This is a genomic window from Paenibacillus amylolyticus, assembly GCF_047302515.1.
In the GTDB taxonomy this organism is placed as follows: Bacteria; Bacillota; Bacilli; order Paenibacillales; family Paenibacillaceae; genus Paenibacillus; species Paenibacillus amylolyticus_G.
Genome location: NZ_CP168019.1, coordinates 3,921,469 through 4,036,811 on the forward strand (window position 1 = coordinate 3,921,469; position 115,343 = coordinate 4,036,811).

General features: G+C 46.1%; 106 protein-coding genes, 1 tRNA gene and 1 riboswitch (2 of these 108 only partly in view). Of the genes, 21 read left to right on the top strand and 86 right to left on the bottom strand.

The genetic code is table 11. The features are described from left to right. A protein-coding gene (locus ACDJ59_RS16815) for a serine hydrolase domain-containing protein (protein ID WP_036669832.1) crosses the window boundary here: on the top strand, positions 1–687 show its 3' portion. It extends 231 nt beyond the left edge of the window; 687 of the gene's 918 nt are visible here — the last part of the coding sequence; the start codon falls outside the window, past its left edge; its stop codon occupies positions 685–687. A gap of 100 nt (positions 688–787) precedes the next feature. Here ACDJ59_RS16815 and ACDJ59_RS16820 read toward each other — a convergent pair whose 3' ends face one another. The 16 genes from ACDJ59_RS16820 to ACDJ59_RS16895 all read right to left on the bottom strand — a co-directional run bounded on the left by ACDJ59_RS16820 (position 788) and on the right by ACDJ59_RS16895 (position 19,188). After that, entirely contained in the window at positions 788–1,042 is a 255-nt protein-coding gene (locus tag ACDJ59_RS16820; RefSeq protein WP_036610032.1) for an AbrB/MazE/SpoVT family DNA-binding domain-containing protein, read from the bottom strand. A gap of 167 nt (positions 1,043–1,209) precedes the next feature. Further along, complete coding sequence (trmL, locus tag ACDJ59_RS16825) at positions 1,210–1,677, bottom strand: tRNA (uridine(34)/cytosine(34)/5-carboxymethylaminomethyluridine(34)-2'-O)-methyltransferase TrmL (protein WP_017689589.1); 468 nt, start codon at positions 1,675–1,677, stop codon at positions 1,210–1,212. Positions 1,678–1,816: 139 nt separating this feature from the next. Next, entirely contained in the window at positions 1,817–2,905 is a 1,089-nt protein-coding gene (serC, locus tag ACDJ59_RS16830; protein WP_253432862.1) for a 3-phosphoserine/phosphohydroxythreonine transaminase, read from the bottom strand. A 397-nt stretch (positions 2,906–3,302) separates the two neighbouring features. Next, positions 3,303–4,727, bottom strand: coding sequence for a type I glutamate--ammonia ligase (gene glnA, locus ACDJ59_RS16835; protein ID WP_036669830.1), 1,425 nt, complete (start codon positions 4,725–4,727; stop codon positions 3,303–3,305). Between the two features lie 413 nt (positions 4,728–5,140). Beyond that, positions 5,141–6,205, bottom strand: a complete 1,065-nt coding sequence (gene aroF / locus ACDJ59_RS16840) for a 3-deoxy-7-phosphoheptulonate synthase (RefSeq protein ID WP_413409843.1) — start codon at positions 6,203–6,205, stop codon at positions 5,141–5,143. 284 nt (positions 6,206–6,489) lie between these two features. Further along, positions 6,490–7,443: a 4-hydroxy-3-methylbut-2-enyl diphosphate reductase gene (locus tag ACDJ59_RS16845; RefSeq protein WP_036669829.1), complete on the bottom strand. Its 954-nt coding sequence runs from the start codon at positions 7,441–7,443 to the stop codon at positions 6,490–6,492. A 67-nt stretch (positions 7,444–7,510) separates the two neighbouring features. Next, positions 7,511–8,971 carry a sensor histidine kinase gene (locus ACDJ59_RS16850; RefSeq protein WP_074094317.1) on the bottom strand — a complete coding sequence of 487 codons (1,461 nt, stop codon included), beginning with the start codon at positions 8,969–8,971 and terminating at the stop codon, positions 7,511–7,513. 1 nt (position 8,972) lies between these two features. Next, positions 8,973–9,662, bottom strand: a complete 690-nt coding sequence (locus ACDJ59_RS16855; protein ID WP_036610048.1) for a response regulator transcription factor — start codon at positions 9,660–9,662, stop codon at positions 8,973–8,975. Positions 9,663–9,838: 176 nt separating this feature from the next. Beyond that, positions 9,839–11,503, bottom strand: a complete 1,665-nt coding sequence (locus ACDJ59_RS16860) for a S1C family serine protease (protein ID WP_315371545.1) — start codon at positions 11,501–11,503, stop codon at positions 9,839–9,841. A 148-nt stretch (positions 11,504–11,651) separates the two neighbouring features. After that, on the bottom strand, positions 11,652–12,314 hold the full coding sequence (locus tag ACDJ59_RS16865) for a response regulator (RefSeq protein WP_091014686.1): 663 nt from the start codon (positions 12,312–12,314) through the stop codon (positions 11,652–11,654). A gap of 18 nt (positions 12,315–12,332) precedes the next feature. Continuing rightward, positions 12,333–13,358, bottom strand: coding sequence for a HAMP domain-containing sensor histidine kinase (locus tag ACDJ59_RS16870; RefSeq protein WP_036669825.1), 1,026 nt, complete (start codon positions 13,356–13,358; stop codon positions 12,333–12,335). A 3-nt stretch (positions 13,359–13,361) separates the two neighbouring features. Further along, positions 13,362–14,390: a cell wall-active antibiotics response protein LiaF gene (gene liaF, locus ACDJ59_RS16875; protein WP_413404311.1), complete on the bottom strand. Its 1,029-nt coding sequence runs from the start codon at positions 14,388–14,390 to the stop codon at positions 13,362–13,364. Between the two features lie 198 nt (positions 14,391–14,588). Further along, positions 14,589–14,804: a hypothetical protein gene (locus tag ACDJ59_RS16880; protein ID WP_036610057.1), complete on the bottom strand. Its 216-nt coding sequence runs from the start codon at positions 14,802–14,804 to the stop codon at positions 14,589–14,591. A 109-nt stretch (positions 14,805–14,913) separates the two neighbouring features. Beyond that, on the bottom strand, positions 14,914–15,453 hold the full coding sequence (locus ACDJ59_RS16885; RefSeq protein ID WP_081595013.1) for a 3D domain-containing protein: 540 nt from the start codon (positions 15,451–15,453) through the stop codon (positions 14,914–14,916). A 428-nt stretch (positions 15,454–15,881) separates the two neighbouring features. After that, on the bottom strand, positions 15,882–17,819 hold the full coding sequence (thrS, locus tag ACDJ59_RS16890) for a threonine--tRNA ligase (protein WP_413404314.1): 1,938 nt from the start codon (positions 17,817–17,819) through the stop codon (positions 15,882–15,884). A 415-nt stretch (positions 17,820–18,234) separates the two neighbouring features. Continuing rightward, positions 18,235–19,188, bottom strand: a complete 954-nt coding sequence (locus ACDJ59_RS16895) for a putative sporulation protein YtxC (RefSeq protein ID WP_413404316.1) — start codon at positions 19,186–19,188, stop codon at positions 18,235–18,237. Between the two features lie 171 nt (positions 19,189–19,359). Between ACDJ59_RS16895 and ACDJ59_RS16900 the strand changes: the two genes are divergently transcribed. The 4 genes from ACDJ59_RS16900 (at position 19,360) to ACDJ59_RS16915 (ending at position 22,815) form a co-directional block, all read left to right on the top strand. Then, positions 19,360–19,764: a hypothetical protein gene (locus tag ACDJ59_RS16900; protein WP_413404318.1), complete on the top strand. Its 405-nt coding sequence runs from the start codon at positions 19,360–19,362 to the stop codon at positions 19,762–19,764. A 294-nt stretch (positions 19,765–20,058) separates the two neighbouring features. Continuing rightward, a complete protein-coding gene (locus ACDJ59_RS16905; protein ID WP_036610059.1) occupies positions 20,059–20,553 on the top strand; it encodes a cation:proton antiporter regulatory subunit in 495 nt (164 codons plus the stop codon). A gap of 4 nt (positions 20,554–20,557) precedes the next feature. Next, positions 20,558–21,796, top strand: a complete 1,239-nt coding sequence (locus ACDJ59_RS16910) for a cation:proton antiporter (protein ID WP_036610060.1) — start codon at positions 20,558–20,560, stop codon at positions 21,794–21,796. 113 nt (positions 21,797–21,909) lie between these two features. Next, positions 21,910–22,815, top strand: a complete 906-nt coding sequence (locus ACDJ59_RS16915; RefSeq protein ID WP_051447155.1) for a YitT family protein — start codon at positions 21,910–21,912, stop codon at positions 22,813–22,815. An 86-nt stretch (positions 22,816–22,901) separates the two neighbouring features. Here the strand turns inward: ACDJ59_RS16915 and ACDJ59_RS16920 are convergent, their stop codons facing one another. The 6 genes from ACDJ59_RS16920 to metA form a co-directional block, all read right to left on the bottom strand. Further along, positions 22,902–23,915 (bottom strand): zinc-binding alcohol dehydrogenase family protein, encoded by a 1,014-nt coding sequence (locus tag ACDJ59_RS16920; protein WP_413404322.1) that lies wholly within the window; start codon positions 23,913–23,915, stop codon positions 22,902–22,904. Continuing rightward, entirely contained in the window at positions 23,912–24,889 is a 978-nt protein-coding gene (locus ACDJ59_RS16925) for an aldo/keto reductase (RefSeq protein ID WP_413404324.1), read from the bottom strand. Before ACDJ59_RS16925 ends, ACDJ59_RS16920 begins: the two co-directional genes overlap by 4 nt. Positions 24,890–25,121: 232 nt before the next feature. Next, a complete protein-coding gene (gene mqnC / locus ACDJ59_RS16930) occupies positions 25,122–26,258 on the bottom strand; it encodes a cyclic dehypoxanthinyl futalosine synthase (RefSeq protein WP_264929998.1) in 1,137 nt (378 codons plus the stop codon). Between the two features lie 241 nt (positions 26,259–26,499). Beyond that, a complete protein-coding gene (locus ACDJ59_RS16935) occupies positions 26,500–27,672 on the bottom strand; it encodes a trans-sulfuration enzyme family protein (RefSeq protein ID WP_091014708.1) in 1,173 nt (390 codons plus the stop codon). Beyond that, positions 27,669–28,856, bottom strand: a complete 1,188-nt coding sequence (locus ACDJ59_RS16940) for a PLP-dependent transferase (RefSeq protein WP_076327044.1) — start codon at positions 28,854–28,856, stop codon at positions 27,669–27,671. The genes ACDJ59_RS16935 and ACDJ59_RS16940 overlap by 4 nt, the downstream gene beginning before the upstream one ends. Before the next feature lie 24 nt (positions 28,857–28,880). Beyond that, complete coding sequence (gene metA, locus ACDJ59_RS16945; RefSeq protein ID WP_036610071.1) at positions 28,881–29,798, bottom strand: homoserine O-acetyltransferase MetA; 918 nt, start codon at positions 29,796–29,798, stop codon at positions 28,881–28,883. A gap of 236 nt (positions 29,799–30,034) precedes the next feature. Continuing rightward, positions 30,035–30,158, bottom strand: a riboswitch (SAM riboswitch). Between the two features lie 451 nt (positions 30,159–30,609). Here metA and corA point away from each other — a divergent pair. Further along, a complete protein-coding gene (corA, locus tag ACDJ59_RS16950; RefSeq protein ID WP_047842270.1) occupies positions 30,610–31,545 on the top strand; it encodes a magnesium/cobalt transporter CorA in 936 nt (311 codons plus the stop codon). A gap of 70 nt (positions 31,546–31,615) precedes the next feature. Here corA and ACDJ59_RS16955 read toward each other — a convergent pair whose 3' ends face one another. The 8 genes from ACDJ59_RS16955 to ACDJ59_RS16990 all read right to left on the bottom strand — a co-directional run bounded on the left by ACDJ59_RS16955 (position 31,616) and on the right by ACDJ59_RS16990 (position 38,979). Continuing rightward, entirely contained in the window at positions 31,616–32,617 is a 1,002-nt protein-coding gene (locus ACDJ59_RS16955; protein ID WP_413404328.1) for an HRDC domain-containing protein, read from the bottom strand. A gap of 176 nt (positions 32,618–32,793) precedes the next feature. Next, positions 32,794–33,672: an ROK family protein gene (locus tag ACDJ59_RS16960; RefSeq protein WP_047842269.1), complete on the bottom strand. Its 879-nt coding sequence runs from the start codon at positions 33,670–33,672 to the stop codon at positions 32,794–32,796. Positions 33,673–33,744: 72 nt separating this feature from the next. Further along, positions 33,745–34,431 carry an MOSC domain-containing protein gene (locus ACDJ59_RS16965; RefSeq protein ID WP_413404330.1) on the bottom strand — a complete coding sequence of 229 codons (687 nt, stop codon included), beginning with the start codon at positions 34,429–34,431 and terminating at the stop codon, positions 33,745–33,747. A gap of 30 nt (positions 34,432–34,461) precedes the next feature. Continuing rightward, positions 34,462–35,568 carry a phosphodiester glycosidase family protein gene (locus ACDJ59_RS16970; protein WP_301291341.1) on the bottom strand — a complete coding sequence of 369 codons (1,107 nt, stop codon included), beginning with the start codon at positions 35,566–35,568 and terminating at the stop codon, positions 34,462–34,464. Between the two features lie 5 nt (positions 35,569–35,573). Further along, positions 35,574–36,467 (bottom strand): 5'-3' exonuclease, encoded by an 894-nt coding sequence (locus tag ACDJ59_RS16975; RefSeq protein WP_017689620.1) that lies wholly within the window; start codon positions 36,465–36,467, stop codon positions 35,574–35,576. A gap of 193 nt (positions 36,468–36,660) precedes the next feature. Continuing rightward, positions 36,661–37,026, bottom strand: coding sequence for an arsenate reductase family protein (locus ACDJ59_RS16980; protein WP_017689621.1), 366 nt, complete (start codon positions 37,024–37,026; stop codon positions 36,661–36,663). A 397-nt stretch (positions 37,027–37,423) separates the two neighbouring features. Beyond that, positions 37,424–38,407 (bottom strand): RluA family pseudouridine synthase, encoded by a 984-nt coding sequence (locus tag ACDJ59_RS16985; RefSeq protein ID WP_413404333.1) that lies wholly within the window; start codon positions 38,405–38,407, stop codon positions 37,424–37,426. Next, complete coding sequence (locus tag ACDJ59_RS16990; RefSeq protein ID WP_036610088.1) at positions 38,404–38,979, bottom strand: cob(I)yrinic acid a,c-diamide adenosyltransferase; 576 nt, start codon at positions 38,977–38,979, stop codon at positions 38,404–38,406. Before ACDJ59_RS16990 ends, ACDJ59_RS16985 begins: the two co-directional genes overlap by 4 nt. A gap of 148 nt (positions 38,980–39,127) precedes the next feature. Between ACDJ59_RS16990 and ACDJ59_RS16995 the strand changes: the two genes are divergently transcribed. Then, positions 39,128–39,739 (top strand): DedA family protein, encoded by a 612-nt coding sequence (locus tag ACDJ59_RS16995; protein ID WP_091014720.1) that lies wholly within the window; start codon positions 39,128–39,130, stop codon positions 39,737–39,739. A gap of 85 nt (positions 39,740–39,824) precedes the next feature. Here ACDJ59_RS16995 and ACDJ59_RS17000 read toward each other — a convergent pair whose 3' ends face one another. From ACDJ59_RS17000 to ACDJ59_RS17030, 7 genes are all read right to left on the bottom strand, one after another. Continuing rightward, a complete protein-coding gene (locus ACDJ59_RS17000) occupies positions 39,825–40,367 on the bottom strand; it encodes a bifunctional adenosylcobinamide kinase/adenosylcobinamide-phosphate guanylyltransferase (RefSeq protein ID WP_413404335.1) in 543 nt (180 codons plus the stop codon). 37 nt (positions 40,368–40,404) lie between these two features. Further along, the gene (locus ACDJ59_RS17005; protein WP_017689626.1) at positions 40,405–40,956 is read right to left on the bottom strand and encodes a hypothetical protein; all 552 of its coding nucleotides are present in this window, start codon (positions 40,954–40,956) and stop codon (positions 40,405–40,407) included. 169 nt (positions 40,957–41,125) lie between these two features. Further along, entirely contained in the window at positions 41,126–41,347 is a 222-nt protein-coding gene (locus tag ACDJ59_RS17010) for an aspartyl-phosphate phosphatase Spo0E family protein (protein WP_179198508.1), read from the bottom strand. 188 nt (positions 41,348–41,535) lie between these two features. Beyond that, entirely contained in the window at positions 41,536–42,744 is a 1,209-nt protein-coding gene (locus ACDJ59_RS17015; RefSeq protein ID WP_413404338.1) for an aminotransferase class I/II-fold pyridoxal phosphate-dependent enzyme, read from the bottom strand. Between the two features lie 13 nt (positions 42,745–42,757). Further along, positions 42,758–43,258, bottom strand: coding sequence for an Lrp/AsnC family transcriptional regulator (locus tag ACDJ59_RS17020; protein WP_024628343.1), 501 nt, complete (start codon positions 43,256–43,258; stop codon positions 42,758–42,760). Between the two features lie 160 nt (positions 43,259–43,418). Beyond that, positions 43,419–43,814, bottom strand: a complete 396-nt coding sequence (locus tag ACDJ59_RS17025) for a spore coat protein (RefSeq protein WP_091014731.1) — start codon at positions 43,812–43,814, stop codon at positions 43,419–43,421. A 31-nt stretch (positions 43,815–43,845) separates the two neighbouring features. Next, on the bottom strand, positions 43,846–44,082 hold the full coding sequence (locus ACDJ59_RS17030; RefSeq protein ID WP_413404341.1) for a hypothetical protein: 237 nt from the start codon (positions 44,080–44,082) through the stop codon (positions 43,846–43,848). Between the two features lie 97 nt (positions 44,083–44,179). On the opposite strand from ACDJ59_RS17030, the gene ACDJ59_RS17035 reads away from it, so the two are divergent. Then, positions 44,180–45,400, top strand: a complete 1,221-nt coding sequence (locus ACDJ59_RS17035; RefSeq protein ID WP_413404343.1) for an NAD(P)/FAD-dependent oxidoreductase — start codon at positions 44,180–44,182, stop codon at positions 45,398–45,400. Between the two features lie 95 nt (positions 45,401–45,495). Here ACDJ59_RS17035 and ACDJ59_RS17040 read toward each other — a convergent pair whose 3' ends face one another. The 4 genes from ACDJ59_RS17040 to ACDJ59_RS17055 all read right to left on the bottom strand — a co-directional run bounded on the left by ACDJ59_RS17040 (position 45,496) and on the right by ACDJ59_RS17055 (position 50,383). Continuing rightward, positions 45,496–46,710 (bottom strand): MFS transporter, encoded by a 1,215-nt coding sequence (locus ACDJ59_RS17040; RefSeq protein WP_413404345.1) that lies wholly within the window; start codon positions 46,708–46,710, stop codon positions 45,496–45,498. Between the two features lie 129 nt (positions 46,711–46,839). Continuing rightward, a complete protein-coding gene (locus ACDJ59_RS17045) occupies positions 46,840–47,406 on the bottom strand; it encodes a hypothetical protein (RefSeq protein WP_036669791.1) in 567 nt (188 codons plus the stop codon). Positions 47,407–47,525: 119 nt separating this feature from the next. Next, positions 47,526–47,903, bottom strand: a complete 378-nt coding sequence (locus ACDJ59_RS17050; RefSeq protein WP_283945688.1) for a DUF350 domain-containing protein — start codon at positions 47,901–47,903, stop codon at positions 47,526–47,528. Positions 47,904–48,016: 113 nt separating this feature from the next. Continuing rightward, on the bottom strand, positions 48,017–50,383 hold the full coding sequence (locus tag ACDJ59_RS17055) for an endonuclease MutS2 (RefSeq protein WP_413404347.1): 2,367 nt from the start codon (positions 50,381–50,383) through the stop codon (positions 48,017–48,019). Between the two features lie 187 nt (positions 50,384–50,570). Between ACDJ59_RS17055 and ACDJ59_RS17060 the strand changes: the two genes are divergently transcribed. Both ACDJ59_RS17060 and ACDJ59_RS17065 read left to right on the top strand, forming a co-directional pair. Beyond that, entirely contained in the window at positions 50,571–50,930 is a 360-nt protein-coding gene (locus tag ACDJ59_RS17060) for a phage holin family protein (RefSeq protein WP_036610114.1), read from the top strand. Between the two features lie 217 nt (positions 50,931–51,147). Next, positions 51,148–51,543 carry a cytochrome C oxidase subunit II gene (locus tag ACDJ59_RS17065; protein ID WP_413404350.1) on the top strand — a complete coding sequence of 132 codons (396 nt, stop codon included), beginning with the start codon at positions 51,148–51,150 and terminating at the stop codon, positions 51,541–51,543. A gap of 104 nt (positions 51,544–51,647) precedes the next feature. Here ACDJ59_RS17065 and ACDJ59_RS17070 read toward each other — a convergent pair whose 3' ends face one another. The 14 genes from ACDJ59_RS17070 to leuB all read right to left on the bottom strand — a co-directional run bounded on the left by ACDJ59_RS17070 (position 51,648) and on the right by leuB (position 72,321). After that, on the bottom strand, positions 51,648–54,356 hold the full coding sequence (locus tag ACDJ59_RS17070) for a hypothetical protein (RefSeq protein WP_413404352.1): 2,709 nt from the start codon (positions 54,354–54,356) through the stop codon (positions 51,648–51,650). Between the two features lie 138 nt (positions 54,357–54,494). Next, the gene (gene pheT, locus ACDJ59_RS17075) at positions 54,495–56,948 is read right to left on the bottom strand and encodes a phenylalanine--tRNA ligase subunit beta (protein WP_413404354.1); all 2,454 of its coding nucleotides are present in this window, start codon (positions 56,946–56,948) and stop codon (positions 54,495–54,497) included. 82 nt (positions 56,949–57,030) lie between these two features. Beyond that, on the bottom strand, positions 57,031–58,065 hold the full coding sequence (pheS, locus tag ACDJ59_RS17080) for a phenylalanine--tRNA ligase subunit alpha (RefSeq protein WP_047842255.1): 1,035 nt from the start codon (positions 58,063–58,065) through the stop codon (positions 57,031–57,033). A 410-nt stretch (positions 58,066–58,475) separates the two neighbouring features. Next, entirely contained in the window at positions 58,476–60,368 is a 1,893-nt protein-coding gene (abc-f, locus tag ACDJ59_RS17085) for a ribosomal protection-like ABC-F family protein (RefSeq protein ID WP_413404356.1), read from the bottom strand. 519 nt (positions 60,369–60,887) lie between these two features. Continuing rightward, a tRNA-Gly gene (locus ACDJ59_RS17090) sits at positions 60,888–60,958 on the bottom strand. A 159-nt stretch (positions 60,959–61,117) separates the two neighbouring features. Beyond that, a complete protein-coding gene (locus tag ACDJ59_RS17095; RefSeq protein WP_413404358.1) occupies positions 61,118–63,244 on the bottom strand; it encodes an EAL domain-containing protein in 2,127 nt (708 codons plus the stop codon). A 290-nt stretch (positions 63,245–63,534) separates the two neighbouring features. Then, the gene (locus ACDJ59_RS17100; protein ID WP_047842252.1) at positions 63,535–64,491 is read right to left on the bottom strand and encodes an aldolase catalytic domain-containing protein; all 957 of its coding nucleotides are present in this window, start codon (positions 64,489–64,491) and stop codon (positions 63,535–63,537) included. Between the two features lie 83 nt (positions 64,492–64,574). Then, entirely contained in the window at positions 64,575–65,888 is a 1,314-nt protein-coding gene (locus ACDJ59_RS17105) for a DUF4129 domain-containing protein (RefSeq protein ID WP_413404360.1), read from the bottom strand. Next, on the bottom strand, positions 65,885–67,000 hold the full coding sequence (locus tag ACDJ59_RS17110) for a DUF58 domain-containing protein (RefSeq protein ID WP_036669763.1): 1,116 nt from the start codon (positions 66,998–67,000) through the stop codon (positions 65,885–65,887). The genes ACDJ59_RS17105 and ACDJ59_RS17110 overlap by 4 nt, the downstream gene beginning before the upstream one ends. Before the next feature lie 4 nt (positions 67,001–67,004). Further along, entirely contained in the window at positions 67,005–67,970 is a 966-nt protein-coding gene (locus ACDJ59_RS17115; RefSeq protein WP_017689647.1) for an AAA family ATPase, read from the bottom strand. Between the two features lie 121 nt (positions 67,971–68,091). Continuing rightward, on the bottom strand, positions 68,092–69,198 hold the full coding sequence (locus ACDJ59_RS17120; protein ID WP_036610143.1) for a PAS domain-containing sensor histidine kinase: 1,107 nt from the start codon (positions 69,196–69,198) through the stop codon (positions 68,092–68,094). Positions 69,199–69,645: 447 nt separating this feature from the next. Further along, positions 69,646–70,062 (bottom strand): hypothetical protein, encoded by a 417-nt coding sequence (locus ACDJ59_RS17125; RefSeq protein ID WP_017689649.1) that lies wholly within the window; start codon positions 70,060–70,062, stop codon positions 69,646–69,648. 356 nt (positions 70,063–70,418) lie between these two features. Then, positions 70,419–70,958 (bottom strand): peroxiredoxin, encoded by a 540-nt coding sequence (locus ACDJ59_RS17130; protein WP_036610146.1) that lies wholly within the window; start codon positions 70,956–70,958, stop codon positions 70,419–70,421. Between the two features lie 277 nt (positions 70,959–71,235). After that, entirely contained in the window at positions 71,236–72,321 is a 1,086-nt protein-coding gene (gene leuB / locus ACDJ59_RS17135) for a 3-isopropylmalate dehydrogenase (protein ID WP_017689651.1), read from the bottom strand. 233 nt (positions 72,322–72,554) lie between these two features. Here leuB and ACDJ59_RS17140 point away from each other — a divergent pair, with 233 nt between their 5' ends. Further along, the gene (locus tag ACDJ59_RS17140; RefSeq protein ID WP_036610151.1) at positions 72,555–73,535 is read left to right on the top strand and encodes an aldo/keto reductase; all 981 of its coding nucleotides are present in this window, start codon (positions 72,555–72,557) and stop codon (positions 73,533–73,535) included. A 262-nt stretch (positions 73,536–73,797) separates the two neighbouring features. On the opposite strand, the gene ACDJ59_RS17145 is transcribed toward ACDJ59_RS17140, so the two are convergent. From ACDJ59_RS17145 to ilvB, 4 genes are all read right to left on the bottom strand, one after another. Continuing rightward, complete coding sequence (locus tag ACDJ59_RS17145; protein WP_339300261.1) at positions 73,798–75,339, bottom strand: 2-isopropylmalate synthase; 1,542 nt, start codon at positions 75,337–75,339, stop codon at positions 73,798–73,800. A gap of 139 nt (positions 75,340–75,478) precedes the next feature. Beyond that, the gene (gene ilvC / locus ACDJ59_RS17150) at positions 75,479–76,471 is read right to left on the bottom strand and encodes a ketol-acid reductoisomerase (RefSeq protein WP_036669754.1); all 993 of its coding nucleotides are present in this window, start codon (positions 76,469–76,471) and stop codon (positions 75,479–75,481) included. Between the two features lie 261 nt (positions 76,472–76,732). Then, positions 76,733–77,215, bottom strand: a complete 483-nt coding sequence (gene ilvN / locus ACDJ59_RS17155; RefSeq protein WP_024628317.1) for an acetolactate synthase small subunit — start codon at positions 77,213–77,215, stop codon at positions 76,733–76,735. Beyond that, on the bottom strand, positions 77,212–78,963 hold the full coding sequence (gene ilvB, locus ACDJ59_RS17160) for a biosynthetic-type acetolactate synthase large subunit (RefSeq protein WP_036610160.1): 1,752 nt from the start codon (positions 78,961–78,963) through the stop codon (positions 77,212–77,214). Before ilvB ends, ilvN begins: the two co-directional genes overlap by 4 nt. A gap of 604 nt (positions 78,964–79,567) precedes the next feature. On the opposite strand from ilvB, the gene ACDJ59_RS17165 reads away from it, so the two are divergent. Continuing rightward, the gene (locus ACDJ59_RS17165) at positions 79,568–80,011 is read left to right on the top strand and encodes a GNAT family N-acetyltransferase (protein WP_237176231.1); all 444 of its coding nucleotides are present in this window, start codon (positions 79,568–79,570) and stop codon (positions 80,009–80,011) included. A gap of 6 nt (positions 80,012–80,017) precedes the next feature. Here ACDJ59_RS17165 and ACDJ59_RS17170 read toward each other — a convergent pair whose 3' ends face one another. The 9 genes from ACDJ59_RS17170 to ACDJ59_RS17210 all read right to left on the bottom strand — a co-directional run bounded on the left by ACDJ59_RS17170 (position 80,018) and on the right by ACDJ59_RS17210 (position 88,905). After that, complete coding sequence (locus tag ACDJ59_RS17170) at positions 80,018–80,407, bottom strand: hypothetical protein (RefSeq protein ID WP_413404365.1); 390 nt, start codon at positions 80,405–80,407, stop codon at positions 80,018–80,020. 261 nt (positions 80,408–80,668) lie between these two features. Further along, positions 80,669–81,631, bottom strand: coding sequence for an ABC transporter permease (locus tag ACDJ59_RS17175; protein ID WP_124113684.1), 963 nt, complete (start codon positions 81,629–81,631; stop codon positions 80,669–80,671). After that, entirely contained in the window at positions 81,632–82,711 is a 1,080-nt protein-coding gene (locus ACDJ59_RS17180; protein ID WP_036610168.1) for an ABC transporter permease, read from the bottom strand. It lies immediately after the preceding gene. Continuing rightward, complete coding sequence (locus tag ACDJ59_RS17185; protein ID WP_036610171.1) at positions 82,704–84,242, bottom strand: ABC transporter ATP-binding protein; 1,539 nt, start codon at positions 84,240–84,242, stop codon at positions 82,704–82,706. The genes ACDJ59_RS17180 and ACDJ59_RS17185 overlap by 8 nt, the downstream gene beginning before the upstream one ends. A 298-nt stretch (positions 84,243–84,540) precedes the next feature. Then, positions 84,541–85,581: a BMP family lipoprotein gene (locus tag ACDJ59_RS17190; RefSeq protein WP_413404368.1), complete on the bottom strand. Its 1,041-nt coding sequence runs from the start codon at positions 85,579–85,581 to the stop codon at positions 84,541–84,543. A 579-nt stretch (positions 85,582–86,160) separates the two neighbouring features. Further along, positions 86,161–86,520, bottom strand: a complete 360-nt coding sequence (gene rplT, locus ACDJ59_RS17195) for a 50S ribosomal protein L20 (protein WP_413404370.1) — start codon at positions 86,518–86,520, stop codon at positions 86,161–86,163. An 88-nt stretch (positions 86,521–86,608) separates the two neighbouring features. Then, positions 86,609–86,812: a 50S ribosomal protein L35 gene (gene rpmI, locus ACDJ59_RS17200; RefSeq protein WP_017689665.1), complete on the bottom strand. Its 204-nt coding sequence runs from the start codon at positions 86,810–86,812 to the stop codon at positions 86,609–86,611. Positions 86,813–86,836: 24 nt separating this feature from the next. Beyond that, positions 86,837–87,331 (bottom strand): translation initiation factor IF-3, encoded by a 495-nt coding sequence (infC, locus tag ACDJ59_RS17205; RefSeq protein WP_017689666.1) that lies wholly within the window; start codon positions 87,329–87,331, stop codon positions 86,837–86,839. Positions 87,332–87,666: 335 nt separating this feature from the next. After that, a complete protein-coding gene (locus tag ACDJ59_RS17210) occupies positions 87,667–88,905 on the bottom strand; it encodes a glycosyltransferase family 2 protein (RefSeq protein WP_036610177.1) in 1,239 nt (412 codons plus the stop codon). Between the two features lie 710 nt (positions 88,906–89,615). On the opposite strand from ACDJ59_RS17210, the gene ACDJ59_RS17215 reads away from it, so the two are divergent. Both ACDJ59_RS17215 and ACDJ59_RS17220 read left to right on the top strand, forming a co-directional pair. Beyond that, positions 89,616–90,143, top strand: coding sequence for a phosphatase PAP2 family protein (locus tag ACDJ59_RS17215; RefSeq protein ID WP_017689668.1), 528 nt, complete (start codon positions 89,616–89,618; stop codon positions 90,141–90,143). 50 nt (positions 90,144–90,193) lie between these two features. Beyond that, a complete protein-coding gene (locus ACDJ59_RS17220) occupies positions 90,194–91,345 on the top strand; it encodes an MGDG synthase family glycosyltransferase (protein ID WP_413404373.1) in 1,152 nt (383 codons plus the stop codon). Between the two features lie 140 nt (positions 91,346–91,485). Here the strand turns inward: ACDJ59_RS17220 and ACDJ59_RS17225 are convergent, their stop codons facing one another. The 3 genes from ACDJ59_RS17225 to ACDJ59_RS17235 form a co-directional block, all read right to left on the bottom strand. After that, the gene (locus tag ACDJ59_RS17225) at positions 91,486–93,039 is read right to left on the bottom strand and encodes an ABC transporter substrate-binding protein (RefSeq protein WP_413404375.1); all 1,554 of its coding nucleotides are present in this window, start codon (positions 93,037–93,039) and stop codon (positions 91,486–91,488) included. Between the two features lie 100 nt (positions 93,040–93,139). Further along, positions 93,140–94,003, bottom strand: a complete 864-nt coding sequence (locus ACDJ59_RS17230; RefSeq protein ID WP_370511436.1) for a carbohydrate ABC transporter permease — start codon at positions 94,001–94,003, stop codon at positions 93,140–93,142. Positions 94,004–94,099: 96 nt separating this feature from the next. Then, entirely contained in the window at positions 94,100–95,005 is a 906-nt protein-coding gene (locus ACDJ59_RS17235) for an ABC transporter permease (RefSeq protein WP_017689672.1), read from the bottom strand. 407 nt (positions 95,006–95,412) lie between these two features. On the opposite strand from ACDJ59_RS17235, the gene ACDJ59_RS17240 reads away from it, so the two are divergent. Further along, complete coding sequence (locus ACDJ59_RS17240; protein ID WP_413404377.1) at positions 95,413–97,665, top strand: AraC family transcriptional regulator; 2,253 nt, start codon at positions 95,413–95,415, stop codon at positions 97,663–97,665. 129 nt (positions 97,666–97,794) lie between these two features. Here ACDJ59_RS17240 and trmB read toward each other — a convergent pair whose 3' ends face one another. After that, complete coding sequence (trmB, locus tag ACDJ59_RS17245) at positions 97,795–98,550, bottom strand: tRNA (guanosine(46)-N7)-methyltransferase TrmB (RefSeq protein WP_076252463.1); 756 nt, start codon at positions 98,548–98,550, stop codon at positions 97,795–97,797. A 152-nt stretch (positions 98,551–98,702) separates the two neighbouring features. After that, positions 98,703–98,903: a hypothetical protein gene (locus ACDJ59_RS17250; RefSeq protein ID WP_036610190.1), complete on the bottom strand. Its 201-nt coding sequence runs from the start codon at positions 98,901–98,903 to the stop codon at positions 98,703–98,705. A 318-nt stretch (positions 98,904–99,221) separates the two neighbouring features. Here ACDJ59_RS17250 and ACDJ59_RS17255 point away from each other — a divergent pair, with 318 nt between their 5' ends. From ACDJ59_RS17255 to ACDJ59_RS17270, 4 genes are all read left to right on the top strand, one after another. After that, entirely contained in the window at positions 99,222–100,175 is a 954-nt protein-coding gene (locus tag ACDJ59_RS17255; protein WP_036669734.1) for a TIGR01212 family radical SAM protein, read from the top strand. Further along, complete coding sequence (locus ACDJ59_RS17260; protein ID WP_413404380.1) at positions 100,176–100,760, top strand: class I SAM-dependent methyltransferase; 585 nt, start codon at positions 100,176–100,178, stop codon at positions 100,758–100,760. A 189-nt stretch (positions 100,761–100,949) separates the two neighbouring features. After that, a complete protein-coding gene (locus tag ACDJ59_RS17265) occupies positions 100,950–101,927 on the top strand; it encodes a type I phosphomannose isomerase catalytic subunit (protein ID WP_413404382.1) in 978 nt (325 codons plus the stop codon). Positions 101,928–101,968: 41 nt separating this feature from the next. After that, entirely contained in the window at positions 101,969–102,949 is a 981-nt protein-coding gene (locus ACDJ59_RS17270; RefSeq protein ID WP_413404384.1) for an alpha/beta fold hydrolase, read from the top strand. A 134-nt stretch (positions 102,950–103,083) separates the two neighbouring features. Here ACDJ59_RS17270 and odhB read toward each other — a convergent pair whose 3' ends face one another. The 8 genes from odhB to ACDJ59_RS17310 form a co-directional block, all read right to left on the bottom strand. Then, positions 103,084–104,355 (bottom strand): 2-oxoglutarate dehydrogenase complex dihydrolipoyllysine-residue succinyltransferase, encoded by a 1,272-nt coding sequence (gene odhB, locus ACDJ59_RS17275; protein WP_413404386.1) that lies wholly within the window; start codon positions 104,353–104,355, stop codon positions 103,084–103,086. A 5-nt stretch (positions 104,356–104,360) separates the two neighbouring features. Then, positions 104,361–107,234, bottom strand: coding sequence for a 2-oxoglutarate dehydrogenase E1 component (locus ACDJ59_RS17280; protein ID WP_413404388.1), 2,874 nt, complete (start codon positions 107,232–107,234; stop codon positions 104,361–104,363). A gap of 634 nt (positions 107,235–107,868) precedes the next feature. After that, positions 107,869–108,303, bottom strand: a complete 435-nt coding sequence (locus ACDJ59_RS17285) for an NUDIX domain-containing protein (protein ID WP_413404390.1) — start codon at positions 108,301–108,303, stop codon at positions 107,869–107,871. Continuing rightward, positions 108,304–108,801 (bottom strand): GNAT family N-acetyltransferase, encoded by a 498-nt coding sequence (locus ACDJ59_RS17290; protein ID WP_036610208.1) that lies wholly within the window; start codon positions 108,799–108,801, stop codon positions 108,304–108,306. It lies immediately after the preceding gene. A gap of 118 nt (positions 108,802–108,919) precedes the next feature. Next, positions 108,920–109,342: a GNAT family N-acetyltransferase gene (locus tag ACDJ59_RS17295; RefSeq protein ID WP_315372967.1), complete on the bottom strand. Its 423-nt coding sequence runs from the start codon at positions 109,340–109,342 to the stop codon at positions 108,920–108,922. 102 nt (positions 109,343–109,444) lie between these two features. Beyond that, complete coding sequence (locus tag ACDJ59_RS17300; protein ID WP_413404393.1) at positions 109,445–109,810, bottom strand: YybH family protein; 366 nt, start codon at positions 109,808–109,810, stop codon at positions 109,445–109,447. Positions 109,811–109,837: 27 nt separating this feature from the next. After that, the gene (locus ACDJ59_RS17305) at positions 109,838–110,347 is read right to left on the bottom strand and encodes an 8-oxo-dGTP diphosphatase (protein WP_413404395.1); all 510 of its coding nucleotides are present in this window, start codon (positions 110,345–110,347) and stop codon (positions 109,838–109,840) included. Positions 110,348–110,585: 238 nt separating this feature from the next. Beyond that, positions 110,586–111,374 carry a DUF3891 family protein gene (locus tag ACDJ59_RS17310; protein WP_413404397.1) on the bottom strand — a complete coding sequence of 263 codons (789 nt, stop codon included), beginning with the start codon at positions 111,372–111,374 and terminating at the stop codon, positions 110,586–110,588. Between the two features lie 195 nt (positions 111,375–111,569). Here ACDJ59_RS17310 and coaA point away from each other — a divergent pair, with 195 nt between their 5' ends. Then, a complete protein-coding gene (gene coaA / locus ACDJ59_RS17315; RefSeq protein WP_413404399.1) occupies positions 111,570–112,499 on the top strand; it encodes a type I pantothenate kinase in 930 nt (309 codons plus the stop codon). Positions 112,500–112,563: 64 nt separating this feature from the next. Continuing rightward, positions 112,564–112,926, top strand: coding sequence for a DUF423 domain-containing protein (locus ACDJ59_RS17320; RefSeq protein ID WP_405172151.1), 363 nt, complete (start codon positions 112,564–112,566; stop codon positions 112,924–112,926). A gap of 69 nt (positions 112,927–112,995) precedes the next feature. Here the strand turns inward: ACDJ59_RS17320 and ACDJ59_RS17325 are convergent, their stop codons facing one another. The 5 genes from ACDJ59_RS17325 to ACDJ59_RS17345 form a co-directional block, all read right to left on the bottom strand. Further along, on the bottom strand, positions 112,996–113,547 hold the full coding sequence (locus tag ACDJ59_RS17325) for a histidine phosphatase family protein (RefSeq protein ID WP_413404401.1): 552 nt from the start codon (positions 113,545–113,547) through the stop codon (positions 112,996–112,998). Positions 113,548–113,571: 24 nt separating this feature from the next. Next, a complete protein-coding gene (gene murI / locus ACDJ59_RS17330; RefSeq protein WP_413404403.1) occupies positions 113,572–114,354 on the bottom strand; it encodes a glutamate racemase in 783 nt (260 codons plus the stop codon). Between the two features lie 247 nt (positions 114,355–114,601). Next, on the bottom strand, positions 114,602–114,988 hold the full coding sequence (locus tag ACDJ59_RS17335) for a hypothetical protein (RefSeq protein ID WP_413404405.1): 387 nt from the start codon (positions 114,986–114,988) through the stop codon (positions 114,602–114,604). 67 nt (positions 114,989–115,055) lie between these two features. Further along, positions 115,056–115,274 carry a hypothetical protein gene (locus ACDJ59_RS17340; RefSeq protein WP_413404407.1) on the bottom strand — a complete coding sequence of 73 codons (219 nt, stop codon included), beginning with the start codon at positions 115,272–115,274 and terminating at the stop codon, positions 115,056–115,058. After that, positions 115,274–115,343, bottom strand: the end of a protein-coding gene (locus ACDJ59_RS17345) for a GNAT family N-acetyltransferase (protein WP_413404409.1). The gene runs 620 nt beyond the window's last position; the window shows 70 of its 690 coding nt (coding positions 621–690); its start codon lies beyond the right edge, outside the window; it ends in the stop codon at positions 115,274–115,276. Before ACDJ59_RS17345 ends, ACDJ59_RS17340 begins: the two co-directional genes overlap by 1 nt.

Genomic DNA, 115,343 nt, shown 5'->3' on the forward strand with positions numbered 1-115,343 from the left:
GATCATGTACCCACTGCACAGCGCAATCTTCCATCGCCGCAGGAATTGAAACTAAGTGATCTTCTCCGAATGTCTTCGGGCCATGACTCTCCCCCTCTTTGGGCTGATGAGCGAGCTTCATTGACCGAAAAGGACTGGGCGAAATATTATATGTCTCTGCCTCTGGACCGGGTACCTGGAGAACAATTTACATATAGCAGTGGGGATACATTTATGATCTCAGCCATGCTACAGGCTGCTACCGGCCAAACCGTGAAAGATTACCTGACTCCACGGTTATTTGATCCGCTTGGCATCCATGATGTAGAGTGGGAAACCTCTCCACTCGGCGTAACGCTTGGCTGTGCAGGTCTTTGGATAAGCAATGAGGAACTGAGTCGATTTGGACAGTTACTGTTGCAGGAGGGCTTTTGGGAAGGCAGACAGCTTGTACCTGCGGATTGGATTCGACAGGCTACGTCCCAGCAGATCGAAACGACTGGAGACGGTGATTGGGGAAAAGGTTACGGGTATCAGTTCTGGATGTGTTCCCATGATGCTTACCGCGCCGATGGCGCCTATGGTCAATTGTGTATCATAATTCCCTCAAAGGAAGCTGTCATATGTATTAATAGTGAGGAAGAAAATATGCAAGGCATCCTGAATGCCGTCTGGAATGAGGTTTTACCCCTTTACACCCAGCGTTAGCCTACTTATTTTATCTTTTTTTCAATTTGTAATTATGCCATCCAATTGATAATAAAACAAAAAAACGCCACGGGGTCAATGGACCCCATGACGTTATTTCTTATCCGTGTTGTGGAAGCTGAGTCATTTCATCTAAACATTGTGCGCATATGTAACGCTCTTTGAACTCGTTGACTTCCTCGATGGATCCGCAGAAAATACATTTTGGACGATATCTTTCCAAGATAATATGGTCCCCTTGTACTAAGATTTCTACAGGATCTCCCTCATTCATTTGATACCTTTTACGCAAAGATTTAGGCAATACGATCCTACCTAATTGGTCAACTTTGCGAACTACTCCAGCTGGCTTCATAGCTACGGCACACCTCTCCTATCTTACTCTAAATTTCTAGGTACATTTGTACTATGTTTATAGATTCGCCAAGATTTTGTCGAATCCTGCTGGAAATAAACATTTTTTGTCCTTTTTTTTGAAAAATGTTTTTTTTCCGAATTCTAGCCGTCATTTATAACCAAAATTTATCCTTCTAACCCCGGGAAATTGAGCTGACGCAACGCTTCATATACAATAATTGCTGCCGAATTGGACAGATTTAATGATCTAACGTCACCAGTCATTGGCATTTTCATACATGTATCGGGATTCGCGGCAATTAATTCAGGCGGCAGGCCTTTAGTCTCTTTACCAAAAACGAGGAAATCTCCATCCTGAAAATTAAAATCACTGTATCGGTTCTTGGCCTTCGTAGTTGCGTAGAAGAAACGACCTTCCGGATATTTTTCCTGAACCTCAGCAAATGAGTCGTGGTATTCAATATGAACAGCATGCCAGTAGTCCAGCCCTGCACGTTTCAATGTAGCATCATCTGTTCGAAATCCAAGTGGACGTACGAGATGCAGATGGGTACCGGTTGCCGCACAAGTACGCGAAATATTGCCTGTGTTCGCCGGAATTTCTGGTTCAACCAGAACGATGTGTAAAGCCATATGTGTTCAATCTCCTTTTCATTTTCATGTTGACGACAACCCTCTAATCTTAAAGAAAAGCCCTCCACACGTCAATGTGGAAGGCTCTGGTAAGGCACAGGATAAGACACGAAGGTCCATTACACCGTACCTATACTAATTATCCATTTGTCTTCTGGAAGTGGCTCATGAAGTCTGTCAGTGCCTTAACACTCTCATAAGGAGCAGCATTATAAATGGAGGCACGGAGACCACCCACACTGCGATGTCCTTTCAGACCTACAAATCCTTCTTCCTCCGATGCCTTGATGAACTTTTTCTCCAGTTCCTCAGAAGCAAGACGGAAGGTTACATTCATAAGGGAACGATCTTCTGGTTCCACACAACCACGGTAGAAATCGCCGGAAGCGTCAATTGTGTTATAGAGCAATTCCGCTTTTTTCGTATTTTTTTGCTCAATACCAGCCAGTCCGCCCTGTTCTTCAATCCATTTCAATACTTCATTCACCATATATACCGAGAAGGATGGCGGCGTATTGTACAGGGAGTTGTTATCTACATGTGTGCTGTAACGAAGCATGGTTGGAATCGTTTTAGGCGATTCGCTCACCAGTTCCTCACGAGCAATTACAACCGTAATTCCGGATGGACCCAGGTTCTTCTGTGCACCCGCGTAGATCATGCCGAACTGATTAAGATCAAATGGTTTACAGAAAATATCACTCGACATGTCCGCAATCAGAGGTACTGAACCGGTATCCGGGAACGACTTGAATTGCGTACCTTCAATCGTTTCGTTGGAAGTCAGATGTACATAAGCCGTACGTTCCGGCAAACTCAGATTCGAAACATCCGGCAATTTCATGAACTTCTCTGCTTCTGAAGATGCAGCAACATGTGTCTCGCCGATCAACTTCGCCTCAGACAGAGCCTTCTTCGCCCAGCTGCCAGTCATCACGTAACTTGCAGTCTGCCCTGCACCGAGCAGGTTCATTGGCAACATCGCGAACTGAGTGCTTGCACCGCCCTGCAGAAAGAGAACCTTGTATCCTTTTGGATTTCCTAGAAGCGACAACAACCGCTCCTGAGCTTCATTATGTACAGACTCATACACCGCTCCACGGTGAGACATCTCCATAATCGACATGCCTGTATTACGAAAATCTACAAATTCCGCCTGTGCACGCTCCAGTACCTCAAGTGGTAACGCCGCAGGTCCTGCATTAAAGTTATACGCTCTTTTTGTCACAAAATCCCCCGCCCTTTCCATCCGTAACTCTGACATACAAACAGCATTTTGCACAATTCGATTAGAATCGCTCACGGGTATAAGAGTTGGACAGGAAGAAGCATCCTGATCCAACCAACGTATAGACGAATTGAATCATTTCGATCTATATCTTACCTATTGGAAGTCGCTCTATGGATTTGTGCAAAATGCACTCAAAGTAAATATTATCGCTATGATATCAGTATTCTCTATCTGCTTCAAGGGCAATATGCACTGAAGTGTTGAATTCAGGTTATCAAATTCCTTTATCACCCTGCAAAGTTAAAGCACTACATTGTTTAATTCAAGGAAAAGCCTCCGAGAGCGTGTCCCGGAGGCTTTAAGTTGGAACAAGAACTGTTCCGACCTCGACCGATTAGCAGTCGAAGTAAAGGCTGTACTCGTGCGGATGAATGCGGATCGCTACTGCTTTCGCTTCATCACGTTTGAGGTTGATGTAGTTATCAAGGAAGTCTTTCGTGAATACGCCGCCTTCAGTCAAGAACTCGTTGTCAGCTGCCAGAGCATCAAGTGCTTCTTCCAGGGAAGCTGGCACACTGCGGATGTTTTCTTTGTCTGCATCAGACAGGTCATAGATGTTTTTGTCGAGCGGACCATATCCAAGCTCAGTTGGATTGATTTTACGTTTGATTCCGTCCAGACCCGCCATCAGCATTGCGGAGAATGCCAGGTAAGGGTTAGCTGTGGAGTCTGGTGTACGGAACTCGATACGACAACCCTTCGGTGTCACAGCTGCAACCGGAATCCGAACTGCTGCGGAACGGTTACCTTTGGAGTAAACCAGGTTTACTGGTGCTTCGTAACCAGGTACGAGACGTTTGAACGAGTTCGTACTAGGGTTAGTCAAAGCGATCAGTGCCGGAGCATGGTACAGGATACCTCCGATGTAGTGCAGAGCCATTTCACTCAGGTTAGCATATCCCGCTTTGTCATAGAACAATGGGGAATCGCCATCAAAGATGGATTGGTGAACGTGCATTCCGCTACCATTATCACCGAACAATGGTTTTGGCATGAATGTTGCTACTTTGCCATATTGACGTGCAGTGTTGTGCACGATGTATTTGTATGCAAGCAGGTTATCTGCTGTTTTCTTCAGTGTATCAAAACGGAAGTTGATTTCGGCTTGACCCGCTGTCGCCACTTCATGGTGATGACGCTCGATTGACAGGCCAGCTTCTTCCAAAAGGCGACACATTTCGCTACGAATATCTTGTTGTGTATCCACTGGTGCTACTGGAACATATCCGCCTTTAGTACGAACTTTGAAGCCCAGGTTTCCGCCTTCTTCCTGACGGTTGGTATTCCAAGAAGCTTCTTCTGAATCTACGAAGTAGGAAGAGCTGTTCGTGCCGCTCTCATAACGAACATCGTCGAAGATGAAGAACTCGGATTCAGGTGCGAAGAATGCTGTTGTACCTACGCCGCTTTCTTGCAGGAAAGCTTCTGCTTTAACAGCGATACTACGTGGGTCACGCTCATAACGCTCGCCATCCGGAGTGAAGATATCACACATAACATTCAATGTAGGGTGTGCAGTGAACGGATCGACATAAGTCGCTTCAGGGTCTGGCATCATAACCATATCGGACTCTTCAATTCCGCGGAAACCTTGGATAGAAGAACCGTCAAAAGCTACTCCATTTACGAACGTGTCTGCATCAACAGCCGAAGCTGGCAACGAGATGTGATGTGCACGACCAGCTAAATCTACAAAACGAAAATCTACCCACTCGATGTTGTTCTCTTGAATTGATTTCAATACGTTTTCAACCGACATGTATTCGTCCTCCCAAATATTCCGAACATTAAACAACCCCACTAAGAAAATGTCTAAATTCGAATTTTTTTCTGTCGTCATTATAAATTTTAAAACATGACATCGTCAATACTTATGTAAGGTATTTTTTGAAGGGATGTTAGATATACTCACACTTTATAAATAACAAAAATTCATATAACAACTATTTTTATATACATTTAACTGGTTTAATGCGGTAAAGCGACCCCTATTTTAACCTAAATCATGGGAAAAACTTCACATCATAAATGTTTCTTATCACTATTGATTAATAAATACGTTCAAAACTGCAAAATATGCAAAAAACCGAGCATCTATCTGATTCCGTTGCAATGAACGAGATCAGAGGAGATGCCCGGATGATGATCCAGACCTTGACTATGAAATTCTTATTACACGCCTACACGTGCCGGGAAAAATTCTGCTGGTTGTTTGGCTGTGCTGAATGATTTACCCACGATTGGTGCCAATTTCTCCAGATCCTGCAACAGGTTAGCGAATTGGTCAGGGAACAAGGATTGCACACCGTCTCCTGTCATGGAGTTATCCGGATCGGTATGCATTTCAATGATCAGGCCATTGGCACCCGCAGCAACGGAAGCTTTTGTCATCGGTTCCACCAGTTCACGTCGTCCAGTACCATGGCTCGGGTCAGAAATAACCGGCAAATGGCTCAGAGACTGGAGAACAGGGATCGCTGACAGATCCAGCGTATTCCGTGTGTAGGATTCAAATGTACGAATACCACGTTCACACAGCATAACATTTGGGTTACCACCCGCAAGAATGTATTCAGCCGCATTCAACAATTCATCGTATGTCGCACTGAAACCACGTTTCAACAATACCGGTTTGCCACACTCGCCCAATTTGCGGAGCAGGTCAAAGTTCTGCATGTTACGTGTACCTACTTGCAGAATATCTGCGTACTCGGCGCAAATATCCACATACTCAGGTGTCATGACTTCTGTGATGGTCAGCAGATCATGTTTCTTGCCTGCTTCCGCCATCATGATCAATCCCTCTACGCCCGTTCCCTGGAAGCTGTAAGGACCCGTACGAGGCTTAAATGCTCCCCCACGCAACACTTGCCCACCAGCAGCTTTCACAAGCCCGGCAATCTCATCAATCTGTGCAGCGGATTCAACCGCACATGGTCCGCCCATGACAACAAGTTCTTTTCCGCCGATATCTACACCTTTGATGGAGATCACCGTATCTTCCGGATGGAAGTCGCGGCTTGCCAATTTGTAAGACTTCGAGATTTTAACGACATTCTCGACACCTTTCATTTGGCGAAGATGCTCTTGCATTTTAGGTTCAACTTTACCAATCAAACCAATGATAGTTCGATCCTTTCCGCGAGAGATATGCACCTGAAGCCCTTCTTTTTCAATAACTGCAACGATATCCTGAATCTGTTCCTCCGGTGTAGCCTTGCCTGCAATAACGATCATATTAATTCCCATCCTTCCTTGTATGAGAGCACAATCATTTCTTAACGTGCGTCTGATTAAATATAAAAACTCTGTCATGCTTAAACGCTTGTTCGCTTTTAAGCTTTTATCCGTTAAAGTGAATATACCATAGTTATCTGATTGCGTCAAGGTACACATTCCTTATCCATATACTAAAAGAATCCTGCTCCACAGGCTCCGACATTCGGATCTGCATAACAGGATTCTTCTAATTCACATCTCGTTTTTAATTCACATACACTTACTTTTACATTTCCTTTGCCCTAAGGTGTACGTGTTTTTTCTCTAACTGGAGGCAGCAGTTTGCTCATGTTCACGGTACGTTTGATCTCCCACGTCTCCGGCTTGTCATGTTCATACTGCTCCAGGTAAAGGATGACTTCCTTCGTAATCGGTGTTGGTGTTGATGCACCCGAAGTAACCGCCACCTTATTTACACCTTTCAGCCATTCTTGCTGAATCTCGGAAACATCAGATACACGGTAGGCCGTAACACCCGCAATCTCCTCCGACACTTGTGCCAGACGGTTAGAGTTATTGCTGCGAGGATCACCCACCACGATAACCAGGTCCGATTGACCTGCCTGTTCCGCAACAGCTTCCTGACGAACCTGAGTTGCGAGGCAAATCTCATTATGAATCTCTGCGCCCGGAAACTTCTCCAGCAGACGGCTCATAATGTGTTTGATATCCCACTGGCTCATCGTTGTCTGATTTGTAATAAGGATTTTGCCTGGAGATACGTTCAGCTCTTCGATCTCTTCTTCCTTCTCGATCAGATGAACGAGATCTGGTGCAACACCTACGGCACCTTCTGGTTCAGGGTGATTCTTTTTGCCGATATAGATGATCTGATAACCTTCTGCCGTCTTCTCCCGAATGAGATCATGGGTCTTGGTGACATCAGGGCATGTTGCATCCACTGTTGTCAACCCTTTATCCCGTGCCAGCTTACGCACTTCAGGAGATACACCATGAGCTGTGAAAATAATCGTGCCACTCTCCACTTGGCTCAAAATATCCATCCGGTTCGGACCATCCAATGTAATAATACCTTCATCTTCAAAGGAATCCGTCACATGTTGGTTATGCACAATCATACCCAATATATAAATAGGTCGTGGTAAATCCAGATTGCGTGCCGCTTGACGCGCGAGCACCATCGCATCCACAACGCCGTAACAATATCCCCGCGGCGAAATTCGTAGTACTTCCACTTGGTTGCCACCCGCTTTCTTTCTCGGCAACGTTGCCGATGTAATTGCAGTCCTGTCTATTATACCTTTATTCGATAGGCGGAGCAAAGACAACCGGCAACCAGATAATAAAGGTGGTTCCTTCTCCACGTCTGGTCACAACCTCAACCGATCCATGGTGTTCCTCAATAATCCACTTCGCAATTGAAAGTCCCAGACCGATGCCCGGTGTAGCCCCACGGGATTCATCTGCCCGATAGAAACGATCAAAGATGAACGGCACTTCGTCCCGATCCATCCCAATACCGGTGTCGCTAATGCGTAGTCCCACCTGGCCCTTGTATAATACGGCATCCAGCGTCACAGAGCCTTCAGGTGTGTATTTAAACGCATTTTCGATGAAAATAAACAGCATCTGTTGCAGATAGTCCTTGCTACCGTTCACATAAATGCCGTTAAGGATGGAAAAGTCTCCTGGAAGCCAGTCTGCCTGACGATCCAGAAATTGTGCTCTGCGTGCCACTTCCTGTACGAGTATCTGCAACGGGATCGGATTCAGTTCAATTTTCTGACCCGTATCCGCTCTCGCCAGCGATAACATGTCGCTGATCAGCCTGCTCATACGTTTTCCCTCGTCCGCCATGTCTTCAATGGCTTCCAGCGACATTTGTTTGACAGTCTCCTCATCCAGATTCGGTCGGTCGGTTCCCTCCTGATCCCACAGCTTCTTCAGGAAGTCTACGTTCCCGCGAATGGTGGTCAGCGGCGTACGCAGTTCATGCGATGCATCGGATACAAAGCGGCGCTGGGCAGCATTCGTCTCCTCCAAACCACGGAATGACAATTCTGTACGTTCAAGCATATTATTCACCGTTTCAATCAGACGACCAATCTCATCCTTCGGCCCGGCATATTGAATACGTACACTTAAGTCATCTCCAGATTGAATCTGATTGGCGGCATCAATGACAGTCACGAGCGGACGCATCGACTTGCGAGCCAAGACGAGACCTGAGGTAATAGCGAGGGCCATCGCTACAAGCCAGCCAAAAACCAAAATATTAAGCAACGCCTCCAGCAATCGCTCCTGTGAACTTACATTGGCTCCTACCTGAAGAATCCCACGTACTTCATTGGTTCCCTGAAGAGAAAGAGGGAGCTGATTCACCAGAAACGGCGTTCCATCCACATAGATCTTGGATATGCCTCGCTCTTTAAGTATCTCATTGGCTTTTAATACCGGAAACTGAATCTGCAGTTTCTCCATATTACCCGAAATTCTGCCTGAGCGACTCTGATAATCCCAGAGTTGAATATAGATTTGTGCCTCCTGAAGCTGACTCTCTGTAAAGGGGTCCAGATCCAACGACTGTGAAAGAGGATTAACACCAATCTGCTCCGTAATCCGGGTACTCTTCACTTTCAGTTGCTGTTCGACTTCCTGATAAGAGTTAAAATACACAAAGGCATAGATTACAACGCCCCAAAAGATAAGAACAGCCGCCAAAATGCCAGAATACCATGCGGTTAGTCTTAACCGGATGGACATATCAGGAGTCACCTCTCAGGATATAGCCGGCTCCCCGGATGGTCTGGATTAGACGTTTGCCACCGTATTCTTCGGTCTTCTGTCTGAGCATGGCAATGTACACTTCAAGCACGTTAGACTCACCGCTGTAATCATAACCCCAGATTTTATCCATAATCAGATCACGGGAAAGTACCCGTCTTGGATTTTGCATGAACAGATTCAACAGTTCAAATTCTTTGGCAGTCAGCTCCAGACGCTGCCCATCTCGCAATACTTCACGTGAGTCATTGTCCAAAATGATATCTTCATACATTAAGCGGTTGTCCGGCGTGCCCGCACTATCTGACTTGCGGCGCAGCAATGCCCGGACACGTGCCAATAATTCTTCCAGCGCAAAAGGTTTTACAAGGTAGTCATCGGCTCCTGTGTCCAGGCCGGTCACCCGGCTCTGTACTTCATCCTTGGCCGTCAGCATCAGCACAGGCACTTTGCTGCCTGCTTCTCTCAATCTGCGACATACCTCAAATCCGTCAATCTGCGGCATCATCACATCCAGCACAACGATGTCCGGCTCCTTGTCCATCAGTTTGCTGAGGCCTTCGGCTCCATTGGAAGCCGTCTGTACCTCATATCCTTCAAAAGCCAGCCCCCGGCGGAGCATGGATACAATTTTTTCGTCATCATCCACAATCAAAATAGTTGAGCGCATGGTGGTCTTTCTCCTTTATCCTAACGTTTTATCCCATTGTAACAGGCAGAAGCACAATCTGCATCTTCAAGTAGGCGTCTCCAACCCGTCCTGGTCCATTGTAACTCTGCTTCATCAGGGCAAAAAAAACGGAAGGGCCTTCAAACCCTTCCGTTCTGTCAATCCTTACCTGATATTTATGGTTGCTGCTGTTGTGTATCTGTTGTTTGTGAAGTATCAAAATCATTTTTGTTACCGATTTTGATTTTCAGATCCATTTTCTTACCATCACGTACCACGTTTAATGTCACTTCACTGCCGATTTCCTGTTTCTTGATGAAATCAATCAGATCTTGACTTGTCGCGTACGGCGTACCATTGGCACCTGTGATGATGTCATATGCACGGAGATCTGCTTGGTAAGCTGGTGATTGAAAGATCGTGCTGGCTACAACTGAACCTTCGGTAACGTCTGTTCCCATTTGTTTAGCAACTTCAGGCGTAAGAGCCATCAGAGATGCACCGATAAAGGGTACTGGCTCTTTGGGAACTTCTTTGTTCTCTTTAAGATATTTAACGGCTTCAGAAATGACGCTCGACGGGATTGCAAAACCAATCCCCTGTGCATCTGCGCTTACTGCAACGTTCATTCCGATAACTTCCCCATTCAGGTTAAGCAACGGACCACCGGAGTTACCCGGATTAATCGAAGCATCTGTTTGCAGCAAATGGCTGTACTCACGTGTTTTTCCTGTTTCTTCATCTGGAATGCTGATCGTACGTTCTTTGGCACTCAGTACACCTGCTGTAACCGTGTGTTCGAATCCTTCCGGGTTACCAATAGCTACAAGCCATTCACCGACTTGAGTACTGTTGGAATCACCCAGTGGAGCTACAGGGAACGCATCGTCACCACTGTTTTTCTCAATTTTCAATACAGCCAAATCCAGATCAAAGCTGCTTCCCAGCAATTTAGCCTCATAAGGCTTGCTGTTGTTCTCCAGGGTTACCTGGATTACATCTGCACCCTGAACAACGTGTTGGTTCGTCAGGATATATCCTTCTTTGTCAAAAATGAATCCGGAACCAATGCCCATAGGCACAAGCTGATTACCGCTTTGTGGTTGCTGGCTTTGGCCTTGATTGCCTTCCGTTCCGCCCCCATTACCAAAGAAGTATTGGTACAGCGGATCACTTGTATTTGATCCACCCTGACCTAATCCTGTGCGTGAGGACTGCTTCGCGAGTGTTTCGATTTTGACGACAGCCGGACTTGTACTTGTTACTACGGAAGACACATCTTCTTTGCCTGTTGGCAGTAATGACGCTGTGACATTGTTGCCTCCGCCTGTGTTTGTGGACGCTTCCTGTCCTGAACTTTGATTGTCCGTGTTCGTAAGTGCCGTCTCCGGTGTGAACATGTTTGTTCTGTCAGCTGTGTACATGAGAACGGTGATGACCAGCATACCGGCAATAAAGGAAAATAGAAGTGATCTTACGGAAGAACGCGGTTTGCGGTTATTATAGTTCCAGTTGCCTTTGCCGCCATTCCCTTGATCTCCACCGTTACCTGAGCCGTTTCCACCGCCTGCTGATGATCTTTTCGCTTGTTCAGATGATTCACTATTATAGTAAGTAGGTACGGGTCTCACCGGATCAGGTTTTGTAATCTCTACATTTCCTTCTTCACGCTGATTAGTGCTTCCCATGTGATTTGCTGTATCTTCCTGATTCACGGACTGAAAAGGTCCATAAGAATAATAATAGGAGGATTCGTCCGTTCCGGAAGAATTGCGATTCTCCGTTTGTTTGGTTTCGTTTTCCTCGTCTTGACGGTTCGATCTATAGTTGCGTTCGTCCATGCCTCTCTACCTCCCAATCTCTTATTCCCAAGAGATATTCTTTAACTGTCCTTATTTTGTACTTTAAACCTTAACCGTACCTTAAAAACAATTAAAAAGGAGATAAAAGCACGTAAGAATAGACTCTTTTCCCCGTCACGACAGCATTTTACCCTTTCGTTTTCACCCAACCCTGACGATGCGCATAGATGGCCAATTGTGTACGATCATCCATCTCACATTTCATCAGCAGGTTACTCACATGTGTTTTGACGGTTTTGATACTGATATGTAATTCTTCTCCAATGTCTTTGTTGGTCTTCCCCTCTGCAATAAGCAGCAGCACTTCCTTCTCCCGTTCAGTCAGACCCGATTCACTCTCTCTCGCTGTACGTTGTCTGATTCCCCGGGTTAACGCCTGCGACACATCACCTGTCATAACAGGCATGCCTCTATAGGCCCCTTGCAGAGCATAGATCAGTTCTTCAGCAGAGACTGTCTTCAGTACATAACTTACCGCACCCGCTTCAATCGCTTGCACAACCAGATCATCCTCCAGGAAACTGGTGAGCATCACAATTTTCATCCCTGGAAATTCAGTCATGATGGCTTTTGTTGCTTCAGCGCCATTCATTATCGGCATCATGAGATCCATTAAAATCAGGTCCGGCATTTCACTATCATTTAACTTACGCAACTGATCAAGCGCATCCTGCCCATGGCCCGCTTCTCCCATCACATGAAAAGTAGGTTCCAGCATCAGATATGTTTTCAACCCCATGCGCACCATATCATGGTCATCCACAATCATCACGTTTACTTTACCACTCATTCCGTCTCCCCCTCTGGTTCACTCAGGAACGTTCGGGAATTTCGGGATCAATACCCGCACCGTCGTTCCCGCTCCCGGTTTCGATATAATCTGAACTTGCCCCCCAAGCTTCTCCGCCCGTTCACGCATGGTAGATAACCCGTATGAACCCGGACGCTCCGCTTGCTGTAAAAATCCCTGACCATCATCGCTGATGCTCATGCTGATCTGATGTTCACTCTCCCGTATGGACAGACTAACCACTCCCGCCTCTGCATGCTTCACAACATTGGCAACTGCCTCCTGAATAACAAGAAACAGCTGGTGCTCAATGGCATCCGAGATTCCGCCATCCAGTTCCAGCTCTTTCACACCTTTAAGACCATTCTGCCTGCAATAATCAGGAAACCAGCTATCCAGTGCTGCGGTGAGGTCACGCCCTTCCAGCTCCACCGGTCGAAGTTGGGCAATCAGTCCTCGCATCTGACGCTGTGCAATATGTGACATCTGGATCAACTGGTCCAGTACTTTACCACCATGTTCAGGATTCATCTCCAGCAGACGAGGTAAGGACGAAGCCGACATATGCATGGCAAACAGCTGCTGGCTAACCGTGTCATGGAGGTCCCTTGCCATTCGTTTACGCTCTTCAAGCACAGCCCGCTCCGAGGCTTGCTCCTTCTCAATGACTTCCTGCTCACCGAGGCGCTGAAGCAGTCTCATCTTTTTCTCAATCGAATCCATCATGACATTGAACTCCTGATAGACACGACCAAACGAAGCGTCATCCGCTTCAGGCATGCGCACCGCCAGATTACCCTTGGATACTTTCAACATGTTGAGATCAAGCAGGTCGATCTTGCGTTGGAGTCGTAATGCAGCGATATATCCGGTGATAACGGTGGCCAGCACAACAACGGCAACATAGGTCCATGCCCGCTGACGACCAGCCCCCATCAACACCTCTCCATACAATAGATAGAATCCGCCCAGCGTAATCAGACCAGTTAGCGCAAAATACATCATCAGTTCCCATTTATTGGCCTTGAGAATTGTTCGAATCATGCGTTAACCCACCTTATTCACTTTGACGTCTCCGATAAACACACTTACAATAATCCGTACCTTTTTGCTTGCTTCATGGTAATGGGCAGTTTCAGCCTGGGCACTACTCAGGAATCCGCCGCGTTTCTGGTTCAACAGTGACATATCTCCAATGAAGGAATTTGTCGTTACCGTCACACCCAGATCCATATCTTCTGGAACAAATACTTTCACATCCCCAATAAATGAAGAAATGACAATCTTAGTCTCACCGTATGGAATCTGTGCTTTGGTCAAATCAATTACGGTATCTCCGATAAAAGCCGAGATGTTCATTGGTTTCAACGAGAACACTTCCTGCCCCATGTACAGATCACCGATGAACGCCGATTTGTTAATGGTATTGCCACTGCCATAATCCCCATAACCATTTCCGTAGCCATCATCATAATTTTCTCCATATTCGGTGTCGTTAGAGTTGTACGATTGATGTTTCTTCTTATACTGTTGCCCTTGTGATGATGAATCCGTTGATCCTGTGAAATGAGGGCCATGTGCATCGTTCTTCTGTTCCTGTTTTGGTTTGCCAAATGTTTTCTCGAACTGTTCGTCAAACGACGACGGCATCTCCAGATCCTCAGGAGATAACGGTTTATAAGGTTGCTCAGGTGCTGGAGGTGGCTGCATCTTGTCATGATGTTTCCGATCACGACGTCGTGGCCCAATAAGTACAAACAATCCTCCGCCAATCAGCATAACCGGGATCAGATAACGAATGAACTCCCCCATGGAGTAATCAATCCATCCCAGGTTACGGGCAAGAAAGTAACCACCGATCGCCAGTACAATTACTGGTCCAATAAAGGTGTAACCCCCGTTGCGACGAATCTCGGATATTCCTTTGACCCCCCACCAGATTAGAAATAACGGCCAATATGTTCTGAAAATATATCCTACATCAATGTCATATCCCAATTGTCTGAACAAGATCATCGCACCAATAGCAATAAGAGGTATGCCAACCCACCAGCGGTCACGCGTCGATCGTTTCATCGCTCATGTCTCCTTTGTCTGTATTATGTATCCAGTGTAACTCAGACAAGACAATGAGAACAGCGGCGGCAGATGGAATTCATCTCGGTCTCGAGACTGAGATGAGAGGATATTAATGTAAAAAAACTCCCATATGTAAAACACCCCGGAGCTGCTGCTCCAGGGTGCTGAATCATCATTTGATTAATGAATCTTCAATTATTTTTTGTATTTTGATGCTTTGCCTTGACCTTGGCCAGTTTGGCCTGTGTTTTCTACACCGAACTCGGCATTGTATTTTTCATCAGGTGTTTGGAAATTATCTTGTACTTTGTTTTGAGCGGATTGCTTCACTTTTGCTGCTGCATTCTCTTCTCCAAACTCTGCATTGTACTTCTCGTTTGGCGTTTGGTACCCTTGTGATTTTTTAGCCACAACGAATCACCTCTCTCTTCATATTTACGATGCATTGCTGCACCGCGGGGTTCGTCCCCAGTCAGTATTATGTGAAGAGAGCACTTCAGTTATTCATGTGACCATGAAATTATATGGCCTTGTCCAACCAAGAATCCGGTACAGATTTGTACACATCAATCGCATCGGCCAACTCGCTGAGCATCTTTTCTGTGCATTTCCCAGCGCCTTGCCTGATCACCTGTACCTCCACATCCTTTTTGCCCCACTCTTTGTACACTTGCTTGGTTGTCGGGAAATACAGATCAATTTTATTACCTTTGATCGCTGAACCCGTATCTGCAACAATTCCGTAACCATAGCCTGGAATATACAGAATGGAACCCATTGGGAACAACTTCGGATCAGCTGCAATCGTGGAAACTGTTTCTTTATCACGACGTACTTTGACACCGGAATACGTAATTCCGTATTGAGGATGTTTGGGTCCTTTTCCTGTAGACTCCACACCTGCCGTATATCCCGTTGCTGTAACCTTTTGTGTACCCAGGATTTGTTCTGAACGCGGAGCAAGCACCGGCATAGACGGATCTGCCACTTGTTTCTCAGGAAGCTCAGGTCTTGGAATGACCATTGGTTGTGGTGACCACAATAAAGCCATATACACCATCGTTGTCAGCTGAGCCTCATCGCTGTATTGATGGCTGACCTGTTCTGGAAATTCTTGATCAGACTTGCTCGAAGTTTCAATAATTGGACCTTCAATGCCGCTGCTCTGACTCTCGACATGCAGTACTGTACTTTCCTCTTCAAATGTATAGGCATCCGCCTGATTCAGGTTAATCATCATCCCGGCGAATATCACACAGCCAACCAATAAACCCCGTATATGTTTCTTTTGAATTGAGAATTGCTTTTTCATTGTATAACCTCCCCCTCACTGCAAAGGTTTTCCAAAAAGCAATTAATCTATACTTTTTACTGCAAACACTACGAAAAAACGCCTGAATAACATAGGTCAATCCCATGTTATCCAGGCGTTATGCAGAGTGATCAGCGCAACTTATGCACTGGTTATCTGATAAATCATTTGTTCATTTATACCAAACGTGTTGCAATTTCTTCTTTCAATTGAGCGATAATTTCATCGACCGGTTTCATGCCCAGATCGCCTTCTCCACGCTTACGCACGGATACGGCTTCTGCATTACGCTCATTCTCACCAACAACAAACATATAAGGCATTTTCTCAAGCTGCGCCTCACGGATTTTATATCCAAGCTTCTCGTTCCGCAGATCGGCTTCAGCAGAGATTCCCGCACGTTTCAGCTTCGCTTCCACTTCACGCGCATAATCGTCGAAGTTTCCGGATACCGGAATCACTTTCGCCTGAACCGGAGACAACCACAGCGGGAAGGCTCCTGCAAAGTTCTCCAGCAAGAATGCAGTGAAACGTTCCATTGTACTAATTACCCCGCGGTGAATAACGACCGGACGATGTTTCTGTCCGTCATCTCCCACATATTCAAGTTCAAAGCGCTCAGGCAACAGGAAGTCCAGTTGAACTGTAGACAATGTCTCTTCTTTGCCCAGGGCTGTTTTGATCTGTACATCCAGCTTCGGACCGTAGAACGCCGCTTCACCTTCAGCTTCATAGAAAGGAAGGTCAAGCTCTTCCACAACTTCACGCAGCATGCGTTGGGACATCTCCCACATCTCGTCGTTCTGGAAGTATTTCTCGGTATCCTTCGGATCACGATAGGACAGACGGAAACGGTATTCGTTGATACCGAAATCCTTATAGACTGTTTGAATCAACTCGATAACACGAGCGAACTCTTCTTTGATCTGATCCGGGCGTGCAAAAATGTGTGAGTCGTTCAGAGTCATTGCACGTACACGATGCAGACCTGTTAACGCCCCCGACATTTCATAACGGTGCATCATTCCAAGCTCCGCAATACGGATCGGCAGATCACGGTAGCTGTGCATGCTGGACTTGTACACCATCATATGGTGAGGACAGTTCATTGGACGGAGAACAAGTTCCTCGTTATCCATTACCATTTTCGGGAACATATCATCCTGGTAGTGCTCCCAGTGTCCAGATGTTTTGTACAATTCCACGTTACCCAGAACAGGTGTGTATACATGCTGGTATCCCAGGCTTTCTTCCAGATCCACAATATAACGCTCCAGAGTACGGCGCAGCTTCGCACCGTTAGGCAACCAGATTGGCAGGCCTTGGCCGACCAGTTGGGAGAATGTGAACATTTCGAGCTCTTTACCGAGCTTACGGTGATCCCGTTTGCGAGCTTCTTCGAGGAAGTGCAAATGCTCGTCCAGCTGTGCTTTTTTCACAAAAGCCGTACCATAGATACGTTGAAGCATTTTGTTTTTGCTATCTCCACGCCAGTAAGCACCCGCGACATTCATCAGTTTGAACACTTTGATTTTGCTAGTTGATGGTACGTGAGGGCCACGACACAAGTCGAAGAATTCACCTTGCTCATAAATCGTAATCACGCTGTCCGCTGGCAAATCACGAATCAACTCAAGTTTGTAAGGATCGCCCACTTCTTCGAACGTTTTGATCGCGTCCTCGCGGCTAACTTCCTTACGTACAATTGGCAAGTTCTCGTTCACAATACGTTCCATTTCCTTCTCGATCTTTTGCAGATCTTCAGGATTGAGCGCATGTTCGAGGTCCATATCATAGTAGAAACCATCTTCAATGACAGGGCCGATACCGAGGCGTACCTCTTGGTTACCATATAAACGTTTCACTGCTTGAGCCATCAAGTGAGCTGTACTATGACGCATCACTTCAAGTCCTTCTGGTGAATCCAGAGTTACGATCTCCACCAATGCTCCCTCATGAAGTGTTGTGGACAAGTCCACCACGATACCATCCAGCTTGCCGGCTACGGCATTTTTGCGCAATCCGCTGCTAATTGAAGCGGCTACGTCCTCAATGCTGCTGCCATCCGCGTACTCACGTACCGAACCATCCGGTAATTTAATGTTCACTGCCATTTGTCTCATTCCTCCTGTTAATGTAACCTTTGTGTCTAGATATTTATGGACTGATTATCTATTGCTATTCCAGTCATTTTGCAAAGGAACGCAAAAAACACCCGTCCCGGCAAAGGGACGAGTGATATATACTCGTGGTTCCACCCTAATTCAGCTGATTCATCCATATTCAGAAATACAGCCCTCATTGGCATGACGATAACGGGCATGACCCGGCAGATCCTTACTCGCGGATAATCCCCAATAAAGGCGATATTCTAACTCCACTTTCAAAATTGCAGCTATAAAGGGGTAAACCATACGTGATATCAGGAGGAAATTTCAGCCTAGGTTCCTCTCTCTGCACCGATCTTGCGTGTGGTTGTTGTCTTTGTCAACGCTTTTGGTTCAATGGTTCACATGAAAAATTCATGGATCAACAGTTATTATAATTGCCGAGATCACTTGCGTCAAGACCTGTCAACAATCCTGAGCGCAGCACTTCGCATTCCGGGCAATGATGACATATTTGCACTTTGTCTTCAAAGATCTGGCATATGGTCGAGATGATTGGCAGATCCGGGGTGCGTGTATGGAGCATGACCTTCTCAGGAGAGATCGAGATGAGTGTACTTACAATCATATCTTCAATATCCATCTCCAGTTCCAGACCCGGCATTTCCACAACGACCTGTTCATCCTTTTGCACGGGTAACAGATTAAGTCCAGCATCCAGGACCTGGAACTCATGCATTCCCTTGTGTACAAGATGAACCAGAGGTACTTTGGCTTCTTGAAAAAACACAAAATATTTCAACAGCCCCATAAACTCTTCATACTGCCGATCCATCCAGAACTCATCGAGCGCATACTCCACTAATTCCTGAAGCTCCTGCTTATATGGCCGTATGCGGAAGTTGATAATGCCTTCAAGGTGAAAAAAGTGAACATCCTCCAGGTCCTGCCGTAATCCACTGGCTAACGTAGTACGGCGACGCTCCCGAAGTCCGGGCTGATCCAAATCACCATTTAATAGAAGTGGCATGCAGATTCGATTGACCTTCTCCACCTCATGCTCATCCATGACAGAACACGCCTTGGCGATCATATCCTCCACCATGCTCCGTTCTTGTGTCTCCATAATGAAGTCGGCGAGTCCAAGGGAGAGCAGATCACTGATCCGGGGAAGCCATTGCTGGAAGTCTTCGTGATTCTCATTCCCTCTGCACACCCAGGTTGCTCTTCCATCATTATGTTTGAAGGTGAGCCGAAATCCTCTTTTACTTATATGTAAACCTTTGGTTTTTTCCTTGACACAACGATAAAATTGAGCCGCTTCCTCTTGCCCGGATACATCGGTCCATACAGCAAACAGTTCCACAAGAATCACTCCTTTCCTTCCTGTTCAAAGTATATGGCAAGGCCGATGGGGATATACGAAGCGGATTGATGGAAAGCGTGTCATGATTTCTCAGTATATTATGAAGAGGTTTGGAGTTAAGACAAAAATGTGTTATTATTTTAATAACAGTATGTTTCACGGGAAAGGAGGGAAGCCAAAATGAGACAACAACCTAGATTACTCCACTACACTATCATTATCATTTTGTGCGTTTTTCAAGCCTTGTGCTTCCCTATTCCGATGCAGTCCGAATCTGCCGTTGGGGTGTCTGTAGAAGCAACTTCCAACAAGGAAGTGCTGTTGCAAATACCCGAATCCCAGCAGAAACCCGTCATTCGCAAATATCCACAAGTTATGTCCAAGCTGATTGCGGTTACGCATAATAAGCCTGTCTTTCTTGTCCTCGCATTGTTATTGATGCTGCGAATCCCTACAACGGGTCTGTCCTTTAAACCGTGGTATTGTCTGTTTAAACGCAGATTATTTCTGCTACCTATTAAGTTTACCAGCATGTATGTATCCCTCACCCCTATAGCACCAAAATACGTGAACGCTCTTCACTAGCCGTTACGACGTATTTACAGGTTGCTTTTGCATGAAGACACCTCTGTAATTAAAGACGGTGCGCTTGTGCATAACTTATAACCCTTTTAGCACACGTTAGATAAACCCATGTTTATGACAGTACCTGTTTTTGTTGTACCCACACCGACAAATTCAAATCATATGGCTGTGTCAGGAATTTCTGGCTCTGTTTACCCGCATCTTTTGATGTTCCCTTGAGCAGCAGATTAATCATTTTCGGGAAATAAGCCTGTCTTCTATGGCCAGCCCCTAATTATAAGGAGGCAACAATCCATGGATGTACGCGAAACAGACTTGCCGGGAATCGGCAAAAAATTTCAGATTGAAACAAGCAGCGGTGATAAAATTGTCATTATTATTCACGATGACGGTCGCCGGGAAATGTACCACTTCGAGTATGATGATCCCGATCAAAGCATCTCGATGATCACACTTGACGATTACGAAGCACGACAGATTGCTGCTATTGTTGGCGGATTAACTTACAAACCAAAACAGCTTGAAAATATTGAAGTAACGTTTGACGACCTGATTATCGAGTGGTACAAAATCGAACCATCCTTCGGAAGTATCGGTAAATCCATCGGTGAATTGGACGTACGTCAAAACTCTGGGGCAACGGTTATCGCCGTTGTAGAGAAAAATCACAAAAAACATATCAGCCCAGGTCCGGAGGTAGTTATCAGTGCAGAATCCACGGTGGTAGCCGTTGGCGAACGCAATCAGCAGAAACTGTTTAAATCCCTCCTCCTGACTGGAAGGGGGTAAATAGATGGATCATTTGATATTCGAAGTAGGTCTGGCCCTTGTGCTCATTGCAGCAGCCGGCCTTTTATCGGCAAAACTAAGATTTTCGGTCGTTCCATTTTATATTCTGATCGGGATGGCCGTTGGGCCACATGCCATGAAAATCTGGCATCTGGACTTCCGTTTTATTGAGAGTCAGCCTTTTATTGAATTTATGGGTCGGATCGGTATCCTGTTCCTTCTCTTCTACCTTGGACTTGAATTCTCGGTAGGTCGTTTAATTAAATCGGGTCGCTCTATTGCAGTTGGCGGCTCGATCTACATCGGCATTAACTTTACCCTGGGATTAATATTCGGTTTTGTGTCCGGTTTCCCAGTTGCTGAAGCACTTATTATCGCAGGTATAACTACCATCTCTTCCAGTGCCATTGTGGCCAAGGTACTCGTTGATTTGAAACGAACGGCCAACCCGGAAACAGAGATGATATTGGGTATTATTATGTTCGAAGATGTATTCCTCGCTGTATATATCTCGATCTTGTCCGGACTTGTGCTTAGTGATTCATCCTCCATCGGAGGCGTCATCATGTCTGCACTTATTGCCCTCGGATTCATGCTTATCGTGATTATCCTTGGACGCAAAGCAACACCGCTACTAAACAAATTGCTTAAAATTCGATCGAATGAGCTATTCTCTCTCGTTGTATTTGGAGCCTTGTTCCTGGTAGCTGGTTTCTCTGAAACTATTCATGTTGCCGAAGCGATTGGTGCATTACTGGTTGGTCTGGTGCTTGCTGAAACAGAACACGCGAAACGGATTGAGCACTTGATTCTACCGTTCCGTGACTTCTTCGGAGCAATCTTCTTCTTCAGCTTTGGATTGTCCATTGATCCGTTGTCCTTGGGTGGCGATGCCGTATGGTTAGCTCTGATTGCAGTTGTTATTACATTGTTCGGTAACTTCCTGGCGGGTATGCTGGCCGGGCGCAGTGCAGGACTATCACCCAAAGCATCGGCGAATATTGGATTAACCATTGTGTCACGGGGTGAGTTTTCCATCATCTTGGCCAACATGGGTAAAGCCGGGGGACTGTTGCCAATGATTCAACCGTTTGCCGCGCTGTATGTCCTAATTCTGGCCATTCTGGGTCCTTTATTAACCAAAGAGTCCAAACATGTATTCCGTTTATTGGATAAAATATTCAAGTTCAAAGATCCTCGGAAAAAGAAAGAAGAACCAAAGGTTCTGCAGAAAGAAGGATAATCCCTATGTCTGGTCAGAACAGACATACTAATGTACTTCGCGGCTCTTACGCCGATCTTTCTGTGACTAACCCAGGGAGAATGGCTCGAAAGCCGCACTAAGGAGGATGACCTATGAAAGCACCTCTGATATCGGCTAATCCGGTGCCAAACACCGCCAAGACCAGGATATCGTCTACCCGCCGCTGGTTAAACCTGTTTCTCGTTATTGCGGGCGGAATTCTGGCCTCCGTGGGACTTGAATTGTTCTTACACCCCAATAAAATTATTATTGGAGGCATTACAGGCATTTCCTCACTCTTCGCCCACTGGACCGAAATGAGGATTGGTTTGTTCCTATTTTTATTCAATGTTCCGTTTATATTTCTGTCTTACAAGATTGTGCAGAAGAAATTTGTACTGGTTACTGTTCTAGGTCTGGTTGTCTTTTCGATCGGTGCCATTGTGCTTCATCCCATGCCGCCACTTGTAGAGCATCCGCTGGCTGCCGCCATGTTTGGCGGATTATGCCTCGGACTCGGAATTGGACTCGTCGTGCGGTATGGCGGGACACTGGATACGCTGGAAATCGGTGATCCGTCTTCCCGCCCACCTGAACGTGTGTTTAGTGGAAAACGGATGCTTATCGAAAAAATAATCATGCTGCTTAACTTGTTGATACTCACAGCCGCTGGTGTTGTCTTTGGCTGGGACCAAGCGATGTATTCCGTAATCGCCTACCTTATTGCTTATGAAATGGTGTACATTGCGTTCAGGGGCTTCTCTTCCAAACGCAAAGTATGCATTTTGACTACACAAAGCTCTCAAGTTGAAAAAGCTGTACGCAAACGGCTGCGCCGTGAACCTGGAATTCTGGAAGCCACTTCTGACTCAACACAACTCGCGATGGCGGAAGGATGGATCAGGCAAATCCCGGGTGCACTTTATTATGAGGTACATGTACTGGAGATGATCTGGTTGAAGTCCATTGTGCGTCACATTGATCCACATGCGGGTATTGTGACAAATCCGGAAAAATAAAAAAACGCTCTCTTACCCTATGGATGGACAGTATTGTCCACCAAGGTCAGAGAGCGTTTTTTTTCTGTTATCAGACTTACTTATTATTATAGCTCAACGATAGCTTTGACTACATGTGAATCTGGCAATAACCATTGATCTATTGCCGTAGGTAGCTCATCAAATTCCACGCGGTGTGTGATATACCCATCCATGCTTAATTTCTTTTGACGCAAGATAGACAGGACCTGTTCAAAATCTTCACGGGTTGCGTTTCGACTGCCCAGGATACTCATCTCCCGCTTGTGAAACTCAGGGTCATGAAAGGTAATATCCGCTTTCACCAGTCCTACAAAAATGAGTTGACCACTATGCGCCACATATTGAATGGCCTCATTCATGGAATTCACGTTACCTGTTGCATCGAAGACAGCTGTAGCATAGTCGCCTCCCGTAATTTCAGCCACTTGTTGTACAGTATGTTCATTGGCCTGTACCAGGTCATCTGCTCCAGCCCAAGTCCGGCTAAGCTCCAGCCTGTCCAGATTACGATCAACGGCAATAACACGCGCCCCCGCCTGTTTGGCAAATGCCATCACACCCAACCCAATGGGTCCAGCTCCAATCACAACCACATGCTCACCAGGTTTAATTCCTGCTCTTCTGACGGCATGGGCTCCAATGCTTAATGGTTCTACCATTGCCGTCTCATCCAGTGTCAAACCCTCTGCTGAGAGCAGATGTGAGACAGGCACGCTGATTTTTTCTCTCATGCCTCCGTCGACGTGCACACCCATGACTTGCATGGACGCACAACAATTGGTTTTTCCATTGCGACATGCAATACAGTGACCGCAGTGCAGATACGGAATAATACTTACCTGATCCCCAGGCTGTAACCCAGCCTCGTTCGGACCGATTTCTTCAATAACAGCCGCCAGTTCATGACCCAGAACACGAGGATAGGTAAAGAATGGTTGGTTGCCTTTGTATGCATGCAGATCCGTTCCACAGATCCCAATCCGCCGAATGGCAACCAACGCCTCTCCTTCTGCTCGTTCCGGTTGAGGCAGGTCCTGGAGCTTCAATTGATCTATTTCTTCACATACAATGGCTCTCATCGTTGTTCCCCCTTGGATGCTTCTGCTGTCGTGTTGCTTGGCTTCGTATTATATTCAGGTCGTCCGCTTGACCACGTCTCGTTATGCAATGGAGCCAGAATGTGCAGCACTTCATCCAGCAGGCTCTGATCGATCGGTTCCTCTATCCAGGCTGCATTATTGAGGATATTGCGCTGGCTGGCACTGCTCACCAGTGTTGTCGGAATTCGTTCATTCGACGTGGAGAATTGCACGGCCAGCTTGGCAATGTCACTGCCTTGTTCTGCACAGAAGCGAGCAGCCTTCAGGCAGAGTTCTTTCACACGATCATCTGCCGGATGCCAGGCAGGAGCACCTCGGGTACTCAACAAGCCCATAGAAAGAGGCGAAGCATTGACGAGGCCAATTTCTTTTTTTTCCAACAAGGGCAATAACGATAATAACGAGGTATCATTCAATGAATAATGACAATACGAGATGATCGCATCCGCATCGATCTGTGGCAGAACCTTCTCGAACAAAGGCAAGGGTAAGCCACAAATGCCCGCATGTCGTATAACTCCCTGCTCTTTCAGACGCAGCAGCGTTGGAAAAGCTTCTTCGATAATAATCTCTGCTGGCACAAATTCAATATCATGCAGGAACAGAATGTCGATATAGTCTGTATGCAATCGATCCAGGCTCTCTTGCACGCTATCCAGAATCCGCTGACGTGAAAAATCAAACTCATTTTCCCCATACCGTCCGGCTTTGGTTGATAACATATATGAACTACGCGGCAAGCTGCGGATGGCTTCACCCAACACGGTCTCCGCTTTTGTCAGCCCGTAGTAAGGCGAAACGTCTATGTAATTCATCCCCGCATCTACGGCTGCATGTACAGTGCGAATCCCTTCGTCCCGGTCAATGTCACGAAATACAGAACCGAGTGAGGATGCTCCAAAACTCAATACAGGTACGTCCAGTTCCGTCTTGCCAAGTATTCTTCTCTTCATCGGTTTACCCCTTCCAGCGTGTCTGACTACACAAGTTCCCTTTCATTGTAACAGTTCAATTTCAATATAAAATATCGCCAATTGCGTAACATGTACTGTTTGATGACCTCGAACCGCAGAAAGAAATCAAAAAGCCCGCCGTCTCTCCAAACGGAGTAGTCAGCGGGCTTGGCTTCATAAATACTTATCTAACGATCAAAGTTTATGGAGAGTAGTATTGAATTAATTAGAATTAGTTCTGCATTACGAAATCTTCATGCACGGAATTCTCCTCGTCGAACATACGAACGATGTCATATCGTGTGTTACGTTGTGCCGGGATATAACCGGACTCCCGAATCAAACGGAGAATGGATTCAATGTTAACTTTATAAGTTGCACCAGCAGCAGATACAACGTTCTCTTCAATCATCGTGCTACCGAAGTCATTACAGCCAAATTCAAGCGACTTCTTACCGATCTCAGGACCCATGGTTACCCAAGAGGATTGAATGTTCTTGATATTATCCAGCACCAGTCGGCTGATGGCTACAGTCTTCAAGTACTCTTCCGGAGTCTGACGCTCCAGCTTAAGGTTGGTATTGTCTGGCTGGAAGGTCCAAGGAATGAATGCCAGGAAACCTTCGGAGTCATACTTGTTCGCAATACATTCGTCCTGAGCTTCACGTACACGGAGCAAGTGTAATGCACGCTCTTCCATCGATTCACCAAGTCCGATAACCATCGTTGCCGTAGTGTTCATACCGATGCGGTGTGCAGTTTGCATAACGTCCATCCAATCCCGCCATGAACCTTTCAAGCGGCTGATCTTCCGACGTGTGCGGTCATCCAGAATTTCAGCGCCGCCGCCAGGCAAGGAATCCAGTCCAGCTTCGTGAATGGCACGAACAACCTCTTCCAATGTAAGGCCATCGGATACTTCAACCATTTTCATAATCTCCGCTGGGGAGAAAGAGTGCATCGTAATGTTGGGGAAACGCTCTTTGATGGCTTTCAACAGGTCTGTATAATAGCTGAAAGGCAAGTTTGGATTCGTTCCACCTTGCATCAAAATCTCGGTACCATTCACATCTTCCGTTTCCTGAATCTTCTGGAAAATCACTTCGTCTGGAAGCACATAACCTTCATCCGAACCAGGTCTGCGGTAGAAAGCACAAAAACGGCAGTACACATCACACACGTTTGTGTAGTTGACGTTACGCCCAATTACAAATGTTCTGTATGGTTCAGGGTGCATGCGTTTCACAATGACATTAGCAGCTGCCCCGATTTTGTCCACTTCATTGGATTCAAATAGCTGAATCGTGTCTTCCAAGTCCAAACGTTCGCCCCGAAGGGCTTTATCTAAGATACGGTCTACCGTACTCATCGTAAAAAAGCCTCCCTCATGAAGAGAAATTATATAACGATCCGTCCCAACTTGTTCAAGAGAAGCAAGTTCTGGTGGCAACATCGTATTTCTGTACTCCACATATCGTAACACAGGTTACATGTGAAAAAAAGCACCTTATGTACAGGTGCTTTAAAAATAAGTAAAAATTTTTACATATGGAAAAGAATTAGTTCGAACTTAAGTGATACGCATCGGCGTATTCGGGCATCCACTTTTGTTAGGATTCCTGAAGTGCTTGTTCCAAATCTACAATGAGATCTTCGATATCTTCCAGACCTACGGAGAAACGCAGCAACCCATCTGTAATGCCACGGTCACGGCGAACGTCAGCCGGCATTGCCGCATGAGACATCATCGCTGGGTAGGACAGAATACTCTCCACAGCTCCCAAGCTTACAGCAACAATGGGTAGCTTCACCCGGTTAAGAACTGCTTTTGCACGATCACCTGAGCCGACGTCAAAAGAAACGACAGCTCCATATCCTGTGGACTGGCGCTCATGTGCCTCACGGCCCGGATGATCCTCCAGTCCAGGATAAAAGACAGCGGTAATATCACTGCGCTCATTAAGCCATGCCGCCAGTTTGGCTGTGCTCCGTTCACTATGAGCCATGCGAGCCCCCAAGGTTTTCATCCCGCGCATCAGAAGCCAGGATTCTTGTGCCCCGAGTACAGTTCCAAGTCCATTTTGCAACTGTTTTAGTTGTACGCCAAGTGATTCCGTGCGAGCAACGGCTAACCCTGCCAGTACATCACTGTGACCTCCGAGAAACTTCGTAGCACTATGTACGACGATGTCCACACCAAGCTCGATTGGACGCTGATAGTACGGTGTCATAAAGGTGTTATCCAGAATCGTGATCAGGTCATGTTCCTTCGACCAGTCAGTTACAGCAGCGATATCCGTAATTCGCAGTGTAGGGTTGGACGGTGTTTCCATATAAACTGCCTTGGTGTTTGGCTTGAGTGCCGCTTTTACTTCATCTATATTGGTCATGTCTACAAAGGTTGTCTCGATCTGCATACGACTTAGTATGGAAGTAAGCAAACGATACGTACCTCCATACACGTCTTCCGTTACAATCATGTGATCCCCTGCAGAGAACATCATGAACACGCTTGAGATCGCAGCCATCCCCGAAGAATAGGCAAAGCCTCGTGCGCCGCCCTCCAGCAATGTGATGTAATCTTCCAGAGCCTGACGTGTCGGATTACCCGAACGACTGTAATCATGTTGAGGCGGATTGAAGATATCAAAATGATGGAATGTTGATGCTTGGTAGATCGGTACACTGGATGCTCCAGTCGTTTTGTCAATCTCATCGCCAAAATGGAGCAACTTGGTATCAAATTTCAACTCGGAATTGGGCTTGTTGTTGGACTCACTCATGAGTGCACGCCTCCTTCCACTTCTTGTTGTGCAGCTGTCAGAGCATTGCCGAGATCTGCAATCAGATCATCTGCATGTTCGATGCCTACGGAGAACCGGAGCAGACGGTCATCCACACCTACGGCTTCACGGATTTCAAGCGGAATATCCGCATGAGTCTGTACTGCGGGATAAGTCATAAGTGATTCGACTCCGCCGAGACTTTCGGCAAAAGCAATGAGTTTGATATGACGCAGCAACGGTTCAACATAACGTGCATCCTTCACTTTGAAAGAGAAGATACCTGTGTTACCGGTGGATTGTTTATTCTGTATCTCATACCCCGGATGATCGGATAGACCTGGATGATACACTTCAACCACCGCTGGGTGCTCAAGCAAGTATTTGGCAATAGTAAGTGCATTGTGCTCATGACGCTCCATGCGAAGAGCCAGCGTTTTCATACCTTTCATCAACTGGTAGGAGTCACTTGGAGATAATACCGCTCCAATGGAATTATGCAGGAACGCCATCTCTGCAGATAACGCCTCACCTTTGGTAATAATTAGTCCGGCGAGCACATCATTGTGTCCGCCCAGATATTTGGTAGCGCTATGAATGATGATATCGGCACCCAGTTCAATCGGACGTTGGAAAAATGGAGTCAACAACGTGTTGTCAACAATGGTCAACAGGTTGTAACTTTTCGCCCAAGAAGCAACGGCTTCCACATCGGTGATCATCATCAATGGATTGGTTGGTGTCTCAATAAATACAGCTTTGGTATTCGGCTGACGAACCTTCTCCAGTGCTGCAAGGTCATTCGTGTCCACATAACTTGCAGTTACGCCGAAACGGGACAAGATGCGTTCAAGCAGACGATAGGTTCCACCATACAGATCCAGCGATACAATCAGATGATCCCCTTGACCAAACATGGCAAAGATCGTTTGCAGCGCGGCCATTCCCGAGCTACAGGCAAACCCTGCATCACCGGACTCCAGTGCTGCGGCGGCTTCTTCCAATACTTTACGGGTTGGATTCGTCGTACGAATATAATCAAACCCCGTGCTTTGTCCAAGCTTCGGGTGGCGAAACGCAGTGGATTGATAGATCGGAAAGTTAATGGCGCCTGTTACCGGTTCATTGATGGACCCAATTTGTGCTAAGCGGCTTTCGATTTTCAACTTGTTGTTGTCTTCCATTGCTGCATCCTCCTGTAATCTCGATTAGATTTGCGGGCCAATATCGTAAGGTGTTTCTTGATACACATAGTAATTGAGCCAGTTAGAGAATAATAAGTTGGCATGAGCGCGCCAAGTAGCCGGTGGCACACGGGAAGGATCGTCATTCGGATAATAATGTCTAGGCAATGCGATATCCAACCCTTTGGCTGCATCCCGGTCATACTCCCACTTTAATGAGAACGGGTCATACTCGGCATGTCCTGTGGCAAAAATCTGTTTGCCGTCTTTGGTAGCAACCAGGAAGATCCCCGCTTCCTCGGATTCTGCCAAAATCTCTAAATTCTCATTCTTTTCAATATCTTCGCGTCTCACTTCCGTATGACGGGAATGTGGAACGTTGAATACTTCATCGAATCCACGCAACAACGGAACATGTGGTTTATTGATGGTATGTGGGAAAACGCCAAAACACTTTTCATCAAGTGCAACCTTGGGTACGTCAAAATGATGGTATAAACCTGCCTGGGAAGCCCAACATATGTGGAGGGTTGAAGTCACATTGGTTTTGGTCCATTCGAAGATCTCCTGGATTTCATTCCAATAGTTCACGTCTTCGAAATCCATCTGTTCCACCGGGGCACCCGTAATAATCATTCCATCGAAACGGCGGTGCTCAATCTCATCAAAGGTTTTATAGAACAGATCCAAATACTCTTGAGACGTATTCTTCGACGTATGGGATTTGGGATGTACGAGAACGACATCCACCTGAATAGGCGTGTTTCCCACCAGACGAAGCAATTGTGTTTCGGTCGTTTCCTTTGTGGGCATCAGGTTTAATATAGCGATACGGAGTGGACGAATATCCTGCTGATATGCAGAAGTTTCATCCATGACGAAGATATTCTCTCCTTCAAGTACTTCTTTTGCTGGTAGAGTATCGGGTATTTTGATTGGCATAGTAAGTCTAACTCCTCCTTGTGCATAGATAGATGCAGCCACCCCTGGCTTGATGTCTTCACATCAATACAGTTATAGACTGCCTTGAGCTTATAAAAACATTGAATTGCGCTTTCATCCAACGTTACAAACAACCTCAAGTTCCTTAGCGAAAATCACTGCTGAGAAGTCGGGGCATATGACAAAGACCTTCCTCGGATTTCGAGAAAGGTCATATGTAAAATAGATATGCGCCTCTCTCATCTCTCAGTTACAACAGTGCCACTTGACACTTAGTCGCTGCAAGAATTAGCACCGTGCGGTATACCGCCGGTTGCCGGGTTTCATCGGGCCAGTCCCTCCACCTACTCTTGATAAGATTTCGCTGTATTAGATTGTAATTTAATATGGTTCACCGTCTACTTTATTACATTAATGCCCTCACGTCAAGATGCAGTTCGATGTCTGCTTCCCAGATCGGAACCGTTCATCATCCGTTGTCATACACTGCCTCAGGGCGCGAAATAGACACATTTTTGCGCTTGAAAGCACCTTGTACCAGCGGTATACTAAACAAGGTGTTATAAACCCTTATGTGAGAGGTGACATATTAAATGGATGGCGACCCGAGGCCTGACTGGCAGCCGAATTCCGACAAACTGCATAGAGAATTGACATCAGCATGCCGGCAGCGGGACGTGACTTCCGTTTGATTATATAGTGAACGCAGCCCTGATCTCCAGGCTCCGCTGCCGACCGGCTGATTTGTTCTTTTTGCGCCCATAATGATAATATCCGCCAAGTTGGCGGGTGCAGAAGGAGTAGATTAACGATGAAAATCCGGTTGGTAAACAACGGTGTATTTATTCCGGTGGACGACATTCAGCAGGCGCTGACTCCACCAGCGGAAGGATTTTACTGGATTGATGCAGACGTAGACGATTTGGCGGTACTTCAGCCGCTGTTCTTGATGCATGATCTGGCTGTGGAAGACTGTCTCAGTGACGAAGAACAACGTCCGAAGATTGAAATTTATGAGAACCATTATTTTATTGTGATTAATAGCATCCGTTTCGATGATGAAGAGATATTTCTACGTGCGGTCAACTTATTCCTCGGCAGACATTTCATTATTAGTGTTACCAAGCACAAGGTCAGCGAATTGCGCACACTTAAACCAATCCTGTGGGAACAGGAAATCAGTACACCGGATCGTCTGCTTTATTTGCTGGTTGACTTGATTGTTGATAATTATTTCACCGTAGGTGACCGAATTGAAGCACGGATCGAGAAGCTTGAGGAAGACATTCTGATGCACACCAAAAAGTCACATCTGAATGAAATCATCGGGCTACGCAGTGAGATTCTGTGGCTGAAAAAAGTCCTTGGACCTCAGAAAGAGGTCATTAACACCTTGAACAAAAAAGATCTGCGTCTCATCGATGATCAACTGCAAAAGTATTTCAGTGACATCTACGAGAATGCTGTAAAAATATCTGAAACCTTTGAGACTTATCGCGACCTGATGGGCAACTTGCGAGAAGCCTACCAATCCAGTATTGCGAACCGGGCGAATGAGATCATGCGTGTATTTACCGCCATTACCACGGTCTTCATGCCGCTGACGGTCATTACCGGTATATACGGCATGAACTTTACGAATATGCCAGAGCTTAACTGGAAATACAGCTATTTTGTTGTGATTGGCCTGATGGTTACACTGGGCCTGAGCATGTTCTTCATTTTCCGCAAGAAAGACTGGGTATGAACTCGTATGAAATAACAAAGACGAAGCGCTCCTCCGGGGGAAACGCCTCGTCTTTTTTCATTTCTGATTATTAACCAACATTCTTCTCTGTCTCTGCGTGCCGACGGAAGCGGATTCGAATCATGCGCAGTCTTTCATAGACCTGCTCCAGACTTCCTCCATCGGGTTTCTCTCCTCCATACACCTTATGTAATACCGGCTTCAGGAACGTATCTCCCAGTTCCTCATACGCACTCCATACGGCCTCTTGTTCGTTCTCTGGCATCACTGCCAGCTCCACATCAAGAAGACAATCGGTGTCATAACCTTCGTGATCCAGTGCCTCTAACAGCTCAACCAACTCGCGTCGGGATAATCCGGATCGATTAACAATCTCCTCTAACGTATACCCTTCCTTCATGCCTTCAAGCACCTGCTTGCGCGTGGTGAACTTATCAAGTTCCTGCTTATACTTCTGCTCTCTCTGCTTGTATAACCAACTCTCATACTCTTCTTCCTTCAGCGCCGTGTATACCCAGTCCAACGGGAATGTCGTTGAACGCTCCAACCCGTTTGTAATCTCCATCCATTCCGTACCATACTCAGTTGCTTTGCTCTCTCCTACGCCCGGCAGTTGCATCAGTTCATCCAGCGATTGCGGAACAAAGGCACTGATCAAACGCAACAGACGATTCGTTGCAATAAAATACGGTGCCTTCCGGTCAGACACAGCTCTCTTCCTGCGCCATGTGCACAGATCCGTATATAATTGCTCATTGCCGTATAACTCACTGTAACAATGGAGCCGTTGTCCACCATAACTGCGTGACTTCAGATCATCGTTCTCATGAAATAACCCCTGCAACTGCGGTCGGTACCCCTCACTCATCTGTATGGCGAGCTGATGACGGTAAATATGAAGCAGCTCCTCCCAAGAAGTTCCTTCATACCAGATGCTGTCCTCACGCTCTCCTTCCTCGTAGCGACTCCATCCCAGCTGCCAACTATCTTCCTCTTCCCCAATCCATAACTGTGCATACTCTGCATTCTGATCTGACATTCTGGAAAATCTGTTCATGAAAATGACTTCCATTCTCCGTTCCCTCCCTTTAACATTTCAGCCTATACGGGTTAGTTACGCTACCTGAAGGCAGCACAAAAAACACCTCTCCTGCAAAATCCATGCAAGAGAGGTGCTTCCTCATTAACCGTACTATGCTGTTGCCCATATCATACCACAATGGTAAAATTCGTCAATCCCTTAATGATCTACTTATTCAATGCCAACTTGGCAAGCGCCAGCGAACCACACAGCCCTGCATTGTCGCCAAGTCCTGGTGAAACAACATACTGGTCAATGTCGGATTGAAGCGCCGGATGCTGAACGTACCCTGCCAGCAACTCCTGCAGTTTGCTACGAACCATCGGGAACAAGTGCTCCTGCTTCATTACTCCGCCACCCATGACGATTTTCTGCGGAGAGAGAATCAGAACATAATTCATCAGTGCGTGTGCCAGGTAATGTGCTTCGATCTCCCAAGCTTTATGATCTGCAGGCAGTTCATAAGCCGGTTGCTCCCAACGTTTGTTAATGGCCGGGCCTGCTGCAAGGCCTTCGAGGCAGTCACCATGATACGGACAGAAACCCTCGTATGTATCCTCCGGATGTCTGCGTACAATGATATGTCCCATCTCTGGATGTGACAATCCATGGACCATTTTACCGCCAACCACAGCACCAGCACCAATACCCGTACCCACAGTGATATACAGACAGCTCTCAAGACCTTGTGCAGCGCCCCAGGTTGCCTCTCCAAGTGCCGCACCATTCACATCCGTATCAAATGTCATCGGTACATCAAAATGCTCCTTGAGCTTGCCAATCACGTTATACTGTCCCCAATGTGGTTTTGGTGTTGTTGTGATATAACCATATGTTGGGCTTCCTTCAATCGGATCAATCGGACCAAATGAACCTACACCCAGAGCTTCAATGCCTTTGCCTTCAAAAAACGAAATCACTTGAGCCATTGTCTCTTCCGGTGTTGTTGTTGGAAAACTTACGCGTTCCAGAACTTCTCCGTTTTCCGTGCCAATACCACATACAAATTTGGTTCCGCCTGCTTCAATTGCGCCTAAGATCGTCATGTTAGTCACACTCCCAAGTTAGTTTAAAAAGGAATTCGAATTGCTTTACTTGATGACACTATTATTACCCTGCTACTTGTTCTCCAGCTTGGACAATCGTTTCACTAACGTTTGCCTCCAGCTGTCTGACAGCGCAGGAATGGCCAGCAACGCCTGGATACCATCGACATTTTCTTTCCCCTGATGCATAACTCGATTGGCTTCAAAAACCGTCATTGAGGCTGGATCGGTGCTGATCCGTCGAAATATCGATGAAGGCCCTACCTCACCTTCTTGCAGTACACGAAAGTAAAAGCCGGTATATCCACTCTCCTGAAAATAAACAGGTAGCTCCTTATAGTCATACCTCGCACCCAGCTTGAAGCAAGGTTGTCTGGGCTGACTGACCTGCACTGTGGCTTCGCCCAACTCGTACACATCACCAATGCGGACATCTTCTTCGGCACAGCCTTCAACTGTCAGATTTTCTCCACAAGCTCCCCAGTTCAGCTTGCGATCCATCAGTTGTTCCAGCGCCGGATAACGACTGTAATCGTATACACAAACGGCTTTGTCAGGGCCGCCATGATGCACCAGATCCGCCTGCGCGTCCCCTGTCATTCCAGTGAATGACAGAAAAACCGCGTCGGATACAGGATGTTTCACAATGCCGCTCAGCACTTCACGCTTCTGCCCAGGGAGCGGCTGCGGCAGTCCTACATTAATGGCCAGAACAGCTGTATTGCCCTCCCCTGGCTTTCGATCCGATGTGAGTGTCATTTGCGTCATACCTCCCATAATCACTTTCTTTTAACGCACAGAGCCGCCAAATACGAGTGTATTACTCAATAGCCGACCTGGAGAAGTCAGCATTTTGCCCCCTGCATACATACCCGAGGAAGCACCGCCATCCAGATTCATGGCCTGTTTGGCACCAAGCTTCTGCATCACCGCTGCCCACTCCTTGATTGTTGCTCCGGAAACGGTAGCCAGCATAACAGAGCCGTCCGCCATGATCGCAATACCACTTCTGGCTCCGGAAGCATTAAGAATCTTGGCATCCTTGAAACCTTCGCTCGTCGGATTGACAGCTACCTTACCGTCTTTTACCAGACGGGGCCCTGCCCCAACAGCAGTCACTACATCTTGCCATGGGATCTCTTTGCCTGCTGCGTTCGTATACTTATAATTCATTTCTACGGTCGAACCAACGGTGAAACGGTCCGAAGAAGACTTCTGATTACCTGTGAAAACCAGTACCGAGCCATTCTTAGGAATCGCTACATTTGTATTGGGCACTTTTTTGGTCACGATACCTTTCTCCATAACAACCGCAGTGCCACCTTTGAACCCGACTGTGGCACCTCGTTCAGGCGTATACAGCATCGTAATGCTTGCGTTCGCTGAAGGTGTTCGATTAATAAAGGTTGCATACCAACTCCGTGATTTACCTTTTGTATCCGTTACTTTACCTGTCAAACTCACCTGAAGTGAATCCATGATCGCCGAGCCGTCTTCCTTAAATCCGATGGATGTTCCGTATCTTCCAATATGTATGACCTTACCATTTGCTATTAACATACCGTATGGATCTGGTGCTCCGTTATATGCTTCAAAAAATGCTCCGTTAATGGCTGCTTGCGCACCATAGGCTTTCACAATCGATGGCAATGTTGCCGTCTGGCCAACTTGCTTCTTCGCGAGTCCCACGGTAACCGGTGTTCCCTTCGGAATCGAAACGGTCTGTACGGTAAAATTACGTCCTGCTGCTTTTACTTTCTGTACTTTAGTGCTAATTGCTGCCTTGGCATCCACTGTCTGTGGTGCACTTACTGCTCCCGAAAGAATTACGGGCAAGGCCAGGACGAGGGCCATAGCCCCTGTCCACCACTTTTTGCCTGTTCGTACGTTCTTCATGTTGCTCACCCTATTGCCACTCCCATCCAAGAGCCAAGGCTCTTCATCTCAAGTTGTTCAAACTTGTCCATCACCATATCCGGATCAAGACGCAATTCACAGATATCCAGCGCACAGGCAACTGGAACAGCACAATGAATCTCTGCCAGTTTGCGGGACAGATGAAGCATGTCCAGATCATTTTCAATCTTGTTACGCACCGAAGGGGTCAGTTTATCCATGTTGCTCAAAATCCCTTCAATGGAGCCGTATTCCTGTACCAGCTTCAACGCTGTTTTCTCACCAATTCCACGTACTCCGGGATAATTGTCGCTGGCATCTCCCATCAGACCCTTCATGTCAATCACTTGACGAGGTGTCAGTTGTTTCTCAGCCATGAGCGTTTCCGGGTTGTACACCATGTAGTTGCCATGGCCTTTTTTCATAATAATGATACTTGTGCGGTCATTGATCAGTTGCAACATGTCGTGGTCACCCGTCAGTACCATAACATTCATATCTGTCTCTTCGGTATAATACTTCGCAAGCGTCCCGATACAATCGTCGGCTTCGAATCCTTGTGCACCTATATTCGGAATACCCAGGCTATCCATGACTTCACGAATCAGAGCAAACTGGGGAATCAGGTCATCCGGAGCTTCAGCCCGGTTGCCTTTGTAGGCTGCATATTCTTCACCGCGGAACGTCTTACCGCCCATATCCCAACAACATACGACATGACTTGGCCCAAAAGTCTGAACCGCATCCCAGAAATAACGGATAAATCCGTAGACTGCGTTGGTAGGCAATCCTGCCTTTGTACGTCTGATATATCCGCTTGCAGATGTCGCATAAAAAGCACGGAACAACACCGCCATACCGTCTACCAGCAACAAAGTAGGTTCATTACGTTGATTCACTTGAATTTGTTCTCTCCTATCTAAATCTAGCATATAAAATATCGAAACTAATTCTATCATTATAGCATAGTTCCGCCAACCATCGATCAGCCAAAAAAGCCCTGAATTTTGAACATTCAGAGCCCATTAAGTGTTAATTCATTCGACAATCATAACAATCATCGAATGACCGATCCCACCAAAAATCCATATTTTACGCGTTATTCCATTCCTGCTCGTACGTTTCTTCCTTGAATCCAACCGTCACCTTTTCTCCATCCGTAACGATCGGACGTTTGATCAGACGACCATTGGAAGCCAGTAAACGAATCTGTTCATCAGCGGACATGCCCGGAAGCTTGTCCTTCAGTTGTTGTTCTTTATACACTTCCCCGCTCGTATTAAAGAACTTTTTCACTTCCAGTCCACTCTTTTGGATGAGTTCTGTTAGTTCAGATTCTGATGGCGGTGAGTCAAAAATAGGGATTAACTCCAGCTCATGTCCTTGAGCTTCAAGCCATTTTACAGCTTTGCGGCATGTTCCGCATTTGGCATATTGATATACTTTTAAGTTACTCATGTATGTGTTCCTCCAAATGCTCCGGTATCGACTTCTCGCTTCCCTTGGTTTGCTTCGCAAATCCAAAAGTCGCTCCAAATCGATACCATCGCCATGTAATTTTACTGACTTTTGCGAATGAGATCAAAACACATTCGCTATATTTTTTGGATCAAGACCTTACTACTTTAATATTTTTCAAAGCTTAAAAAATTTATAAGCTTAAAAGATTTAACATGAAAATGCTAAACACCAATACATTAACCTTAGAACCATAATGATTAGCCTACGGCATGCTGTTCGGGTGCATTAAGCATTCCTCACAAGGGTAAGACAAACAGCGTTGAACTCCAAACAGGACAGGCCGTGCAGGAAACTGCGATACGAGGTGAAAATCTAAAGGACTCGTCGCAGCTTCCTACAATTCTTCTCTGGGAGCTGCCTCATCATTCAAACGCTTCTCCAGCGCGGCCATATCTGCTGGAAAAGGAGCCTGGAACGTTATGCGTTCCTGTAGAATTGGGTGTTCAAACGTCAGCTCACAAGCGTGTAATGCTTGGCGTTCGATCCAGCTGTCCCGTTCCTCTCGAACAGCCATGGTCTGCTCATCGATCTCGTGCACAGGTAGTGTCTTGTACATTCGATCACCGATCAATGGGCAACCGATGGACGTCATATGTACCCTGATCTGATGGGTTCTGCCACTTTCCAGCTTGAGACTTATCGCACTGGCGCTGCCCCCTGACCAACGTGTTACGGTCGTGTACAACGTTCTTGCAGCGTAACCATCAGGTGTTACGATTCGGCGGTGTGGCTCTTCAGGATCGCGGTCAATCGGTCCATCCACCGACCCTTGTTCCGGGACTGGGCTGCCGTGCACAAGTGCAATATATTTCTTGTCCACTGTTCCTGCAATCATCTGTTCAGACACATGCTGATGCACATAAGGGTTCTTGGCTATTGCGAGCACTCCTGACGTCTCCTGATCAAGTCTATGAATCGGTCTGAACCGGAAGCGCTCGCCTTTGGATTTCCAGTAATGAACGACTCCATTTGCCAAAGTACCCGTGTAATGTCCATGCGTCGGATGAACGATGATGCCCGCATCCTTGTTGACAATAAGCAAGTGCTCATCTTCATACAGAACGGTAAAGGGAATAGGCTCAGGCAAAATATCATCCGATTCCTCTTGCTCCATCCGAACTTCAACGACATCACCCGCAGCTACCTTGACGCTAATGTACACGCGCTCTCCATTAAGCATGACACCTTGCTCCGTCAGCTTAATTTTGGACAAAAGCTTACGCGACACCAGCAGCCGGCGCTGAAGCACGGTCTTCAGCAGCCAGCCATCTTCTTGTTCGGTCACCGTGTAGACAATCGGCGAATAATACTGGCTCATTCTTTGCGGCGGAAGACTTTTTTGCTCCGCACATATTCAATATCCGCCACCTGTTGTCTCGCGTTGGCCGTCCGTGCAACCACGAAGAAATAATCAGACAGTCGGTTTAAGTACCGTCGTACAGACGGGTTAATGTCCGTATGTTGTCCCAATGTTACCGTGCGACGCTCTGCGCGACGACATACAGTACGGCACACATGAAGAGCAGAGGACAGCTGACTGCCACCTGGAATAATGAACCGTTCCACTTTTGGATTCTCTGCATCATACTGGTCGATCCATTGTTCCAGACGTGTGACCATCTCATCTCTCACCTTATATTTGGTCTCACTAATCTTCACGAAGGCCAGATCCGACCCGCAATCAAACAGTTCCTGCTGAACTTCCAGCAGATGTTCACGCAGATCTTCAAATTCCCCTTGAGCAGAGTCAATAAGGCTGATCGCCTGGCCTACAAAACAGTTCAACTCATCAATCGTGCCATAAGCCTCAACTCGGTCATCATCCTTGATGACGCGTCCACCGATGACCGAAGTCTGTCCTTCGTCACCTGTTCGTGTATATATGCCCATCGTTATCCCTCCAATTGGTAATATAATAATGAATACGGGAATGCCACTTTTTCAGAAACCCGTCTATCGCTTTACACGTATATAAGAATTGGTGTGCTCTGCCGAGTATACGACAAATCTAAGGAAACCAAAAGTAAAGGAGACGATTATGCAAAACTGGATAACCGATTTCATGGAACAATACGGCTACATAGGCATTGCACTCATTATTGCTCTTGAGAACGTATTTCCCCCGATTCCATCCGAAATCATCTTGCCGTTTGGCGGATTCATGACCACCTATACCAGTCTCACTCTTCCAGGAGTTATTATCGCCGCAACCATTGGCTCCGTCCTTGGTGCTGTTCTCCTGTATGGTATTGGACTACTCATTGACGTCGAACGCCTTGAGAAAATTGTGGAACGCTGGGGACATGTTCTGCGCATCAAAAAAGAGGATATTCACCGTGTCGATGCATGGTTTGACAAATATGGCATGTGGACCGTATTATTCTGCCGAATGGTTCCCCTCGTTCGTAGTCTTATCTCCATTCCCGCAGGCATGTCCAATATGAAATTTGGTTTATTCCTTCTCTTTACAACCATTGGTACATTGATCTGGAATGTCATTCTTGTCTGCGTTGGTGCTGCGCTTGGCGCATCATGGGAGAGCATTTTGCACTTTATGGACGTCTATTCCATTGTAGTGTATGTCATTCTGGCCATCATTGTCATCGGATGTATCATCTGGTGGATCAGACGTAGCAAAAAGCAGAAATAAAAAGGATAGCTTAATAAATAAAGCCTCCTCGCCACCAATTCGTGGTTAAGGAGGCTTCTTTATGTCACCCGTTTATGTCATCTCGCTATCGTTCATCTTCATTTCGCATGCCCTGACTTTTAAGATCGATAGCCAGACCAGATACCAGCAAGTACATCTTTTCAGCATGCATCTGCAGCATCCGATTAACCGAAGCCATTCTCGCTGTAAATATTCGTTCTTCCTCGGTAGGATGCAATGTGCCATGCATTTCATTGGTAATCACAAGCAACTTCCCCTGATAAGACAATAACGCATCAAGCAAAAGCTGTGTCTCTGAACGCTGATGATCCAGATCCTCTGTTGCCCTGAAACCGGCAGCCATCCAGGAGGTCAGACTGTCTACAATTACAATTCGCTGATCCGCCAAAAACAGATTGGATTCCCGATTAATCTGGGTGATCACCTCTGTCAGATGCTGACCGTTCCCGGCATGAATGGCACGATAATGAGCGGATGGCAATTCGGGAATAACGGGATCATGATCACCGGTGGATAAATATACACCCTCCCGGCTAATCCCGGCTGCGTACTTGAGGGCAAACCGGGTTTTACCACTACCTATGCCGCCTGTGACCGTAATCAGCAATCCGCTTCCCTCCTTCCATAGCCATTCTGAATTTTCTTTACTCTGTCAGCGCCTTCAGCACTTTTTTGGATTCTTCGACATTGGAAGATGACACTGGAATGGTGGCGAACAAATTGCTCGCAGCATATTCTACATCTTTAAACATTTTCATATCTTCGAGTGGAATGCCGTAAAGATGTGATTCTTGCTTGAGATCTGAACCTCCATCTCCTTCACCCTTCTCTACCAATACTCCACCCTCAAATACACCCCGTTCAAACTTCTTGGGATCAAAAGTATCATCCAGCGGAACATTGGAGCCATTACTTCCGTATTGTTTCATGTCGGACTCAGGCAATATGAAGATATCATGTCCTCCAGCCGCATACTCTACCATAATTTTCTGAACATCATACATCGCACTGGTGATCACTTCTACCTTGGGTTCCTCACCCAGTTTCTGTTGCAGATTGGCCTGTAACTGCTCTGAGATTACAGATGGATTTCCTTGGTTATCAATGATGAATATGGAAAAACCATCTTTACCTCCACAACCAGCAAGCAGAAAAACGATAGAAATGATTGCAGTAAGCCCCCAAAATCTCTTCATTCCAGTTCCCCCTTTAGTCTCCTATGTCCAATATATCACAATTGTTCCACGCAAAAAAATAACCTGGCTTATCGGGGGATCACCATGCCTTTACACACAAAAAAAAGAAGACCTTCTCAGGTCTCCCTTTCTAATTCGATTAATGAAACGTTTCAATCCAGCATAAACGTTATTTTGCTTTAATCGGGTTAGCCTTCATATATTCATTAATCTTTAAATCCAGCAAACTGCTGATTTCAATTACAATATCGGATGTGAATGATTTTTCTTCGAGGAAGATCTGTTCCATCTTGCGACGAAGCATATGAATTTCATCTTCCAAGGAAATGTCATGCAAAGATGCGTTATCGGGTTTCACCGACCATCGGTCGCCATGATCGCCTTCTGCCAGATAGTGCCCACGATTCGTCGGTAAATCATATTCAACACAAAACAAAGCTAACCCCTCCTTGGAAAAATGGTTTCCAAATATATGAAAACTTATTTCAAATTTGAATTATATCACATTATTTTGTAAAAGAAAGTTATTTTTTTCCAATGATAACAATGTCACATTTGTAAAAAGATTCTACTTTAGTATTAACCCTCTTTTTGCAGTTTGTAAACAAAGTTTCCGATTCGTTCCAAAGCTTCATTTAATTGGGTCACAGAAGTAGCATAAGAACAACGCAAGAAGCCTTCACCCTGAGGGCCAAAAACATTGCCCGGAACAGCAGCCACTTTATTCTCCGTTAACAATCGTTCAGCAAACAGGTCGGAACTCATACCCGTCTTTTGAATGCTCGGGAATGCATAGAATGCTCCCTGAGGTTCATGACAATCAAGTCCAATATCTCTGAAGCCCTGCACAATTAAACGTCTACGCTGATTATACGATTCTACCATCCGATCTTTCTCACCCAAACCATTCGTCAACGCCTCAAGTGCAGCAACCTGACCCATGGCCGGCGCACACATTACCGTATACTGATGGATTTTGAGCATGGCTGCTATAAGCTCAGGATGACCACACATGTAACCGATCCGCCAACCTGTCATTGCAAAAGCCTTTGAAAATCCGCTTACGAGAATGGTCCGTTCCTTCATGTCAGGGATAGCTGCAAAGCTAACATGTTTTTGCGTATACGTCAATTCAGCGTAAATTTCATCCGCGATCACAATCAGATCATGCTTTTTAATCACTTCAGCAATAGGCAGCCACTCTTCATACGTCATGATGGCTCCAGTCGGATTACTCGGATAACACAGAATAACCACTTTCGACTTCGGTGTGATACCAGCTTCAAGTGCTTCGGCCGTTAACTTGAACTGATCTTTCGCGTAGGTTTCAACACCAACTGGTATACCGCCACCGATTGAAGCGATTGGTGAATACGCCACGTACGAAGGTTCAGGAATGAGAATCTCGTCGCCAGGTACGATTAATGCGCGCAAAGCCAAGTCAATCGCTTCACTGCCACCCACGGTAACAATAATCTCATCCTTGGGATCGTATTTGGTATCAAACTGATTATCCAGATATTCACTGATGGCTTCTCTCAACTTCGGCATACCTGCGTTGGATGTGTAGCTGGTCATACCTCTTTCCAGCGAGTATACACAAGCTTCACGCATATGCCAAGGGGTAACAAAATCAGGTTCACCCACACCCAATGTGATAATATCCTTGTTGTCTCCAACCAGATCAAAGAATTTACGAATTCCGGATGGAGGTATCTGCTGCACGAGGGGTGCCAGATAAGATGTCATTTTCTTGTTGTTCCCGGTTGTCTGTTCATTCACTATCATGACACATCTTCCTTTACGGCGAGATCATGAGACGGTTGTCTTCCTGATGGTCTTCAAAGATAATCCCGTCCTGCTTATATTTTTTAAGAATAAAATTCGTTTTGGTTGAAAGTACAGAGTCTATCGGAGACAGTTTCTCCGACACAAAATTAGCGACTTCACGCAGGTTGCCACCTTCCACTTCAACGAGCAGATCGTATGCACCGGACATGAGATATACGGACTTCACTTGCGGATAGAGATAAATGCGTTCGGCAATCCCTTCAAAACCACGACCACGCTCCGGCGTGATCTGCACCTCAATCAGGGCCGTTACTTTCTCATCATCTATTTTGCTCCAGTTCACAACGGTTGCGTATTTTACGATGACGTGGTCTTGTTCTAGCTGTGCCACGGCGTTCTTGATCTTGTCTTCCGACTCCCCCAGCAGCGTCGACAGCAGTGCGGGAGTCCTTCTCGCGTCTTCCTTCAGCAGATCCAGAACTTTTAATTGCAGATCGTTCAAATCTTTCATGGTTTTCCCTCCAGCGTCATCCAGGTTCCTGAAAATGAATTAATACTTATATTACATGAATTTGACGTTGATGCATAGACAAAAGACCGCCTGCCCTAAATTCAGGCAAGCGGTGGTATGGTCCTGTAACGTTAGGTGCTTCAAACCTCTTTTGCAAAGGTTACATGTAATAAGGGTTACCGTAATTCGGTTGATGTTGAGGCACATTAGGAGCTTGGCTATATGAACTGTTCTGCGTATTCTTTTCCTGAATGAATTGCTGACACTTTTGCTGGGTCTGGTGGGCGGACTGAATTTGCTTGTCCACATCCTGACGAAGTGCTTTGGACGAGACAGAATACATGTTGTTTTGCTGCATCAGATTGAACAGTTCCCCTTGTAATCTTAGGGTATCGTTCGTCAGATCTGTGAACATTCGACGTGTCATGGGGCAGGAAGCTTCCGTTGTCGCAGTCGTATATTCGCGCGAGGTTCGTCTTAAATCTGCAAGAATCGACTTCAGCAGATCCTGCTCCTGCATAAAAGCGCCATTAGATGATGGAGATTGAGAATACATGCGTTTTCCTCCTATACAGTTAGAGTTGTCTTCAATTACTGACTTGCGCCGGTGCAAGAGACTGATGTTGCTGCAGTGCATTGACAAGCGTGTTCAGATGTTGTTCATGTGAGCGCGCATAGTGATTCAGAGCTTGTTGAATTTGTGGATTATGTGTGATGGAAGCTGTAGCTGCACACTGCTTAATCAGCAGTTCTTCATTGGTGATAGAGTCCGCAATGTAGTTCAATTCCTTGGGACTCAGCGCTTGCATAGTATGATTCTGCATGTTTCGATGGCCTCCTCGGCATAAAGTTTATGCGCAATTATTGTTAACCCGGTCACACAAAAGTATACAAATTTAAATTATAAAGGAGATGTTTCTAATGGATCTGGTCTATAGCACACCTTTTTGGCCCTCCACTTTCAATTCAACAATTAATTATTCTGCTTTACAAGAAGACATCTCTTGTGACTGCCTCATCATTGGAGGGGGCATGGGGGGCGCATTGACATCTAAACTACTTACGGAACAGGGTGTTAACACCGTTGTGATTGATAAGCGAGACATTGCCCACGGCAGCAGTTCTGCCAATACAGGTCTTTTACAATACACCAATGACAAAACACTAACGTCGTGTATCAATACTTTTGGTGAAGCGACAGGCGTACGTTTTTATGAGCTATGTTGTGAAGCCATGAAACAGCTTGCTCAAATTGCAGACAGTCTGGATACAGACCCTTGGTTTATCCCACGGACAAGTCTTTGTTTTGCAAGCAGTGAAGATGATGTGGCCCAATTGGAGGAAGAATATCAGACCTTGAAGCGTTATGGTTTTGAAGCTGAACTGTGGGATGCCGACAAAATAAGCCAGCATTTTCCCTTCAGCAAACCCGCTGCACTGTACACAATGGGAGATGCGGAAGTGAACCCCTATCGTTTTGTTCATGCCTTGTTTGAATCCGCAAATAAACGTGGCGCTAGAATTTATGGTCAGACGGAGATGATACACTGTGAATACGATGAAGATGGTGTAATATGCCACACTTCCAACGGTAAAATTCGTGCGAAGAAGGTCATATTTGCTGCCGGTTACGAAACACAGGACATCAAAAAGGATCGCGGAGCCTATCTGAAAACGACCTACGCGATTGCTACCAAACCGTTGTCTGATCTTAGTGAATGGTTTGAACACAGCATGATTTGGGAGACAGCTCGCCCATATTTGTATATGCGAACAACACCGGACGGAAGAATCATCGCAGGCGGTTTGGATGAAGAAACACCTCGAGAGGATCAACGTGAAATACGGGCATATCACCGGGGAGATACACTCCTGGAAGAGGTCCGTTCCTATTTCCCTTTAGATGATCTTGAAGTCGATTATGCCTGGGGTGCTGTGTTTGGTAATACGAATGATGGCCTCCCCCTGATCGGCACACATCCGGATTATCCGCATTCTTATTTTGTAGAAGGGTATGGAGGTAACGGGACCGTATACAGCATGATTGCTGCTTCCTTAATTGTGGATGCTATTACTGGCAAACAAAACCCTGATATGGATCTATTCTCACTTACACGTACAAGTAAACCATCTCCTGTATAACCAACAACCGCACCAATACAACTACAAACAGGGTACAGCACACGGAAAGTTCTCTTTTCCCGCCGCTGTACCCTGTTTATATATTTGGAAGTCTGCTAAGCCAAGGGCTCTTGCCCTTCCGTTCGGTTCAATAACTTGCGCATAAAGACCCATCCAATTAGCGGAGAAGCACCGAGGACAATAATAAGCCAGGTTAACATACGTAGAGACGGAGCATTTAAGACCGTCACAATAAATATGGACAACCCACTTAGTCTGCCAAGCATCAGGCATAACTCTCTCAAAACGACAAGTTCAACCCTTTTCTCCACATTTTCGCCACTTGTGCCCATCATGTCGAATCCCGCTGATATCATCGGTAGTACATATAACGGCATCGCAACAGCACTCCCAATCCCCATGATTAACAGCGTACCATAGGTCACTTTCCAGAGAAGAGGAAGAAGCACAATGAGCAGAATGAGGGCTCCAATGAACATGCCTTTTGATCTATACTGTGGTTTGTACCATTTCCCGGCTGCCCAATAACTTACTAGTGCCACAGCAGAAGTGATGAGTGAGAACTGCCCCAATTTGTACTCCTGTGCGGTAGCCAAATATACAAGCAGTGCAATCAGGAAGGCAAAGACACCTTCACGTGCACCCTGAGCGAATAAACCCAACCCTAAGGTCCTCCAGGGACTATCCCGCTTGGATAGCTGTATCCAAGGTTCTGACCAGCGGTATGTACCGCTCACCTTTCTTTTTTTCAGAAAAAAACTAAAAACTACCGCTATAACATAAATAACGAGTGATACCGTGAAGATGAGCCGATATCCTGTGTTGTCTGTCATGCGAGTAATAATCAGACCGGAGAACCATGGACCTATAATTCCTGTCATCGAACCAAGTAACCCGACCCAGCCATTGAATAGATCCCTGTTTTCCCGATCCGTTATTTCAAAATACACAACATTAAATGCAATCCAGAATAGCCCCAAGGAACAACCTAGTAGCATACCCAGAGGCCATATCCAGTCTACAGCTTTGGAACCAGCCCAGAGGACTATCATATAAAATATGCCGGACAGCGCAGTACCTAGTCGTAGTGCACTCATTTTATTGTGTTCCTTGACCCATTTGCCAGCAAGCCAGAATGTCAGTCCAATGGCCAGTTGCTGGCTGAGAGTGAACCACCCCAACATGGCATAATCCGGACGGCTTTTCCACAGAAACACATTCAAAAAGGTTCCCGACAGCGCTCCGGCTAACGCAAACAATCCATTCACGCCCAAAAGCAGAATGGATTGTCGGCCTAAAGTAATCTTCATCTGCTCCTCCTTCATCCACCTGAAGTGAACTATGTACAGGTAGGTCTTAGGGTTAACGTGCCCCAAGCAAGAGGAAAACATGAGGAATCTTCAGGATTGCTATGAAATTGGTTAGAATCTCCGAAATGTTTATTCCTGCGTACTCAGATTCTTGATCAGACGCAGACGATCTTCCTCAGACAGACTGTATTGAACTTGGAAACATCCCGAGCATACATAGGTCAATACTTTAAACGGTGATGCCAATAGTGACCCTTCGCCTGAAGCTGCGTTAGCAACTGGTGTGAAGTTATCCTGCGTTGCAGCTTGTGTACCTGCGAGAATCATGAATTCCCGGCAATTCGGGCACTCTGGTACTTCTTCCTGATGATCAAGTTGCTTCTGTACACCTTGTTCATACTGAATGAGATCATTACCTTCATCCGCGTATTTGGTTAACGTTCGCAACTCCGGCAATTTGAGTTCGACTTCATCCCCCCACAGATCCGAAAGATCCGTAGTCTGTTTCTCGTTCGTTACATCGTCTACATCATAGATGTCGTCCTCAGCTTCATCGTTCTCTTCATCATCGATGTTAATATTGAGCGTACGGTATCCTTTTAACTCATTGTGGCAATAAGGACACTCTTCTTCAGGACCGAGTTCCTCATCCCATACAATCTCCGTCTGACACCAAGGGCATACTGTTGTTTCCATATTGATCAACCTTTCTCTTTCATATAATCATGTATTCATTACATAGATGACACCGATGGCAAAAAACACGATCGATGCCGCAAACAGAATCCGTATCAATATCTTCATGACCAGTCCCCCTAGATAATGCTCGCGCCAATTACAAACGACAGCGAGACTGAAATAATCATGGATATCAATCCGACAGCTCGGTTATCCGATTCGATCTCCTTATCAATGGAGAACACGGGTGTCAGGAATTCGAACAAAAAGTAGGCAATGAGCAGAAGGATAAACCCTACGAATGACCACGTCATGGCTTCATATACCGAAGATTTCGCTTGTATGCAGAACCGCAATACGTTGCAGATCCCGAAGATCTTACCTCCTGTAGCCATCGCAACGGCCACATTGCCCTTCTTGATCTCCGTCCAGCATTTATACTTAGTCACCAGTTCGAAGCAAGCCAGAAATACGAGCAGCTCCATAATCGCTACCGAGAAAAAACCGAGTACCATCCCCAAGGGATGAGACAGCAATTGGTCAATGCTTTCTATCACGCACCGTTCCCCTCTCCCCATCTGCGACCTTCATGAATAAGGTCGCAGAATATCATTGATTCATGGACCGGCTATTCCAATTCTGCGACGGTCACACCGTTCCCGCCTTCTCCGTAATTGCCCAGCCGGTAGCTTTTAATATGTTTATGCTTACGCAGGTAATCCTGAATACCGGAACGTAAAATTCCTGTACCTTTACCGTGAATAATATAAACTTGGCCCAGGTTGGCAAGGAAAGCTTCATCAATGAACCGGTCTGTCTCCATCAGGGCTTCTTCCAGGTTGGTACCACGCAGATCCAATTCACTTTTCACATTGTCATCACGTGTGCGCTTCATACCCGTTACCGGTTTTTGCTTTGGTTTGGCTGCGGGAGCCGATTGCTGCAGTTCCAAGTCATCCAGGGATACTTTCATTTTCATAATCCCCAGTTGTACCATAGCGTCTTTGCTGCCCGCCATCTCTACAACATGGCCTTTTTGATTCAAACTGTAGACAAGCACTTCATCACCAGGACCGATAGCACGAGTCTTCGGCGCTGTTGCCGTCTTCTTGACCGTTTTTCTGCGTTTCTCCGGTTCAGCCTCGTCCAGCTGTTTGCGGGCAGCAATGAGTTTGTGCTCCTTCACGGAAGCACCTTCTTCCATAGCCAACAGGCGAAGATCTGCTATAATCTTCTCCGCTTCCGTGCGAGCCTTGTCCACAATGCTGCGTGCATCTTCTTCTGCTTTTTCAATTCGGCGATCACGCTGCTGTTCCAGCTTCTCCAGTTCGGTCTGATGACGACTGCGTAATTTCTCCATATCCTGGCGCAAGCTCTCTGCCTTCTCACGCTCTTGTTCAGCCGTAAGACGGTTCTCTTCAAGAGAAGCAATCATGTGCTCAATCCGTTGATCCTCTTCCTTCACTTCGCCACGGGCGTAGTCGAGAATGTAACCCGGCAGTCCCAGTCGCTCTGCAATGGCAAATGCATTACTTCGTCCAGGTACACCCACCAGAAGGCGATAGGTTGGACTCAGTGTGTTGATGTCAAATTCCATGCTGGCATTAATGACACCTTTACGCTCATATGCGTATGCTTTCAGTTCACTGTAGTGAGTGGTTGCAACCATGCGACATCCCGTCCGGTGCATATGCTCCAGCATGGAGATCGCCAGTGCGGAACCTTCAGCCGGGTCTGTCCCTGCTCCAAGTTCATCGAGCAATACCAAACTTTTCGGCGTCATGTTTTTCAGAATGCGAATGATGTTGGTCATATGACTGGAGAAAGTACTCAGATTCTGCTCGATACTCTGCTCGTCCCCAATGTCTGCGTAGATCGCATCAAATACACATAGCTGACTGCCATCCTCAGCCGGAACAAATAAACCGGACATTGCCATCAGGCTCAGCAATCCAATTGTTTTGAGCGTTACCGTTTTACCACCCGTATTGGGACCTGTCACGATAATGGATGTGTAATCATTGCCCAACTCTATGTCAATTGGAACCACGTTTTCAATCGGAATCAGTGGATGACGGCCTTTCTTGAGCTTTAGGAACCCGCGGTCATTCATGCGAGGCAATGTTGCTTTCAGTTCACGAGCCAGACGTGCTTTGGCAAAGATAAAATCAAGTGATCCCAGCAAGTCGACATCATACAACAGCCACTCTCCCTGCTCACTGACAAGTGCCGTCAATTTCTGCAAAATAATTTCTATTTCGCGTTCTTCCCGAATCCGGGTCTCGCGTAATTTGTTGTTCATTGCAACAATGGATTCCGGCTCAATGAACAATGTCGCACCCGAACCGGATTGATCGTGCACAATCCCGCCAAAGTACGAACGATATTCAGCTTTCACCGGGATAACAAAACGGTCTCCTCTGATGGTAATGAGCTGATCCTGAAGCATCTTGGATACGGTAGAGGATCGAATCATCGAATCCAGTTTTTCGCGAATCCGAGCTTCTCCGCCTCGCAGCTCACGACGGATCTGCGCCAACGTTACGCTTGCACTGTCGGCAACCTCTGCATTATCGTCAATACAGATTTTGATTGAATCCTCAAGCGTTTTTTGCTCTGACAGTTGATCACTGATATAGAATAAAGATTCGATGGGCTCATCTTCATGCAAAGTACCAATCTGACGTTTCAATCGCCGCGCCGCAAAGGTTGTATTGGATATTCCCAAAAGTTCGTGAGGGTTAAGTGTGCCTCCAATTTCAGCACGTTTGATGGAAGCCGTAATATCTACAATTCCCCCAAACGACGGTGAGCCTTTCAGGCGATCAAATGTGAAGGCTTCATCGGTTTGCTGCAGCAACCGCTTCACTTCTTCAAGTTCACTGCTTGGTTCAAGTTGCTCCGCTTTCTTTTTTCCCATAGTCGTCTGGGCAAAGCTAAGCAATGTATTTAAAATTTTGCGATATTCCAGTGTGTGTAAAATTTTCGTGTCCAAGTGTACAACTCCTTCCAAACTATATCTGTATTATAACGAAAGAAACTTTCTTACGCTATTTAACGAATCCTTCCACACATAACTTCAAACATAACACCACAAACTACAGGTGTCAGGATTGTGCAACCTCTCCATCCCCTTGGAGTTGCCCTGCTCAGTTCAATCCGAATAAAAGGAGGTAAACACCATGAATTTCCTGGGACATGTCGTGCGATTTGTCATCGCTGCAATTGTATTAATGGTGGTCAGCTGGATCGTTCCCGGATTCGCCGTTGGTGGCTTCTGGAGCGCTCTGTTGCTTGCTCTTGTCATTGCCCTGCTCGGCTGGATCGTTGAAGGTATCTTCGGCAAAAGAGTCAACCCGTTTGGTCGCGGTATTGTCGGATTTATCGTTAGCGCACTGGTGATTTGGCTTGGTCAATATGTTGTAGATCATGTTGAAGTCAGCCTGCTCGGTGCCATTCTCGCTGCGCTGGTTATCGGGATTATCGATCTCTTCATCCCGGTATCCACCCCTTTTGATGCCGGACGAAGCTCCAAAAGTTAATCTCCACTTCACCTTAACGTCCCCATGTATTCTCCTAAACCTCTGAAGGCCTTGGGCCGGAAGGGGTTTATTTCATTCGGGCAGTACACACGCTCTGCCGTACCCGTACAATTTTCAAAAAAACGACATACGCAGCGTGTACAGGCATCCACATATTGCGGTATGATGACAGGAGCAATCATTCAAATTTTATCCATATCACGCTTTAAGGAGGCACATGATGAAGAAAGGCATAACATGGCTTGCTGCCTGTATGTTAATTCTGGTCCTCACTGCATGTGGAGGGGCGAAACAGTCCGCAGAATCTGGCAGCAATGGATCCGATGCTGATGCTGGAGTTACAGCCAGTGAAGAATTGGTCATCAAGGCAAGTAACTATGAATTCGATAAACCTGAGTACCATCTTAAAAAAGGCGTTCCCGTTAACATTGTTTATAAAAATGAAAACGGAAATCACGGTATCCTTGTGCCTGAGCTGAATCTTCAACTGGATACCAGAAATAGCTCCAAAGTCATAACCCCGGACAAAGTTGGTGAGTTTGAAATGTCCTGTTCTGTCTTCTGTGGTTCAGGACACAGCAGCATGATCTCCAAAATTATCGTTGAAGAATAGTATTCAAGACAAGGAGCCCCCGCAGCGACGGGAGCTCCTTCTTTAGTATAACAAATTGTACCAGAGTACGTTGCCCACGAGCCAGTTCTGCTGCATTCATTCCGCTAGGTCTGGTCCTGTTCAATCAATTCAATCCATTCGTTATATTCCGTCTGTAATTTCGTATATTCATCATGCAACTGACGATATTCCGTGTTCAGCTGCTCTGCCTTCTCCTGCTCCATTTCACGTTCAACCTGTAACAAACGTAATTGATTGGCCGCTAGTTCGTAACGCTCCCCCATCTCAAGCAGTTCAGTTTCCATGATCTCTTTCTCTTGGGTCGCTTCTGCACGTAACTTGTCCAGCTGCTGTCGTTCTTGCTCCAGTCCCTCCAGCAACTCACTACTTGCAGCACTTTCTCTCTTCCAAACCGTCAGTTCATTCTCAAGTGCAGCCCAGCGTTCCTGCCAGGATTGTTCCTGAGCCGCCCATTCATCTGCACGGCGTTGCCATACCTGGTCGTTCTGCTCTGCTTGTTCAACGCTTGAGCGAAGTTCTTCTTCACGTCTTGTCAACTGCTCCAGACGGGATGCCAACTCGGTCTGTTTGGCTGACAGTTCTTCGTGTTTGATCTGCCACTCCAACGCTTCTTCCTCAGTCTGGGCTAGCCGGTTCTCTTGTTCCGAGTAACGCTCGGAAAGTTTAGCTGAAGACTGTCTCGCTTCTTCAAGTACGCTCACAATCTCTTGTTTCTCCTTGCTCAATTCATCCAGCTTGGAACTGTAATTCTCTTCACGTTGTAATACATCACTGTAATCGTTACGGATTTGTTTATAGTTATCCTGAAGTCGGTTCAGCTCTTCCCGAACAACATTTAGCTCAACTTCAAGCTGATTACGTTTCTCTTCCAAAAGCTCTGCATCCTTCTGGTATTGCACAGCTTCTTCATGGTTGAAACGAGACTCTTCCTTCACCACGGACAATTCATCATGAAGGGATTGCACACCAGACTCCAACGTTTCATTTTGTTCAGCAACTTCAAGAATCTGATTCTCCAGGTCTCCGATCTCAGCCAATCGCTGCTCAGCAAGGTCCTTCCAAGACTGCTCACGTTCCGTAAGCGTGCCGATCTCATTCTGCAATGTACGCACCGCAGCATGAGCCTGTTCAAGCACTTTTTGCAGTCTGCGCTGTTCCTCTTCCGACTTCACTTCAGCCTCACGAAGCTTTTGAACTTCCTGTTCAAGCTGTGCATGTTGCTCCTGAAGTTTGCGTAGCTGTGCTGTGAGAGAGGTTTCTCTATCCACAGTTTCATTATACTTCTGCTTCCATTGTTCCTGTAGATCACGGGATTGCTGGGCAGCCTGTTCCGTTTCACGCAGAAGCTCCTGCAACTGGGAACGGTCCTCTTTCAACTGCTCCAGTTGTTGTTCCAGTTCCGTAATTCGGCGAGTCTGAACTTCCTGCTCCTGCTTACGGACCCCATGCTCATGACGTAACGATTCCAATTGACCACGCTCATGCTGAAGCTGCTGTTCTTGCTCTGCAACCAAGTCCTGTGCACTAATGAGCTGGGTCATTACTTCTTCTAATTGTTCTTCGACATCTAATAGTCGAGCCTCCGCCTGTTTACGTTGTTCCTCAAGTTGCTGCTTGAGCTTGCCCTGTTCTTCTTGCAACAAGGCCTCTGCCGCCGCTTCGGCTTCTTTTGCCTGGGACGCTGCTGCTTCCTTGGCTTGCTGCAATTGTTCCTCGAGGGCTGCTTCTTTCTCCATCCATTCGAGTTCCAACTGCTCGGATAACGCCTTGAACTCCGCATTCAACTGATTTATCTCAGTCAGGCGCTTCTGCTCCGCTTGTTCCTGCAAGTCAGCCCGTTCCTGATTCGCCTGATCCGTGAGCTCTTGTGTCTGTTGCAGCGCTTTTTCTTCAGCCTGTTGAAGACGAAGTTCCATCTGTTGCTGAAGTTCGTTATATTGCAGCGCTGCTTCTTCCTGAGCTTTCTTCAGATTGCTCTCTGCCTGCTCCAACTCGGACAAAATGGCCGACTCGGCTTCTTCCTTGGCTGTCCGAACCTGCTGCGCAGCCTTCGCTTCAATCTGCTGACGTTCTGCAACGGCACGGCTTTCGACTTCTTTTAATTGAGCTGCAGTCTTGTCCTGCAACTCTTTATATTGCGCCGCAGCTTTGGCCTGCGCCTGCTGCAATTCGGCTGCAGAACGGTTCTGAGCTTCTTTGAGCTGGGAAGCAGCCTGTGCCTGTGCATTTTTAAGCTGGTTAGCCACTTTCTCTTCCATTTCCTTCAGCTGTTTCGTTCCCTTGGCTTCTGCTTCCTTCAGTTGTGCTGTCGCTTGGGCCTGCAATTTCTGCACTCGCTCCGTTGCTTGAGCGCGTTCTTGCTCCAGCAGCTTATTCAACTTGGCTATTTCTGAATTTTTGTCCGATTCGGACTTTTGCAACGCCTGCTCTGCTTCAATCTTCAACTGTTGCAAATCAGCAAGAGCCTCGTCGCGCCGTTCCAATTCTTGTTGATGTTCATTTTGTATGGCGTTCAACCGATTCAATTCGTTTCTCAGTTCTGTACGTTCTCCAGTGAGCATCTTCAGTTCATTACGGATTTCCTGAGTCTGAAGAGACTGTTCAGCCATATGTACAGCCGCCAGTACCGCAATACGCGGAGTATCCAGACGGGAATTTTGCTTGGAGATTGCGCCCATACGCTCATCTACCAGGTTAGCTACTTGTTTCATATAGTCGGCACTGCTGCCAACCAGTTTATAGGAAGTCCCGTAGATCTCTACGGTGACGCGTGTACGATCAGGTGTAGTCACAGTTGTGCCCTCCTTCAAGTCTGTATGTTGATTCTAAGCTGTAATCACAAAAAAGTCACATCGATCCTCTAATGCTAAGGATTCGATGTGACTTCAAACAATTCCTGCTAATCTTTGTTCAAAAAATCTTCTTTTGTCCTATTTACGCAATTCCGCTCCGAATTGCTCTTCCAGACGAGCCACTACACGGGCATGAACTTCAGTAACTTCCTCATCGGTGAGTGTACGTTCACGATTCCGGTATACCAGTGCCATCGCCACGCTCTTCTTGTTTTCACCCAGTTTACTGCCAGTAAACACATCGAATACCTGTACGTTTTGTAACCATTCACCCGCCGATTCACGAATGGCGCGCAGCATATCTCCAGCTTCAACATCCTCATTCACAACAACCGCGATATCACGTTCCATCGCCGGGAAACGCGGAAGTTCACGATAACGAATATCAGCGTCTGCTTCACTGTAAATCGATTCAAGTGCAATCTCTGCGATGTACACATCATTCAGATCATACTGCTGTTGCAGTTCCGGGTGCAATTGACCCAATGTACCGATCAATGTGCCTTCCCCGCCATCCTTACCTTCCAGGTAAACCGATGCGGAACGTCCCGGATGGAATCCTTCAGGGCTGTTTGCTACCAAGCGAATGCGTTGTTCAAGCCCCACATAGGCGAACAGATGCTCAAGAGCACCTTTCAGATCGAAGAAGTCTACTTTCTCCGCTCCAACATTCCACTGCTGGCTGGCACGATTACCGGTGAGCAGCAGCCCCAGTACTGGGATTTCATGCGGTTGCTTGGTCAACTGATCTTCTTCAGTGAAGAACACATTACCCACTTCAAATACAGCCAGTGAATCCTGTTTACGATTCATGTTATACACCGCTCCATCCAGCATTTGCGGCAAAATACTCGTACGAAGCACACTGCGGTCCTCGCTCATAGGCATCGCGAGTTTCACGGCTTTACTTCCTTGTGTCAACGCCGGGAACAGGGTCGCTTTATCCGGGTGTACAAAGGAGTAACTGATCATTTCCTGCCAGCCACTGCCTGAGAGCAATCCACGAATCGTACGGCGCATTGCTTGAGAGCGTGTATATGCCCCTGGAGTCGTCGGTCCTTCAATCCATGTGGTTGGAATGTTGTCGTATCCGTACAGGCGCGCAATCTCTTCAGACAAGTCTACATCGAGCGTAATATCCCCTCTGCGTGTTGGCACTTCCACATCCAGCAATCCTTGATCAGCATCACCACATGCAAAGTGCAAGCGAGCGAAGATCGTTTTTACCTCAAGCAAAGACAGATCGGTTCCCAGATAACGATTCAGTCTATCCAGCGACAATTGAATTACACGTTTCTCCGCAGCTTCTGCTCCAGCTTCCACGATTCCCTGGTGCACTTCACCTTCAGCATAACGCTGAATCAGTTCAGCCGCACGATCCAAAGCCGTAATCACCGCACCCGGGTCTACTTCCTTCTCAAAACGCATGCTTGCTTCGGAACGTAGCCCCAGTTGGCGCGACGTTTTCCGAACGGTTCCGCCGTCGAACTTGGCGGACTCCAGCAACAGATTCACCGTGCCTTCCGATACTTCGGAATTCTCGCCACCCATAACCCCAGCGATGGCTACAGGTTTCACGCCGTCTGTGATGAGCAACATGTGCGGCTCCAGCTTGCGCTCCTGTCCATCCAGCGTAACAATCGTTTCGCCTTCGTTGGCCATCCGCACTTCAATATGGCCCTTTTCCAGTTTATCCGCATCGAATGCATGTAGCGGTTGACCGTATTCGAGCATGACATAGTTCGTGATATCAACGATGTTATTGATTGGGCGAACACCTGCCGCCATGAGACGGTTTTGCATCCACAGCGGGGAAGCACCCAGCTTAATTCCAGTTACATAACGAGCTGCATAGTGAATGCATTGCTCCTGTGCCTTGATCTCTACAGAGATATGATTCGCGGCTGCATCACCAATTTCAACCAGTTGGTCTTTGGGACTTGGCAGCTTCACTTCACGACCCAGAATGGCACCCACTTCATAAGCTGCACCACGCATGCTGAGACAGTCGGAACGGTTCGGTGTCAGGTCCAATTCAAGCACATGATCGTCGAGACCAAGAACCTGGCTGATTGGCGTGCCAACCTCAGTTTGTTCCGGCAGAACGAGAATACCTTCCTGCTGATCCTTCGGCAACAATTTGTCGTTCATGCCCAGCTCTTTGGCGGAACAGATCATGCCAAGGGAGACAACACCGCGCAGTTTGGCTTTTTTGATATCCAATCCACCAGGGAGCTTCGCTCCAACCAGGGCTACGACTACTTTTTGGCCTGCATCCACATTTTTCGCACCACACACGATCTGAAGATCTTCTTCCTGACCAGCATCGATGACACATACATTCAGTTTGTCTGCATCAGGGTGTTTCTCCTTGCTCTTCACATAACCTACAACAACTTTATTCACGCCCTTGTTGCGGTTCTCCACTACATCAATTTCGACACCCGCACGGGTGATTTTCTCCGCCAATTCCTGTGGCGTCACACCTTCAAGGGAAATATAATCAGACAGCCAATCTGTCGATACTCTCATGGACGTTCACTTCCTTCATCTATAAATTGGTGTTCCCGGTTCATTCGCTTGCTCTATATGGTCAATCTTTCTTGTCTTAAAGTTACAGCCGTCCGAATTGCTTCAGGAAGGTCAGATCGCTATTGTAGAAATGACGGATATCATCGACACCATACTTCAGCATCGCGATACGTTCTACGCCCATTCCAAATGCAAAACCACTGTATTTCTCCGGATCGTATCCACCCATCTCCAGTACTTTCGGGTGAACCATACCGCCGCCCAAAATTTCAAGCCAGCCTGTTTGCTTACATACGCGACAGCCGCTGCCGCCACATTGTACACAAGTTACATCCACTTCCGCACTTGGCTCTGTGAACGGGAAGAAGCTTGGACGCAGACGAATTTCTGTGTGGGAACCGAACATTTCGCGCACGAATTGCAGCAGGGTTCCTTTCAGATCGCTCATACGAATATTTTCGCTGATGACCAATCCTTCAACCTGGTTGAATTGGAAAGAGTGCGTCGCATCGTCATCATCACGGCGGTATACTTTACCTGGGCAGATGACTTTGACAGGCACTTCGCCCTTCATGCTCTGCATGGTACGTACTTGAACCGGAGATGTATGGGTACGCATCAACAAGTCTTCAGTAACATAGAAGGAATCCTGCATATCGCGCGCCGGGTGATTCTTCGGCAGATTCAATGCTTCAAAGTTGTAATAATCCATTTCGACTTCAGGACCTTCCGCAACGCGGTATCCCATACCGATGAAAATATCTTCAATCTCCTGTACCACTTTGGTCAGTGGATGCAGTCCGCCTTGACGTCCACGACGTCCTGGCAGAGTCACATCAATTTTCTCGGATTGCAGACGCTTCGCCGTCTCTTCCTTCTGGAACTGATCCTGCTTGCTGTCGATGACTTCCTCAATGGCAGCCCGAACATCATTGGCTACTTGACCAATAACTGGACGTTCCTCCGCACTAAGTGCACCCATACCACGCAAAATTTCAGTTAATGCACCCTTTTTCCCCAAATACTTCACACGCAGATCACTGAGCGTCTGCGGATCATTCACACCAGACAACTGCTCCAGCGCTTCGATCTTCAATGCCTCTAAACGTTCTTTCATGTGTAATTGCCCCCTTTTTGTGGTGTTTTTGCAACAAAAAAAGGCCTTCTCTCCCCTGAAGGGACGAAAAGACCGTGGTACCACCCTTGTTAGACATCCATTGCTGCGTGGCCCTTCTGGCCTGCAACTGGTTCTGTCTCACTTTGTACGGAATAACGACCGTTAACCGTTTGCCCCTACTGTTGCCTCTGTGTCTGCACACAAACAGGTTCAGGGAACCGCTTCGGAGTGAATTTCGGCAGCCTTGTTCTACAGAAACGCTCTCAATCCACGGCGCTTCCTCCCTGTCCAGAGGCACTGCTTACTTATCTCCATCATCACGTTTACTTAGTTTACCTATATCGATGTAATCATCGATGATCGTTCATAATTATATGCAAAATAGATCGAAATAGCAAGCCGTCCATGTTCTAATTTATGCTTGCACCCTTATCTTTCAATTGTTTCAGGCGCTGCTGGATTTCGCGAATCTCAGCTGCCTCGACTGCTCGCTCATTCGAATGCTCAGGCTGTGTCAGACTTTCTTTTCCAGCAGTGCTCACAGGAGACAGCAACTCCGATAGGCGCATCTCCAATCGTAACCGCTCGTCATCGGATTCCCGGGTCTCCAGCGCCACCTCACGAAGTTTGGTGGACTGCTCCCAATCCGACACTCCTCCTTCAAACAGAGTTGCTGTGCCACCAGCCTCCAGATCGCATAACCGATTCGCGAGTGACTTCGTCAGCATCCGGTCATGAGATACAAGCACCAAAGCACCTGAAGCCTGTTTTAATACATTTTCCATGACTTCCTGGGTATCGATGTCCAGATAGTTCGTTGGTTCGTCCAGCACCAGCAGATTCGCTCCGCCAAAATACAGTCTCAGAAATGCCACTCTGCACTTTTCACCCATGCTCAAATCTCCAATGCGCTTGAACACATCATCTCTGGAAAATAGGAAACACCCCAGAATGGTACGTGCCGCACTTTGTGTCATGGATGGAAGGGTAAGCAAGCTGTCCAGCAGCGTCAGATTTTCGGGAAGCCCTTCCAGCTCCTGTGAAAAGTAACCGATTTTCAGTTGCGGATGCCGTGTGACCTTGCCTTGCGAAGGCTCTAGTTCACCAAACATCAACTTCAGCAGTGTTGTCTTGCCCGTTCCATTAGGGCCCCGTACAGCAAGCCGATCTCCGCGTTCCACAGTAATTCGAAGATTGCGCAGCAATGATTTGTCTCCCGTATATGAAAAACTCACCTCTTCCAGCGCAAGCAGCTGGCGTGCAGCCAGTGGATTCATCTGTAATTCCATGTTCAACTTTGCAGCTTCACGAGGTTTATCCACCCGTTCCCGCTCCAAACGCTCCAGCTGTTTTTGTTTCGCATGGTAACGTGAAATATTTTTGTTGGCTTTGGCCTTGTAGAAGCTCTGGGTGATCTTCACCTCTACATCGGTCGCCGAATTATGCGCTTTATGGAACCATTCCTGATAATTTCGAATCGTTTCTTCCAGCGCCTTACGTTCCAATTCCTGCCTGCGGTAGATCGTTTCCTGTTCGCGTAATTCACGCTCTTTGTGGATCTTGTAGTCGGAGTATCCGCCCTTGTATTTGGTCAGGGCATCTGGACTGAACTCAATGACTCCTGTTGCTACCTGATCAATAAACGTACGATCATGTGATACAAATAACAGCGTACCTTCATATGAGGATAACCACTCTTCCAGCCAGCGCATGCTTCCCTCATCCAGATGATTCGTTGGTTCATCCAGGATCAGGAATTTGGGTTTGCTGACAAGCAGCCCCGCCAAACGAGCCTTTGTTTTTTGTCCACCACTCAAGGAATGATAGGGTCTATTCCAATGCTCTGCGGATAATCCAAGGCGGGTCAGTACTTTCTCTACCTCAGTCTCCCACATATAACCGTTCAACTGTTCATATTGCTCCATCACTTGTGTATAAGCTGCAAGCAGCTCTTCATCCGCTTCAGTGCTCATGCTCAAACGTTGTTCCAGTTCTTCCAAGTTCCGTTTCACTTCATAGATCTGACCGCTCTCACGCCGGACCGCATCCAGTACATTCATCCCGGTCTCAATCTCCGAGCGCTGGCGCATGAAACCCCATTCCTGCTGAGGGATATGACGTTCAATCCGTCCACCACCATGCTCCTCACCCAAAATGATGCGTAACAACGTTGTCTTGCCGCATCCGTTGCGACCCAAAATGGCGAGTCGTTCGCCCTCATTAATCTCCAAATTTAATCCTGTAAACAATTCAATACCGTTCCACTCTTTTGATACTTCATGTAAGCGTACCAATGTCATCATGAGGCTTCATCCTTCCTGCATCCTTTTTGCTGAACAAAAAAAACCGCTGGCATCAGCCGGCGGTTTGGCAATTCAGGGTTGGATCAAGCATTCAAAGACAGATCTAAGGTAAGCTACGGCATGAACAAAGAAACCCAAAATACAGGGTACACGTAAACCTCAATGGCTTACTTGCTCCATACCTTTTCCCATAGCTGAATTTGGACACACGAATCCCCTCATTGCTCAGCCGCTCTGGCTGACTGCGTCATAAAACCGTCTGCAGTTAACTGGGGTTCAATTCATGTGTTTTACTTCATGGGACGTATGGTTACCTCTCATTCATGTGTAGTATCAATTTCTCCGTTATTGTACCAGATCATTGTAAAAAAGCAAAGGGTATATAAATTAAACTAAAGAATACTTACTACTCTCCACTCCGAAGACAGAACAATCTTCTGCTCGCTGTTACCACCGAATTTTCTTTTAGGGCAATAGAAAAAGCCCCTGCATCGCAAGGGCTCCGGTACTGCTTCGGTAAGCGGGTGATGGGAATCGAACCCACGCTATTAGCTTGGAAGGCTAAAGTTCTACCATTGAACTACACCCGCATGATTGAAGATTTATTGTTAAGTTCCTTAGGAATTTAACAGTGATTTTACAAATAATAATATACCATGATCCTCTATAGCATGCAAGTTATATTTCCCATTTTTTTCATTACGCATCCATCAAAAAAAGCAGGAGCACCCTCGCGCCCCCGCTGTTCCCTATCCTGTAGGCTTATCCACATCTCTCAAAAACTGCTTTTCAAATTCAGCGGCTTTAATCGGTTTGCTGAAGAAATAACCCTGAGCCTCGTGACAGTGTTGATTGCGAAGAAAGACCATCTGATCTTCGTTCTCCACGCCCTCAGCTGTGACTTTCAGTTGTAAATGATGCGCCATTGAAGTGATGGTAGATACGATCGCGGCGTTATTGCTGTCCTCCATGACTTCATTCACAAATGAACGGTCAATCTTGAGCCGATCAATTGGCAGATCCTTCAGATAGTGCAACGAGCTGTATCCCGTTCCAAAATCATCAATACTGATATGCACACCAATTTCTTTGATTTTGCGCAACTGTTCGAATGACCGGTCTTTATCAAATGTCATGCTCTCTGTAATCTCCAGTTCAAGCCATACAGGCTCTAGTCCCGTCTCTTTGAGAATGCCATTGATATTGTCCAACAAATGGGAGTGCCTGAATTGTCTCATCGACAGATTCACTGAAACACACAGTTTACGATAACCGGCTTCCTGCCACTGTTTGTTCTGTGCACACGCTTCACGAAGCACCCATTCGCCAAGTGGCACAATGAGCCCACTCTCTTCTGCCAGAGGAATAAAGTCCGCCGGAGATACCGAGCCTCGTTGCGGATGCTGCCAACGCACCAAGGCTTCCATGCCAACGATTAGCCCACTTTGCAGATTAACCTGCGGCTGGTAGACCAGGTAGAACTGACCTCGATCCAACGCCTTGCGCAGATCATTCTCAAGCTGCAAACGCTCCTGTGCCTTCATCTGCATCGCATGGGCAAAACGATTCAGTTCCATTCCTTGTTCCTTAGCACTGTGCAAAGCCGTATCAGCATTCTGAATAATCTCCAGTGGTGACTCCCCATCATGTGGGAAAATGGCCATCCCAATTCCAAGTGTCAGATGATACTCATTGCCATCAACCAAGACGGGCTTCTCAAAAAGTTGCAAAATGGATCTTGTCCGACGCAACGCTGTATCGGTTGAACTGAAATCTGTCATCGTTAATGCAAACTCATCTCTTCCCAATCCAAAGACTTCTTCTCCTGGAAGGGACAATTGTTTCAGTCGTTGACCTACCTGACGCAAAACACGGTTAGCTGCTTGCTGTCCGAGCGAATCATTAATGGTTTTGAACCGATTAATATTCAGGACCAATACACCAACAAGCTGTTCCTGCACCACGGCATCATCCATCATCTTTTTCAACTGCTGTGAAAGGCGACGACGGTTTGGAAGTCCCGTTACATCATCATGATGAGCAATATAGTTCATCTTGGCTTCCGCGACCTGCTGTTGCAGGAAAGGTGTGTCCACTACGGACGTATACAGCCCTTTTTGAATGAAAAAATATGCCATACAATTACTCAGCAATCCTAATAATAGATTGAGATCGTTCACCCCAGTTGCTGAAACAAAATAACATTCACCAAAAAAGAAACACAGAATGCCACATAGAATGGTTGGTAAATCACCGTCTTTGTTTTTTTTCCATTGTACAAACAAAAGAACTGCAATAATGCCATAGAGCAATCCAACCATAAGATGAACTCGGGTGAAGATACCACCAAGCACTTCCCCATCAAGCATACTCGGCAACATGCTCCATTCCTGAATAGCCAGTATGTACAAAATAACAAAGGTACCCAATGTCCCACTGAACAGTAAGAATTTGCGTGGTAATGCAATTTCTTTCTCATTTAAGGTATACACGAGCAGTAAACCTACGGAACATACCAAAGATCCCATAGTTGACATCATTAAGGAGAACTCCGATTCCATCATGGCTCCATTTGGAATCTCTTCTGCAAATGAAACGATATGAACCAGTTCAAACAGACCAATCAATAAAAAGAGTGTTGTCAATAATGTCCTCCGAAGAGTTAGCTTCTGTGTCCGAAACAACCAGCTTTGATTGTAGATGCCGATACAAGCCGCTGCCGCAGCAAATCCACCCAAGAGTGTCAAAACCGGATAACCCGATATGATCAGATCAGAGCTTGAAGAAGAACGAAACCATTGACTTGCGAGGAAACATAATAAGCCGCCCACAGCGACCCAACTTATTTTTCTCTGATCTTGCAGATTAACCTTCATGCCGTGTTTTCCTTCCCGGGATCACCTATCCTGAATTACATTAACCAAACTCAACAACTTACTACACGATTCGACAAAAAAACATATTAACCAACGTTCAATTCACATGCATACACATGCTATCTGGTACATAATAACATTTAATTTTGTATACGTGAACTAAAAAATAGTTACTCCTAGGAATATTTATTCACAAATATATAGAAAAACAAGGCATTAAGAACTAAAAAAACATGGATCTCCAGTTAGAGTCCATGTTTTCCTATTTTACAACTGTATTTCAGACTATATTACTTATCAAAATTCACTTCTGGTGTTGTTAATTTATCATAGAAATCAACAACCTTATCCTTGTCTTCCGATGAGCGAATCGCCATTGCTGAACGTGGATGCTCGTCCAACGCACCTGTAATCATGTAAGGCAGAATGTAACCCCATTCTTCTTTTTCTCTGAGCGGAACCATCAACTGTTCCAATACACCAAGTACTGGACGCAGATTGTATTTTGTTCCTTTCAGATGAGCTACGAGCAATTCGGTTGGACAGTTTCCAGCAGCACGGCCCATACCATACACAGAAGCATCAAGCAGTTCGACGCCAAGTTCTGCCGCAACCAATGTGTTAGAAAACGCAAGTTGCATATTATTATGTGTGTGAACACCAAGACGTTTGTTAGGCAAGTGAGTCTTGAACTTCTCTACCAGATATTTCACATCATTATGGTCCAAGCTACCGTAGGAGTCTACAATGTAAACAACATCCACAGCGCTTTCTTTGATCAATTCAAATGCTTCCAGCAATTCATTCTCCATAACATTGGAGAGTGCCATAATATTAAGTGTAGTTTCATATCCACGATCATGGAATGTTTGAACCAGTGCAAGTGCCTTGTCCACATCTTTGCTGTAGCAGGCAACCCGGATCAGATCCAGCATGCTCTCACTGCGAGGCAAGATATCATTTTCGTCCACACGTCCAACGTCAACCAGTGCAGACAGTTTGGTATTTCCTTTTTGAGGAATAACTTTACGCAGGAAATCATCGTTCAGGAAACGCCATGGTCCTGCTTCCTCGGCACCTTTAAGCAACTTCGGAGAGTTCTTATATCCAATTTCCATATAATCAACGCCAGCTTCATTCAATCCAGCATATAGCTGTTGAACAAAGTCCACGCTAAAGTCCCAATTATTCACCAATCCGCCATCACGGATCGTACAATCTACAATTTTGCAATGATTTGTCTTCATTAATGTCTGCTCCTTTTCTGACCAACTTGTGTATTCCTCTCATGATACTTGAACGTGACAAGAAAAGTAAAGGGATTCCGGACTTATTTACTTCGATAAGATCTCCAGATTCGGTCAATCTCAACCATATCGGAACGATCGGGAGCTTTCTCTCCATAACGGACGGCATTATACGTATCTGGCAGTCTCGCAGACAGCTCATCTTCTTCTACCTTCATACCATTCTGAATAATGGTCTGTGCAGCCTCCAGCGGAGTGTGCGTCCCCTGTATTTCCACGCCTCGATGAGCGGCTCTTTCAATCCAAGTCCGATAGTAATACCGAACACGTTCAGCATCCTGTGCAGGTGGCGCCTCTTTCTTGCGAAACCAATTCTTTCGGACTTTTGCTGGCGCATCAAGCGTCTCACTGACATCGATATACTCCGTCCGTGGTTCTGCCTTCTTTTCACCTGGTTGTAACATCCCCTTGAATCGGTCCATAAGTCTGTTTATCGTTTTTTGTCCCAACCTCAGAAGCAGCCACAGAATTGCTCCTGCTACAGCACACATCACTACCCATCCGAGGATGTTCCAGAAGACTGAGGGCTCGGATGGCGGCTCTCTCCAGTCATTCGGTATATTTAGCGGCTGATTGGGGTTGTCCATTGGTAATCGTGGCTCCTCGCCGGAAATCGGACCAAACCATCCCCTGATCCATGCGAGCAAGCGATCACGTAGCGGTCCCAGCCAGGCAGCCAGACTTGGGAAAGCACCAATCGCGACGATAACAATAAACATCCACATGAACCGCTGATGATTCGCACGTGCAAAATCTCTTAATACCAATCTTCTCTTGCCGTCATTGAGTATTGCCTGATCCAGTTGCAGCATATATCGTCCAACCAACCAAAAGGCAAAGCTGATCACTCCCGCAATATAGATCCATAGGGTATAGGTTCGTATCGGCTGCATGAATTCCAACGAATTCGAAGCAATCATAAGCACGATTGCACTGATTACACCCATAATCTGCAAGCGCCATAACAACACTGAATGAAAGACTGGCTGGAAGGTCAGACCTGTATAAGCCGATATGACTCCACACAGTACCAATGTGATGATATCCGGCAACGGGAGAATAAGGCTCATCCCAACAACGAGTGCGAAGAGAAATCCTATGACGAGTGCCGCTAGTCCACGAATGAGTGTACTTTTCTCGCTAAAACCTGGAATTTTATGCTGAATGAACTGTCCCAACCAACCTACAAGAACAACCAGGATGAATAATGTGTACGGCAAATGTTCCATTGCGTAGAATGAAGCAAGCGTAAATATCGGAAAAAGATATATGCCAGCCATCAAGACGGCAAGCATTGCTATGAGTCCTGTGGTCGTCGCTACCGGTCTGTTCCTCATGCACTCACCGCCTTCGTATTACCCTTCACGTCCTCTACCGGGAGAATCGTTACACGATGTCCTTGTTCGTGCAGACGTGCAATCTCGTGCTCCATAGCGGCAGATACATAGGATGTAATCAGCAGATAGCTGCGGATTTGCTGTGCTTCTTCATTCAGACGTACTTCATCATTCAGGAATTGCTCCATGGGCACCATGCATTTCAACTCTGTCTCAGCCATAGCTTCCAGTAACCGTTCCAGATGGGGCGTGCCATAATCCGGCTCAATCCGAAGTGTATCTCGGCCTCCACCCACATGATAACCATTATGGGCGAAACCTGCTGGCAACCCTCTACCGATGGCATCCACTGCAGCCGTGGCAGCGTAACGAAGTGCCCGTTCAATCTTTTCCGGTCGAGTAACAACACTCCACATATCTGCAGATTCCTGAATATTGACTACAATCCAGGATTGCGGATCAGCCGTCCATCCCTGCTTGTAGACTTGTAATTCACCTGTACGTGCACTCGCTTTCCAGTGAATACGATTCATGGGGTCCCCTGCACCATAAGGCCGAACACCCAGGATCAAGAAAGGATCTTCAACGATCCATCGTGATACTTCCACTTCTCCCTGCCATACCTGATAAATTGCAGGAAGATCCTCTGCATTCACTAATGAAGGATACACGATCATAGACATTTGCAAAGGAATCGGTTTGGTGGAACGCCACACACCAAAGAGATCCCCACCTGTCATCGTTGCTGTATTTAATGGATAAATCCCACGCTGAGTACATGTAAAAGGATGCTTGCGCGTAATACGAGTAAACGGTTTTAACGTAAAAATACTCTTATGGTTCTGATAAATCTCGCCTTGACTAATATCCATACCTGAGCCGGAACGAAATACAAACGACACTGGCATCATCGATTCAAGTCTGAGCCACGGTACGGAGACTCGTTTCTCATTCGATATCGTCTCCACCATCTCAAGTTCATCTCCAGCGTAACAACGTAGCTTGCTGAATTGTCTGCTGTACCTGAGTTTTCGCAGTGCAGGTCGTCCAAACCACACACCATGTATAACAACGACAATGCCTCCAACAAGGACAAGCCATAATAAGGCCATAAGATTAACGCCCGCTTGTAGCGAGATTCTCCGTAGGCACTTCTGTCTGATTCAGAAGTTCCTGGATGATACGCTCCGCCAAGCCCTCTTGTTGTCTGATCCGGTTACGGAATACCAGTCGGTGGGCCAGCACAGGTTCCGCCAGTACTTTAATATCATCAGGCAAAACAAAGTCTCTGCCATGCAGTGCAGCCCATGCCTGACTTGCCTTGAGTAATGCCTGAGCCCCTCGTGGACTTACGCCAAGCGAGAGCTCGGGATGTTGCCTTGTCGCTTCGGTTAACTGAATGATATATCGTAGCAGATCTTCGTTGATCTGCACTGTTTTATACGTATCCTGCGCCTTCAAAAGTTCTTCACGACTGATCACTGCTGAGAGATCATCAACAGAACGACTGGCTACCGTACGTCTCAAAATTTCTACACTCTCTTCACTGCTTGGATAACCCATGCGAATTTTCATCATAAAACGATCCATCTGCGCTTCTGGTAGCGGAAAAGTTCCTTGGTTATCTACAGGATTCTGGGTGGCGATAACGATGAATGGCCGTTCCAGCTGTCTCGTTGAACCGTCGATACTGATCTGACGCTCTTCCATGCACTCCAGCAAGCTTGATTGTGTACGCGGTGTAGCACGGTTAATCTCATCGGCTAGTACAAGATTGGCAAACAAGGGGCCGGGTCGGAATTCAAAATCCCCTTCTTTTTGATTAAAAAAATGAATTCCTGTTAAGTCAGAGGGTAGCAAGTCCGGTGTAAACTGTATCCGTTGGAATGTGCAGTCCAATGAAGAGGCTACCGATTTGGCGAGCATCGTTTTCCCAGTACCCGGTACATCCTCCAGCAGCACATGTCCTGACGCTATGATCGCTGTCATCACCAGCTCTATCGTATGCTCTTTTCCCACAATCACTTTTCCCACGTGATCCATCAGTTGTTGATTCATTCGTTCCATTCCTTGGATTTCCATCTGCATCTCATCCTTCCGTTATGGAGCTTATGTATTCGCATTCATTACTAACTATAACCGTTATTGGCAACATAAAACAAAGGAGTTGGCAAATGGCCAACTCCTCGACTCCCCGCTTTTCTCAATATACCAAGGGTAACATAATTATAAACCGCGTGCCTTCGCCCTTTTTGCTATCCACAGAGATGGTACCTCCATGGTTCTTGATGATCCGGTAACTCACCGAAAGTCCAAGCCCCGTTCCGCTCTCCTTGGTCGTGAAGAATGGATCAAACAGACGTACAAGCGTGTTATGGTCCATCCCATGACCGTTATCCGCGATGGAGATCTGCACGAACTTGTTTTCCGTGGCGGTAGATATTCGAATTAGACCCGTATGTTCTTCGCCAACTTCCTCAATGGCATCCATTGCGTTTTTCACCATATTCAAAATAACCTGCTTAATCTGTTTGACATCAATGGACACATTCAGCGGGGCATCCCCTTCATCCAGTACGATCTCGCATCCCTTCATCAACCCTTCGCTTTCGGTCAGCAAGACCACCTCTTTGAGCAAAGAGTCGACGGATATCACGGTCTTCTGTGGAGCTGACGGTTTGGAAGAATTCAAAAATTCGTAGATGATGTCATTCGCCCGATCAATCTCCGTCAGTATGATTCGAGCGTACTCGTCTTTGCCGAGCTGCAGCAAATGGGGCCTGAGCAGTTGGATGAACCCACGGATTGCAGTCAACGGATTACGAATTTCATGAGCAATAGATGCTGAAATTCGCCCCAGCATCGCAAGTTTGTCATTTTGATAAGCGGTCTGTTCAATTTGTTTATAATCAGATACATCTTTGACGCTGAACAAGAAGTCGCCATCCATCTGATCACCGTACGTCACAGTAACCAGCCAATGCCTTCCGTATTCATCAATCAATTCATGATAGCGCTTACGATGAAAAATAGTTTCCCGATAGATACGTAAAATTTTCTTTTTCTTGAATCGGCTCATCTGCGGATGATGCAGCATTTGCATCAGGGTGCAGCCGCTCAACAGACTTCTTGGAAGTTCCAACAACTTTGCCATCTGAACGTTAATAAACGTCAATACACCGTGACTGTCAAACAACATAATACCGCTATCCAGATGTTCCAGTACATTCTCGTACTTGTTGTTATCCAGATGCACAGGCGGGAAACCATCCGTTGGTTGAGGCACTGTATCCTGAAATTCACTAATCATGTCAGGTTCCTCCTTTTCACGTAAATGATAAACTTGCCATTCGGACATCATATCATCACAGAAACAGGAAGGGCCGATTTTATTTTTCATTACCGGTGCCCTTTCGTTGGGGGGCTGAGCCGAAAATATGGATGGCATGGCCGGAACTCAAGCTGGTCTATTCCCGGTAACCAACAGTCGATCCGGAAAATCATATACGTTTGTCCCATTCTGACCTTCTCCTATTCCCAAACACGAACATTTTTTGCTCCGCCTCTTTTGCAAGTCTGTTTTTATCATAGACAAGTTTATAGAAGAGAGTCAATCGGAGAAAGTGTCGAATGGAAATTATTTTAAAAAAAACCTCGAATTAGTTCCAGAACACAGCACAAAAACGAAGCCGTTTCACCCAGTAGGCAAATCAGCTTCATTTTTAATATCTTTAATTGGTGATATATCCGAGATCATCTATAGTCCGGTCTTATTATGCTGAATTTTCAGTCTGCGCTGACTCATCACAGCTAATCGACGTTTAAGTTCGCTTTCCCACTTCTCGTCTTTGGTTTCCTTCGCGAGCCTGAGCAAATCCAGAGCCATATCAATCTGGCGCTGCACAATGACCATGGCATCCTCGCTCTCACGGTTTACACAGTTTTCAAAAATCGCATCCTCATCTTCTGTAACATAATCTTGAAAGTCGATCTCGGATGCACCGTCTCCATGCGCATATTCAGCCAGGATTTCGTATTCGTTTTCCACTTTATAATGCACCTCAACCCGGTGACACACCGGGCAAAACAGCAGGGGAACATTATGAACCTGGGTGCGGTAATGCTTCAGCGTGCCCTTCGTTCCAACCATACTTGCCCCACAACAGTAACTCATTTTTGTTCACCCTCCTTATTACGTGCCGGGACTTTTTTGTTAAAATGCCATCCCGTACACTTACAGCACTTCCAAAAAGGAATAGTTCCATCAGTGTATCACATTCATGTACAGATTATAAATGCAGAGCACCGGAATATTTACCGGGTTTCCATACCCTATTCGCCTTAAAGGCCATCAATTCCTCTTTCAACAGATAAAAAGAAGACTTTCTTCTAATATATTATTAACACGCTTAGCTGCTTGTTCAAACACTTTTGATTAACTTCGTGATAACTTCCGCCAAAAGGGTGCAAAAAGCCCTCAATCCCTAACGGGATGAGGGCTTGAACAAAAACCGTTCAAGTTAATCTGGCTTACAGGTTAGTGTCGCCTGGTTTCCAGTTCATTGCACACAATCCGCCGGATTGCAGTGCTTGCAGTACGCGAAGTGTTTCTTCAACACTACGGCCTACATCGTTGTGGTTAACCACTTGATATTTCAGTTCGCCTTCTGGATCGATGATGAACAGACCGCGCAATGCTACGCCTTCTTCTTCGATCAGAACGCCGTAATCTTTAGCCACTTGCTTCGTGATATCGGAAGCCAGCGGGAAGTTCAATTGACCCAGACCATTGCTGTCTACAGGTGTATTGATCCATGCTTTGTGGCTGTGTACGGAGTCTACGCTCACGCCAAGAATTTCTGTATCCAAAGCTTTAAATTGCTCGGAAGCAACGCTCAAAGCTGTAATTTCAGTTGGGCACACAAATGTGAAGTCCAAAGGATAAAAGAAGAATACAAGCCATTTGCCACGATAATCGGACAGTTTAACGGAACCAAAGTCTTGTCCGTCTCCCGATACTGTTTCCATTGCGAAATCCGGTGCTGGTCTACCTACCAAACGTTCTGCCATAACTAAAAATTCCTCCTTTGGGATTATGTAAGCATCCTTGCGGATTGCTCATCATCAAGAAAAACGCGTACGCTTTTCCTGTAATTAAAATAATTTGATACTTGATAACAAGTACAAGTAAAATGTTATCATCCGGACTTCCCAAAGTCAAGATTATAAACATTATTTTTTTATAATCATTATAAATAAGGATTTTTCGTGGCAAAAATGACAAAGGAACAGCCCTCTGTACATTCCATAACTGGAAACAAAGGGCTGCCTGTAGTTGGTAATATAATTACGCCTGTTTTTGAATAGCCGCCACGATCAAATCGCCCATTTCGGTCGTGCTGATCGCTGTGCTCTTGTCTACAGCAATATCACTCGTGCGGTGTCCTGCGTTCAATACATCCGACACAGCTGCTTCAATAGCATCCGCACCTTCTGCATAACCAAAGGTTGTACGGAACATCAACGCCAAAGAGAGAATGGTTGCAATCGGATTAGCGAGGCCTTGACCTGCGATATCCGGTGCAGAACCGTGTACCGGCTCATAGAGTCCGAAGCTGCCCTCTCCCAGTGATGCAGATGCGAGCATACCGATGGAACCTGTCAACATCGCTGCTTCATCACTCAAGATATCTCCAAACATGTTTTCCGTTACGATGACATCGAAGCTGGACGGACGACGCAGCAATTGCATCGCGCAGTTGTCTACCAGTACATGCTCCAGTTCAACATCCGGATAATCTGGTGCTACCCGGTTCACAACTTCACGCCAGAGACGGGAAGTTTCCAATACGTTGGCTTTGTCTACAGAAGCCAGCTTTTTGCGACGACCTTGCGCAATTTCGAATGCCTGACGAACGATCCGCTCCACTTCTGTTACATTATATGCACAAGTATCTACTGCCTCTTCACCCTGTGCACTTTCACGTCTGAACTTCTCTCCAAAGTAGATACCGCCTGTCAACTCACGTACCACCATCAGATCTGTACCTTCAAGTACTTCCGGCTTCAGAGTTGAAGCATCCTTCAAGCAATCAAATACGACAGCCGGACGCAGGTTGGAGAATAATCCAAGGGCTTTGCGAATACCCAGCAAACCCGTTTCCGGACGAAGCTCCTTGCTGTTATTATCCCATTTTGGACCGCCAACCGCTCCAAGCAGGACTGCATCTGCACTTTTACATACGCTCAGTGTTTCTTCAGGAAGAGGTGTTCCCTTCTCATCAATTGCGATTCCGCCAAACAATGCATGTTCTGTCTCAAAACGATAACCGAATACTTCCTCTGTACGTTTAAGAACTTTCTCAGCCTCAGCTACGACTTCAGGGCCGATTCCGTCACCTGCAATAACTGCAATTTTTTTCACGTCTGCCATTGGGTTGTCCACTCCTTATATTTCATTCATTAATTATTCATAAAGTAACGTCTCATAATAACTCTCTCTTTTGTATCATATTCCAAGGTCATTTGACCAAGATATACAATCTATGACTTTAATAGATTTTACCTATAAGCCAATAGAGATTAGCCTTTCCAAGTTGTTCTGACCTCCCGGCTGGGTTAAAATATAGCTGAATTCAAATTAGGTACGCAGGAGGGATAAGCAACATGCAATATTCGTATTTGGGTAAATCAGGCCTCAAGGTCAGCCGAATCTGTCTCGGTACCATGAATTTCGGGCCTGCTACAGATGAAAAAGAAGCTTTTCGCATTATGGACGCAGCACTCGATGCAGGCGTGAACTTTTTTGATACCGCTAACATCTACGGTTGGGGTGAGAATTCCGGTCTTACCGAAGAAATTATCGGACGCTGGTTCAACCAGGGTGGGGGCAGACGTGAAAAAGTAGTTCTGGCCACCAAAGTCTATGGCTCCATGCATGATGATACAGATGGCCCCAACAACGAAGCTGGCCTCTCCGCCTACAAAATCAGACGGCATCTCGAGGGTTCCCTCCGCCGCTTACAGACCGATCATATCGAGCTATACCAGATGCATCATGTAGACCCTGCCATATCGTGGGACGAGCTGTGGGGTTCGTTCGAGAATGCCGTTCAACAGGGTAAAATCGGTTATGTAGGATCGAGTAACTTTGCTGCATGGCAGATTGCAATCGCTCAAAGTGAAGCCAAGAATCGTCATTTCCTCGGCCTGGTTTCCGAACAACATAAATATAGCCTCAACTGTCGTTTGCCCGAGTTGGAAGTACTGCCCGCAGCCAAAGAGCTGGGCCTCGGCGTCATTCCATGGAGCCCACTGGATGGTGGATTACTGGGACGTAACGCTCTGCAGAAGCTGGAAGGAACACGCAGCGGAGGCATCGCTGGACGGATTGAGCAGCAGCAAACTCAGCTTGAAGACTTTGCCGCACTGTGTCGTGATCTCGGTGAACCACAGGATACGGTGGCTTTGGCATGGGTTGCAGCCAATCCGGCAGTGACCGCACCGATTATCGGACCGCGTACGCTGGAGCAGTTTGAGACCGCACTCAAATGTCTCGATGTGACTCTGGATGAAGCCGTGCTCAAACGTCTGGATGAGATTTTCCCGGGCCCAGGTGGACATGCACCTAATGCATACGCGTGGTAATAGCTTGATAGTGTAAGCCAATGCAATAGGTAATCGTGGAAAAGGTTCTGTGTTTCACTGCCATAATTATATAATTACAAGCAAAAGAGTCTGACCCTCCACAGGAGAGTCAGACTCTTTACGTCCCTCACTACACGTAACAAAGCAAGCCGAACGATCTTCTATATATCCATTAAATTAAAGATTGATCATTCTAGCAGCATACATGTATCTCGGCTTATAGTTAAGTTCAATGAAGGGTACGTGCTTCTTGCATTGAAGCCTACAGGTTAACGTTTACACGGTTCGTATATGTCTTGCGCTTCTCAATCAATTGATTCAGACCGTCTACATAGGCACGTGCACTTGCACCCAATATATCTGTGCTTACGCCACGTCCTTGTACCGAAACCTGATTCTGAGTCAGCACAACATGTACTTCACCCAATGCATCCTTACCATGTGTTACCGATTTGATGGAATAGTCAGACAACGTTACGTCTTCCCCGCTTACTTGGTCAATCGCATTGTAGATTGCATCTACCGATCCGTTACCCTCTGCTTGCTTCTCAATTGTATCACCGTCAAGCGTCGCAATGCGGACTTTGGCTGTTGGTATCGATTCATCTCCGTACGTTACGAAGATGGATTCCAGTTTATACACCTCAGGTGCATCCTGCAATTTCTCTTCAATTAGAGCGAGCAGATCTTCATCAGTCACTTCTTTTTTCTTATCAGCCAGATCTTTGAACTGGGCGAAAGCACGATTCAATGCTTCTTCTTCCAGCTCATATCCCAGATCAATCAACCTTTCACGGAAAGCATGTCGACCAGAATGTTTACCCAGTACAAGTTTGCTTTCCTTCAGACCGATGGACTCTGGAGTCATAATCTCATACGTTGTTTTTTCCTTCAACATGCCATCCTGGTGAATGCCGGATTCATGTGCGAAGGCATTTGCCCCAACAATGGCTTTGTTTCCAGGTACAACCATACCTGTCAAACGGCTAACCAAACGACTGGTCCGTGCAATCTCAGACAACTGCAGCGAAGTTTTCGCCTGGAAAAATTCCTGACGTGTCTCCAGTGCCATAGCAATTTCCTCGATCGCCGTGTTCCCGGCACGTTCACCAATGCCATTGATCGTCCCTTCGATCTGATCGGCTCCGTTGAGAATGGCTGCAAGTGTATTCGCGGTCGCCATACCCAAGTCATTATGACAGTGGGCACTCAGCTGTACCTTTTCAATACCGTGTACATTCTCCTTGAGGTGTTTGAAAATGTTGCCGTATTCATATGGGCTCAGGTAACCAACCGTATCCGGAATATTCACAACGGCTGCACCTTCTTCAACAGCCATATTTACCATTTCCACGAGGAAATCATACTCGGTACGACCTGCATCCTCAAGTGAGAATTCAATCTTCGAGAATGTTTTCTTGGCATAACGAATCGCGGAACGAGCTGTATCCAGTACCTGCGCTTTGTCCATGCGCAATTTATGCTGGCGGTGAATGGGTGAAGTTGCCAGGAAAACGTGAATGCACGGGTCCTGTGCACCTTTAAGTGCTTCCTTAACCGCATCAATGTCTTGCTCTCTGGAACGGGACAAGCCAATTACGGTCACATTTTTGACTGCATTTGCTACTGCATTGACAGCTGCCAGGTCACCTGGAGATGCCGCCGGGAAACCCGCTTCCATCCGGTCAATGCCAAGCCGCTCGAGCTGATGGGCAATTTCCACCTTTTCACGAGTGTTCAGATTGACTCCCGGGGATTGCTCTCCATCACGCAGCGTTGTGTCAAATACATAGATTTTACGCACGCTTCGCACCTCCTGTACTTGTTATTATATGTTTCTCTGAACCAGCAATAGCGGCTCACGCATAAGCACGGCCGCTATTCCCAGTTAAAGCTCTAAGTTTACTTGAATACCTTTAAGTGCATGTTCTAGAAGTTAATGCTTACTTCTTGATCCAGTGCATCATCTCACGCAATTGTCCGCCAACCACTTCGATTGGGTGTTCAGCTTCGTTACGACGAGTTGCTGTCAAGAATGCACGTCCGGATTGGTTTTCCAGAATGAAGTCGCGTGCGAATTTACCTTGTTGGATATCCGTCAGCACTTCTTTCATTGCTTTCTTCGTATCTTCAGTTACAACGCGAGGTCCAGTTACATAGTCACCGTACTCAGCTGTGTTACTGATGGAATCACGCATGCTTGAAAGTCCGCCTTCATACATCATGTCAACGATCAGCTTCAGTTCGTGCAGACATTCGAAGTATGCCATTTCAGGAGCGTAACCCGCTTCTGTCAACGTTTCGAATCCAGCTTTCACCAACGCACTCACACCACCACACAGAACAGCTTGCTCACCGAACAGATCTGTTTCTGTTTCTTCACGGAAGGAAGTTTCGATAACCCCTGCGCGTGTACAACCGATACCTTTAGCATAAGCCAAACCGATTTCCTTAGCTTTACCCGTTGCATCTTGCTCAATCGCGATCAGGCCCGGTACACCAAAACCTTCCACATAAGTACGACGTACCATGTGACCAGGGGACTTAGGAGCTACCAGCAATACATCGCTGTTTTTTGGAGCAACGATTTGACCGAAATGAACGTTGAAACCGTGTGAGAAGAGCAATGCAGCGCCTTCTTTCAGGTTTGGTTCGATTTCGTTTTTGTATACAGAAGCTTGAGTTTCGTCTGGCAGCAAGATTTGAACTACATCTGCGCGGCTTGTTGCTTCAGCCGGGGACAGAACTTCAAATCCGTCATTTTTTGCAGTGTCGAAGGATTTACCTTCACGAAGTCCGATGACTACGTTCAATCCACTATCACGAAGGTTTTGAGCTTGGGCGTGGCCCTGGCTACCATAACCGATTACCGCGATCGTTTTTCCTTTCAATACGTTAAGCTCTGCATCCTGTTCATAATAAGTAGTTACTGGCATGTTTATAAGTCCTCCTTTGTATTGTAAAGAACCCTTCATTAATGAGCGGGTGTCTCAAGGGACCGCCTCGCTTGGAGTGTCAAAAGCATCTCTGGTCTGATCCGATCCGTTCAGACACCCGCCCATTAATGCGGGAATGAAGCTATATTTTCAAGCGTTACATCACTAAAATGTTAAATTACAACTGTTAAGGGACTGACACTCACATAAGATCAACTGTATATGTTAGCTAACCGTCGTCCCTCTTCATTCATTATAACTTTATACGTTGCCGCGTACCAATGCAGTTATGCCTGTACGGGACAATTCGCGAATGCCATATGGCTTGAGCAATTCAATCATAGCATCAATTTTGTCCGTATCTCCGACTACCTGCACAATCAGGCTGCCTGGACCAACATCTACAACGGATGCGCGGAATGTTTCTACCACACCCAGAATTTCAGGACGCTCGGAAGGCTCTGCTTTCACTTTAATCAAAGCAAGTTCACGGGCTACCATCGGTTTCAGGCTGAAATCCACCACTTTAATAACATCGATGATTTTGTACAATTGTTTCTCAATCTGCTCCAGTGTTTTATCGTCACCAATGGTGACAATAACCATCCGGGAGAGTCCAGGTTCTTCCGATTGGCCTACGGTAATACTCTCAATGTTAAATCCGCGTCGACCGAACAACCCTGATACACGCTGAAGGACGCCTGGCTGATCGTTTACCAATATTGAAATCGTATGTCTAATCATTCGTCAGCATCCCCCATCAGCATTTGATCAATTGTTGCTCCCTGCGGAACCATTGGATACACATTTTCATCCTTGCGTACTACGAATTCTACAACGACTGGTCCTGGTGTATCCAAAGCTTCCTGCCAAGCACGCGCTGCTTCTTCTTTATTCGTTGCACGCAATCCTTTCACGCCATATGCTTCAGCCAGTTTTACAAAATCCGGGCTTCCTGCCAGATCAATGTGGCTGTAACGGTTCTCATAGATGAGTTCCTGCCATTGGCGAACCATTCCAAGTACCTGATTGTTAATGATCACAATTTTTACCGGTATATTGTTAATGGCACAGATTGCGAGTTCTTGGGAACACATCTGCATTCCGCCGTCACCGTTAATGGAGATAACAAGTCTGTCCGGATTGGCCATCTGAGCACCAATTGCAGAAGGGAATCCAAAGCCCATCGTTCCGAGACCACCCGAAGTTACCCATGAACGTGGTTGATTAAACTTGTAATATTGTGCCGCCCACATCTGATGTTGTCCCACATCCGTAGTCACAATCGCTTCACCTTTGGTTGTATCATTCAACATTTCAACAACCCACTGCGGTTTCAGCACTTCGTCTGAATCCGTATAGCTGTATGGCTTCTCTTGTTTCCACTGTTTGATCTGGTCTCTCCATGCATCTGCACGCTCTGCACGTCCAACTTCTTTGTTGGCTATTTCAAGTACGGTCTTCACATCACCAACGATTGGAATATCGGTTGCAATGTTTTTACCAATCTCAGCCGGATCAATATCGATATGAACGATTTTGGCATGTGGAGCGAATCCGTCCAGCTTACCTGTTACCCGATCATCGAATCGTGCGCCGATATTAATCAGCAGATCCGACTGTTGGATGGCCAGGTTGGATGTGTATGTTCCGTGCATTCCTGGCATCCCTGTCCATAGTTCATGCCCACTTGGGAATGCACCAAGCCCCAGAAGGGTTGTCGTAATCGGAATGCCTGTCTTCTCAACAAACTCGAACAGTTCTTCATGTCCTCCCGAGTATACCACACCGCCACCAGCCAGAATCATTGGACGTTCTGCTTCCTGAATGGCCTGAGCCAAACGATCAACCTGCAGTTTGTTTGGTACTGTCCGTGGATTGTACCCTCTTAATGTAACAGGTTCAGTACTCGGTTCAAACAAGGTTTTGTTGGCTGAGACATCTTTCGGAATGTCGATCAGTACAGGACCTTTACGGCCGGTGTTGGCAATATGGAATGCCTCATGAATGATACTCGACAGATCCTTAACATCTTTTACCAGATAGCTGTGTTTGGTGATCGGCATTGTAATCCCGGTAATATCCGCTTCCTGGAAAGCATCCGAGCCGATCAGGCTGGAATTAACATTTCCCGTAATGACAACCAGCGGCACAGAATCCATATATGCCGTGGCTATTCCAGTAACCAGATTGGTTGCTCCCGGCCCGGAGGTAGCGATACAAACACCAACTTTGCCGCTTGCACGTGCATATCCGTCAGCTGCATGAATTGCACCTTGTTCGTGACGGGTTAAGACGTGTTTGAAATCCTCGAAACCATACATTGCATCGTAAATGTACAACACTGCGCCACCCGGGTAACCAAATACGCAATCCACACCTTCAAGCAACAAGCTTCTCAGCAGAATCTCGGAACCGCTAATGACCTCCGGCTTCATCCATTTTTCACGTAATTCATCTGTCGATCGTACTTCTGGAATTTGAGCTCCCATTAGTCATCCTCCTCTCGGAATTTACACCATTCTGACATTTAAAGTTACAAAAAAAACCTTCCATCCCCTGCAAACAAGTTCATGCTTGCGAGGGACGAAAGGTTATCGCTTCCGTGGTACCACCCAACTTTGCCCGAAATTTCGCAATAACGGACCTTACCAGGTACAACAAAACGAATAGCTCAAACGAACATAGTCGTTTCCCATACCTGTTGTCTGTAACGCAGACATACGATTTTCCCTAATACGCAAAAGGAGTGACATCCAGTGCTTTTCAGGAAAACAGCTCCGAGGTGAGCTCGTATATAAGGGATAATGGTGGTGGTTTCAGCAATTCCAGCCACTCTCTGAGCAAAAGAGCCCTTAAAACTTCGTCCTCTTCATAGCCGATGAAATATTCTCGTTAAATGTTAGGAACATTATATGATTCCTCCAACCGATAAGTCAATACCTGTTTTGCATAAAAATTCAGAGAACCTTCCTTACTCCCTCTTCAACCTTTAAGGTTTCCCTAATCCCAGCGCTTCATTCAGTCACCTTTTATCTTGCTTCAGGCATAGGATATACGAGCAGCACGACTGGTCCTGAAAGGAGGCTCCGCATGGTGATTCGGCAACGCACATCCAAACTGGATGATGGCGCCATCATGAAGCTGATTGACACTCAACTTGTTCCTTTATCCCATATGAGCGAAAAGGAAATTAATAAAATCCGCAAAGAAATACCCCTGCGAATGAACAGGGGCATGACCTTTGTTGTCTCGCCGGAGCCAGATAAAGCTGCTGTGGCATTCATCCATTTTCTCATGCATGGGGAATTGCTCTATGTCGATATGATGGCCGTTAGTCCGAAAGAACAACGCAAACGTTACGGGCAAACTTTGTTGCTCAAAGCAGAGAGCTTTGCAGCATCCCGGGGTTGTCGAAGGTCTAAAGTAATGGTGGATGAAGGCAATACCAAAGGGCTTCAGTTTTATCAAAAAAATGGATACAGCGCAATTCGATACATCATGATAAGCCGCTGCTACGAATTGGAAAAAACATTATAGAATGTCCTAGAAAAATCCTGGTGGGCGTGGACCTGGACCATAAGGGCCGAATCCAGGACCAGGTCCATATCCGCCACCAGGTCCTCCAGGTCCATATCCCGGTCCGTAGCCTGGACCATATCCAGGGCCTGGTTTTGGTCCAGGTCCATAGCCGGGACCAAAGCCGGAACCACCTCCATAAGCATAAGGCAGTGTAGCAATAGCGAGCAGATCAAACAATACCAGTGGCAGAATCGCTTTTGTACGTACTTTTTTGCCATTCAGACGCTTCAGCACCAGTTTGTTGCCCGATACTTTCAACAGCTTTCCCGTAACCCGAGTGCCGTCTTTTTTGATTGCAACAATATTTTTGCCTATTAATTTCATCGCTTCATCACGCGTAACTTGTTGTTTCATACTTTCCCCTCCTCCTCGGATCGTTCAAAACAGTGTATTCGTCCATCACTGAATTCGCCTGTTTCTTTGTCCCTACCTGAAAATATGGGTATCCGCACGAGAACCAAAGTAAACGTGAAAAAGTGGCTTGGCCCCTCCTTGGGTTGGACTTTCACCAACAAGATCATGCGTGCCTCTGGGCACGCAGAAAACAAAAAAGGCCCGCACAAGGCGGACCCTTTATCAAAACTCTGAATAGCTAAACTGATATGGAAAAGGTTGTTACCTTTTACCCGGATCATAAGCTTCACCGAGTGCAGACGGAGCCGAAGAACGTCCAACCGCTGCAACGAGAACGATGATGGTAAGCAGGTAAGGCAACATAAAAATAATTTCCTGGGGAATACTTTGTGACCATTCAAACAACTGTACATAGTTTCGGATCGCTTGTGAGAATCCAAAGAAGACAGCCGCACCAAAGGCACCAATCGGATTCCACTTACCAAAGATCATAGCTGCAATGGCAATATAACCTTGGCCTGAAACCGTATTGTGTGAGAATGTACCCGTAGTCGTCAACGTAATCGCAGCTCCACCAATGGCCGCAAGCGCACCACTGATCATAACGCCAATATAGCGATACCGAAGCACTTTAACACCAACCGTATCAGCCGCACTTGGATGTTCACCTACAGAACGAAGGCGCAGACCAAATGGCGTTTTGAACATGATGTAATACGTCAGAAATACGAACAGAATGGCCAGATATGTCGTTGGATATACGTTCTTGAAGAAGGCTTCTCCAAGCAAAGGAATGTCTTTCAAGAATGGCACATCAAACTTGTTGAAGCCTTGAACCAATGGTGAATCACCAGAACCTTCAAACAACAGTTTAACCAAGTACAACGTACTTCCTGCTGCCAAAAAGTTAATGACGATACCACTGATAATCTGGTCTGCCTTAAATGTGATAGACGCAACGGCATGAATCAGAGATACCAGTACGCCCAATACAATTGCGAGCAAAACCCCCATCCAGGCCGATGTCGTTCCGCCCATGCCCGCTTCTTGAGCATAATGCGCCCCGATTCCAGCTGCAAAGGCACCAAAGACCATAAAACCTTCAAGTCCAAGGTTGGTTACACCTGATTTTTCCGAAAAAATTCCGCCGAGTGATGCAAAAATCAATGCCGTAGCAAAGACAAGCGTCGTATTGATAATTTGCCCAATTGTCAACAAGTCCATCTACAACACCTTCTCTTTCTTACGCTTCGAATAGAACGGTTTAAGTATCCAGCGCACGATGCCTTGTGCCGCAATGAAGAAGATAATCGAACCGATCACAATCCGAATAATCTCAGGCGGAACATCCGCAGCAAAACTCATACCTGCAGATCCGTACGTGAGGGTACCAAACAACACTGCCCCCAATAACACCCCAAACGGATGATTCAAACCAATCAGGGCAACCGCAATTCCATCAAAACCTGTTCCCGGTGAACCCGACATTACAGTCTGATACTGGAACACCCCAAGCACTTGGAAGGCACCGCCAAGACCTGCAAGCATACCACTGATAAACATCGCTTTTACGATATTCCGGTTAACATGCATACCTGCATATTCAGCCGCATTAGGGTTGTAACCTACCGCGCGGATTTCATAACCTTGTTTTGTTTTCCACATATAGATATAAAAGAGCACAGCCATCACAAGGGCAATCAACGTCCCCATGTGTACACGGGAATTGCCCATCAGCTCAGAGAGCCATGTCAAACTAATCGAAGCCGATTCGCTGATATCCACGGAACGATTCTCGCCCTTCAACAGCAAGAATTGGCGAACGATAAGGTTGGCGAGATACAGACCAATCCAGTTCAACATGATACTACTGATAACTTCATTAACCCCACGTGCCGCCTTCAGATAACCAGCAATAGCGGCCCACAGACCACCAAACAATGCACCGGCAATCAAAGCCAGTGGCGCATGAAGGTAGATCGGCAAACCTGCAAACTTAACACCAACAAATGTTGCAGCGGTCATACCAACGAGAAATTGACCTTCTCCCCCGATATTAAACAACCCTGCACGTGATGCAAATGCAAATGCAAGTCCAGTCATGATTAGTGGTGTCATTTCCCGTACTGCTTCACCAAAGTTGTACATGTCGCCAAATACCTTGGTGAACAATGCACCATAGGCTTCAATTGGATTGTAGCCACCAATCAGCATGACAACTCCACCGAGAATAAGACCCATAATAATAGCTACTACAGGTAAAATAAATGAATCTCGGGTAAACCATTTCAATACGTTATTCATGCGCAGTACCTCTCTTTTGGGTGCTGCCCGCCATCATCAAGCCGAGCTCCCTGTCATTGGTTTCTTCCGGCAGCACCTCGCCAACAATCTGGCCTTCATAAATAACAGCAATTCGGTCAGATACATTGATAATCTCATCAAGCTCAAATGAAATCAGCAGAACAGCCTTCCCTTGATCGCGCTGTGCAATCAGTTGCTTTTGCACGAACTCAATAGCCCCTACATCCAAACCACGTGTTGGTTGCGCAGCGATAAGCAGTTCAGGGTTTTTATCTACCTCACGGGCAATAATGGCCTTTTGCTGGTTTCCTCCGGACAAGGACCGAGCTTTGGTCTCGATGCTTGGTGTACGCACGTCAAATGCCTCAACAAGCCGCTTCGCCTGCTGTTTGATGGCATCGAAGTTAAGGAACCCTTTACGGGTGTATGGTGCTTTATAATACGATTCCAGAACGATATTTTCACTCACTGAAAAATCAAGTACAAGTCCGTGTTTATGGCGATCTTCCGGAATGTGGGCTACACCCGACTCCGAGATATGGCGCGGAGAATGATTGGACAGCTCCTTACCCTCCAAAAGAATTGAACCACTCTCTACTTTACGAAGTCCGGTAAGAGCTTCAATCAGTTCACTTTGACCGTTACCATCCACGCCTGCGATTCCGACAATCTCTCCTGCACGTACGTTCAGGTTAAGTTGGTTCAGAACCGAAATACCTTCTTTATTCTTGGCCGTTAATTTACTGACTTCGAGCACATTGGCTCCAGGTGTAGCCGGTTTTTTGTCCACTTTGAATGTGACATTCCGCCCCACCATTTTCTCTGCCAGCTCATTCGGATTCGTTTCCGAAGTTTTGACCGAATCAATCACTTTACCCCGACGAATAATCGTTACCGTATCGGAGATTTCCATGATTTCTTTCAGTTTGTGCGTGATCAAAATAATGGACTTTCCTTCAGCTACAAGCTTCTTCATGATGATCATCAGTTCTTTGATCTCTTGAGGAGTCAATACGGCTGTAGGCTCGTCAAATATCAGAATGTCTGCACCGCGATACAACGTTTTAACAATCTCTACACGTTGCTGCATTCCGACAGAAATATCATGAATTTTGGCATGAGGATTCACCTTCAGTCCATACTGTTCGGAAAGACGCTGAACTTCAGCGGCTGCTTTTTTATAGTTAATATTGAGACCCTTCGTTGGTTCAGATCCCAAAATAATGTTCTCTGTTACCGTGAACGGCTGTACAAGTTTAAAATGCTGATGCACCATGCCTATGCCAAGATCGATCGCTCGGTTAGGGCTGTCGATGATGACAGGCTTGCCATTCACTTCAATGGAACCTTCATCTGGCTGATAGAGACCAAATACAATATTCATCAACGTTGACTTACCAGCGCCGTTTTCGCCCAGTAGCGCATGGATCTCGCCCTTACGAAGCTGAAGGCTGATGGCGTCGTTGGCAACAATGCCTGGGAAACGCTTCGTAATTTGTTTTAACTCAACGACGGGGGTTGCTGCACCCATGTAATCACCCTTATAACTGATATAGTGTGGTTCCGCGAACGTAAAAAAAACGTCTATCGACGTACTTTCAAAGAAGACAGACCGCGCTTAGCTGAAGTTTTTCTTGCGATAATCGAATGGTTCAGCTCATTAAGAACATATCAATTCCATTATCTTAAGAAAAGCTCCTACCGGAGCGTTGGTGCACAGTGACCTTGTACAATTGTTATGATGACTTGATCAAATGTTCCTGTTCTTGCAATCATAAGGCCGGTCAAGACCGGCCCCAATGATTATTCATTTGCGACTAAGATCAAAATTACTCCGTAGGAACTTTGATTTCGCCGCTGATGATTTTTTCTTTGTACTCTTCCACTTTTGCAAGTGTATCAGCAGATACATTGGCAGTAGAAGTATCAGCAATACCTACGCCGTTTTCTTTCAAAGTCAGGTTCTCGGAACCGCCAGCGAATGTACCATCAACTACTTCTTTGTTAACGCGCTTAACTGCTTCGTCAACTTTTTTGATCATGGAAGTCAAAGTGATCTCATCACCAAACTCAAGAGATTGGTCTTTGTCAACACCGATAACCCATACATCTTGACCTTGTTTCTTACGAGCACTTGCTTCGTTAAACACACCGTTACCTGTTGCGCCAGAAGCGTGGAAGATAATATCTACGCCTTCATTGTAAAGTGTTGCTGCTGCTGCTTTACCCAAGTCAGGTTTATCAAATGCACCTGTGTAGTTAGAAATGAATTGAGCATCAGGGTTAACTGCTTTAACGCCTTCTCTGAATCCTACTTCAAACTTTTTGATCAGTGGGCTTTCCATACCGCCTACAAAACCAATTTTGTTGGATTTTGTTGTCAGACCAGCCACAACACCAACTAGGTAAGATCCTTCTTCTTCAGCAAATGTTACGGATTTAACGTTAGGAGCATCAACAACACTGTCGATGATCGCGAGTTTAGCATCAGGGTTTTGCTCAGCTACAGTTTTGATTGCATCAGCCAATTGGAAACCGATACCCCAAGTCAGATCATATCCACCTTTAACGAATTCGTTCAGGTTAGGAATGTACTCTTCATCGGATTTACTTTGCAGGTATTTAACAGCAGTACCTGTTTCTGTTTCAGTCGCTTGCAAAGCTTCCCAAGCGGATTGGTTAAAGGATTTGTCATTAACTCCACCTACGTCAGTAACCATACCGATATTGAGATCGGATTTCGTTTCAGTGGGTGTGCCACCTGTATCTCCTCCGGCATTTGTTTCTTCTTTCGGTTTGCTACCACAACCTGCGAGCATAACCGATACCGCCAGCAACATTACCAAAGACAAGCTGAGCATCTTTTTCATTTCTCTTTTTCCCCCTTAATGATATATCCCTCATTCCAATCCAGCCTACAATTGAACGGTTAACAGATAGCAGGAATGACTTTTATGCAGAATGTATGGTTTCTTCGACATTACAAGCGCATTCTCACCCTTGAAGCATCCTATCATCTGTCGAAAAACCGAACATTATGACATGGAGAGAAAAATCTAGGACTAGCCTACTAGAGGTGATTATACAATCAACCAGTGTTAAAATCCAGATGTTTCATCACCAAATATCACATATTTTTGTTCTTTTTTTATTGAAAACGCTTAATAATTTAGCGTTTTAACACACTAACGTTACAACGATGTGAAGTTATATAACAAAAACATATCGCGAACTTTAGTGATGAGAGGGATTTACCTGTTTTTATTTGTATTATTTCACCGTTCGTATTTTATGTATTCCCATGGACCGTTATTCACCAGTTATCTGGTTTCATTGTTCCCTTCCAGACTACAACCTATTCGCTCTACTCATTCAGAGATTCATCTTCGAATTTCTTCCAAGCCGTAAAAAAAGCCGCCATATAGGTACGGCGGCTTGTATCATACAATTTAAGCGTTGATTTTGCCTTTAGCTACATTAGCCAAAGAGTTGAACGCATTGATGTCGTTAACGGCCAGATCAGCCAACATTTTGCGGTTCATGTCTACTCCAGCAAGTTTCAAACCATGGATCAGTTTGTTGTAAGACAAACCATTCATACGTGCTGCAGCATTGATACGAACGATCCACAGTCTGCGGAAGTTACGTTTCGTGTTGCGACGGTCACGGTATGCGTATACCAGGGATTTCATTACTTGCTCGTTAGCTGTTTTAAAAATACGGTGTTTGGAACCGAAATAACCTCTTGCCAGTTTCAAAACCTTTTTATGACGACGACGTACTACAAAACCGCCTTTTACTCTTGCCATATTAAAGAACCTCCCAAATAAATATAAATGTATCCGTGGTATGTGTACGGCCGTAGCCGATCCCCCATACGGAATGTACTAATTAGAATTAGCCTTTCAAGTTAGCCAAGCCTTGTTTCAAACGTCTAACATCCCCGGCAGCCATAACTGGGTTACCGTTCAGAACGCGCTTAGCACGTTTGGATTTGTGGGAAAGCAAGTGGTTTTTGTGAGCTTTGTAACGAAGGACCTTACCGGAACCGGTAATTTTGAAGCGTCCTTTCAAACTGCTGTGTGTTTTCATTTTAGGCATTTTGTGTTTCCTCCTCCAATGTTATCAGGCTTTAGGAGCCAAAATCATGATCATACTGCGGCCTTCCAATTTCGGTTGACGTTCAACAGTACAAAGTTCTGCAACTTCTACCTTAACGCGCTCCAAAATCCGTTGACCAATCGCGGCATGTGCAATTTCACGTCCGCGATAACGAACAGAACATTTCACTTTGTCGCCTTCGTTCAAAAACTTAACTACATTACGAAGCTTCGTTTGATAATCGTGCTCCTCAATATTGGAACGGAACCATACTTCTTTAATATCAACAATTTTCTGGTTCTTACGGGCTTCTTTATCTTTCTTTTGTTGCTCATAGCGGAATTTGCCATAGTCCATAATACGACACACCGGCGGTTTAGCCTGTGGTGCCACATTGACCAGATCCAAATTCAGGTCAATCGCCATTTGCAGTGCTTCGCGAATGGGCGTAATCCCAATTTGTTCTCCTTCAGCTCCGACAAGGCGTACTTCCTTCGCCCGAATCTCATCATTAATCATGTGATCTTTACTAATAATCGTCCACCTCCAGGTCATTTTGAATATCCAGTTACACAAAAATAAAAGGGATGCCGGTCAAGCTACCGACATCCCTGTAATCAACACAATTCTTCATGAGTATACACTTCATAAATTATTGGGATCGTTGACCAGCCAACATGTTTGTTGATCAGGTGAGAAGTCGGACTTCTGCTTGTGATTCCATTGCTATTCGCTTTAAGGCACTTGAATACTATATCACCCATGAAATACATTGTCAACATTCTTCACAACTTTTTTTCGTGAATTACCCATTTGTGATATCAGATGTCAACAAAGTATCGCATGCATGTTCCTTACCCTTGTTTGCTTTGCACCTCATCCAACCGTACAACACGTGTATGTTGAGTGTGGCTCCACTGTTTGTTGTTCTGTGTAAAGAAAGCGTAGAACGTAATCGGGTACCAAGACAGCAGGTAGATCGGGAACAAAATCAGATATAGATAAACTTTGGCAAAGGTAACCTTCTCCAGCGCCATGGACAACAGGAACGTCAGAATGTTCAAACCAATAGCCACGAACCCAACCCATAACGGGAAGTATCCATAAATATTAGCAATGTGCGGACCACTGAATATAGCCATGTCTACCCACATCACAGCCGTCATCAGGAACGTAAGCAACACCACATAGACATTGGCTCCGTAGATAGCAAGGTCAAATTTCACCAGGCTTCTTTCCTTAATGGACTGCCATAGCAGCGGGAAGAAGTATCTACGCGCAACTGTAAAGTGACCTTGCATCCAGCGCAGACGTTGTCGCGCTGAAGCTTTGAATGTTAATGGCTTCTCATCAAATACTTTGGCGTCATAGTTGAAAACAGGATACACATTACGTTGCACACTGCGCATCGTAAACTCCAGATCCTCAACCAGACTTGTTGCACCCCAACCAATTTCCTTCAACAGGTTGGTCTCAAAGCACATTCCGGTTCCTCCAAGGAAATTCGCCATATTCAAGTTATGACGAGACAACTGCCACAGACGGTTGATGTACCAGTAAGATACACCGTAAGCTGCAGTAATCCAGGAATCCTCCGGATTTTTCGTATCAATGTATCCTTGGATAACACGCGAACCATTGTTCAAGTCATCATTCATCTCAAGCAAGAAGTTACGGTCAACCAGGTTATCCGCGTCAAACATAACAACTGCGTCATACTGACGTGGCAATTTCCACAGGTACTTAAGCATCCATTCGATGGCGTACCCTTTACCTCTTAAATCGGCATTGGTACGTACACAGGCGTTTAATCCATGCTCTCTGACAATTTGAGCCGTTCCATCCGTACAGTTGTCACAGATGACAAACACATCGTACAGATCTTCCGGATAATCAAGTTGTTTCAAGTTCTCCATCAAGGCACCAATGACTTGTTCCTCATTGTGAGCTGCGACGAGTACAGCGAATGACTTTGTCGCCGGATAATGTTTCTTTTTCTTTTTCTTAATCAGACCGAACAGCGAAAACGTGAATTGGTACACGGCTAGCAGTGCCAGAATGACCTGCATCGTGACGAATATAGCGTCCAACATCGTTCTCTGTTACCCCCTTTTTTTCAAAACCCAGTTTACTCAAGCATTTCTCTTCCTGATTCTGCAATTTATTTTTTTTTGATCTGCAGAATATGACCCTGTTCTTTTGTGTACTACGTGAATATATCAGGCAATGTTTCAAAGCTTGGTTGCTATCAGTTGGCTGCTTTATCGATTCTGTATCCTTTTCAGTCATTTGTCAAAACCCCAATTCCACTTTTTGAAGCAGAAATGTGATCTTTAAACGCTGAATAGACACTTCGTGATACCACAACCTCGCATTCATGCCTGTTATATCTTATTTTCAGCCGTTTACTTGATTTTTATTTCTAAAGTCCCTGCTTTTTTCATCAGCATGTTATTCTTCGTCAGAGGCTCTATAACAAATAACGCAAACAGACCTCAAAAAGTTTGAAACAGAACTCACATTTTTTTACCTCATTTCAGCCATGTTGAATCATTGTATCTTTTTTGGCTGACCCAAGTCAAAAAGTTAAGATGGGTATATATCCACTCTTTAACATGAATTTCACGTTCTTTACATGGGTTCTTCTTGAAAAGGACAACATTTAAAAATATGATAAACATATACCTGAAATAACCTCAAGTTCATGAAAAACGGTTATATACTAATCAGGACGAAACCGGATGCAGAAAATCACCGGAAATAATGCCGCCATTACGGGCGGCCTGACTGGCAGGAGGCCAATATGAGCCGTTTATTCTTAAAGTTTCAAGATTATGATCGAAATGTTTTTATGTGGATCAACGGCCGACTTCATAATCGTTTTATGAATTTTTGGCTGTATTATTTCACCCATCTGGGTGGAGCAACTTCATCTATTGCAATATCGTTGTTAATCTGGCTGCTTGCTCCAGCTCCATGGAGCACAACAGGACTCCAGGCATGTATCGCCCTTGCGGTCAGCCACATCCCTGTAGCCATCGCGAAAAAATTGTATCCCCGCATTCGACCTTATCTGGCCTTGCCGGATACAATTACGTTCCGTAATCCCCTGACGGATCACTCGTTTCCTTCAGGGCACACAACTGCCATTTTTTCGGTCACGGTTCCCTTTATGACCACTGATCCGATCTTATTGCTAATATTGTTGCCTGTGGCCCTTATTGTCGGATTCTCTCGAATTTATCTGGGATTACACTATCCTTCCGATGTTCTGGCAGGTGCCACAATAGGTACTTTAGTCGCACTTGCAACAGTTGCATTCTGGTCTTAAAGCCGATATGTTAGACTCAGAAAAACCTAGCAGGAACAGGTGAAGCAAGCGTGGAGAAAAAAAGAGTATTACTATTATCTGAAGGCTTTGGTACGGGTCATACTCAAGCCGCCTATGCACTGTCCAGCAATTTGCGAAAGCTCTCGCCAGACGTGCAGACAAAAGTGCTTGAACTGGGAAGTTTCTTAAATCCAAAGGTTGCACCTCTGATTATAACAGCATACAAAAAAACGGTTACCAACCAACCCAAACTTTTCGGATACGTATACAGACACCAATATAAAAAATCATTGAACAGGCTGACCACACTGGCGTTGCATAAACTGTTCTATACACACACACGCAGCGTTGTGCGCCAGTTACGTCCCGATGCGATCGTCTGTACACATCCGATTCCAAGTGCTGTCATATCCAGACTGAAGCGTCTGGGTGTACAGGTTCCCCTTTGCACAGTCATCACCGACTATGATGCACATGGGACGTGGATTAACCGTGAAGTAGACCTTTATCTGGTTTCTTCAGATGAAGTTAAGTCCAAACTAATGCTACGAGGCGTACCTGCAGAAAACATTCGAGTCACGGGCATTCCGGTGCATCCAAATTTCTGGGAGCATCCCGGGCGAGAAGAGATCCGAAGCAGATTTAACCTCAAGAACATGCCTACTGTACTGGTGATGGGCGGCGGTTGGGGAATGCTCAGCGACAAGCTGGTCCATCCGCTGCTGACACGCTGGCATGAAGATATTCAGATCATTTTTTGTCTGGGTCGCAATGATAAAACACGGATCAGCATGGAACAGAACCCCATGTATCGCAAGGAAAACATTCACATTATGGGATACACCAACGAAGTGGACAAATTAATGGAAGTATCCGACCTTCTGATTACCAAACCTGGGGGAATGACATGCAGTGAAGGCTTGGCCAAAGGAATTCCCATGTTGTTCCACAACCCTATACCTGGTCAGGAAGAAGAAAACGTCCATTATTTTACGGCAAGAGGGTTGGGAGAACCCATAACTTCGCCTGACGTAGTGGTTAACTGGATGAACAAGCTGTTGCATCACTACCCGGATGTTGTACGTAAACGCAAACGTCATCTGGCGGAAATCGCCAAGGTTCATCCAATGCAGAGTGCTCAAAGTATTATCGATCTGCTGGAGGACGTTCGTCCTTCATCCGCAGAAGAGGCCCGTTTATGAATTTATCCCATTAGGATGTCGCTTCCCGCATTCTTCGTCCAATCATGCCTCTAACCAACGGCTTCAAACAAGCCTGCAACCACATTGAAAAGGTGCCTTCGGAATTGAAGGCACCTTTTCTTTATGAAGGAAAGTACAAACTATTGAATGCCTGTTGACTTCAAGTACTCCTGCCACTGCTTGGTGTATTCTGCCTGAATTTTTTCCAATCCCGCTTGTTTAGCCTTCTCCATAAATGTGTTCAATCCAGCCTCTACGTCTGCCACCAAACCTACATTAAGCGGATACAAATATTGTTTTTCCACCTGTTCCAATGCAGCCTTCTCGGCTTGGTACGGTGTCCAGTCTTCAGCAAATCCGGTATAAATATCCGGCTTCTTGATTTTGTCGAGATCTTCAAACATGGTCAGGACATCATCAAAGGTTTTATCATAGAGCATGAATTCCGGATTACGCCAAGCCCAGCCATTCATGCCCTCACGCGGGAAGCCGTTTGTTTGTGCATCTCCGACCATTTTGTAGTATCCATTATCTACCTCGAAGTTTTTGCCTTCAACGCCGTATTCAGTCAACCAATTATATCGTTTGTCTGTCACAAGTTTCTCATAAAATGCCAATGCTTTTTCCGGGTTTTTACTGCTACGCGGAATCGCAAAACCATTGTGGATCGGGTGAACCGGTTGTGCAAACCCTTTCGCATTCGGGTACGGGAAATAAGCCAGTTTCCAATCTGGATGAGTAGACTGCACCTTGATGACATCTGCATTAAATTTGTTCGGGTTCTCCCCGGACAGAACAACAGCCGCTTTTCCATTTTGCAGCAACGAGTTGGATGTATCTTTTACATTCAGTACGTTTTTCGGGAAAAATCCTTTGTCCATCCAACGTTTGTATGTTTTCAGGTCTTCCAGGTGTTGCGCCGATCCCCAGTAGGACGTCACGATTGATGGTGTGTCATACATAATATCCAGCCCATATGGAAGTTGACCTGCTGTATTAACCAGCTTGGATGTCAATTGACGAATACCATGGGTATGGTTGGCATTGCTATCCGCAATCGGAATCATATTGGGTTCGTTGGCTTTGATGCCCTCCAGATACGCTTCGAGCGTCTCCAAGGATTCCGGTTTTGGAAGATTGTACTTCTCGCGCAAGTCCTCACGGTACGCAATCCCCTCGGTTACATACTCAATCCAAGTGGATGGAACAGTATAGATTTTGTCATTGATTTTGACAGCATTCCACATATCATCAGGTACATGAGCTTTCAGTGCCGGCGCTGCTGTAGGCAGCATTTCATCCAGTGGCAGGAACGCCCCCTTCTTGGCATAGGACTGATAGAATGTCCAATCCGCTGTGAAAATCAGATCGATCGGCTGCCCGGAAGACAGCAACAGTTTATATTTTTGATCCCAGTCGGTCCATGAGGTGTAGTTGAATTTCACATTGACGTTCAGATCAGCCTCCGCCAGCTTATTGATCTCGGATTCAATAACAGGCAGATCTTTCGGAGCATCCCCAAGCATGTAAAACTGAAGCGTGACTTTCTCGCCTTTGTTCCCGGATGTTCCTCCCTGCTCGCTTCCTTGCGTCGATCCCCCCGAACCGTTATTACATGCGGCAAGTACCCCGGCGAACAACATCAGGGCAAGTACCAGAGACAGGTGCCGAATTGTTTTGTTACGCATACGCATCCTCCCTTTTTGTGGTGAACCTTTATATGTTAGCGGAGACTCGCCATGCTTCAGACCGGAAATGATGTCAATGGCCTGACACCCACAGCGTGTTCACGTTCTAACCTTTCACTGCACCAATGGTGAGTCCTTTGACAAAATAACGTTGCACAAACGGATACAGGAACAAAATCGGTCCCGTTACAACGATAGCCATTGCCATCTTGGTTGATTCGGTAGGCACATCCTGACTGAGTGTGATCCCTGTGCCAATTGCCATCTGGTCAATGAATGTAATCGTGTTCATCGTGTTGTAGAGATAAAATTGCAGTTGGTACATATCCGGGTTGTTAATGAAGAGGGACGAGGTAAACCAGTCATTCCAGTAACCCAGCGCCAGAAACAGACCTACGGTTGCGATACCAGGCATCGCCAGTTTCAACACAATGCTGAAATAGATGCGGAAGTCATTCGCTCCATCAATTTTGGCGGACTCAATCAATTCATCTGGCACTGCCGAGCGAATGAAGTTTTTCATCAGGATAATGAGGAATGGCGTCATCAACCCTGGAAAAATCAGTACGGTGTAGGTATCTGTGAGATTGAAGTAGTTCGCCAGCATAATGTACCAAGGCACAAGTCCCCCACCAAACAGGGTGGTGAAGTAGATAAAAAACGAGAACGTGTTCCGATATTTAAAGTCCTTACGCTGGAGCACAAATCCGGCCATCGTGATGAGGAATAGCCCTAGCGTAGTCCCTACCACCGTTGTAAAGACCGTTACCCCATAAGCTTTGAGTACCTGAGTCGGGAATTTGAAGACCATTTTGTAACCTTCCAGAGAAAAGTCCGTTGGAAAGAGGTGATAACCATCCCTCACAATGGACTCGTTGCTGCTGAATGAACCGGATAGAATCAGCAGAAACGGTAGCAAGCACATGATTGATAAAATGATGATGAAGCTGTAGGAAATCAGTTGAAACATGAAAGTGAATTCCGAATCTCTGAGACGCGTATTCGTACGAGTGTGAGTATTCATTGGCGTGTTCATGATCGTTCTCCCTCCTGCCCTGCGGGCATTCTAGAACAAGGCGTAGTCCTCATTTACTTTGCGAATAATATAGTTGACAGTCATGATCAAAATGAATCCAAACAAGGACTGATACAGACCAGCAGCCGTTGCCATCCCGATATCAAACGTTACTTTCAGTGAACGGTACACATACGTATCAATAATATCTGTAGCATTGTACAGCACCCCGTTATTACCGATCAGTTGATAGAACAGGTCAAACTGCCCCTTCATAATGCTGCCAAGCGAGAACAACAGCAGGATGACAAAGGTTGGCTTCAGCATCGGTACCGTAATGTACCAGATCCGCTGAAATATATTCGCCCCGTCGATTCGGGCAGCTTCATAATACTCGTCACTGATACCTGTTATCGCGGCCAGATAAATGACCATGCTGTATCCAAGATTTTTCCATAGATAAAAGATGATGATCAGGAACACCCAGATCCAGGGTGTGTTATAAATGTCCACCGGGCCGGCCTCAAAACGTTTGAGCACCGTGTTCACAAAACCCGACTCATAGTTAAACATGTTGTAAGCGATTACACTTAATAGTACAAATGAGATGAAATACGGCAAAAACATGACGGATTGCGTAATTTTTTTGAATAACCTGCCCCGGATCTCGCTAAGCATGATCGCACAGAAGATCGCCAGACCGTTTCCTAATATAATGAAGGCGAGATTGTAACCCACAGTGTTGGTTGTGAGCTTGAGCAACATTCCGGATTGCCATAGGAACTTAAAGTTCTCCAGACCGACAAATGGACTGCCAAATAATCCGCCTTCAAAATCATACCGGGTGAACGCATAATAGATGCCGACCATCGGAAAATACGAGTTAATCAGAAAAAAGATCAGCGTGGGCAACAGCATCAGAAACATGATTTTGTTTTTGTTCAATTCTTTGAGCATGGCTCGATCCCTCCCGAATTTCTTGCGGTGCTGCGTGGTGGAGCTCTCTTTTTATTGTAGATGCTCTCTTCACTCACGGATACTGAAGCTTCCCTTCAGAAAATGAACGATTCTGCGAAATGAACTATGAACAAAATGAACGAACCATGAAATGAACAGACATCCACACACATCCGTTCACAAATGTTGATATCGTGCATAGGCTACACCTAGTGAACAATCCAGCGAAAGTTGAACTTTATGTAGAGAAAACAGGCAAAACAGCCTGTCTATCATTGATGTAAACGCATACATAATATATAATTCAAGTTACTCTTGCTCTTCTGCTCATCCAACTATGAAGCCTCACGTATGTATATGAATTTCTATGTGGTTAACCTAAATAGGAGGTCTGAGGGGGAAACAGAATGCGTAAACGTTCAGAGGACAGTCAGAAGGTCTTCACACGGATTCTGATCGGCATTATTATCAGTACCGTCGCTACCTTACTTGTGGCTTCTTCTATTTTGTACGCCAACTATAATCGGATTGCGCTTCGCCAGGTTTATCGTACAGATATGAACAGTCTTACTCAAACCAGCCGTGAAGTAGCCAAAATGACCGAGACTGCAAAATCATTGTCATATCAGATTTATCAGGACTACACCATCTCTTCATTACTGCTCTATTCCAAACCAAATATCTATGAGATCACATCGGCGATGGAGCAGCTAGACAACTACCGTATGTCCCTTCCCTTTATCGAATCCATCTATGTATATAACTCCAAAAGTAATGAATTCTTTATCAGTTCCGACGTGCGCAATGGGCAGCAGTCCATCTCGGAGATCGACGATCAGGGGATTACAAGCATCCTCCAACGCTTCAATGACTATAAACCTTTCGTGCCCATCCCGCGTACATATCAGGTCGGGTCTACTGAAGCAACAGAGGTTAACAGCTACACCTATCTCTGTTATGACACGATTAATGATAACGCGAAGCTAAACTATGCTGTCATCGTTAATATCAAGGATGATTGGCTCAGTCCCAATATGAATGCTGTGGATCAACCAGGCAAAACCTTTATCGTGAATGAGAATGGAGACCTTTTATCTGACTTTGGCGACCGTGCATTGATGAAAAATCTCTCCAGCGAAGCTTTTATGAAGCCAATTATGCAGGATACGGAGCAGTCAGCTTACTTTACCGAGAAGGTCGACGGAGAAAAATCGCTCATCACCTATACCGCTCCCGATGATCTGGGTTGGCGTTATGTAAGAATAACACCTTATGATCTGATTACCTCAGATATACGGAGTATGCGCACACATACCGTTCTGTTTTGTGTTGGACTTCTCTTCGCAGGGTTACTGCTCTCTTATCTTGTGTCCCGAAAACTATATCACCCTATTGATAAGGTGCTTGTTCGTTTACGTGTGATGGAAGCAGAGCGACGTGGCAGTCTTCATTTGTTACGGCAGGATTTTCTACGAGGGGCCCTGCAGGGCCGCGAAACAGTAACTGGAGGTATGCTGGAAGAACGGATGAAGTTCTATGGTTCCTCCATTGATGTTCAGCGTGCATCCAGACTGGTATTACTGCGTATTGACCATTTTACCGAATTCTGCGAAACGTATCGTGATGAGACCCAGCTTGTAAAATACGCCATGATGAACATCTGCACCGAGACAGCCGATCTCCACTACAATGCGGAAGCTGTGGACATGGGTGGTGATCTGATCACACTCATCTTCAATGAAAAAGCGGAAAGCCATGAACTGGGGCAACCTGCTCATAACCGGATCGAAGAGCTACTACGTATGATGCAGGCAGCTGTAATGACCCATTTGAAATGCTCCATCTCCTGTACGATCGGCACGGAAGAAGATTCATTGGAAGACAGTATTGCATCCTACACCAGATCAGCCGAAGCCTCACTGCATCGTTTGTTCATGGGACCGGGCTGTCTGATCTATACCGCTGACATCATGGCTTATCACGCCAAGGAGTACGCATTTCCAGCAGGTAAGGAAAGACAACTTGTTGATCATCTAATGACAGGTAAGACGCGAGAAGCAAAACAAGTCTATGCAGATATCGTCGGCGAGACAGCCGCATATCCATTTACCGTCTTCCAGCTAGCTTTATCCCATCTGACGATGACACTGAACCATGTACGAAATACCCTCAAGAAGAATAATCAACTCACGCTTGATTCAGTCTCGGATGGTCTAATGCTGCCTGTCAAAGACGCGGAAGACATCAGTGAAGTACATGAACACTTCTATCGGATGTTTGATGAGCTTGGTTCCAAAGTCGAGGAGAAACGTACACTGAAGCACGAAGAGTTAATTCGTAAAATCAATGGCATTATTGAGCGGGACTATACGGACCCCAATCTATGTCTAACTTCTATCGCAGATGAGTTGGGCATGTCGCCCATCTATGTAAGCAGGCTCTACAAACAGCTCACCCTGAAAGGGCTCACGGACGTGATTAACGAAACCCGAATAGCCAAGGCCCAGCATCTGCTGGTGGAGACGGAGAACTCCGTTGCCGACATTGCCGAGAGAACCGGATTCACCAACAGTTCATACTTCTATCGCATGTTCAAAAAGTTCAATGGTGTTACACCAAACGATTATCGCCGCAAAGAATTTCATTCAGAGAACTTTTGAAATCATACCCGACTTGAGTTTATGGAGCATTGCACATGGATTGTTAATGCAAAAAAAGAGCGACCTATGAGAATGAATCATTCACCTCATGTGTCGCTCTTCTTTAATGAGTTTAAGTTAGATTTCGATTTATTCCTGTTCCTGATCTTCGCCAGACTCATCCGAAGCTTCACGAACTTTATACTTGTCCAGACGTGTCTGCTGATACTCACGCAAGGCCTCTTCACCCACAATCACTTCAACCCGGTGAATGTTCATACCTTTACCCATGAATTTCTGCTCGTACTCCGTCATCACATGTTCTTCATTCAAACCATCACGATGCAGATTCAAAGAAATATTGGTCATTTGCAGGCCGAAGTCGGCAATGGCGTTGAGTGAGAAATCAAACAGCGTCTCCGAATCGGTTTTGAAATGAATCTGACCTTTGGGATTAAGCAATTCCGTGTATTTCTTCAGGAAGCGCGGGTGCGTCAAACGACGACGTGCATGCTTTGCTTTTGGCCAAGGATCACTGAAGTTCAAATAAATGCGTTCCAGTTCTTCCGGTTCAAAAACTTCTTCGATCTGTTCAATATTCGCCAGCGCAAGCTTCAGGTTCGGAGGTGTCTCCACATCAGCCTGACTCCACGCATTACGAGCTTTCTCACTGGCACGACGCACCAGTTCATCATACATATCAATACCGATGAAATTAAATTCCGGATATTTATAACTCATTTGACTGATAAATTGACCTTTACCCATACCAAATTCCACGAAGATCGGGTGATCATTGCCAAACAGTTCAGACCATTTTCCTTTATGTTGCTTGGGGTCCAGTACAACAAGATCAACTTGTTGCTCCAGATTTTCTCTTATCCCTTTTCTGCCACGTAAACGCATTTTATTCCTCCGTTTGTCCCATACTTGTCTCAGACTCATTTTGCCGAAGAACTGGCAAATTGTAAAGAGCAATGAAAAGGGAATCTTCGGATCTGCCACTTTGGGCAAATCTCAAAGATTCCCTCTTCGATTTATTTGGAATTGGGGTCCAACTACTTTAGTAGTTCATAGTCTACCTTATCTTGGTGTGAAAAATCAAATGTCTTTTCGAAAGCATCGCGAACTTTTTGTCTTGCAGCCGCTTTCACTTTCGGATTTCCATTAAAACGAACACCTGTTAAAGCCAGTGCTTCTTCTGCCGTCAATTCAACAGACACATGATTCAATTCATTGTTTTTAACTTGGGAATTCATTCATATCACCTCACGGTATAGTATGGTCCATGACGTCAACGTTGATTCAAATGCTATGATGAATAATACCCATTAGATGGTGTCTGACGCTGATTTAAATATAACATAAGGTGTAAACTATAGCAAGGAGAAAACCTTGATTTTACGGCCTATTTTTGCGTTTCGATTCCCTTTTTTTTTAGTTTTTTGATACAATGATAAAAGTTCACGAAGACACCTATAATCGCTATCCATCGTCTATGACGGAAATCGCATAGCGCTTCTTCTTTTGTTCACGTATGATTACGGTAATTCGACAGCCAAAGGAGTACCCTGAAGATGAATGCACCTGCATTACAGTCCCCTCTCCTGTGGGGAGATAAACGATTCCATACCTGGAATTATGAGATGCGAGATCAATTTAACAATAAGGTTTTCAAAGTGATGCTGGATGCTGGATTCACCTGTCCCAACCGCGACGGTTCCATTGCCAAAGGTGGTTGCACCTTCTGCAGTGCGCGTGGATCAGGCGATTTTGCTGGCAGCAGACGTGAAGATCTGGTCACCCAATTCAATACAATTCGAGATAAACAGCACCTCAAGTGGCCTAAAGCCCATTATATTGGCTACTTCCAAGCCTATACGAATACGTATGCTCCGGTTGAGGAGCTGCGCGAATATTTTGAAGAAATTCTTGAGCAACCCGGTGTTGTTGGTTTGTCCATCGCCACTCGCCCGGATTGTTTGCCAGATGACGTTGTTGATTATTTGGCTGAACTGAACGAACGCACCTATCTGTGGGTTGAGATGGGCCTTCAAACGATCCATGATTCCACATCAACATTGATTAATCGCGCGCACGACACGAAGTGTTACGAAGAAGCGGTTGAGAAACTGCGCAAACGGAATATACGTGTGTGCACACATATCATATATGGTCTGCCTCAAGAGACACATGAGATGATGCTGGACACTGGACGGGCAGTTGCCAATATGGATGTACAGGGAATCAAGATTCACCTGCTGCATCTGATGCGCAAAACACCAATGGTGAAGCAATACGAAGCCGGTCTTTTACGTTTTTTGGATCAGGACGAGTATATCAAGCTGATCGTAGATACACTGGAGATGCTTCCACCGGAAATGATCGTACACCGTCTTACAGGCGACGCACCGCGTGATCTGTTGATTGGACCGATGTGGTCCATGAACAAATGGGAAGTGTTAAACTCCATTGATCGTGAGCTGCGAGAGCGGGATTCATGGCAAGGTAAGTATTGGAGGCGAGCATAGATGGGCTTTCTTTCGGTTCTCAGCTGTGCGCATCAGTGGATTGCTTCCCGTCTGCAGCCAGGTGATCTGGCCATAGATGCAACGGTGGGTACAGGAGCAGACACACTATTTTTGGCACAACAAGTAGGCAGGCGTGGTCAAGTCATTGGATTCGATATTCAAAGTGAAGCCCTCACGCTGGCACAGGCCCGGATTCGAAAACAAAACGACGAAACCAAGCTTGGCTCCATCTCCATGCTTCAACTAAGCCATGATCGAATGGCAGAAGCGGTTCCTGAGTCATGGCTTGGTACGGTTGGTGCAGTTATGTTTAATCTGGGGTACCTGCCTTCAGAAAGTGCAGATTCCTCCATCATAACCGAGACTGACAGCACGATCGCTGCACTCGAGGCTGCACTCGCTTTATTACGCCCTCGCGGAATTATTACGGTTGTGCTCTACCCCGGTCATGACGGAGGGGCACAGGAAGCAGAAGCTGTATTGGACTGGTCCTCTGCCCTGCCGGTGGAACAGGCACAGGTTGTGATGTATCGCCAATTGCAGCGAGAAACTTCTCCTTTTCTGATCGGAATCGAGAAAAAATAATTTCCTTTGTTCACCAAATACAATAAACTAGACACAATCGCAAGGCGAGCTATTAACGGCTTTTTCTTACTGCGATCTGTGTTCTACATCTACATATGCAAACGTATTCACTTGTTTGCTCATGGCGATTACATGCCCATGACTGATTAAAGCGATCCACCATTTCATATACTAGAGGAGAGATTACTGATGTCTACGCCATACCCATTACAATTCCAACCTGAGTTCAAAGAACGTGTGTGGGGCGGTCGTGCGCTGGAGCAATTCGGCCTTACGCCCCCTGAAGGACATATCGGAGAAGGATGGATGATTGCGGATCATCCCAACGGTACAACCAAGGTATTAAATGGAGCCCTGGCTGGGAAGGGTCTGGATGAAGTTCGTGAACAACTGGGCACCGAATGGCTTGGAACCAAAGGCGTCTCTGAAAAAGGCGGACGTTTCCCCCTTCTGATTAAGCTGCTTGACTGCAACGATGACCTATCCGTTCAGGTTCATCCAACTGACGAGTATGAGGCACTTCCTCCTGGCGAGCTTGGCAAAACAGAAATGTGGTATGTACTCGACGCAAAACCGGGCGCACATATCATCTATGGCTTGAATGAAGGCGTTGATCGGGCAACATTAAAAGAAGCATTGGAAAACGGCACGGTGATGGATACCCTTCGTCAGGTACCTGTAGAAGCTGGTGATACGTTCTTTATCCCTGCTGGAACAGTGCATGCGCTCTGTGCAGGTGTCGTTGTCGCTGAGATTCAGCAAAACTCGGATACGACGTACCGGATATACGATTACAATCGTCCAGGGCTGGATGGCAAACCACGCGAGTTGCATGTTGAAGACTCATTAAATGTCACCGCTTATGAGGGCGCAGGTGCCTCAACGATGAAAACAAATAACGCTACTCCTGGTGAATGGCTCAAGCTTGCTGAATGCCCTTATTTTGTGGTGGAAAAAGGGATTGTGACTGAACGGTGGGAACTCTCCACCAATCCTAACAGCTTCACGATTCTCGTTGTCTGTGAAGGAGAAGGAACTTTGGAGTGGGCACATGCTGAATCAGACAGCATTGAATTGAAAGCAGGACAATGTTATCTCTTGCCAGCCAATCTGGGTTCTTATACATTGAACGGGAATACCACTGTTCTTCGCTCTTATCTGCCCTAACTCAAGCTTATATGTGACCCGTGAAGGAGGAATTACACGAGATGCAGGAATCTACCTTTGCCTTGGTCGCTAGTGAAGGTACCCGTATTCATGTGTACCGCTGGCTTCCCGATCGGGAATGTAACGTTAAAGGTGTAGTGCAAATTGCACACGGCATGAGTGAGACGGCAGCCCGATACGCCGAATTTGCCGACATCCTTACCCAAAATGGCTATGCGGTTTATGCCAATGACCATCGGGGTCATGGCAAAACTGTGGAGAATGCCAAGTTGCTTGGTAATGCTGGTATCGATGCCTTCCGCTGGATGGCGAGTGATATGATCAATCTGGGCGAAGTAGCCGCCAAAGAGAATCCTGGGGTGCCCCTGTTTCTAATGGGACATAGCATGGGCTCATTCTTGGTACAACATCTCATGTACGCTGGTCATGAGCAGTACCATGCCTTTATTTTATCCGGGACAAACGGCAGACGTGGTCTGCTCCGGTTTGGAGAGAAACTCGCCTTTTTGCAGTGCGGCATTCAGGGTGCTACCCACCCCAGCATGCTGCTCAACGCGATTGTATTTGGTGGATTTAACCGCTCCTTCCGCCCTGCAACGACACCGTTTGATTGGTTGTCCCGGGACTCACAAGAGGTTCAGCGATTCATTGATGATCCCCTGTGCGGAGCAGTCTGTACAGCAGGCTTTTTCCGCGACTTCTTCAAATTGCTGCTTGAAGTCCATCTTCCACACAATATGGAGCGCATACCCAAACACAAACCCGTATACCTGTTCTCAGGTGAGAAGGACCCTGTCGGACTTCATGGCAAAGGCGTTCTTAATCTGGTCTCGCAATATAAGAAACTTCACCTGGAGAATATTGAGTATCGCCTGTATCCGGATGGACGCCATGAAATGCTGCATGAGATCAACCGAACAGAAGTGGCCCAGCACGTTGTGAACTGGCTAGAGCGGAATACCCCTGGCTCGAATACACACCCTAGTCCGGTGAGCCCTACTGAGACGGCTGACTCTATCTAATAGAGTCGGAGACAACATACCAGGAGCAACAGCAAAAGAAACCCCTGAATCGGATGTGCAGCTCACGCTGCACTCCAGTTCAGGGGTTCTCTTGTTAAGCGATATGAATAATAGCTATAATCAAACGTTATGGATTAACCTTCAATTAACAGGGATTCCGGGTCTTCAAGCAGTTCTTTCACGGTCACGAGGAAACGAACAGCCTCACTACCGTCGATAATCCGGTGATCATAGGACAACGCGATGTACATCATTGGACGGTTCTCCATCCGCTCTGCATCAATCGCCACTGGACGAAGCTGGATCTTATGCATCCCCAGAATACCCACTTGAGGTGTATTCAGAATTGGCGTAGACAACAAGGAACCAAATGTTCCACCATTAGTGATGGTGAACGTTCCACCTTGCAGATCAGATAACGCCAGCGTGTTGGAACGAGCTTTGGATGCCAAGTCCGCAATGCTCTTCTCGATCTCGGCAAAGCCCAGACGATCGGCATCACGTACAACCGGTACAACCAGTCCTTCCTTCGCAGATACGGCGATGCCGATATCATAATACTTTTTGAGCACAACATCTTCGCCATCAATCTCTGCGTTAATTGTAGGGAATTTTTTCAGAGCCCCCACAACCGCTTTGGTGAAGAAGGACATGAAGCCCAGGTTAATTTCATGTTTCTCTTTGAACTTGTCCTTACGGCGTTTACGCACATCCATGATCGCAGTCATATCAACTTCATTAAACGTAGTCAACATGGCTGCTGTCTGCTGCGCCTCTACCAGACGTTTGGCAATGGTTGCACGACGGCGAGACATCCGCTGACGCTCCACTGGTTTGGTATAGGTTGAGCTTCCAGCTGCCGGAGCACTTGGTGCGGCTGGAGCTTTACTCGCAGGTGGAGCAGCAGGTGCAGGCGCCTGATTGTTATGGCTCTTCACATCATCCTGGTATACCCGTCCAATCGGATCTTTGCTCTGAACCTGATCCAGTTCGATACCACGTTCACGTGCAAGCTTACGGGCAGACGGTGAAGCCGTCTTGGCACTATCGGATGACTCCGGTGCTGCCGCAACGGGTGCTGGTGGTGGTGTTGGAGCTTCTGGTGCAGGAGTAACGGCCTTTTTCTCTTCAGCTGCTGGTTCGGAAGCGGGTGAACCGCTTCCTCCTCCAGAACCAGCTGAGAGTGTACCGATCGTTTCACCGATCTCTACCGTCTCTCCTTCCTGACGAATGATCTTCTCCAGCACGCCACTTTCTTCTGCGCTGATCTCAATATTTACTTTATCCGTTTCCAGTTCAAGAAGCACATCACCCTGATTAACGGTATCCCCTTCTTTAACCATCCATCTGGATACAGTTCCCTCAGTTATTGACTCACCCATTGCAGGTACTTTAATTTCACTCACAGCTGTTACCTCCCCAGTGGAATATTATTCTTCGTCGTTTGTTTCAACGCAGATGTAATAATCTGTTGCTGTTCCATACTATGCACAAGCTGATAACCGCTGGAAGGACTTGCGTGTTCCGGGCGACCTTCGTATCTAACGGTTGTGCCTTCCGGGGCAACTTCACGAAGACGAGGCTCCATGTATGTCCAGGCACCCATGTTTTTGTTTTCTTCCTGTACCCATACCAGTTCTTTTACATTGCTGAAACGGGCGAGGACACGTTTGATCTCTTCTGCCGGGAACGGATACAACTGTTCCACACGGATAATGTGAAGCCATGACCGATCTGCTTTATCTTTTTCAATAGCATCTTCCAGGTCAATGGCAATCTTGCCACTGCACAAAATAATGCGCTCTACGCGATCCGGCTGTGTCCCCAGTCCAGCTTGCTCCAGTACAAGTTCAAACTTGCCTTCACTGAATTCAACTGCCGGTGATGCAACACGCGGGTTACGAATGAGACTTTTCGGTGACATCATCACAAGTGGACGAGCATCTTCTGTTTCAGTCAAGGAAGCTTGACGACGCAACAAGTGGAAGTACTGGGATGCACTCGACAAGTTGGCAACCGTCATGTTGTCTTCTGCACAAAGCTGCAGGAAGCGTTCAAGACGAGCACTTGTATGCTCAGGTCCCTGACCCTCATTCGCGTGTGGAAGCAACATGACCAGACTGGATTTTTGAGACCATTTGGCACGTCCCGCTGATACAAACTGGTCAAAGATAACTTGTGCACAGTTGGCAAAGTCACCGAATTGAGCTTCCCAGATGACCAGTGTATCCGGTGAATAAACGTTATATCCGTATTCGAATCCAACAACGGATTCTTCAGACAACGGACTGTTATAGATTGCAAAGGATGCTCTTGCCTGTGGCAAGTGATGTAATGGGCAGAACTTTGCTCCATTCTCCGAATCATGCAACACCAGATTCCGATGAGCGAATGTAGCACGCTCGGCATCCTGTCCACTAATCCGAATTGGCTTGCCATCTGCCAGAATGGTTGCAAATGCGAGTGTCTCCGCAAGGCTCCAATCCACTTTTTCCCCTTCGTTCAGGGAAGTGCTCCGACGTTGCAAAATCCGCTGTAACTTCGGATACACATTGAAGTTTTCAGGCCATTTCAGCAGATCGGCATTAATGCTGCGAAGATTCTCAAGCGGTACCGCAGTCGGAGTAATCGTAACAGCCTCCGGCTCACTGATTTTCCGTTGATAATATTCATGTACTTCATTTTTCTTCATCTGGTCATAAGCTTCTTTTAATTTGTTCGTTACTCCATCGCGAATGCTCGTAATGGATGCATCATCGATAATCGATTCCTCTTTCAACTGATCCTGATACAAGTGGCTTACCGTTGGATGGTTTTTCACCTTGTCATAAACGATAGGTTGAGTTGTTTCGGGATCATCGGTTTCGTTATGGCCGTAGCGACGGTAACCGATCAAGTCGATCAGGAAATCCTTTTTGAAACGATTGCGATACTCGGCTGCCATACGAATGGCTGCAATACAAGCTTCCGGATTGTCCGCATTCACGTGTACAATCGGAATTTCGTACCCTTTAGCAAGGTCACTTGCGTAGTACGTTGAACGGGAATCACTGCTATCTGTAGTGAAACCCAGACGATTGTTCACGATAATATGGATGGTTCCGCCATTCTGATATCCTGGCAGAGCTTTGAAGTTAAGCGTCTCTGCAACGATCCCTTCTCCAGGGAATGCTGCATCACCGTGCATCAAAATGGTAGCTGCCTTCGTCACGTCTTGCTTCGGATATCCAGGGTCACGCCGGTCATCCTGAGCCGCACGAGCAAACCCTTGTACAACCGGATTAACGTATTCCAGATGGCTCGGGTTATTCGCCAGAGTAAGGCGTGCCTGTACAGTTTCCCCGTCTTTTACAAAACGGTTGGCACCCATATGATATTTGACATCCCCCGTCCAACCGTAGTTGATTCCCGTCGAACCTTCCGATGGAACCAAATCTTTGTTCGGAGCATGATGAAATTCAGAGAAAATTTTGCTGTACGGTTTGCCCAAAACATGAGCCAGTACATTTAACCGTCCACGGTGGGCCATACCCATCAGAATGTGGCTTGATCCGGCTTCCGCCATGATGCGAACAGCTTCATCCAGCATCGGCACAAGCACATCGTTACCTTCGATGGAGAAACGTTTCTGCCCAACAAATGTTTTGTGAAGATAATCTTCAAATTGCTCAACTTCAACCAAACGTTCCAGCAAAGCCTTACGTTCTTTCGGGTTAAGTGGAGCTGGTGATGTCCGGGATTCCGCACGACGATTCAGCCACTCACGCTCTTGAACTTCGTGCACATGACTGAATTCATAAGCCATGGGTCCAGTGTATATCTGACGCAAGCGCTGGATAGCATCCCATCCGGTTGCTGTCTGCCCATCTGCACCTTCCCAGATCAGGGAAGCAGGTAAAGCCTTCAGATCTTCTTCGTTTAATTCAAAATGCTGAGGTTCCAGCAAAGATGTGTCTGTATCTTCACTGATTCCAAGCGGATCTATATCTGCAGCAAGATGACCATAGGTACGGATGTTCCATACCAGTTTACCCGCTGTAACCGCTTTCTGTAATAGTTGAATGTCTACGCTTCCGGAAGCCGATTGGGCGTTGCCGGAATTCAAGGTTGTGCGTGCATCCCTGCCAGACATCGGCGGTGCACCCCATTGTTCAAATAGTTCACGATAAGCCGGTGTAACCGAACCAGGGTCTTGAGTGAATAATTCATATTGTTCCTGTACGTATCCCATATTGGGGCCATAGTAACTTTCCCAGGGCTTCTTGTTGCCTTCCACGATCGTCATCGACGTTCCCTCCGTCTTGATTTAGTCATAAGTTTTTGACGGAAATCATTGACTAAGCCGTAATTTGCGTTCGTTCAACATTTTAAGCGAAATTTTTCATGAAGTCCAATAATCGTGCTGTTGGTGGTAGTAACGTTAGTCCGACGCTCCCGTCAAGGTTTGTCTGCGTTTTCAAAATCAAAGTAAAACAATGATTGTATATACCGTCGCACAGATGTCGAATACTGTCCTGATCCGTTCGAAGGTTACACTTTCTCCTCTTCTTCAAGTGAAGTCCATGTTCTACTATCTATTCTATAAACTTTTACGCTCAGGAGCATTTCCTATTTTTAGTTCAATTGATGCATAAATTAGATGAATCGAATAAATCGGTCAATTTGGGTAGAACAACGAACGCTTAATTATAACAAAATAGGCATACGATCTCCCATTTTACCTCCTTAATTGAATTGTGGTCCATTATGTTCAAAAACAAACCGTCAAGTTAAACATTAACCATCTGACGTCAAATTCAACAAATAATTGGGGTTTTCTTCAGGAGACCCGCAGCAAAAAGCTGGCCCAGACATAAATTATCCGAGCAGCTTCTTTGGGTTCAGCAAATTTAAGTTAACAATAAAGTTGAGGATTCACATCAAGATGTACTTTGGCTAATCATATACTCTGCAAACGGCGTTAGGGAAAGATCTCTAACTTGCTCCAGTGTAAACCAGTCCGCGCCCAGCGAATCTTCACCATCGGGTTCTTTTTTGATATGATCCGGCTGACTGGCTACGGTCAAAACCACATCATACAACATCCCGATATGGTGCAGCTCTTCCGGCTCACCTTGATACACCCATTCCAGTACAATAGACTCCGCAGAACGAATCATCACTTGTAGGTGGGTCAGGCCCGTCTCTTCTTCAAACTCACGATGAAGAGCAGTCTCTGGCTGCTCGCCAAATTCCAGCCTTCCGCCTGATAAATCCCATTGCCCCTGATATGCTCCGCGAGCCTTATGAATCAACAGGAATTGGTCCTCCCAAGCGACCAAGCCATATACCCCAATATGTGTATGCCGATTCACTTAAGGGCTCTTCCTTTCGTTTTCATCCTCTGTAACAGCATCCAAATCTATGGCCATACGGATCATATCCACACAGCGGATACCGTCCTCTATAATCTCTTCCTCATAATGCCTCACAAAGAAGTCACGGTCGACCCCGATAATGCGGAAACCGCAACGTTGGTATAACTTCAATTGATGAAAGCTGGAGTTGCCCGTCCCAATCTCGAGAATCCGGCAGCCCAACCTACGTGCAGCTTCCATCGCTTCCTTAATCATGTGTTTGCCTACACCTTGTCCCTGCAGTTCTTCCTGTACGGCAATATTAACAATCTCCGCAGTCTCTGGACGAGTCTTCAACAATACGAACTCCCCAACCATCTCTCCTTCATACTCGGCAATAAAACAAACACCCCGACTCAGGTACTCATCTACAATTGCTTTTGAAGGATCAGCCATCAATAAAAGTTCGTACGGTCTCTCTTCTTCCCAGTCCAAAATCCGGAACGACAATTTCATGCCAATCTCCACCTTTTCATCGTACAATATTCATTTACGTTCTGTTTGCAGAAGCCTATGTATGGCAAATCCACAAATATATCATTCTTCATTTCAACAAACTAGTTTACTCAATCTATTAATCACACACTGCTCCTGATTGATTTTGATAATGTCGAATGATCATTCCAGATGCATTGGCCATGCCCTGTTTCTCATAAAATGCCTGAAGCTCTGGGTCACACAAGAGATCGATCATATAAAGATTACGAAGACGTTCGAACATACGCTGAACAAGAGCCGTACCTATTCCACGCCCCTTATACTCTGGCACTACTTCCAGTAAGGGGATATACGCACTGAGAACACCATCAGAGATTGCTTGTACGAATCCAACCACATTTCCGGTATCTTCATCAACAGCCAGTTCAATAGCATAGGATTGTTCCAGCAGCTTCAGAAATGTTGGCGTAGACGGCGGGTTTGGCCAACCATCAAAGAAATTCCCACCTAGTTGTTCAAGAGCTATACTTTCTAACGTATCACGAAATACGATACCCACAGACTAGTCATCTCCTATAAAAATAGTAAACTTCATTATATCATAATATTTGGATATAAATATATAGATATGGATGATACATTATGAGGCATTATTTATATCCTAACCCAAGCTTAAATGCTCATGGATTAATTCCCATTCCCCATTAAGCCCAGCAACAAATACATTCGTGGCCCGCCCCTTCCCATAAGCCGGCTCTCCCTGATAAATTCCCTTCCAGTGGTAGGTATAAATACAAACGGCCTGCTCTTTGCTAGTCGTAATCCACTTAACATCTTCAGCACGATACACTTCTTCCTTGACTGTCTCCCAAGCGTTCTCAAAATACGCCCGAATTTCGTTAGGGGTAGTACAGGACGTTCCCGTAAACCAATATACGGCTTGTGGCGATAACCATTTACTGACTTCATCAAACTGATGTGTATTTGTCGCCGCAATGTATCCTTGTAGAGCATGCTGGTATCCCATGATTTTTCCTCCTTCTGACGGGTTAACTTATCGGGTCCTACTCTGTTCAAGTACCGAATCGCTATACACCATAAATGTCTCTTGCAGTGTACGTCCGGATGACTTCTCCCAGATCACACTCCGCTCAAAAGTACCTTTTTGGAAAAAACGCGGGAGACGTTCAGCAAACCAATCCTGCATAGGCAGCTCAAAAACCCGCTTCATAGGCACCCATAACAGTTCGCCTTCGGGCGGATCTTGCAATAACTGCCCCTCGAATGAAGTCGCCAAATAGTTAAATACCATGTACCGCAATCCTTGTTCGGGATCACAGAACTCATCAAGCCCTTTATACGTAATCTCATTAACTACTAGCCCCGTCTCCTCCAGAACCTCCCGCACGGCACCATCCACGATACTCTCCGGAAAATCTACCTTCCCGCCAGGAGCGATGTATCCCGGAAATCCTTTGCGGTCCGGCCGATTCATTAACAACACCTGATCATTCATTTTGTCCCATACCATACACATCGTTAATATTTCTATTCTAGTATCCATATTCGTCCTCCTGCTAACATGCGCTTCTCTGCTGTACACTAACATTTCTGGGAATAACCTGTGTTTTCCTTCTTTATTCCCACTCTGATTCATTCGTATTTTCACCGGTCTCACAGTATAGTCTATGATGATATATATGCATACGAAAGGCGGACGCCCTGTACACCTGTACATCAGAAGCCCGCCTGTTTTGTTATATTCTATGCTGCTCTTTCCTCAAGCCTGGAGTTTCCAGTTCTCAGTTCAATTCCGTAATCAACACCCGGCGTTCCTTCCATTCAGCCCGGCGATAAGCCTGTTGCATACCAAATTTGCGGATACTTGCCTTCGGCACTGATTTATAAGGCAAAACGATCGTAAAGTCCTCATCAAACGGGAAAAAAGACAGGCCTACTTTTTCATTGGATAACCACTCTGCTTGAATCGGTTGTCTGGAACAGGCATCAAACGTACAACTGAGCCCTTCTGCAAAAAAATCATAACGCGCAGCAGGTGTTCCCGGTTCCTCCATACAGAGAAACAGACTGAGCTGATCACAGAAAAGCATAATCTCCACATCACTTTGCAGCCTCTGTTTCAGTGCTTCAGCATCACCACCAAGCTGTTTCTCCCAATCCAGCTGACGTTCGTGTTCTTGTTGCAGATAATCTCGGATGTCATCATCATCCTGAGCATTGGCCCCCAGATTTTTCTGAAACAGTTCCGTATACATCAAGCTACACAATAATCCGGCGTAGAGGTTCTTCTGCCGAACTTCTTCAATCCCTTTATGGTAGAATACAAAACGCGGACGCAATGGAAAGTCACGAAACGAATACGGCGATTGACTGTAATCATTCCAGAACGGAGACGAATCCAGTTCAATCCAGCCACGGTCATGTTCCTTGGCCGCTAGAATCAATTCATCCCGATGCGCAGCATCGGATAATAATTCATTTTTCCAGTGGGAAGTCATCTCTCCTGCTACTAATCCATGCTCATGCTGTGCGGTCAAAACAAAATCATGCTCTCTCTCATATACGATCATGTGCTGTCACCCTTCCGCATGGTATACGTTGACTTTAACATAAATTGGGTTAAACTTTCCTAGTAAGTTGTTTTTCGCTCCATTTTGACGAAAGGCATTATGAAATGCACAATGTAAAGGTGTTGTCAGTTTCCTGAAATTTGATACACTAAAGGTTGTGTCCACAATTATATTACATACAGAAAGCGGGATCTCATGAATTTATACTCTCCTTACATCGAGTTTAACCGCAAGGAATGGGCTGAACTTAAACAACATCAGACCACTCTTCCACTGACGGAAGCCGAATTAGAACAGTTAAAGGGATTGAATGAAGAGGTATCGATTCAAGAAGTCGAAGATATATATTTGCCTCTTACCCACTTTATTGACCTATATGCAAGAGTTTCACGAGAACTGAATCAATTAACTGCCTCCTTTATGAAAAAAGAAGCTCTCCCCACCCCCTACATCATTGGAATCGGGGGAAGTGTTGCCGTGGGCAAAAGTACAGCGGCCCGCTTGCTACAGGCACTGCTCGCCAGAGGTAAGAATAGTCCGAAGGTTGACCTTGTCACCACCGACGGTTTCTTATATCCCAACGCCGTGCTGCAAGAGAAGGGCATCATGAACCGCAAGGGATTCCCGGAAAGCTATGATATCAAATCCCTGATTCAGTTCATGGGTGATGTGAAATCAGGCAAGCCCGAAGTGAAAGCACCCGTCTACTCTCACCTCGCCTACGATGTCATTCAAGGGGAAGAGAAGCAGATCTGTCAACCGGATATTCTCATTATTGAAGGTATAAATGTACTTCAGATCAAAAAGGAAACGCCTTTGCTGGTTAGTGATTTCTTCGATTTTTCCATCTACATTGATGCGGAAGAAGAGCATATACGACACTGGTACGTTGAGCGTTTCAAGCTACTCCGCAATACAGCGTTCCAGAACACGGATTCCTTTTTCCATCAACGATTCGCCAATATCGATGAAGAAGAAACCGTGCGTACGGCCAACCAGATCTGGCAGGATATCAATGCCAAAAACCTGCATGAAAACATTTTGCCAACCAAAGGGCGTGCTAGACTGATTCTTAAAAAGGAAGCCGATCACTCCATTGGGCAGATTCAATTGCGCAAACTGTAGACAACACTCGTGCAGTACACTTTGATGTTATATCTAATTACCCTTAAAAGGAGAGAAAAACACATTGCAAACCCTGATTATACTCGGCAGTATTATGATGTTCCTGGCTGTTGCTTTGGGTGCCTTTGGCGCACACGCGCTCAAGCGCAAACTATCCGCTGACATGATCAAAATCTATGAAACCGGTGTTCAATATCACCTCATCCACGGACTTGGCATCATCCTGATCGGACTGCTGGCAGACCGTCTTGAATCCTCTTCACTCGTCATGCTTGCCGGATGGCTGATGTTCGCCGGGATCATCCTGTTCTCTGGCAGCCTGTACGCTTTAAGTGTAACGGGTGTTCGCAAATTGGGAGCCATTACCCCACTTGGCGGAGTCGCATTTTTGGCTGGATGGGTTATGATCATAATTGCCGCATTGTAAACATGCCCTGTGAATAAACGAAAAGAGTGTTCTGGCTGATATAATATCGCTGGAGCACTCTTTTACTGTTTAATCTGTCCAAATTCTGCGAATGGTGGACAGCCCTGCATCTGGCAGTTGTCTCTCCAGCACATACACATCCGGGTTAGAAAGTTTGGTCCACTCTTCATAACCAAAGGATGGTTCATACTCACGAATAAGCAGTGATAACAAGTTCCCATGTGTAACCACGGCCCCGTGCTGTTCCGGTCTGCTCCACAACTCTTCCAGTAGTGCCAGCCCCCTTGCAGCCGCGTTTCTCGAAGATTCCCCGCCTTCTTCCACCCAATCCACATCATCGTATGTACGTTTCAGTACATCCATCCAGTTAGGCAGATCTAGAGAGCTAAGTACCCTCTCCTGGAGACGTTCATCCGTATGTATATGTTGCAGCGTTGCTATGCCCAGTGGCATAGCCGTCTGAACAGCCCTTTTCCATGGACTGGAGACAATATACGTAATGGAGTGATGAGCCAAGAGATCTGCAAGTTTTTCAGCCTGCCTAATCCCTTCATCTGTAAGCTCTGCATGGGGTTCCTGCCCTGTGGCCTTGGCGTGACGGATAAGATAAATGGACTGCATAGCTATCACCTCCCATGGTGTAACCTACTTGGAGTTCATCTCAAGATATTGAAGTGCATTGTACATCTTCTCCTGCTCTTCCGGTCGGCCTGATGAACTGAGGAAAGTGACCTGTTCCCCGGTTCTGTCTCCATGTTGAGCCACCAGTCCAAGCCGCTGCTTCAGATGGTTCACTGTGCCTGTACTGCCATCAATGATCTGTATATGATCTGGCAGAACCGTGCGCAGAATGGACGTATAGAATGGATAATGCGTGCAACCAAGCACCACTGTGCCATACCCATGAAGATCGAGATCTGCCAGCTTGAACCGGAAATAATCAGCGATTTTGCCCGGATCAAAATCCAGCTGTTCACACCATTCCACAAGTTCCGGCAGCGCAATGGAATCCACACTGTGGTGATCATCAACACGTGATACCAGTTCGTTATACTTGGTTTGGCTCAAGGTGAGGGCCGTGGCAAATACAAGCACTCTCTTCCCACTATCACGATTCATCTCCACGGCTGGTTTCACCGCAGGCTCCATGCCAATGATCGGGATATCGTACTTGGCGCGCAGTTCCTTCACAGCCAGACTTGTTGCTGTATTACAAGCTATCACGATTGCTTGAACATCCTCCTGAACGATGGCTTCCACACAATCAAAAATATGTCCTCTAACCTCATCCGCAGACTTGGTTCCATACGGGACATGCAAAGTATCCGCGTAATACAGAAATTTTTCTTCCGGAAACTGTTTTAATGCCTTATGCAAAACGGTTAAACCACCGATGCCTGAATCAAAAAAAGCAATTTTCTTATTCAAGGATTTCACCTCTATAATGTATTCTTTCGGGTTCCAAGAACCTCTCAATGCTGCTCATGCTGACTGGAGGTGAGGTTTGTACTTCCGGCTCATCACACACTACAGTGCTTGACGGCTTGCGGGAACCATTACGGTTACGGATCGTTCTTCTGATCGCTAACAAAGGCGAACGCTATCGCTTCTTCAGAATCGATTCCGCCCCCTCCATTACTTCCGCTAAGTCAGGTACTATAGAGAAGATAAGCCATTATTCTACGCTCATTTTATACTGTCTGAGCCATTCCTTGCCACTATGCCATGCCTCTACGGGGTTATGCTCTCCAAGCAGTTCAGTACTGGCCTGAGCCATGATCCATTCCTTAAGACCATTATCCGGACTGGATTCGAGCTGCTGTAACAGGAAAGGCAGTCCTGCCTCACCCGTATTCAAGATGTCGTTGTAAGCCTCACGGTTACCAGCAATATAATCATTGGGATTACTGCTGGTCAGGAGGACAGGGTCGCTAACCATCTGCTGCAGGTTACTTTCAATTGTTGCTGATAATGCTTGGTCTTCTGTCCGAGTCGAACATGCTGCTACCGTCAATGCTGTGCATACGGATAACAAACCCAGAATCAGTCTTCTGCGATTCACTGTACCACTCCTTTCAACAACGAGTTAAGACAACAGATTCGGCTTTCATGCTCAAGCCCCCGGCCAACTACAGAACAAGTTCCCATTGTTCTTCGGTAAGCTCCTGACCTGACAACATTTGCTTGCGGACTCCCTTCACTTCAAAGCCCACAGATTGATATAACCTACGCGCGCCATTGGTGATAAATTCAGCAAAGCTATGATCATAATTATACTCGTTTCGATAGATTCGGATATGCGCTTCAATGACATACTGCAGATCCTTTTGTACGAAAGTGCGGATCATCAGACATCACAGTCCTTCCTCAAATCCACAGTTGTGATACTGAAATCCACACCGAACTGAATTAATCCG

Bases quoted from the DNA above. Each gene is read 5' to 3' on its own strand.
- ACDJ59_RS16820 (WP_036610032.1), bottom strand. From the start codon at position 1,042: ATGAAGCCAGCTGGAGTAGTTCGCAAAGTTGACCAATTAGGTAGGATC.
- trmL (WP_017689589.1), bottom strand. From the start codon at position 1,677: ATGGCTTTACACATCGTTCTGGTTGAACCAGAAATTCCGGCGAACACA.
- glnA (WP_036669830.1), bottom strand. From the start codon at position 4,727: ATGTCGGTTGAAAACGTATTGAAATCAATTCAAGAGAACAACATCGAG.
- aroF (WP_413409843.1), bottom strand. From the start codon at position 6,205: ATGATCGTTATTGCAGGCAAGGCTACACCGGAGGAACAGATTCAGGAT.
- ACDJ59_RS16850 (WP_074094317.1), bottom strand. From the start codon at position 8,971: ATGTCCATCCGGTTAAGACTAACCGCATGGTATTCTGGCATTTTGGCG.
- ACDJ59_RS16855 (WP_036610048.1), bottom strand. From the start codon at position 9,662: ATGCGCTCAACTATTTTGATTGTGGATGATGACGAAAAAATTGTATCC.
- ACDJ59_RS16860 (WP_315371545.1), bottom strand. From the start codon at position 11,503: ATGGACGAACGCAACTATAGATCGAACCGTCAAGACGAGGAAAACGAA.
- ACDJ59_RS16865 (WP_091014686.1), bottom strand. From the start codon at position 12,314: ATGAGTGGTAAAGTAAACGTGATGATTGTGGATGACCATGATATGGTG.
- ACDJ59_RS16870 (WP_036669825.1), bottom strand. From the start codon at position 13,358: ATGATTCGAACAATTCTCAAGGCCAATAAATGGGAACTGATGATGTAT.
- liaF (WP_413404311.1), bottom strand. From the start codon at position 14,390: ATGAAACGATCGACGCGTGACCGCTGGTGGGTTGGCATACCTCTTATT.
- ACDJ59_RS16885 (WP_081595013.1), bottom strand. From the start codon at position 15,453: ATGGTGTATATGGCTTTATTGTGGTCACCACAACCAATGGTCATTCCA.
- thrS (WP_413404314.1), bottom strand. From the start codon at position 17,819: ATGGCAGTGAACATTAAATTACCGGATGGTTCGGTACGTGAGTACGCG.
- ACDJ59_RS16900 (WP_413404318.1), top strand. From the start codon at position 19,360: ATGAGACAACAACCTAGATTACTCCACTACACTATCATTATCATTTTG.
- ACDJ59_RS16905 (WP_036610059.1), top strand. From the start codon at position 20,059: ATGGATGTACGCGAAACAGACTTGCCGGGAATCGGCAAAAAATTTCAG.
- ACDJ59_RS16910 (WP_036610060.1), top strand. From the start codon at position 20,558: ATGGATCATTTGATATTCGAAGTAGGTCTGGCCCTTGTGCTCATTGCA.
- ACDJ59_RS16915 (WP_051447155.1), top strand. From the start codon at position 21,910: ATGAAAGCACCTCTGATATCGGCTAATCCGGTGCCAAACACCGCCAAG.
- ACDJ59_RS16920 (WP_413404322.1), bottom strand. From the start codon at position 23,915: ATGAGAGCCATTGTATGTGAAGAAATAGATCAATTGAAGCTCCAGGAC.
- ACDJ59_RS16925 (WP_413404324.1), bottom strand. From the start codon at position 24,889: ATGAAGAGAAGAATACTTGGCAAGACGGAACTGGACGTACCTGTATTG.
- mqnC (WP_264929998.1), bottom strand. From the start codon at position 26,258: ATGAGTACGGTAGACCGTATCTTAGATAAAGCCCTTCGGGGCGAACGT.
- ACDJ59_RS16935 (WP_091014708.1), bottom strand. From the start codon at position 27,672: ATGAGTGAGTCCAACAACAAGCCCAATTCCGAGTTGAAATTTGATACC.
- ACDJ59_RS16940 (WP_076327044.1), bottom strand. From the start codon at position 28,856: ATGGAAGACAACAACAAGTTGAAAATCGAAAGCCGCTTAGCACAAATT.
- metA (WP_036610071.1), bottom strand. From the start codon at position 29,798: ATGCCAATCAAAATACCCGATACTCTACCAGCAAAAGAAGTACTTGAA.
- corA (WP_047842270.1), top strand. From the start codon at position 30,610: ATGAAAATCCGGTTGGTAAACAACGGTGTATTTATTCCGGTGGACGAC.
- ACDJ59_RS16955 (WP_413404328.1), bottom strand. From the start codon at position 32,617: ATGGAAGTCATTTTCATGAACAGATTTTCCAGAATGTCAGATCAGAAT.
- ACDJ59_RS16960 (WP_047842269.1), bottom strand. From the start codon at position 33,672: ATGACGATCTTAGGCGCAATTGAAGCAGGCGGAACCAAATTTGTATGT.
- ACDJ59_RS16965 (WP_413404330.1), bottom strand. From the start codon at position 34,431: ATGACACTCACATCGGATCGAAAGCCAGGGGAGGGCAATACAGCTGTT.
- ACDJ59_RS16970 (WP_301291341.1), bottom strand. From the start codon at position 35,568: ATGAAGAACGTACGAACAGGCAAAAAGTGGTGGACAGGGGCTATGGCC.
- ACDJ59_RS16980 (WP_017689621.1), bottom strand. From the start codon at position 37,026: ATGAGTAACTTAAAAGTATATCAATATGCCAAATGCGGAACATGCCGC.
- ACDJ59_RS16985 (WP_413404333.1), bottom strand. From the start codon at position 38,407: ATGAGCCAGTATTATTCGCCGATTGTCTACACGGTGACCGAACAAGAA.
- ACDJ59_RS16990 (WP_036610088.1), bottom strand. From the start codon at position 38,979: ATGGGCATATATACACGAACAGGTGACGAAGGACAGACTTCGGTCATC.
- ACDJ59_RS16995 (WP_091014720.1), top strand. From the start codon at position 39,128: ATGCAAAACTGGATAACCGATTTCATGGAACAATACGGCTACATAGGC.
- ACDJ59_RS17005 (WP_017689626.1), bottom strand. From the start codon at position 40,956: ATGAAGAGATTTTGGGGGCTTACTGCAATCATTTCTATCGTTTTTCTG.
- ACDJ59_RS17015 (WP_413404338.1), bottom strand. From the start codon at position 42,744: ATGATAGTGAATGAACAGACAACCGGGAACAACAAGAAAATGACATCT.
- ACDJ59_RS17020 (WP_024628343.1), bottom strand. From the start codon at position 43,258: ATGAAAGATTTGAACGATCTGCAATTAAAAGTTCTGGATCTGCTGAAG.
- ACDJ59_RS17025 (WP_091014731.1), bottom strand. From the start codon at position 43,814: ATGTATTCTCAATCTCCATCATCTAATGGCGCTTTTATGCAGGAGCAG.
- ACDJ59_RS17030 (WP_413404341.1), bottom strand. From the start codon at position 44,082: ATGCAGAATCATACTATGCAAGCGCTGAGTCCCAAGGAATTGAACTAC.
- ACDJ59_RS17035 (WP_413404343.1), top strand. From the start codon at position 44,180: ATGGATCTGGTCTATAGCACACCTTTTTGGCCCTCCACTTTCAATTCA.
- ACDJ59_RS17040 (WP_413404345.1), bottom strand. From the start codon at position 46,710: ATGAAGATTACTTTAGGCCGACAATCCATTCTGCTTTTGGGCGTGAAT.
- ACDJ59_RS17045 (WP_036669791.1), bottom strand. From the start codon at position 47,406: ATGGAAACAACAGTATGCCCTTGGTGTCAGACGGAGATTGTATGGGAT.
- ACDJ59_RS17050 (WP_283945688.1), bottom strand. From the start codon at position 47,903: ATGGTACTCGGTTTTTTCTCGGTAGCGATTATGGAGCTGCTCGTATTT.
- ACDJ59_RS17060 (WP_036610114.1), top strand. From the start codon at position 50,571: ATGAATTTCCTGGGACATGTCGTGCGATTTGTCATCGCTGCAATTGTA.
- ACDJ59_RS17065 (WP_413404350.1), top strand. From the start codon at position 51,148: ATGATGAAGAAAGGCATAACATGGCTTGCTGCCTGTATGTTAATTCTG.
- pheT (WP_413404354.1), bottom strand. From the start codon at position 56,948: ATGAGAGTATCGACAGATTGGCTGTCTGATTATATTTCCCTTGAAGGT.
- pheS (WP_047842255.1), bottom strand. From the start codon at position 58,065: ATGAAAGAACGTTTAGAGGCATTGAAGATCGAAGCGCTGGAGCAGTTG.
- abc-f (WP_413404356.1), bottom strand. From the start codon at position 60,368: ATGATGACATTGGTACGCTTACATGAAGTATCAAAAGAGTGGAACGGT.
- ACDJ59_RS17095 (WP_413404358.1), bottom strand. From the start codon at position 63,244: ATGAAGGTTAATCTGCAAGATCAGAGAAAAATAAGTTGGGTCGCTGTG.
- ACDJ59_RS17100 (WP_047842252.1), bottom strand. From the start codon at position 64,491: ATGAAGACAAATCATTGCAAAATTGTAGATTGTACGATCCGTGATGGC.
- ACDJ59_RS17105 (WP_413404360.1), bottom strand. From the start codon at position 65,888: ATGAGGAACAGACCGGTAGCGACGACCACAGGACTCATAGCAATGCTT.
- ACDJ59_RS17110 (WP_036669763.1), bottom strand. From the start codon at position 67,000: ATGGCCTTATTATGGCTTGTCCTTGTTGGAGGCATTGTCGTTGTTATA.
- ACDJ59_RS17115 (WP_017689647.1), bottom strand. From the start codon at position 67,970: ATGGAAATCCAAGGAATGGAACGAATGAATCAACAACTGATGGATCAC.
- ACDJ59_RS17120 (WP_036610143.1), bottom strand. From the start codon at position 69,198: ATGATTAGTGAATTTCAGGATACAGTGCCTCAACCAACGGATGGTTTC.
- ACDJ59_RS17125 (WP_017689649.1), bottom strand. From the start codon at position 70,062: ATGAGTTACTGTTGTGGGGCAAGTATGGTTGGAACGAAGGGCACGCTG.
- ACDJ59_RS17130 (WP_036610146.1), bottom strand. From the start codon at position 70,958: ATGGCAGAACGTTTGGTAGGTAGACCAGCACCGGATTTCGCAATGGAA.
- leuB (WP_017689651.1), bottom strand. From the start codon at position 72,321: ATGGCAGACGTGAAAAAAATTGCAGTTATTGCAGGTGACGGAATCGGC.
- ACDJ59_RS17140 (WP_036610151.1), top strand. From the start codon at position 72,555: ATGCAATATTCGTATTTGGGTAAATCAGGCCTCAAGGTCAGCCGAATC.
- ilvC (WP_036669754.1), bottom strand. From the start codon at position 76,471: ATGCCAGTAACTACTTATTATGAACAGGATGCAGAGCTTAACGTATTG.
- ilvN (WP_024628317.1), bottom strand. From the start codon at position 77,215: ATGATTAGACATACGATTTCAATATTGGTAAACGATCAGCCAGGCGTC.
- ilvB (WP_036610160.1), bottom strand. From the start codon at position 78,963: ATGGGAGCTCAAATTCCAGAAGTACGATCGACAGATGAATTACGTGAA.
- ACDJ59_RS17170 (WP_413404365.1), bottom strand. From the start codon at position 80,407: ATGAAACAACAAGTTACGCGTGATGAAGCGATGAAATTAATAGGCAAA.
- ACDJ59_RS17175 (WP_124113684.1), bottom strand. From the start codon at position 81,631: ATGGACTTGTTGACAATTGGGCAAATTATCAATACGACGCTTGTCTTT.
- ACDJ59_RS17180 (WP_036610168.1), bottom strand. From the start codon at position 82,711: ATGAATAACGTATTGAAATGGTTTACCCGAGATTCATTTATTTTACCT.
- ACDJ59_RS17185 (WP_036610171.1), bottom strand. From the start codon at position 84,242: ATGGGTGCAGCAACCCCCGTCGTTGAGTTAAAACAAATTACGAAGCGT.
- ACDJ59_RS17190 (WP_413404368.1), bottom strand. From the start codon at position 85,581: ATGAAAAAGATGCTCAGCTTGTCTTTGGTAATGTTGCTGGCGGTATCG.
- rplT (WP_413404370.1), bottom strand. From the start codon at position 86,520: ATGGCAAGAGTAAAAGGCGGTTTTGTAGTACGTCGTCGTCATAAAAAG.
- rpmI (WP_017689665.1), bottom strand. From the start codon at position 86,812: ATGCCTAAAATGAAAACACACAGCAGTTTGAAAGGACGCTTCAAAATT.
- infC (WP_017689666.1), bottom strand. From the start codon at position 87,331: ATGATTAATGATGAGATTCGGGCGAAGGAAGTACGCCTTGTCGGAGCT.
- ACDJ59_RS17210 (WP_036610177.1), bottom strand. From the start codon at position 88,905: ATGTTGGACGCTATATTCGTCACGATGCAGGTCATTCTGGCACTGCTA.
- ACDJ59_RS17215 (WP_017689668.1), top strand. From the start codon at position 89,616: ATGAGCCGTTTATTCTTAAAGTTTCAAGATTATGATCGAAATGTTTTT.
- ACDJ59_RS17225 (WP_413404375.1), bottom strand. From the start codon at position 93,039: ATGCGTATGCGTAACAAAACAATTCGGCACCTGTCTCTGGTACTTGCC.
- ACDJ59_RS17230 (WP_370511436.1), bottom strand. From the start codon at position 94,003: ATGTTTCAACTGATTTCCTACAGCTTCATCATCATTTTATCAATCATG.
- ACDJ59_RS17235 (WP_017689672.1), bottom strand. From the start codon at position 95,005: ATGCTCAAAGAATTGAACAAAAACAAAATCATGTTTCTGATGCTGTTG.
- ACDJ59_RS17240 (WP_413404377.1), top strand. From the start codon at position 95,413: ATGCGTAAACGTTCAGAGGACAGTCAGAAGGTCTTCACACGGATTCTG.
- trmB (WP_076252463.1), bottom strand. From the start codon at position 98,550: ATGCGTTTACGTGGCAGAAAAGGGATAAGAGAAAATCTGGAGCAACAA.
- ACDJ59_RS17250 (WP_036610190.1), bottom strand. From the start codon at position 98,903: ATGAATTCCCAAGTTAAAAACAATGAATTGAATCATGTGTCTGTTGAA.
- ACDJ59_RS17255 (WP_036669734.1), top strand. From the start codon at position 99,222: ATGAATGCACCTGCATTACAGTCCCCTCTCCTGTGGGGAGATAAACGA.
- ACDJ59_RS17260 (WP_413404380.1), top strand. From the start codon at position 100,176: ATGGGCTTTCTTTCGGTTCTCAGCTGTGCGCATCAGTGGATTGCTTCC.
- ACDJ59_RS17265 (WP_413404382.1), top strand. From the start codon at position 100,950: ATGTCTACGCCATACCCATTACAATTCCAACCTGAGTTCAAAGAACGT.
- ACDJ59_RS17270 (WP_413404384.1), top strand. From the start codon at position 101,969: ATGCAGGAATCTACCTTTGCCTTGGTCGCTAGTGAAGGTACCCGTATT.
- ACDJ59_RS17280 (WP_413404388.1), bottom strand. From the start codon at position 107,234: ATGACGATCGTGGAAGGCAACAAGAAGCCCTGGGAAAGTTACTATGGC.
- ACDJ59_RS17290 (WP_036610208.1), bottom strand. From the start codon at position 108,801: ATGAAATTGTCGTTCCGGATTTTGGACTGGGAAGAAGAGAGACCGTAC.
- ACDJ59_RS17300 (WP_413404393.1), bottom strand. From the start codon at position 109,810: ATGGGATACCAGCATGCTCTACAAGGATACATTGCGGCGACAAATACA.
- ACDJ59_RS17305 (WP_413404395.1), bottom strand. From the start codon at position 110,347: ATGGATACTAGAATAGAAATATTAACGATGTGTATGGTATGGGACAAA.
- ACDJ59_RS17310 (WP_413404397.1), bottom strand. From the start codon at position 111,374: ATGATCGTATATGAGAGAGAGCATGATTTTGTTTTGACCGCACAGCAT.
- coaA (WP_413404399.1), top strand. From the start codon at position 111,570: ATGAATTTATACTCTCCTTACATCGAGTTTAACCGCAAGGAATGGGCT.
- ACDJ59_RS17325 (WP_413404401.1), bottom strand. From the start codon at position 113,547: ATGCAGTCCATTTATCTTATCCGTCACGCCAAGGCCACAGGGCAGGAA.
- ACDJ59_RS17340 (WP_413404407.1), bottom strand. From the start codon at position 115,274: ATGATCCGCACTTTCGTACAAAAGGATCTGCAGTATGTCATTGAAGCG.